At 66.1% G+C, this 113,435-nt stretch carries 107 protein-coding genes, 3 tRNA genes, 1 other RNA gene and 1 riboswitch (2 of these 112 cut by a window edge); of the genes, 29 read left to right on the top strand and 82 right to left on the bottom strand.

What is annotated here, in order from left to right:
* Window positions 1–1,063: the 3' portion of a cytosine permease gene (codB, locus tag F579_RS0101060; RefSeq protein WP_019024660.1), read on the top strand. 200 nt of this gene lie to the left of the window's left edge; 1,063 of the gene's 1,263 nt are visible here — the last part of the coding sequence; its start codon lies off the left edge, out of view; the stop codon is at window positions 1,061–1,063.
* Between the two features lie 18 nt (window positions 1,064–1,081).
* Here the strand turns inward: codB and F579_RS14780 are convergent, their stop codons facing one another.
* Window positions 1,082–1,390, bottom strand: coding sequence for a hypothetical protein (locus F579_RS14780; protein ID WP_081616881.1), 309 nt, complete (start codon window positions 1,388–1,390; stop codon window positions 1,082–1,084).
* Between the two features lie 222 nt (window positions 1,391–1,612).
* Here F579_RS14780 and F579_RS0101055 point away from each other — a divergent pair, with 222 nt between their 5' ends.
* Window positions 1,613–1,993 carry a DUF2237 family protein gene (locus tag F579_RS0101055; RefSeq protein ID WP_019024661.1) on the top strand — a complete coding sequence of 127 codons (381 nt, stop codon included), beginning with the start codon at window positions 1,613–1,615 and terminating at the stop codon, window positions 1,991–1,993.
* A 33-nt stretch (window positions 1,994–2,026) separates the two neighbouring features.
* On the opposite strand, the gene F579_RS0101050 is transcribed toward F579_RS0101055, so the two are convergent.
* On the bottom strand, window positions 2,027–2,782 hold the full coding sequence (locus F579_RS0101050) for a DUF3581 family protein (protein ID WP_019024662.1): 756 nt from the start codon (window positions 2,780–2,782) through the stop codon (window positions 2,027–2,029).
* A 56-nt stretch (window positions 2,783–2,838) separates the two neighbouring features.
* Window positions 2,839–4,719, bottom strand: a complete 1,881-nt coding sequence (gene recQ, locus F579_RS0101045; protein WP_019024663.1) for a DNA helicase RecQ — start codon at window positions 4,717–4,719, stop codon at window positions 2,839–2,841.
* A gap of 184 nt (window positions 4,720–4,903) precedes the next feature.
* Between recQ and F579_RS0101040 the strand changes: the two genes are divergently transcribed.
* Together F579_RS0101040 and F579_RS0101035 are read left to right on the top strand one after the other, a co-directional pair.
* Window positions 4,904–5,902 carry a diguanylate cyclase gene (locus tag F579_RS0101040; protein WP_019024664.1) on the top strand — a complete coding sequence of 333 codons (999 nt, stop codon included), beginning with the start codon at window positions 4,904–4,906 and terminating at the stop codon, window positions 5,900–5,902.
* A complete protein-coding gene (locus F579_RS0101035) occupies window positions 5,903–7,720 on the top strand; it encodes an ABC transporter ATP-binding protein/permease (protein WP_019024665.1) in 1,818 nt (605 codons plus the stop codon).
* A 1-nt stretch (window position 7,721) separates the two neighbouring features.
* Here F579_RS0101035 and iscX read toward each other — a convergent pair whose 3' ends face one another.
* From iscX to F579_RS0100985, 10 genes are all read right to left on the bottom strand, one after another.
* A complete protein-coding gene (iscX, locus tag F579_RS0101030; protein WP_019024666.1) occupies window positions 7,722–7,928 on the bottom strand; it encodes a Fe-S cluster assembly protein IscX in 207 nt (68 codons plus the stop codon).
* Window positions 7,929–7,938: 10 nt separating this feature from the next.
* Complete coding sequence (fdx, locus tag F579_RS0101025) at window positions 7,939–8,277, bottom strand: ISC system 2Fe-2S type ferredoxin (protein ID WP_019024667.1); 339 nt, start codon at window positions 8,275–8,277, stop codon at window positions 7,939–7,941.
* 4 nt (window positions 8,278–8,281) lie between these two features.
* A complete protein-coding gene (gene hscA, locus F579_RS0101020; RefSeq protein ID WP_019024668.1) occupies window positions 8,282–10,165 on the bottom strand; it encodes a Fe-S protein assembly chaperone HscA in 1,884 nt (627 codons plus the stop codon).
* Between the two features lie 39 nt (window positions 10,166–10,204).
* Window positions 10,205–10,729: a Fe-S protein assembly co-chaperone HscB gene (gene hscB / locus F579_RS0101015; RefSeq protein ID WP_019024669.1), complete on the bottom strand. Its 525-nt coding sequence runs from the start codon at window positions 10,727–10,729 to the stop codon at window positions 10,205–10,207.
* A gap of 130 nt (window positions 10,730–10,859) precedes the next feature.
* Window positions 10,860–11,183 carry an iron-sulfur cluster assembly protein IscA gene (iscA, locus tag F579_RS0101010; RefSeq protein WP_019024670.1) on the bottom strand — a complete coding sequence of 108 codons (324 nt, stop codon included), beginning with the start codon at window positions 11,181–11,183 and terminating at the stop codon, window positions 10,860–10,862.
* A 7-nt stretch (window positions 11,184–11,190) separates the two neighbouring features.
* Entirely contained in the window at window positions 11,191–11,601 is a 411-nt protein-coding gene (gene iscU / locus F579_RS0101005) for a Fe-S cluster assembly scaffold IscU (protein WP_019024671.1), read from the bottom strand.
* A 54-nt stretch (window positions 11,602–11,655) separates the two neighbouring features.
* Window positions 11,656–12,879 carry an IscS subfamily cysteine desulfurase gene (locus F579_RS0101000; protein ID WP_019024672.1) on the bottom strand — a complete coding sequence of 408 codons (1,224 nt, stop codon included), beginning with the start codon at window positions 12,877–12,879 and terminating at the stop codon, window positions 11,656–11,658.
* Between the two features lie 27 nt (window positions 12,880–12,906).
* Window positions 12,907–13,401: an Rrf2 family transcriptional regulator gene (locus tag F579_RS0100995; protein ID WP_019024673.1), complete on the bottom strand. Its 495-nt coding sequence runs from the start codon at window positions 13,399–13,401 to the stop codon at window positions 12,907–12,909.
* A gap of 57 nt (window positions 13,402–13,458) precedes the next feature.
* Window positions 13,459–14,286, bottom strand: a complete 828-nt coding sequence (gene cysE, locus F579_RS0100990) for a serine O-acetyltransferase (RefSeq protein ID WP_196800385.1) — start codon at window positions 14,284–14,286, stop codon at window positions 13,459–13,461.
* Window positions 14,287–14,343: 57 nt separating this feature from the next.
* Window positions 14,344–15,081 carry an RNA methyltransferase gene (locus F579_RS0100985; RefSeq protein ID WP_019024675.1) on the bottom strand — a complete coding sequence of 246 codons (738 nt, stop codon included), beginning with the start codon at window positions 15,079–15,081 and terminating at the stop codon, window positions 14,344–14,346.
* Window positions 15,082–15,230: 149 nt separating this feature from the next.
* Here F579_RS0100985 and F579_RS0100980 point away from each other — a divergent pair, with 149 nt between their 5' ends.
* Window positions 15,231–16,043: an inositol monophosphatase family protein gene (locus tag F579_RS0100980; protein WP_019024676.1), complete on the top strand. Its 813-nt coding sequence runs from the start codon at window positions 15,231–15,233 to the stop codon at window positions 16,041–16,043.
* A 968-nt stretch (window positions 16,044–17,011) separates the two neighbouring features.
* On the opposite strand, the gene F579_RS0100975 is transcribed toward F579_RS0100980, so the two are convergent.
* On the bottom strand, window positions 17,012–18,868 hold the full coding sequence (locus F579_RS0100975; protein ID WP_026301076.1) for a thioredoxin domain-containing protein: 1,857 nt from the start codon (window positions 18,866–18,868) through the stop codon (window positions 17,012–17,014).
* A 252-nt stretch (window positions 18,869–19,120) separates the two neighbouring features.
* On the opposite strand from F579_RS0100975, the gene F579_RS0100970 reads away from it, so the two are divergent.
* The 6 genes from F579_RS0100970 to F579_RS0100945 all read left to right on the top strand — a co-directional run bounded on the left by F579_RS0100970 (window position 19,121) and on the right by F579_RS0100945 (window position 28,007).
* Complete coding sequence (locus F579_RS0100970) at window positions 19,121–20,104, top strand: MerR family transcriptional regulator (protein WP_038029254.1); 984 nt, start codon at window positions 19,121–19,123, stop codon at window positions 20,102–20,104.
* Between the two features lie 63 nt (window positions 20,105–20,167).
* A complete protein-coding gene (locus F579_RS0100965; RefSeq protein ID WP_026301077.1) occupies window positions 20,168–21,700 on the top strand; it encodes a cryptochrome/photolyase family protein in 1,533 nt (510 codons plus the stop codon).
* The gene (locus tag F579_RS0100960) at window positions 21,700–23,139 is read left to right on the top strand and encodes a deoxyribodipyrimidine photo-lyase (protein ID WP_019024680.1); all 1,440 of its coding nucleotides are present in this window, start codon (window positions 21,700–21,702) and stop codon (window positions 23,137–23,139) included. The genes F579_RS0100965 and F579_RS0100960 overlap by 1 nt, the downstream gene beginning before the upstream one ends.
* A complete protein-coding gene (locus tag F579_RS0100955; protein ID WP_018138735.1) occupies window positions 23,136–23,399 on the top strand; it encodes a hypothetical protein in 264 nt (87 codons plus the stop codon). Before F579_RS0100960 ends, F579_RS0100955 begins: the two co-directional genes overlap by 4 nt.
* A 139-nt stretch (window positions 23,400–23,538) precedes the next feature.
* Window positions 23,539–24,039, top strand: a complete 501-nt coding sequence (locus F579_RS0100950; RefSeq protein WP_019024681.1) for a hypothetical protein — start codon at window positions 23,539–23,541, stop codon at window positions 24,037–24,039.
* Window positions 24,040–24,185: 146 nt separating this feature from the next.
* Window positions 24,186–28,007, top strand: a complete 3,822-nt coding sequence (locus F579_RS0100945) for an AAA family ATPase (protein WP_019024682.1) — start codon at window positions 24,186–24,188, stop codon at window positions 28,005–28,007.
* An 80-nt stretch (window positions 28,008–28,087) separates the two neighbouring features.
* Here the strand turns inward: F579_RS0100945 and F579_RS0100940 are convergent.
* The 4 genes from F579_RS0100940 to gltX form a co-directional block, all read right to left on the bottom strand.
* Window positions 28,088–28,163: transfer RNA gene (locus tag F579_RS0100940), tRNA-Glu, on the bottom strand.
* Between the two features lie 20 nt (window positions 28,164–28,183).
* Complete coding sequence (locus F579_RS0100935; RefSeq protein WP_012982227.1) at window positions 28,184–28,414, bottom strand: hypothetical protein; 231 nt, start codon at window positions 28,412–28,414, stop codon at window positions 28,184–28,186.
* A 25-nt stretch (window positions 28,415–28,439) separates the two neighbouring features.
* Window positions 28,440–28,515: transfer RNA gene (locus tag F579_RS0100930), tRNA-Ala, on the bottom strand.
* 42 nt (window positions 28,516–28,557) lie between these two features.
* Window positions 28,558–29,964 (bottom strand): glutamate--tRNA ligase, encoded by a 1,407-nt coding sequence (gene gltX, locus F579_RS0100925; RefSeq protein ID WP_019024683.1) that lies wholly within the window; start codon window positions 29,962–29,964, stop codon window positions 28,558–28,560.
* A 139-nt stretch (window positions 29,965–30,103) separates the two neighbouring features.
* Between gltX and F579_RS0100920 the strand changes: the two genes are divergently transcribed.
* On the top strand, window positions 30,104–30,547 hold the full coding sequence (locus F579_RS0100920; RefSeq protein ID WP_019024684.1) for a DUF4399 domain-containing protein: 444 nt from the start codon (window positions 30,104–30,106) through the stop codon (window positions 30,545–30,547).
* A 68-nt stretch (window positions 30,548–30,615) separates the two neighbouring features.
* On the opposite strand, the gene F579_RS0100915 is transcribed toward F579_RS0100920, so the two are convergent.
* The 10 genes from F579_RS0100915 to F579_RS0100870 form a co-directional block, all read right to left on the bottom strand.
* Complete coding sequence (locus F579_RS0100915; RefSeq protein ID WP_019024685.1) at window positions 30,616–31,596, bottom strand: cytochrome-c peroxidase; 981 nt, start codon at window positions 31,594–31,596, stop codon at window positions 30,616–30,618.
* Between the two features lie 165 nt (window positions 31,597–31,761).
* Window positions 31,762–33,078, bottom strand: coding sequence for a cobyrinate a,c-diamide synthase (locus F579_RS0100910; RefSeq protein WP_019024686.1), 1,317 nt, complete (start codon window positions 33,076–33,078; stop codon window positions 31,762–31,764).
* Window positions 33,075–33,689 carry a cob(I)yrinic acid a,c-diamide adenosyltransferase gene (cobO, locus tag F579_RS0100905; RefSeq protein ID WP_019024687.1) on the bottom strand — a complete coding sequence of 205 codons (615 nt, stop codon included), beginning with the start codon at window positions 33,687–33,689 and terminating at the stop codon, window positions 33,075–33,077. Before cobO ends, F579_RS0100910 begins: the two co-directional genes overlap by 4 nt.
* A 50-nt stretch (window positions 33,690–33,739) precedes the next feature.
* Window positions 33,740–34,030, bottom strand: coding sequence for a DUF2149 domain-containing protein (locus tag F579_RS0100900; protein WP_018138715.1), 291 nt, complete (start codon window positions 34,028–34,030; stop codon window positions 33,740–33,742).
* Entirely contained in the window at window positions 34,027–34,470 is a 444-nt protein-coding gene (locus tag F579_RS0100895; protein ID WP_018174775.1) for a MotA/TolQ/ExbB proton channel family protein, read from the bottom strand. Before F579_RS0100895 ends, F579_RS0100900 begins: the two co-directional genes overlap by 4 nt.
* A gap of 136 nt (window positions 34,471–34,606) precedes the next feature.
* Window positions 34,607–39,115, bottom strand: a complete 4,509-nt coding sequence (locus F579_RS0100890; protein WP_019024688.1) for a cobaltochelatase subunit CobN — start codon at window positions 39,113–39,115, stop codon at window positions 34,607–34,609.
* 124 nt (window positions 39,116–39,239) lie between these two features.
* A complete protein-coding gene (locus F579_RS0100885) occupies window positions 39,240–39,794 on the bottom strand; it encodes a cob(I)yrinic acid a,c-diamide adenosyltransferase (RefSeq protein ID WP_012982204.1) in 555 nt (184 codons plus the stop codon).
* Between the two features lie 3 nt (window positions 39,795–39,797).
* Window positions 39,798–41,615, bottom strand: a complete 1,818-nt coding sequence (locus tag F579_RS0100880; RefSeq protein WP_019024689.1) for a TonB-dependent receptor domain-containing protein — start codon at window positions 41,613–41,615, stop codon at window positions 39,798–39,800.
* 140 nt (window positions 41,616–41,755) lie between these two features.
* A riboswitch (cobalamin riboswitch) is annotated at window positions 41,756–42,005 on the bottom strand.
* A 44-nt stretch (window positions 42,006–42,049) separates the two neighbouring features.
* Entirely contained in the window at window positions 42,050–43,948 is a 1,899-nt protein-coding gene (locus tag F579_RS0100875; RefSeq protein ID WP_019024690.1) for a hypothetical protein, read from the bottom strand.
* A gap of 110 nt (window positions 43,949–44,058) precedes the next feature.
* The gene (locus F579_RS0100870; RefSeq protein ID WP_019024691.1) at window positions 44,059–45,297 is read right to left on the bottom strand and encodes a cyclopropane-fatty-acyl-phospholipid synthase family protein; all 1,239 of its coding nucleotides are present in this window, start codon (window positions 45,295–45,297) and stop codon (window positions 44,059–44,061) included.
* A 204-nt stretch (window positions 45,298–45,501) separates the two neighbouring features.
* On the opposite strand from F579_RS0100870, the gene fnr reads away from it, so the two are divergent.
* Genes fnr through F579_RS0100855 form a run of 3 tightly spaced genes read left to right on the top strand, consistent with a single transcriptional unit; the run spans window position 45,502 to window position 47,328 of the window.
* Entirely contained in the window at window positions 45,502–46,233 is a 732-nt protein-coding gene (fnr, locus tag F579_RS0100865; RefSeq protein WP_019024692.1) for a fumarate/nitrate reduction transcriptional regulator Fnr, read from the top strand.
* Window positions 46,226–46,711: a TIGR02444 family protein gene (locus F579_RS0100860; RefSeq protein WP_019024693.1), complete on the top strand. Its 486-nt coding sequence runs from the start codon at window positions 46,226–46,228 to the stop codon at window positions 46,709–46,711. Before fnr ends, F579_RS0100860 begins: the two co-directional genes overlap by 8 nt.
* A gap of 47 nt (window positions 46,712–46,758) precedes the next feature.
* On the top strand, window positions 46,759–47,328 hold the full coding sequence (locus F579_RS0100855) for a DUF2058 domain-containing protein (protein WP_019024694.1): 570 nt from the start codon (window positions 46,759–46,761) through the stop codon (window positions 47,326–47,328).
* Between the two features lie 15 nt (window positions 47,329–47,343).
* Here F579_RS0100855 and F579_RS0100850 read toward each other — a convergent pair whose 3' ends face one another.
* Both F579_RS0100850 and F579_RS0100845 read right to left on the bottom strand, forming a co-directional pair.
* Window positions 47,344–48,933: a DNA mismatch repair protein MutS gene (locus F579_RS0100850; protein ID WP_019024695.1), complete on the bottom strand. Its 1,590-nt coding sequence runs from the start codon at window positions 48,931–48,933 to the stop codon at window positions 47,344–47,346.
* A gap of 153 nt (window positions 48,934–49,086) precedes the next feature.
* Window positions 49,087–50,253, bottom strand: coding sequence for an aldo/keto reductase (locus F579_RS0100845; RefSeq protein ID WP_019024696.1), 1,167 nt, complete (start codon window positions 50,251–50,253; stop codon window positions 49,087–49,089).
* Window positions 50,254–50,479: 226 nt separating this feature from the next.
* Between F579_RS0100845 and ssrS the strand changes: the two genes are divergently transcribed.
* The 4 genes from ssrS (at window position 50,480) to F579_RS0100830 (ending at window position 52,505) form a co-directional block, all read left to right on the top strand.
* Window positions 50,480–50,665, top strand: a non-coding RNA gene (gene ssrS / locus F579_RS14770) — 6S RNA.
* Between the two features lie 25 nt (window positions 50,666–50,690).
* Window positions 50,691–51,326, top strand: a complete 636-nt coding sequence (locus F579_RS0100840) for a 5-formyltetrahydrofolate cyclo-ligase (RefSeq protein ID WP_019024697.1) — start codon at window positions 50,691–50,693, stop codon at window positions 51,324–51,326.
* A 32-nt stretch (window positions 51,327–51,358) separates the two neighbouring features.
* Entirely contained in the window at window positions 51,359–51,823 is a 465-nt protein-coding gene (locus F579_RS0100835; protein ID WP_018876953.1) for an EVE domain-containing protein, read from the top strand.
* A 4-nt stretch (window positions 51,824–51,827) separates the two neighbouring features.
* Window positions 51,828–52,505: a glutathione S-transferase family protein gene (locus tag F579_RS0100830; RefSeq protein WP_019024698.1), complete on the top strand. Its 678-nt coding sequence runs from the start codon at window positions 51,828–51,830 to the stop codon at window positions 52,503–52,505.
* 6 nt (window positions 52,506–52,511) lie between these two features.
* Here F579_RS0100830 and F579_RS0100825 read toward each other — a convergent pair whose 3' ends face one another.
* The 7 genes from F579_RS0100825 to F579_RS0100795 form a co-directional block, all read right to left on the bottom strand.
* Complete coding sequence (locus F579_RS0100825) at window positions 52,512–52,787, bottom strand: cupin domain-containing protein (RefSeq protein WP_019024699.1); 276 nt, start codon at window positions 52,785–52,787, stop codon at window positions 52,512–52,514.
* 66 nt (window positions 52,788–52,853) lie between these two features.
* The gene (locus F579_RS0100820) at window positions 52,854–53,522 is read right to left on the bottom strand and encodes a DUF6064 family protein (RefSeq protein WP_019024700.1); all 669 of its coding nucleotides are present in this window, start codon (window positions 53,520–53,522) and stop codon (window positions 52,854–52,856) included.
* A 26-nt stretch (window positions 53,523–53,548) separates the two neighbouring features.
* Entirely contained in the window at window positions 53,549–54,442 is an 894-nt protein-coding gene (locus F579_RS0100815; protein WP_019024701.1) for an aldo/keto reductase, read from the bottom strand.
* A gap of 202 nt (window positions 54,443–54,644) precedes the next feature.
* Window positions 54,645–55,115: a DsrE/DsrF/DrsH-like family protein gene (locus F579_RS0100810; RefSeq protein WP_012982189.1), complete on the bottom strand. Its 471-nt coding sequence runs from the start codon at window positions 55,113–55,115 to the stop codon at window positions 54,645–54,647.
* 130 nt (window positions 55,116–55,245) lie between these two features.
* Complete coding sequence (locus F579_RS15325; RefSeq protein WP_019024702.1) at window positions 55,246–55,389, bottom strand: hypothetical protein; 144 nt, start codon at window positions 55,387–55,389, stop codon at window positions 55,246–55,248.
* Window positions 55,390–55,473: 84 nt separating this feature from the next.
* Entirely contained in the window at window positions 55,474–57,063 is a 1,590-nt protein-coding gene (locus F579_RS0100800) for a dynamin family protein (RefSeq protein ID WP_019024703.1), read from the bottom strand.
* A gap of 214 nt (window positions 57,064–57,277) precedes the next feature.
* On the bottom strand, window positions 57,278–57,991 hold the full coding sequence (locus tag F579_RS0100795) for a hypothetical protein (protein WP_019024704.1): 714 nt from the start codon (window positions 57,989–57,991) through the stop codon (window positions 57,278–57,280).
* Here F579_RS0100795 and F579_RS15485 point away from each other — a divergent pair.
* Entirely contained in the window at window positions 57,990–58,757 is a 768-nt protein-coding gene (locus F579_RS15485) for a hypothetical protein (RefSeq protein ID WP_019024705.1), read from the top strand. The genes F579_RS0100795 and F579_RS15485 overlap by 2 nt on opposite strands.
* Before the next feature lie 86 nt (window positions 58,758–58,843).
* Here the strand turns inward: F579_RS15485 and F579_RS0100785 are convergent, their stop codons facing one another.
* The 5 genes from F579_RS0100785 to F579_RS0100765 all read right to left on the bottom strand — a co-directional run bounded on the left by F579_RS0100785 (window position 58,844) and on the right by F579_RS0100765 (window position 63,185).
* Window positions 58,844–59,086, bottom strand: coding sequence for a hypothetical protein (locus F579_RS0100785; RefSeq protein ID WP_019024706.1), 243 nt, complete (start codon window positions 59,084–59,086; stop codon window positions 58,844–58,846).
* Window positions 59,087–59,619: 533 nt separating this feature from the next.
* Entirely contained in the window at window positions 59,620–60,420 is an 801-nt protein-coding gene (locus F579_RS0100780) for a hypothetical protein (protein WP_019024707.1), read from the bottom strand.
* A 301-nt stretch (window positions 60,421–60,721) separates the two neighbouring features.
* The gene (locus tag F579_RS0100775) at window positions 60,722–61,765 is read right to left on the bottom strand and encodes a glycosyltransferase family 4 protein (RefSeq protein ID WP_019024708.1); all 1,044 of its coding nucleotides are present in this window, start codon (window positions 61,763–61,765) and stop codon (window positions 60,722–60,724) included.
* A gap of 3 nt (window positions 61,766–61,768) precedes the next feature.
* Entirely contained in the window at window positions 61,769–62,167 is a 399-nt protein-coding gene (locus F579_RS0100770) for a 6-carboxytetrahydropterin synthase (protein WP_019024709.1), read from the bottom strand.
* A 31-nt stretch (window positions 62,168–62,198) separates the two neighbouring features.
* Window positions 62,199–63,185 carry a zinc-binding alcohol dehydrogenase gene (locus tag F579_RS0100765; RefSeq protein ID WP_019024710.1) on the bottom strand — a complete coding sequence of 329 codons (987 nt, stop codon included), beginning with the start codon at window positions 63,183–63,185 and terminating at the stop codon, window positions 62,199–62,201.
* 112 nt (window positions 63,186–63,297) lie between these two features.
* Here F579_RS0100765 and F579_RS0100760 point away from each other — a divergent pair, with 112 nt between their 5' ends.
* Both F579_RS0100760 and F579_RS0100755 read left to right on the top strand, forming a co-directional pair.
* Window positions 63,298–64,074 (top strand): CDP-alcohol phosphatidyltransferase family protein, encoded by a 777-nt coding sequence (locus F579_RS0100760; RefSeq protein ID WP_019024711.1) that lies wholly within the window; start codon window positions 63,298–63,300, stop codon window positions 64,072–64,074.
* Entirely contained in the window at window positions 64,071–64,685 is a 615-nt protein-coding gene (locus F579_RS0100755; protein ID WP_018993662.1) for a YceI family protein, read from the top strand. The genes F579_RS0100760 and F579_RS0100755 overlap by 4 nt, the downstream gene beginning before the upstream one ends.
* A 15-nt stretch (window positions 64,686–64,700) precedes the next feature.
* Here F579_RS0100755 and F579_RS0100750 read toward each other — a convergent pair whose 3' ends face one another.
* The 5 genes from F579_RS0100750 to F579_RS0100730 all read right to left on the bottom strand — a co-directional run bounded on the left by F579_RS0100750 (window position 64,701) and on the right by F579_RS0100730 (window position 70,166).
* A complete protein-coding gene (locus F579_RS0100750; protein ID WP_019024712.1) occupies window positions 64,701–66,059 on the bottom strand; it encodes a YihY/virulence factor BrkB family protein in 1,359 nt (452 codons plus the stop codon).
* 36 nt (window positions 66,060–66,095) lie between these two features.
* On the bottom strand, window positions 66,096–66,728 hold the full coding sequence (locus F579_RS0100745; RefSeq protein WP_038029245.1) for a YdbL family protein: 633 nt from the start codon (window positions 66,726–66,728) through the stop codon (window positions 66,096–66,098).
* An 86-nt stretch (window positions 66,729–66,814) separates the two neighbouring features.
* Entirely contained in the window at window positions 66,815–68,851 is a 2,037-nt protein-coding gene (locus F579_RS0100740) for a hypothetical protein (protein WP_038029432.1), read from the bottom strand.
* Between the two features lie 26 nt (window positions 68,852–68,877).
* A complete protein-coding gene (locus F579_RS0100735) occupies window positions 68,878–69,666 on the bottom strand; it encodes a YdcF family protein (RefSeq protein WP_019024715.1) in 789 nt (262 codons plus the stop codon).
* A 17-nt stretch (window positions 69,667–69,683) separates the two neighbouring features.
* Window positions 69,684–70,166, bottom strand: a complete 483-nt coding sequence (locus F579_RS0100730) for a Crp/Fnr family transcriptional regulator (protein WP_012982173.1) — start codon at window positions 70,164–70,166, stop codon at window positions 69,684–69,686.
* A 104-nt stretch (window positions 70,167–70,270) separates the two neighbouring features.
* Between F579_RS0100730 and F579_RS0100725 the strand changes: the two genes are divergently transcribed.
* On the top strand, window positions 70,271–70,729 hold the full coding sequence (locus F579_RS0100725) for a DUF6231 family protein (RefSeq protein WP_018993664.1): 459 nt from the start codon (window positions 70,271–70,273) through the stop codon (window positions 70,727–70,729).
* A 15-nt stretch (window positions 70,730–70,744) separates the two neighbouring features.
* Here the strand turns inward: F579_RS0100725 and F579_RS0100720 are convergent, their stop codons facing one another.
* The 3 genes from F579_RS0100720 to F579_RS0100710 form a co-directional block, all read right to left on the bottom strand.
* Window positions 70,745–72,064, bottom strand: coding sequence for an MFS transporter (locus F579_RS0100720; protein ID WP_019024716.1), 1,320 nt, complete (start codon window positions 72,062–72,064; stop codon window positions 70,745–70,747).
* A gap of 23 nt (window positions 72,065–72,087) precedes the next feature.
* Window positions 72,088–72,822, bottom strand: a complete 735-nt coding sequence (locus F579_RS0100715) for an MBL fold metallo-hydrolase (RefSeq protein WP_026301080.1) — start codon at window positions 72,820–72,822, stop codon at window positions 72,088–72,090.
* Between the two features lie 341 nt (window positions 72,823–73,163).
* Window positions 73,164–73,832, bottom strand: a complete 669-nt coding sequence (locus F579_RS0100710; protein ID WP_019024717.1) for a metalloregulator ArsR/SmtB family transcription factor — start codon at window positions 73,830–73,832, stop codon at window positions 73,164–73,166.
* Between the two features lie 199 nt (window positions 73,833–74,031).
* Between F579_RS0100710 and F579_RS0100705 the strand changes: the two genes are divergently transcribed.
* Window positions 74,032–74,484: a hypothetical protein gene (locus F579_RS0100705; RefSeq protein WP_019024718.1), complete on the top strand. Its 453-nt coding sequence runs from the start codon at window positions 74,032–74,034 to the stop codon at window positions 74,482–74,484.
* Between the two features lie 121 nt (window positions 74,485–74,605).
* On the opposite strand, the gene mnhG is transcribed toward F579_RS0100705, so the two are convergent.
* From mnhG to F579_RS0100660, 9 genes are all read right to left on the bottom strand, one after another.
* Window positions 74,606–75,001, bottom strand: a complete 396-nt coding sequence (gene mnhG / locus F579_RS0100700) for a monovalent cation/H(+) antiporter subunit G (RefSeq protein WP_012982167.1) — start codon at window positions 74,999–75,001, stop codon at window positions 74,606–74,608.
* Window positions 74,994–75,269, bottom strand: a complete 276-nt coding sequence (locus F579_RS0100695; protein WP_018138677.1) for a cation:proton antiporter — start codon at window positions 75,267–75,269, stop codon at window positions 74,994–74,996. The genes mnhG and F579_RS0100695 overlap by 8 nt, the downstream gene beginning before the upstream one ends.
* 15 nt (window positions 75,270–75,284) lie before the next feature.
* Window positions 75,285–75,758 (bottom strand): Na+/H+ antiporter subunit E, encoded by a 474-nt coding sequence (locus F579_RS0100690; RefSeq protein ID WP_012982165.1) that lies wholly within the window; start codon window positions 75,756–75,758, stop codon window positions 75,285–75,287.
* Window positions 75,755–77,260 carry a Na+/H+ antiporter subunit D gene (locus tag F579_RS0100685; RefSeq protein WP_017925941.1) on the bottom strand — a complete coding sequence of 502 codons (1,506 nt, stop codon included), beginning with the start codon at window positions 77,258–77,260 and terminating at the stop codon, window positions 75,755–75,757. Before F579_RS0100685 ends, F579_RS0100690 begins: the two co-directional genes overlap by 4 nt.
* A complete protein-coding gene (locus tag F579_RS0100680) occupies window positions 77,257–77,604 on the bottom strand; it encodes a Na+/H+ antiporter subunit C (RefSeq protein ID WP_026301081.1) in 348 nt (115 codons plus the stop codon). The genes F579_RS0100685 and F579_RS0100680 overlap by 4 nt, the downstream gene beginning before the upstream one ends.
* Window positions 77,604–78,029 (bottom strand): Na+/H+ antiporter subunit B, encoded by a 426-nt coding sequence (locus tag F579_RS0100675; RefSeq protein ID WP_012982162.1) that lies wholly within the window; start codon window positions 78,027–78,029, stop codon window positions 77,604–77,606. The genes F579_RS0100680 and F579_RS0100675 overlap by 1 nt, the downstream gene beginning before the upstream one ends.
* A complete protein-coding gene (locus tag F579_RS0100670; protein ID WP_019024720.1) occupies window positions 78,026–80,329 on the bottom strand; it encodes a putative monovalent cation/H+ antiporter subunit A in 2,304 nt (767 codons plus the stop codon). The genes F579_RS0100675 and F579_RS0100670 overlap by 4 nt, the downstream gene beginning before the upstream one ends.
* Window positions 80,330–80,546: 217 nt before the next feature.
* Entirely contained in the window at window positions 80,547–81,236 is a 690-nt protein-coding gene (locus F579_RS0100665) for a TIGR04211 family SH3 domain-containing protein (RefSeq protein WP_026301082.1), read from the bottom strand.
* A 129-nt stretch (window positions 81,237–81,365) separates the two neighbouring features.
* Complete coding sequence (locus F579_RS0100660) at window positions 81,366–82,754, bottom strand: hypothetical protein (RefSeq protein ID WP_019024722.1); 1,389 nt, start codon at window positions 82,752–82,754, stop codon at window positions 81,366–81,368.
* A gap of 196 nt (window positions 82,755–82,950) precedes the next feature.
* On the opposite strand from F579_RS0100660, the gene F579_RS0100655 reads away from it, so the two are divergent.
* Both F579_RS0100655 and fabA read left to right on the top strand, forming a co-directional pair.
* The gene (locus F579_RS0100655) at window positions 82,951–83,265 is read left to right on the top strand and encodes a hypothetical protein (protein WP_019024723.1); all 315 of its coding nucleotides are present in this window, start codon (window positions 82,951–82,953) and stop codon (window positions 83,263–83,265) included.
* A 107-nt stretch (window positions 83,266–83,372) separates the two neighbouring features.
* Window positions 83,373–83,885 carry a 3-hydroxyacyl-[acyl-carrier-protein] dehydratase FabA gene (gene fabA / locus F579_RS0100650; RefSeq protein WP_017925947.1) on the top strand — a complete coding sequence of 171 codons (513 nt, stop codon included), beginning with the start codon at window positions 83,373–83,375 and terminating at the stop codon, window positions 83,883–83,885.
* 30 nt (window positions 83,886–83,915) lie between these two features.
* Here the strand turns inward: fabA and F579_RS0100645 are convergent, their stop codons facing one another.
* Window positions 83,916–84,398, bottom strand: a complete 483-nt coding sequence (locus tag F579_RS0100645) for a DUF1249 domain-containing protein (RefSeq protein WP_019024724.1) — start codon at window positions 84,396–84,398, stop codon at window positions 83,916–83,918.
* A 250-nt stretch (window positions 84,399–84,648) separates the two neighbouring features.
* On the opposite strand from F579_RS0100645, the gene F579_RS0100640 reads away from it, so the two are divergent.
* The 3 genes from F579_RS0100640 (at window position 84,649) to F579_RS0100630 (ending at window position 89,493) form a co-directional block, all read left to right on the top strand.
* On the top strand, window positions 84,649–86,286 hold the full coding sequence (locus tag F579_RS0100640) for an alpha-D-glucose phosphate-specific phosphoglucomutase (protein WP_019024725.1): 1,638 nt from the start codon (window positions 84,649–84,651) through the stop codon (window positions 86,284–86,286).
* A gap of 21 nt (window positions 86,287–86,307) precedes the next feature.
* Window positions 86,308–87,699, top strand: a complete 1,392-nt coding sequence (locus tag F579_RS0100635; RefSeq protein ID WP_019024726.1) for a sodium-dependent transporter — start codon at window positions 86,308–86,310, stop codon at window positions 87,697–87,699.
* 123 nt (window positions 87,700–87,822) lie between these two features.
* Window positions 87,823–89,493, top strand: coding sequence for a Na/Pi symporter (locus F579_RS0100630; protein ID WP_019024727.1), 1,671 nt, complete (start codon window positions 87,823–87,825; stop codon window positions 89,491–89,493).
* Window positions 89,494–90,371: 878 nt separating this feature from the next.
* On the opposite strand, the gene F579_RS0100625 is transcribed toward F579_RS0100630, so the two are convergent.
* The 22 genes from F579_RS0100625 to nuoL all read right to left on the bottom strand — a co-directional run.
* Window positions 90,372–91,574 (bottom strand): aminotransferase class I/II-fold pyridoxal phosphate-dependent enzyme, encoded by a 1,203-nt coding sequence (locus F579_RS0100625; protein ID WP_019024728.1) that lies wholly within the window; start codon window positions 91,572–91,574, stop codon window positions 90,372–90,374.
* Window positions 91,561–93,015 (bottom strand): ribosome biogenesis GTPase Der, encoded by a 1,455-nt coding sequence (gene der, locus F579_RS0100620; protein ID WP_019024729.1) that lies wholly within the window; start codon window positions 93,013–93,015, stop codon window positions 91,561–91,563. Before der ends, F579_RS0100625 begins: the two co-directional genes overlap by 14 nt.
* 50 nt (window positions 93,016–93,065) lie before the next feature.
* Complete coding sequence (bamB, locus tag F579_RS0100615) at window positions 93,066–94,256, bottom strand: outer membrane protein assembly factor BamB (protein WP_019024730.1); 1,191 nt, start codon at window positions 94,254–94,256, stop codon at window positions 93,066–93,068.
* A 15-nt stretch (window positions 94,257–94,271) separates the two neighbouring features.
* On the bottom strand, window positions 94,272–94,886 hold the full coding sequence (locus tag F579_RS0100610) for a tetratricopeptide repeat protein (protein WP_019024731.1): 615 nt from the start codon (window positions 94,884–94,886) through the stop codon (window positions 94,272–94,274).
* A gap of 43 nt (window positions 94,887–94,929) precedes the next feature.
* Entirely contained in the window at window positions 94,930–96,213 is a 1,284-nt protein-coding gene (gene hisS / locus F579_RS0100605) for a histidine--tRNA ligase (protein WP_019024732.1), read from the bottom strand.
* Window positions 96,214–96,270: 57 nt separating this feature from the next.
* Window positions 96,271–97,491 carry a RodZ domain-containing protein gene (locus tag F579_RS0100600; RefSeq protein WP_019024733.1) on the bottom strand — a complete coding sequence of 407 codons (1,221 nt, stop codon included), beginning with the start codon at window positions 97,489–97,491 and terminating at the stop codon, window positions 96,271–96,273.
* Entirely contained in the window at window positions 97,481–98,251 is a 771-nt protein-coding gene (pilW, locus tag F579_RS0100595) for a type IV pilus biogenesis/stability protein PilW (RefSeq protein WP_019024734.1), read from the bottom strand. Before pilW ends, F579_RS0100600 begins: the two co-directional genes overlap by 11 nt.
* Entirely contained in the window at window positions 98,251–99,384 is a 1,134-nt protein-coding gene (gene rlmN / locus F579_RS0100590; RefSeq protein WP_012982145.1) for a 23S rRNA (adenine(2503)-C(2))-methyltransferase RlmN, read from the bottom strand. The genes pilW and rlmN overlap by 1 nt, the downstream gene beginning before the upstream one ends.
* Before the next feature lie 142 nt (window positions 99,385–99,526).
* Window positions 99,527–99,958: a nucleoside-diphosphate kinase gene (gene ndk / locus F579_RS0100585; protein WP_012982144.1), complete on the bottom strand. Its 432-nt coding sequence runs from the start codon at window positions 99,956–99,958 to the stop codon at window positions 99,527–99,529.
* A gap of 152 nt (window positions 99,959–100,110) precedes the next feature.
* Window positions 100,111–100,734, bottom strand: a complete 624-nt coding sequence (locus F579_RS0100580; protein ID WP_019024735.1) for a class I SAM-dependent methyltransferase — start codon at window positions 100,732–100,734, stop codon at window positions 100,111–100,113.
* 65 nt (window positions 100,735–100,799) lie between these two features.
* Complete coding sequence (gene pnp / locus F579_RS0100575; RefSeq protein ID WP_019024736.1) at window positions 100,800–102,887, bottom strand: polyribonucleotide nucleotidyltransferase; 2,088 nt, start codon at window positions 102,885–102,887, stop codon at window positions 100,800–100,802.
* 125 nt (window positions 102,888–103,012) lie between these two features.
* Window positions 103,013–103,282 carry a 30S ribosomal protein S15 gene (gene rpsO, locus F579_RS0100570; RefSeq protein WP_012982141.1) on the bottom strand — a complete coding sequence of 90 codons (270 nt, stop codon included), beginning with the start codon at window positions 103,280–103,282 and terminating at the stop codon, window positions 103,013–103,015.
* Window positions 103,283–103,393: 111 nt separating this feature from the next.
* A complete protein-coding gene (gene truB, locus F579_RS0100565) occupies window positions 103,394–104,353 on the bottom strand; it encodes a tRNA pseudouridine(55) synthase TruB (RefSeq protein WP_019024737.1) in 960 nt (319 codons plus the stop codon).
* An 18-nt stretch (window positions 104,354–104,371) separates the two neighbouring features.
* Entirely contained in the window at window positions 104,372–104,815 is a 444-nt protein-coding gene (gene rbfA / locus F579_RS0100560; RefSeq protein ID WP_019024738.1) for a 30S ribosome-binding factor RbfA, read from the bottom strand.
* A complete protein-coding gene (gene infB, locus F579_RS0100555) occupies window positions 104,815–107,547 on the bottom strand; it encodes a translation initiation factor IF-2 (protein WP_019024739.1) in 2,733 nt (910 codons plus the stop codon). The genes rbfA and infB overlap by 1 nt, the downstream gene beginning before the upstream one ends.
* 80 nt (window positions 107,548–107,627) lie before the next feature.
* On the bottom strand, window positions 107,628–109,115 hold the full coding sequence (gene nusA / locus F579_RS0100550; RefSeq protein ID WP_012982137.1) for a transcription termination factor NusA: 1,488 nt from the start codon (window positions 109,113–109,115) through the stop codon (window positions 107,628–107,630).
* Window positions 109,116–109,174: 59 nt separating this feature from the next.
* Window positions 109,175–109,630, bottom strand: coding sequence for a ribosome maturation factor RimP (gene rimP, locus F579_RS0100545; RefSeq protein WP_012982136.1), 456 nt, complete (start codon window positions 109,628–109,630; stop codon window positions 109,175–109,177).
* A 201-nt stretch (window positions 109,631–109,831) separates the two neighbouring features.
* Window positions 109,832–109,908: transfer RNA gene (locus F579_RS0100540), tRNA-Met, on the bottom strand.
* 99 nt (window positions 109,909–110,007) lie between these two features.
* Complete coding sequence (locus F579_RS0100535; protein WP_019024740.1) at window positions 110,008–110,352, bottom strand: DUF2818 family protein; 345 nt, start codon at window positions 110,350–110,352, stop codon at window positions 110,008–110,010.
* Between the two features lie 3 nt (window positions 110,353–110,355).
* Window positions 110,356–111,804 (bottom strand): NADH-quinone oxidoreductase subunit NuoN, encoded by a 1,449-nt coding sequence (nuoN, locus tag F579_RS0100530; protein ID WP_012982134.1) that lies wholly within the window; start codon window positions 111,802–111,804, stop codon window positions 110,356–110,358.
* Window positions 111,805–111,817: 13 nt separating this feature from the next.
* Window positions 111,818–113,332, bottom strand: a complete 1,515-nt coding sequence (locus F579_RS0100525; protein ID WP_012982133.1) for an NADH-quinone oxidoreductase subunit M — start codon at window positions 113,330–113,332, stop codon at window positions 111,818–111,820.
* A gap of 52 nt (window positions 113,333–113,384) precedes the next feature.
* A protein-coding gene (gene nuoL / locus F579_RS0100520; RefSeq protein ID WP_019024741.1) for an NADH-quinone oxidoreductase subunit L crosses the window boundary here: on the bottom strand, window positions 113,385–113,435 show its final stretch. The gene runs 1,959 nt beyond the window's last position; the window shows 51 of its 2,010 coding nt (coding positions 1,960–2,010); the start codon falls outside the window, past its right edge — the gene reads right to left on this strand; its stop codon occupies window positions 113,385–113,387.

Genomic DNA, 113,435 nt, shown 5'->3' with positions numbered 1-113,435 from the left:
CACCCTCGCCTACATCGGCTGCCGAAGCGGGCTGCACACGGTGCTGATGGGGCGCTTCTGCTTCGGCGAGTGGGGCAGCAAGCTCTCCGACGTCATCCTCGCGTTCACCCAGATCGGCTGGTACGCCTGGGGAACCGCAACGGTTGCGATCATCCTGGTCGAGACCACCGCCCTCCCCGAGCCCATGGAGGTCGGGCTGATGGTGCTGTTCGGCTTCGCCTTTTGCATCACCGCGATGATCGGCTACCGTGGTCTCGACTGGCTCTCCCGCGTGGCCGTTCCGGTGATGCTGCTGTTTATCCTGTTCACCTTGTTCATTGGCGTGGGCGAGGTCGGTGGCCCCGGCGGTCTGCTGGGGCAGGATCCCGAAACGGACATGGGCTTCGGTGCCGCGCTCACCATCGTGATCGGGACGTTTGTCGGCGGCGCGACGCTGGCGACCAACTGGACCCGCTTCGCCCGCACGCCACGCATTGCGGTAATCGCCACCCTGGCGGCCTTCGTGCTGGGGAACGGACTGATGGTACTAACCGGCGCGCTGGGCGCGCTGATCTATCACGAGGCGGACATCGTCCACGTGATGCTGGCGCAGGGGTTCGTGACCTTCACCCTGCTGATGCTGCTGCTGAACATCTGGAGCACCCAGGACAACACCATCTACAACTTCGGCGTGGCCGGCTGCAATCTGCTGCGCACCCAGCGCAGGCGTCTGGTCACGGTACTCGGGGCCGCCATCGGCACGGCACTGGCGGTGGCCGGGATGTATGACTACCTGGTGCCGTTCCTGATCCTGCTGGGGACCTTCATCCCGCCGCTGGGCGGCGTAATCATGGCCGACTACTGGCTGCGCCATCGCGGGCAGTATCCGCAACTGGCCGACACCCGGCTCCCGAGCTTTCACTGGCCTGGGCTGCTGGCCTACGCCGCGGGCTCGGCGGCGGCGTACTACTCGCCGGTGGTGCCACCACTGGTCGGTGTGGTGGCCGCCACCGCGGCGTATGCGGTCCTGATGAACCCGGCTCTGCCCGCCGCGCTGCGGGCGCGACGGGCAGAGAATCGCTAAACCATCCGGGAAGGTTGATCAGAAATCAGGGGTCGGCGGGGTCGGCGGCTCCGGCAGATCGGACGGATCCGGCAACGGGCCGTCCCCCGGCGAGGGCGGGCTGGACGAACGCGGCGGCTTGGGCAGGTCCGGGCTGCTGCCACCGCGCTGCTGCCCCGGAGGCGTCCCGCCATGGCCCGGGGGCGGGCTGCCTCCGGCCGGGGTACCACCACTGGCCCCGGGCGAGCCGCCCGGCGGCCCACCGGGGCCCGGTTGCGCCTGAGCGGTGCCAACCGCGAACAACGCGCCCAGCGCCGCAGCCATTACCCAACGTTTCGTCGACATCATGTCACCTACTCCTTGTGTGGGTTCCTGCCCGTGAGTCCGTTTGCCAGCCCGGGTCGTTCCAGTCCGCCCGAAAAACTGCCGACCACCTCACATTCCGTTCGATGTAAAGAATCCCGAGGATGCAATCCGGGATGATCGCTTACCAAGCGTGCAGGAACCGCTCGGTACGCTGACGACTTCGATATCCTGCAGGGTAGATCATTCGACAGGAGATGCTGACTGATGCAGCGCTTCGAATCCCGCAACGTCTTTGGTCGTCCACTGGAACCCTGTGGCACCGATCCCGTCACCGGTTTCTATCGCGATGGTGACTGCGCAACCGGCCATGACGACCAGGGCATTCACACCGTCTGTGCCGAACTGACCGAGGAATTTCTGGAGTTCTCGCGCGCCAAGGGCAACGACCTCAGCACACCCAACCCGGCATTCGGGTTTCCGGGTCTGAAGGCCGGGGACCGCTGGTGTCTTTGTGCCGGGCGCTGGCTGGAGGCCTACAAGGCCGGCTGTGCGCCCGGGGTGTTCCTGCGTGCCACGCACGAGGAGACGCTGGCGATCATCCCGCGCAATATCCTGGCCGAACACGCGCGCGATACGGCCGAGTAGATAGCGACTCCGAAGGATGCGGAGTCGGCGGAGCTAGCCGGCCACCCGCCGTGCACGGCTCTCGCCGTTGTAGGCGGCCTTCCAGCTCTCGTAGTCGGCCACCAGCTGTTCGACGTCCGCGGCGTCGTACGGGCGCAGGCCGCTCAGCACCAGGTGCTTGCTGCCTTCGGCCACGACGGCCTGGTCGATCACCAGCTCGTAGTCCAGGCGGATCTCGCCGCGCTTGCCGTTGACGGTCATCACCGCATCCTTGAGTCGCGGTTCCGGCACGCCGGCCGTTGCGGCCAGCGGCTCCGGCAGGCTGAAGCCCATGCGCTCGTACATCACCAGCGGGCGCTTGGGGTTCACCATCACCCCGTGTTCCTCCATTAGCGGCACGAGCACATGCGGGAAATTCTGCCCGGAGAAGCTGACGTAGCTGCGGATCAGCGACTCGATCACATCCGGATCATTGATCACCCGCCCGGAGCGCTCGACCTCGATCACGCTCTTGCCGCCGTCTGCCGTAATGGCGAAGGCATCGCCCGGGTGTTCCGGGAAGATCAGCGGCACATGTCCGCCGACCATGCTGGTGAAGCGAAAATGCATGTTCGCGCTCGCGCCGAAGGTATCCAGCACCAGGGCAAACAGCAGATCGCCGGGCACACAGAAACGCCGGTTGTCGGCGTCATGGATCGGGTTGAAGTCACCCGCCAGCGTCTTGGCGAACTCGCTGCCCTGTTCGGGAGTGACCACCACCTGGCCATCCCGGAGTTCGTAGAAATCTTTCAGAAAAGGGGTATGGCTCACGCGGTCTCCCCGGCTGTTGTTGTCTTGTTATCGGGCCTGTCCCGGCGTTTGCACCACTATAGCCCGAAATGCCCCTCGATGGCCCGGATGAACGCATCGCCGTAGCGCTCGAGCTTGTGCTGCCCCACCCCGGTAATCCCCGCCATCTCCTCCGGCGTACGCGGCGCGCTGGCCACCATCTCCAGCAACGTGGCGTCGGAGAAGATCACGTACGGCGGCACCCCCTGCTCCCGCGCCAGATCCGTACGCAGCGCTCGCAGGCGTTCCCACAGACCCCGGTCTTCCGGATCCATCGCGGATACGCTGCGGGCGGTATCGCGGCGTGCAGGCCGGGCCTGGCGCGCCGGACGGGCCTGCTCCTCGCGCAGGTGGATGGACTCCTCCCCGCGCAGCACGCCTCGGCAGGCGGGGTCCAGGCGCAATCCACCGTGGCCCTCGTCATCCAGCCGCAGCAGGCCTCGGGCCAGAAGCTGGCGCACCACCCCGCGCCACTGCATCTTGTCCAATTCGGTGCCGATCCCGTAGGTACTCAGCCGATCGTGCCCGAGCCGTTGCAGGCGCTCGCTCGAAGAGCCCCGCAGCACGTCGATCACATGCCCCGCCCCGAAACGCTCGCCGGTGCGGTAAATGCAGGACAGAAGCTTCTGCACCGGCACGCTGGCATCCCAGGTCGCGGGCGGATCCGTGCAGTTGTCGCAGGTCCCGCAGGGCTCCGGCATGTGTTCGTCGAAGTACGCCAGCAGGGCCTGACGGCGACAGCTGGTGATCTCGCAGAAGCCCAGCATCGCGTCCAGCTTCTGCTGCTCGATGCGCTGGCGCTCCGGGCCGGCCTGCGAGCCCTCCAGCATCTGGCGCAGGGTGACCACGTCCTGCAGGCCGTAGACCATCCAGGCATTGGCAGGCAACCCGTCGCGCCCGGCGCGCCCGGTCTCCTGGTAGTAGCCCTCCAGGCTCTTGGGCAGGTTCATGTGCGCGACGAACCGCACGTTGGGCTTGTCGATCCCCATGCCGAACGCGATGGTGGCCACCATGACCACGCCCTCCTCGCGCAAAAAGCGGGTCTGGTTCTCCGCGCGCGTGCGGGCGGAGAGGCCCGCGTGATAGGGCAGCGCGGGTATCCCCTGCTCCGTCAGCCACTCGGCCAGGGCGTCGACTTTCTTGCGCGACAGGCAATAGACGATACCCGCCTCGCCCGCATGCTCCTCGCGGATAAAGCGCAGCAGGCGGTCGCGTGGGGCACCCCCGCGCCCACCATCGGCCTGGGCCACGCGATAGCGGATATTGGGACGGTCGAAGGAACTGATGAACGCGCGGGCCTGTTCCAGCCGCAGCCGTTCGCGGATCTCCTGGCGGGTTGGCCCGTCGGCCGTGGCGGTCAGCGCCAGGCGCGGGACATCGGGGAAGTGTTCGGCCAGCACCGCGAGCTGGCCGTATTCCGGGCGGAAATCGTGGCCCCACTGGGACACGCAGTGCGCCTCGTCGATCGCGAACAGGGCCAGCTCGATCCCCTGCAGACGCTCCAGCATGCCCGAGGCAAACAGCCGTTCCGGGGACAGGTACAGGAGATCCAGTTCGCCCGCATGGAGCGCGGCCAGCACACCGCGCGCGGTCTCGGCGTCCTGGCCGGAATCCAGGCTGGCCGCGGCCACCCCGTTCTGGCGCAAGGCCGCCACCTGATCCTGCATCAGCGCAATCAGCGGGGAGATCACCACCGCACAGCCCGGGCGGGCCAGTGCCGGCACCTGGTAGCACAGCGACTTGCCACCACCGGTAGGCATCAGCACCACGGCATCGCCACCGGCGATCACATGCTCGATGACCGCCTGCTGCTGGCCACGAAAATCGGAATAGCCAAAGGTCTCGCGCAGGATGTCCAGCGGCGCAATGGCCGGGGCGCTTCCCTGCGCGTGCCCGGCGGCGAGACGTGTCGGTTCCAAAACACACTCCAGCGATTATTAAACACCGAAGCCTGCCGAATGCCCGGCAAGGCTGCAAGCCTCGAACCTGCCCGGCCCGGCGGGGCACTCTCTCCCGTCGCGACTGGTGCGAATCACACGCCACCGTGTACATTGGTCGCCACCCCGCCCGACCCGTATCCACCAGACGTGATGGCCCGCAAGCATGCCCAACTCGGTTGACGAGGAAGTCCACAGCGCGGTCCGCGAGTACCTGGATGCCTGGTTGCGACAACGGGATCTCGAACAGGTGCTCGCACTTCACACCGACACGCTCTGCGGCTTTGGTACCGGCATGGACGAGGCGGCGTTCTCGCCAGCGGAGGCCGCTTCGATTATTCGACGCGATATCGAGCAGGCGCCGGAGCCCTTTGACTACACGATCCAGCGCGAGCACGTGACCTTTCCGCACCCAGAGGTCGCGATCGCGATGATCACCTTCGCGATGCACACCCGGATCCACGGACAACAGGTCAAGCTCAACGAGTTGAGGGGCACCCTGGTTTTTCGGCGCGCAGACGGCGGCTGGCGGCTGGCGCACCTGCACGGCTCGTTCCCGACCACGGTCCACGGGACCGACGAGCCCTACCCGATCAAGGAGCTGGAGGACCGCGCCCAGGTCCTGGATCGCATGGTCAGCGAACGCACGCGGGATCTCGAGGCCGCACAGGAACACCTGGAGCGTCTGGCCACCACCGACCCCCTGACGGGTCTGCACAACCGCCTGAAGGGCAACCATGCCCTAGAAGACGCGATCCTGCAGGCCCACCGGGACGCGAGCTCCCTGACTGTGATCTTGATGGATCTGGATCACTTCAAGACCATCAACGACCAGCAGGGGCACGCTCGCGGCGACCATGTCCTGCGCGAGACCGGACGACTCCTGCGCGAACGCATCCGCAGCTCCGATACCGCCGCACGCTGGGGTGGCGAGGAGTTCCTGATCCTCTGCCTGAACACCACCGCCGACCAGGCCGCGAAGCTCGCCGAGGCCCTGCGCCAGGCGATCGAGGCACATGACTTCGGGACCAACCCGCCGTTGACCGCGAGCTTCGGCGTTACCGGCCACCAGCCGGGGGAGTCGGCCGAGAGTCTGATCGCGCGTGCGGACGAGGCGCTGTACGCGGCCAAGCGCGCCAGCCGCAACCGCGTCGAAACCGTCTGAATGCGCGGCCACACGACGCATCCCGATGCCCCGCCCCCCGGTGCGGTGAACTGGCGCATCCTCAAGAGCCTGCTCCCCTATTTGGCGGAGTTTCGCGGGCGACTGATCCTGGCGCTCGTGCTGATGGGACTGGCCAAACTGGCCACGGTCGCGATCCCGCTGGCGCTGAAGTACATCGTCGAGCACTTCGAGGACGCCGGTACCGAGGCACTGGTCGCCGTACCGGTGGCCCTGGTGATCGGCTACGGTCTGTTGCGCTTTGGCAGCACGCTGTTCGGCGAGCTGCGCGACGCGGTCTTCGTGCGCGTGGCGGAACGCGCGATGCGCCGTGCCTCGCTGCGCGTGTTCCAGCACCTGCACCGACTGGAGCTGGGTTTTCACCTCGCGCGCGAGACGGGTGGGCTGGCGCGCGACATCGAGCGCGGCACCAGCGGCATGAGCTTCCTGCTGCGCTTTACCGTATTCAACATCCTGCCGACCCTGATCGAGATCGCGCTGGTCGCGGTGATCCTGCTGGTGGCAGTAGGGCCGGTGTTCATGGTCACGGTGCTGGTGGCGGTCGCGGTCTATATCGCGTTCTCGATCTGGATTACCGAATGGCGCACGCGCTTCGTGCGCGAGGCCAATCTGCGCGACAACGAGTCCAACACCCGGGCGATCGACAGCCTGCTGAACTACGAGACGGTCAAGTACTTCGGCAACGAGTCCTTTGAGGCCGAGCGCTACGACCGAGGGCTGGCCGCCTGGGAGCAGGCGCGCACCAAGAACGTCCTGTCGCTGGTGCTGCTGAACTCCGGGCAGGCCCTGATCATCGCCGCCGCGATCACCGTGATCATGCTGCTGGCCACACGCCAGGTGGCCGCCGGCGAGATGTCGCTGGGCGATCTGGTGATGGTCAACGCCTACATGATCCAGCTGTTCATGCCGCTGAACTTCCTCGGCTTCGTCTATCGCGAGATTCGCCAGTCGCTGGCCAACATCGAGCGGCTGTTCGGCCTGCTGGAAAAACCGGTTCAGGTGGAGGATCGCCCGGATGCCCCCGATCTAGAAGTCCGGGCGGGCACGGTGCGCTTCGAGCATGTGGATTTCGGCTACCACGCAAACCGGCGCATCCTCGAGGACGTCTCGCTGGAGATCCCGGCCGGGCACAAGCTTGCTGTAGTGGGCCCCAGCGGCGCCGGCAAATCCACCCTGGCGCGCCTGCTGTTCCGCTTCTACGACGTGGACGGCGGGCGCATCACTATCGACGGACAGGACATCCGCGAGGTGACACAAGCGAGTGTGCGCCGCGCCATCGGCGTGGTGCCGCAGGACACCGTGCTGTTCAACGACACCATCCGCTACAACGTCGCCTACGGCCAGCCGAGCGCGGACGAGGAGGCGATTCGCCGCGCGGTGCGCCTCGCCCACCTGGACGATTTCATCGCCCAGCTGCCGGACGGGCTGGATACGATCGTCGGGGAACGGGGGCTGAAGGTCTCGGGCGGGGAGAAACAGCGGATCGCGATCGCGCGCATGCTGCTGAAGGATCCACCGATCCTGGTCTTCGACGAGGCGACCTCGTCACTGGATTCGGGCTCGGAGAAGGCCATCCTGCGCGCGCTGAACGAGGTGTCGGCGCGGCGTACCACGCTAGTGATCGCGCATCGGCTGTCGACGGTGATCGACGCCGAACAGATCGCGGTCATGGAGCACGGCCACGTGGTCGAACGCGGCACGCACCGCGAGCTGCTGGCCCTGAACGGCGCCTACGCGCGGCTGTGGCGCCACCAGCAGGAAGAGGCCGAACAAACTCAACCGGCGACGACCGGCGAGTAGCTTAGTCGTCGTCGACGTCGGCCTCTTCCATCCAGGCCGCCTGGATCGCCTCGAGGATGCGCTCGCCGGAACGGTTCGGGTCGTCGTCGAATTCCGGCAGCTCCATGACCCACTGGCGCAGGTCCATGAAGTTGATGTTGCGCGGATCCACGTCCGGGTGCTCGTCCGCCAGCTGGATCGCGATTTCCTGGGTATCGGTCCACTTCATAGCCGTGCCCTCAGTGGTTCTCGGAGACCTGGTTGATGGTGTACTTCGGCAGCTCGACCACCAAATCGGTGTCGGCCACGATCGCCTGACAGGAGAGCCGGGAGTCCGGTTCCAGACCCCAGGCCTTGTCCAGCATGTCTTCCTCGTCCTCGGTCGGCTCCTCGAGGCTGTCGAAGCCCTCGCGCACATAGACGTGGCAGGTCGTGCAGGCACAGGACTTCTCGCAGGCATGCTCGATCTCGATCCCGTTTTTCAGGGCGAGATCGCAGATGCTGATACCCGGATCGGCCTCTAGCGAGGCCCCCTCCGGACAGATTTCCTCGTGGGGCAGAAAGATTACCTGGGGCATGTTGTCAGTTCCCTGCGTCGTATTCGCTAACGTTGTGTCCGGCGAGCGCGCGCCGGATGCTGTCATTCATGCGCCGCGCGACAAAGGCCTCGGAGGCCTGTTCCACGCGCTTGCGCGCCGCCTCGATGGCGTCGGGATCGGCACCCTTCTCGCGTTCGGCGCGCAGCGCATCGCGCGCCTGCTCGATGGTCTGGCGCTCCTCGGCCTCGAGGTAGCGATCGCCGTCCGTCTCCAGCGCGGCATCCAGCGCCTCGAGCACGCGGTCGGCCTCGACCTGCTCCTCGCGCAGGCGCCGCGCCTCCATGTCCTCGCGCGCGGAGGAGGCGGAATCGCGCAGCATCTGCTCGATCTCGCTGTCGGTCAGGCCGTAGCTGGGCTTGACCTCGATATGCGCCTCCACGCCCTGGGTCTGCTCGCGTGCGGTCACGTTCAGCAGCCCGTCGGCATCGACCTGGAAGGTCACGCGGATACGCGCGGCCCCGGCCACCATCGGCGGGATACCGGACAGGGTGAAACGCGCCAGCGAGCGGTTGGCATCGACCACATCACGCTCGCCCTGCACCACGTGCAGCGACATCGCGGTCTGGCCGTCCTTGAAGGTGGTGAAGTCCTGCGCGCGGGTGGCCGGGATCGTGGTGTTGCGCGGGATGATGAACTCGACCAGTCCCCCCATCGTCTCCAGCCCCAGCGACAGCGGGATCACGTCCAGCAGCAGGAGCTCGGTGTCCGGCTTGTTGCCGGCCAGGATGTCCGCCTGCTGGGCGGCCCCGATCGCGACCACACGGTCGGGGTCGATCCCGGCGTGCGGTGCTCGACCAAAGAATTGCTCCACCGCCTCGCGTACGGCCGGCATGCGCGTGGAACCGCCCACCAGTACCACTTCGTCGATCGCGTTCGGCGCCAGGTCGGCATCCTCCAGCACCTGGCGGCAGGCGGCCATCGTTCGGTCCAGCAGCGGCCGCGCCAGTTCCACCAGCGTCGCGCGGTCGAGCTCCGCCGCGTGGATCGAACCATCGGCGCGCGCGACGTCGACGCGGGTGTTCTCGGCGTCGGTCAGGGCCTCCTTGGCCTCGCGCGCGGCCAGCAGCACGCGGCGCAGGCGCTGCGGATCGGTCTCGCCGGTCATCCCGGCCTGATTCAGCACCCAGTCCGCAATCGCGCGGTCGATGTCGTCGCCGCCCAGGGCGGAATCGCCCCCGGTCGCCAGCACCTCGAACACGCCCCGGCGCAACTGCAGGATGGAGATATCGAAGGTCCCGCCACCCAGGTCATAGACCGCAATCGTGCTCTCTTCGCCCTGGTCCAGGCCGTAGGCCACGGCCGCGGCGGTCGGCTCGCTGATCAGGCGCAGGACGTTCAGGCCCGCCAGTTGCGCCGCATCGCGCGTCGCCTGGCGCTGGGGGTCGTCGAAGTACGCGGGCACGGTAATGACCACACCCTCCAGCTCGTCACCAAGCGTGGCTTCGGCGCGTTCGCGCAGGGTATTGAGGATGTCGGCCGAGACCTCCACCGCCGTCTTGTCCCCGGCCGCCGTCTCGATCCGAGGAACGCTGGAGTCCCCGGTCTTCAGCCGAAACGGCAGCTCGCCGGACAGCGTGGCCACATCCGCCGCACCGCGCCCGATCAGGCGCTTGACCGAGGCAATGGTGTTGTGCGGATCATCCGCCGCATGCTCGGCCGCCGCGTGCCCGACGCTTACCGCATCCGGCGCGTAGTGCACCACAGAAGGCAGGATATGCCGGCCCTGCTCGTCCGGCAGGGTGTCGGCCACGCCACTGCGCACGGTGGCGACCAGCGAATGCGTGGTGCCGAGGTCGATCCCGGCCGCCAGGTGCCGCCGGTGCGGGGCGGAGTCGGCTCCGGGTTCGGTGATCTGCAGTAACGCCATCGAAAATCGGCTCCTTTGGAGGCCGCGGCGGGTTATGGATTAGCCGCGCGCCAGGTTCTGTCGGGTTCGTTTCAGCTCGGCCAGCAGGCGGTCGAAAAAGCGCAGCTCGAGCACGCGATCCTTGGCCTGTGCCCCGGGCGATGTCGGATCGGCCAGGGCCTCGGCGACCTTCGAGCGCGCTTCGTCGCGGGCCTTTTCCAGCTCCATGCCCACCGCGTCCAGTTCCTCGCGGTCGCCGGCGGATTCGGCCTCTTCCAGGCGTTCACGCCACTCGATCTGGGCCTCGATGAACTCGATGTTCTGGCTGGTATCGCGTTCGGCATCGAACGCAATCCCACTGCGCTCCAGCAAGGCCACCGCACGGCGGTAGTCATCGTCGAGGATTGCGTAGGCCTCGTTGACGTCGGCGGCCATGGCCGCGGCCATGCGCCGCGCCTGGTCGCCCTGGCGCACGAAGCGGTCGGGGTGCAGCTCCGCCTGCAGACGCTTGAAGCGCTCGGCCAGCTGCTGACGGTCGATCTCGAAGGCGACCGGCAAGTCGAACTGCTCGAAGGGGTCGGTCATGACGTCCTGTTGTCCTCGCAACGAGAGACTGGCAGCGGGCGCCTGGCAACGCGCTGGCACCCAACGCAAAACGGGGTGGGACAGTGGCTGCCAGGCAACCACCATGCACCACCCCGGATGCGTGCATCAGTCAGATGCTGAAGCTTTCACCGCAGCCGCACCGGGCCTTCTCGTTCGGGTTGTTGAACTTGAAACCCTCGTTCAGGCCTTCCTTGCCAAAATCCAGCTCGGTGCCGTCGAGATAGACCAGCGATTTCGGATTGACCACCAGCTTCACGCCACGATCTTCGAACACCGTGTCGGTGTCCTCGATATCGTCGGCAAACTCGACCACGTAGGCCATGCCCGAGCAGCCGGTCGTCCTGACCCCGAGACGCACGCCCACACCCTTGCCACGCTGGGCAAGAAAGCTGTGGATGCGCTCGGCCGCCGGTTCGGTGAGTGTAATCGCCATAGACACCTCAGGCGGTCTTCTGCTCGGCCTGCTCGTCCTGACCGTGCCGCTCCTGGTAGTTGGAGATGGCCGCTTTGATCGCGTCCTCGGCCAGCACGGAGCAGTGGATCTTCACCGGCGGCAAGGCCAGCTCTTCGGCGATCTGGGTGTTCTTGATCTGGCTCGCCTCTTCCAGGGTCTTGCCGCGCACCCACTCGGTGAGCAGCGAGCTGGAGGCGATGGCGGAGCCACAGCCGTAGGTCTTGAACTTGGCGTCTTCGATCACGCCGTCGTCGTTGACCTTGATCTGCAGCTTCATCACGTCGCCGCAGGCCGGCGCGCCGACCATGCCGGTGCCGACGGAATCGTCGTTCTTGTCGAAGCTGCCGACGTTGCGCGGATTTTCGTAGTGGTCCAGAACCTTGTCACTGTAAGCCATGACCGTTCTCCTGTTGCGTAGTACGCGTTGCGTTCGTGGTGCCGAGCCGGTGGCCTAGTGGGCCGCCCACTCGACGGTGCTCAGATCGATGCCGTCCTGGTACATCTCCCACAGCGGGGAGAGCTCGCGCAGCTTGGCAACTGCGGCGCGCACGATCTCGACCGTATGGTCGACCTCCTCGACGGTCGTGTAGCGACCGATGGAGAAGCGGATCGAGCTGTGTGCCAGCTCGTCGTCGCGGCCCAGTGCGCGCAGCACGTAGGACGGTTCCAGGCTCGCCGAGGTACAGGCCGAGCCGGAGGACACGGCGATGTCGCGCAGCGCCATGATCAGGCTCTCGCCCTCGACGAAGTTGAAAGAGACGTTCAGATTGTGCGCGACCCGCTGTTCGGCGTCGCCGTTCAGGTAGACCTCTTCCATGCCGTCGAGGCCCGCCCACAGGCGGTCGCGCAGCATGCGGATGCGCTCGAGTTCGGTGCCCATCTCTTCACCGGCGACGCGGAAGGCCTCGCCCATGCCGACGATCTGATGAGTCGCCAGCGTGCCGGAACGCATGCCACGTTCGTGGCCGCCACCGTGCATCTGCGCCTCGATCCGTACCCGCGGCTTGCGGCGCACATACAGCGCACCAATGCCCTTCGGACCATAGACCTTGTGCGCGGAGAAGCTCATCAGGTCCACCGGGAGCTTGGACAGATCGAGCGCGACCTTGCCGGCGGACTGGGCCGCGTCCACGTGGAACACGATCCCGTGCTCGCGGCACAGATTGCCGATCGCCTCGATGTCCTGAATCACGCCGATCTCGTTGTTCACGTGCATCACGGAGACGACGATCGTGTCGTCACGGATCGCATCCTTGAGCTCCTGCAGGTCCACCAGGCCGTTATCCTTCACGCCCAGATAAGTAACCTCGAAGCCCTCGCGCTCCAGCTGGCGCGCGGTATCCAGCACGGCCTTGTGCTCGGTCTTGACCGTGATGATGTGTTTGCCCTTGCGCTGGTAGAAGTGCGCGGCACCCTTGATCGCCAGGTTGTCGGACTCGGTGGCGCCGGAGGTCCAGATGATCTCCTTCGGGTCGGCGCCAACCAGCGCGGCGACCTGTTCACGGGCATTTTCCACGGCCTTTTCCGCACCCCAGCCGAAGCTGTGGCTACGCGATGCCGGGTTGCCGAACAGGCCGTCCTTGGTCAGGCAGCCCGTCATCTTCTCGGCCACACGCTCGTCGACCGGTGTGGTCGCGGAGTAGTCCAGGTAGATGGGCAGTTTCAGGTCACTCATTACGCGTTCACTCCTTTCGCAGCCGCCTCAGGCGGTCGCATTGCTCGATTTTGTTGCACCGCCCTTCAGGGCGTCACCGTGCATGACCACTTTCTTCACGCCATCCTGTGCCATCTGCGCCTGATGCCGTTCCAGCACATCCGCCAGCGTCCGGCTGCTGAGAAAGTCATAGAGCTGCTGGCTGAGGTCCGTCCACAGGTCGTGCGTCAGACAGCGCGACTCGGAATTGCAGTTGGCCTTGCCGCCGCAGCGCGTGACATCCACGGGCTCGTCCACCGCGACGATGATATCGGCCACCGAGATACCCTCGGGCTCCCGACTCAGCGCATAACCACCGCCCGGGCCGCGACTGCTGTTCACCAGCCCCTGTCGGCGCAGCCTGGAAAAAAGCTGCTCCAGATAGGACAATGACAGTTTCTGGCGTCGCGCCACCTCGGCCAGGGATACCGGGCCGTCCTCGGTGTGCATCGCCACGTCCAGCATGGCAGTGACGGCATAGCGCCCTTTGGTTGTCAGTTTCATGGCTGTGTCTGCTTCCTGCTCATTTGACGCGCAGCTTAGAATACCCGACCAAAACGATCAAGTATTCCCCTGCTGTTTACGTTCTTGTTGGCTTTCCGCCGGCCGGGGCACTTCGCATTCGTCCGGTTCCAGACCCTCCAGATCGCAGGGCTCGATCGGCCTCGAATCCGCATCGCCCACCACCTCGCCGGGGTCGATCCCCGCACGCTTCAGGGCCTGGCAGGCCTTGTCCATGCGCTCGTCCAGCTCGTGCACACGATGCACGATCCGGTGAATCGCGTTGGCCACCGGGTCAGGCATGTCGCGCGCAACGCCGTAGGCATCGAAACCCATGCGGTCGGCCATCTGCTGAAACCGCGGATCCGGCTCCGGCCGCGGGCCGATGACCCGCGCCGGGATCCCGACCGCCGTCGCATCCGCGGGGACATCCTTCAACACCACGGCATTCGAACCGACCCGGGCACGGTCACCCACGTGGATCGGGCCGAGCAGCTTGGCCCCCGCACCGATGACGACCTCGTTGCCCAGCGTCGGGTGGCGCTTGCCGCCCTCCCAGCTGGTGCCGCCCAGGGTTACCTGGTGGTAGATCGTGCAGTCGTCACCGACCTCGGCGGTTTCGCCGATCACCACGCCCATGCCGTGGTCAATAAAGAAGCGCCGCCCGATCTTCGCACCCGGATGGATCTCGATCCCGGTTACCCAGCGGCTGAAGTTGGCAATCACCCGCCCCAGCCAGCGCATGCGATGGCTCCACAGCCAGTGCGCCAGCCGGTGATACCAGAGCGCATGCAGACCGGGATACGCCGTCACCACCTCGAAGGCGTTGCGGGCGGCGGGGTCGCGTGCGAACACGCAGCGAATGTCCTCGCGCATCCTGTCAAACATGGTCCGGCCTCATTCCTGAGTCATTTACTAAGGTATCACTTCCGCGCGCGACCCGTCTCAGCGGCCACGCTCCGTGTGCGTCAATATGCCGCGCAGCATGCGCACCTCGCTGGCACTGAGCCCCGCGCGCATATAGAGGTGGCGCAGACGCCGCATCAGATGGCGCGGGTTTTCAGGATCCAGCACCTCGATCGTTGTCAGCGCCTGCTCTAAATGGCTGAACAGGCCCTCCATCTCCGCCTGGGTCGCCAGCGGGTCACGCGCACCCTCGGGCTCCGCGGCCGGTTCGATCGACTCCCCGGCCAGGGCCGCCATGCGCAGCGCATAGGCCATCACCTGCACGCTGCCAGCGAGATTCAGGGAGCTGAAATCCGCGACGGTCGGGATCTGGACAAAGGCGTTGCAGTGATCCAGCTCGGTATTGGTCAGCCCGCTGTGCTCGCGCCCGAACACCAGCGCGACCGGCCCCTCGGACGCATGCGTCAGCACCTGTTCGGCCGCGACATCCGGACCCAGTACAGGTACGGAGTGCGTGCGCAGCCGGGCGCTGGTACCAATGACCCACACACAGTCCGAAACCGCAGCCGCCAGGTCGTCCACCACCCGCGCCCGCGCCAGCAGGTCATCGGCCCCGGAGGCCAGCGCCGTGGCATCGGCATGCGGGAACCGCTCCGGCGCCACCAGCACCAGATCGGTAACCCCCATGGCCTTCATTGCACGCGCGGCGGAGCCGATGTTGCCCGGATGCGTCGTGCCGACCAGCACGACCCGCACCCGGCCCAGGCGTTGCTCCATATGCGGAACCCCCTTCGTTCAAGGCGTCGGATTGTACACACCGGGGCCTGCGACTTCCCAAAAATGAGCCGCTTGTGTATTGTTCGCGGCCTTTCCGCGGCGCGTGCGCGCGCCCGCTGGACACCCCTCAGAACACCAGGAGACACCCCATGCACCCCATGCTGAACACGGCGGTATCGGCGGCTCGCGAAGCCGGACGCATCACCACCCGCGCCTGGGGACGACCGGATCGCATGAACACGCGCGAGAAGGCCCGCAATGACTGGGTGTCGGATGTTGACCTCTCCGCCGAACAGGCGATTGTGCAGACGCTGCGCCGCGCCTACCCCGACCACACCATCATGGCGGAAGAAGGCGGGCAGCAGGACGGGGCCGACGCCGAGTACGTGTGGATCATCGACCCGCTGGACGGCACCACCAACTACCTGCGCGAGATCCCCCAGTACGGCATCTCCATCGCACTCAAGCACAAGGGCCGGCTGGAACAGGCGGTGGTCTACGACCCGCTGAAGGAAGAGCTGTTCACCGCGACGCGGGGTGCCGGGGCGTTTCTCAACAGCCGCCGGATCCGCGTCTCCGACCGCAAGGACCTCAACGGTGCCCTGCTGGGCACGGGCATCCCCTTCCGCGAAGGCCAGGACCTGGAGCGCTACCTGAGCAGCCTGCGCCACCTGGTCCCCGGCACCGCCGGTGTGCGCCGCCCCGGATCGGCCGCGCTGGATCTAGCCTGGGTCGCCTGCGGGCGCTTCGATGGCTTCTGGGAGATGGGCCTGCAACCCTGGGACATCGCGGCAGGCCTGCTGCTGGTGCAGGAGGCGGGTGGCGTGGTCAGTGACTGGGCCGGCAACCCGGACGTCCTGCGCCGCGGCGATGTCGTCGCCGGCAACCCGAAAGTCCTCAAGGCCATGCTGCAGCGCCTGCACCAGGCCGAAAAAGAACGCGCCGCCCAAGCGAACGACTGAGCCCTCCCCTTCGCGCCCTGCCGGGCTGCAGCCGGCCACCTTCCGTGCCGTTTAGGCTGAGCCTGGTTCGTCCTCTGGCGTTTACCGTGGCTTCGTCCGACCGCCTACCTTATTGTGGCTGGTCCCGGTTCATCATCCGGTGTTTACGTGCCTTCGGTCCGCATACTGCCAAGCGCTGTCTCGGCAGCGCACCCCGAGGTACTTTCTTGCTTGCCCAAGAGAATACCCGTCGAGGCGCACCCGGATTCCGCCCGGGGACCTTGCTCCAGGGCCCTCGGGCCGGCGGCGCTGAAACTCGCTACGCCTTTGGCTTCGCTCAGACAGTCAGCACCTCTCTTCCGTCCCGAGAACCCTTCCGCAAGGGGCTTCATGCGGGGGGAATGAAGGTCAAAACAGAAGGTATCCCCACGCCTGCAGCCAAACTGGCCTTCGTAGGGTGCGGTTGAGCGCAGCGAAACGCACCGTTCCGACGTCGGGGCAACCCTGATGCGATTCGCTGCGCTCACCGGCATCCTACCCCTGGCGCCCGCTTGCGGGCGCGGCACGCCATGGCCGAAGGCCGCGCGTGCCAAAGATGTCCGAAGACCCAGCCTCCATCCATGTGCTACGCCGCTGGGACAGCCGTTATTTGGACCTTCACCCCCGTTGTCGTCGCGCCGAGTGGAGAGGGTTTTCGCGGGAAGAGAGGCGCTGACTGTCTGAGCGAAGCCGAAGGCGCAGCGAGTTTCAGCGCCGCCCGCGAAAACCCTCGGAGCGAGGGAAACCCCGGCCCGCACAGCGGGCCGGGGTCGCGGCAGTCGGGCGTGTTTCTCGGGTACTTCTTTGCACGAGCAAAGAAGTACCTCGCGGCGCGCTCGCGAGTGAGCGCTCGGCAGTATGCGGACCGAAGCCACCGTAAACACTGAAAGACGAACCACGCCCAGCCTCAACGGCACCGGACAGGTGCGACACACGCCGGGCGCTGGCGATCAGTCGCGTTCCTCGAACCAGAGGATCAGCCGCGCATGATGCTTCGGCTGCCCTTCGACTCCGCGCCCCGGGCGCAAGTCGTATTCCTCGAAGGCCGTCCTGAGCGCCTCGCTGTGCTCCAGCCACTCTTCGGTCATCCGCAGGATCAGCGTGGTCGGCGACGGCCGATGCACCGCCGGATGGAAGCGCTGCGAGATCATCCCGGGCAGCGGGGGTTCCGGCTCGGACCGAAAGCCGTCGTCATCACGGAAACGCTCCCAGGCCGTCTCCAGCAAGGCGATCGCGATATCGCGATCACCACTGTCGCGCGCCGAATCCCAGTCGTGCAGCCCCTGGGTAACATAGGCGTAATCGTTCAGCGTCGCCTCGCCGGCATCCTCGCTCGGCAGGCCCATCAGCGTCGGCAGCTGCTCGGGCGACTCGGCCACCTCCAGCAACCACGAGCGCACGGCCTCTCCGGCCTCCTCGAAGCGCTCGTCGTGGTCGGCCGCCAGCGCCAGCGCGGACAGCAGGAGCCCGTGCGCCCCGGTCAGCACCTTTTCGTCGCGTGGCAGACCACGCTCCTCGCGGGCCCGAATCAGGGCCTCACGGCCGCTGTCCACTTTCTCCTGCACCGCCTCCTCGTCGAGCTCGAAGCGCTCGGCCAGTTGGGCGATGGAGTCGCCTCCACGCGGCAGGTATCCGAGGTCGAACACCGAGGCCCCTTCCATCCCGAAATAGGCCCGCACCAGCTCCGGGTTCGCGTGATCCGCCAGCGCCGTGTCGAGGTCTTCCTCCGGCCACAGGTATGCGCCGCCCTCGCGCCCCTGCTCGTCGATGGCCGAGAGACTGGCCGCGAATCCACGAAATCCCTTGGGACCGACGTCAGCCTGTTCGCCCAGATCATCCTCGCGCAGGGCCATGTCGCGCTTCACGAAATCGAGGTTCTCCAGACCAATATCGACCCAGTCATCGCGATCGAAGTACGCGCCGGCCTTGAGGTAAAGCCAGGCCAGCTGGGCCTGGTCCTCCAGCATCACCTCGAAATGCGGCTCATCCCAGTCCGGCGACTCGGAATAACGAAAGAACCCGCCACCCAGTACGTCACGCAGCCCGGATCCGCTCATCTCGTCCAGCGTGATCTCGAGAAATTCCGGGACCCAGTCCGGCGCCTTGCCAGCCTGTTCGGCCTCAAGCATCGCGCGCAGCCACGGCGAATGCGGGAACTTGGTCGAACTCCCGAATCCGCCCTGGAGGTCATCGGCCTCGCGTTCCATCGCGTTCCAGAGGACCTGCGGCAGACGCGCAGCCCGGCTGTCGGACATGGGCTCTTCGCCCTTGCGCAATTGCTCGGAGAGCTCGTCGCTGCCGCGTCGGGCGAGCTCCAGCAGCCTGTCATAGTCGGCCTCAAGGCGGTCGGTAATGCCGTCCAGGAACTCCGCGAACTGATCGCGCGGGGCATACACCACACCTGTCAACGCGTACCCCTCGGGCGTGACCACCACGTTCAGTGGCCAGCCAGTTGCTCCGGCAGTCGCGCGCTGAAACTCGAGCAGATAGGTATCGAGTGCACCGTTCACCTCGCGATCGACCTTGACCGGGATGAAGTGCTCGTTCAGGCGCTCGGCGATGCCTTCGTCCTGGAAGCTCTCCTCCTGCATGACGTGGCAGTAATAGCAGGAGTAGTACCCACTCGAGATCAATAGCGGGCGCTGTTCCTCACGGGCTTTCTCCAGCAGCGCAGGATCCCAGGCACGCCACTTTACCGGGTCGTCGATATGCAACCGGAGGTACGGGGAAATACTCTCTGCCATTTCGGGATTGGCCTGCACCGGCATAGCCACTGCCAAAGACAGGGCCGTAACCACGGCCAGCATGGAACCGCCCCGAATGACCGGATGTCGCGCTCTGTGTCCGTCCTGCGGCATGGTTCGCCTCCGTATGGGATCCTTTGCCCTATTAGGGGACTAAACCCCGTTCGGGTTCATTCCAACGCAGATACCCCCATGAAGGCCTGGCGGCCAATCGCGGGGGCGGTCGAGGCCGGGGTTGACGGCAACCATCAGTACGGCCGATGCTCGGTCCGAATACGCAGTACATGATCCGTACAGATGCTGTACAGTTAACCCATGGCCAGCGCGACACAATTGAGCACATCCGAACAGGAAGGTCTTTATCCCATCCGCCACGTGTGCGCGGAGACCGGGATCAATGACGTCACTCTGCGCGCCTGGGAGCGCCGCTACGGGCTGATTCGCCCGATGCGCACGCCCAAGGGTCATCGGCTGTACAGCGCAGACGACATTGCCCGCATCAAGCGCATCCTGGAGCTGCTCGACCAGGGGATTCCGGTCTCCCAGGTCCATCGGGTCCTGGCCAGCGAAAGCGCAACGGTGGAACTACCCTCCTCGTCGCACACCGAATCCGAAGCGCCCGCTATTCACAATCGCACGGGCACCAGCAAGCCCGGTATCGCCCCTCACACGCTCGACCCACTGGCCGAGGCGCTCTACGCCTCCGTCGCGGAACTGGACGTTAGTCAGCTGGAAAGGACCTATGCCCGCCTGGTCATGCGCCACGGCTGGAACGGCGTGCACGAAAGCGCCTTTCTCGACGTCTATCGGCGTCTGCGCGAGGAATCGCGGCACTCGCCCGAGGGCGAGGTGCGCCTGGCGGTTTTCGCGGCCTGGGCCACCGCGGCCTTTGCCGATCAGTTGCGCGCCGCGATCCGGGCCTGCGAAGGTCCCGCGATCCCCTGCCTGGTCCTGGGCGGCGGGCACCAGCAGGTGGGCGGCATGCTCCTGCAACTGGCCTGTGCCCGGCGAGGTCTCAAAACACTGCCTCTGTTTGACGCAACCAGCCCCGAGGCCCTCGAGGCACTGGTGAAACGCCAGTCCGCGCCTGCCGTGATTATCCACGGCTCCTCGCAGTTGATGCGCTCCCCCGAACTGCCGCGCATTGAGGCCATCCTGAATCGCCCCGGGCCGCGCTGCTATCTGGCGGGTTCCGCCGCGCTCGAACTCTCCCAGGTGAATCACCAGCGCGAGATCGAAGTACTGCCAGGCGCGCCGCTCGAAGCGGCCGAACTCCTCAGCCGACAGCTGCCTCACTGAGCCGGTCCACCACGGCTCGTGGACTCCGGCCACCCTCCGACCGCGAACGGCTACCCGACGAAATTGCTGGTGGTCCTCGGCGACCAGCTCGCCCAGCCACACCCCGCGCTGGAGTCCCTGCACCCGTCCCGTGATGCCCTGTGGATGGCCGAGGTGCCGGGCGAGTCGCTGCATGTCCCGTCACACGCCGCCCGTACCGTGCTGTTCCTCTCGGCGATGCGCCACTTCGCCCGGCGCCAGCGCGAGGACGGATGGACACTGCACTACCATGCCTTGGGCGAACACAGGCACCACACGCTCGAATCCGCCCTGGAGGCCGATCTGCGCAGCCTGCGTCCACGCGAGGTTCAGGTCCTGCAACCCGGCGAAGTTCGCGTACAGCACGAGCTGGAGGCGGCCTGCCGCAGCGCCGGGGTCACGCTCACCATCCTGCCCGACCCGCTGTTCCTGGTATCGCTCGAGGCATTCTCCGAATGGGCCGGGACCCGCAAGCAACTACGTATGGAGTATTTCTACCGCAACCAGCGCCGCCGCCTTGAGGTGCTGATGGAGGACGGCCAGCCCGCCGGCGGCCAGTGGAACTTCGACGCCGAGAACCGGGGGCATTTCGGCCGCGAAGGCCCCGGCCGGGTGCCCGCGCCAAAAGGATTCCCGCCCGATGCCGTCACGCGCGGGGTCATCCAGACCGCCGCCGAGCAGCTGCCGGACCTCCCCGGCCGCTGCGAGGACTTCGACTGGCCGGTCACGCCCGCACAGGCGCGCGAGGCGCTGGACGATTTCATCGCCCACCGGCTACCCCACTTCGGTCAGTACCAGGACGCGATGTGGTACGGCGAGCCCTGGCTGTACCACGCCCGTCTGTCCGCCGCCCTGAATCTGCACCTGCTCGGCCCGCGCGAGGTGATCGCTGCCGCAGAGGACGCCTGGCGCAGTGGCCATGCCCCGCTGGCCGCAGTGGAAGGCTTTGTCCGTCAGATCCTGGGCTGGCGCGAATACGTGCGCGGCCTGTATTTCCATTTCGGCGAGCACTGGCACGAATGGAATGCGCTCGAAGCCGGTGAGCCCCTGCCGGCACTGTACTGGGATGCCGACACCGGGATGCACTGCCTGCGCGAAGCCGTCGGGCAGACCCTGCGTCTTGGCTATGCCCACCACATCCAGCGCCTGATGGTCACCGGCCTGTTCGCGCAGCTGCTGGGGGTACAACCGGCCGCCATTCACAGGTGGTATCTGGGCATCTACGTCGATGCGGTGGAATGGGTCGAGATGCCGAACGTAATCGGCATGTCGCAGTACGCCGATGACGGCCGGATGGCCTCCAAGCCCTATGTCGCCACCGGGCGCTACATCCAGCGCATGAGCAACTACTGCACGCAGTGTCGCTACCGCCCGACCGAGGCGCTGGGCGACGACGCCTGTCCGTTCACAACCCTCTACTGGGACTTCCTCGATCGCCACCGCGATCGCTTCGCGAATCATCCGCGCACCGCACTGCAGTGGAAGCACATCGAGAAGATGGACACCGAACGCCTTCAGGCCATTCGCACACAGGCCGCCGCGATCCGCGAACGGCTGCGCCAGGGGGAGCGACTCTGATGCCCGGACCCACCCTCGTCTGGCTGCGCCAGGACCTGCGCCTGGCCGACCAGCCCGCACTGCACGCCGCCGTCGAGCGCGGCGGAGCCGTGATCCCCGTGTTCATCCATGCCCCGGACGAGGACCTGCGGTGGCCCCCCGGGGCCGCCTCCAACTGGTGGCTGCACCACAGCCTGCAGTCGCTCAGCGAGACGCTGAACAAGGCCGGTAGCCCTCTGGTCGTGCGCGCCGGCCCGAGCCTCGACACCCTGCGCGAGCTGGTCGCCGAGACCGGGGCCGAGGCCGTGTGCTGGAACCGCGTCTACGAACCGGCCCGCGTCCTGCGCGATCAAGGAATCAAGGCCGGGCTGCGCGCCGACGGCCTGGAGGTTCGCAGTTTCAACGCGGCCTTGTTGATCGAGCCCTGGGATGTCGAAACCGGCCAGGGCGGCCCGTACAGGGTCTTCACCCCGTTCTGGCGCGCCTGCCTGCAGCGCGGGATCGAACAGAACCCGCTCCCCGCTCCCTCCCGCCTTCCGGGGCCCGAGAAACCACCGCGTTCCCTGTCGCTCGACGACCTGGCACTGCTGCCACAAATCGACTGGGCCGGCGGCCTGCGCGCCACCTGGACGCCCGGCGAACGCGGCGCCCGGGACCGCCTGGAGCGGTTCCTCGGGCAGACGATCGCAGGCTATGCCGACAGCCGGGACCGCCCCGACCAGGACGGCACCTCCGGGCTGTCACCGCATCTGCATTTTGGCGAGGTCTCGCCGCGCCAGGTGTTGCGCGCGCTGCGCGATGCCGGCATCTGCCCGGAGCACCGGGGGCCCGAGTCCTTCGTGCGCGAGCTTGGCTGGCGCGACTTTGCGCACCATGTGCTCTATCACTTCCCGCACACGCCGGAACAGCCCCTGAACCCGCGCTTCGAGGATTTCCCCTGGCGAGATTCGGAGGGCGACCTCGCCGCCTGGCAACAGGGTCGTACCGGCATCCCGATCGTGGACGCGGCGATGCGCCAGCTGTGGGAAACCGGCTGGATGCACAACCGCCTGCGCATGGTGGTCGGCTCCTTCCTGACCAAGAACCTGCGCCTGCACTGGGGGCACGGCGCCCGCTGGTTCTGGGACACCCTGGTCGACGCCGATCTCGCCTCCAACACCCTGGGCTGGCAGTGGGCCGGTGGTTGCGGCGCCGATGCCGCACCCTATTTCCGCATCTTCAACCCACAACGCCAGGGGGAACAATACGACCCGGACGGCCGATTCGTGCGACGCTTTTTGCCGGTGCTCAAGAAGACCGAAACACGGTATATTCACGCCCCGGGCGCCGGCGGCACCCTGGGCTATCCCGACCCGATCGTCGATCTGAAAGCCAGCCGCCAGGCCGCATTGGAGGCCTTCGAGGCCATCAAAAACACATCAACCAGTCAAACCAAGTCATCCAGCAAGGCCCAGACATGACCTTTTCCGAACGCAACCTGAACTACCCCAAAGGCGTTAGCTACAACTTCAGCCGCCACGACAAGACGACCCCGGTACGCGTGACCCACGAGGGCAAGCAATACGTCGGGCAGGTCCTGAATTCGAAAGCCCCGTACCGCATCCGCGTTACCGAGGAGATCGTCGGGCCCGGCACTGCACGCTTCATCCCGGTACGCGAGATCCAGGTGCAAAACCTCGAGGGTGTCGAGTACCTGCACAAGGGCTACCACGGGCACTAAGTCGCCCGCGCGGGGGCCATCCAACCGGCTCCCCGAAGCACGCTGGGGCATGGGAACTCGTGTGCACACGGGCTCCCATGCCCTAAACTCGGAGCATTGTTACCGCAGAAACCGACCCGGCGTCGGCAAGGAGTTCGCCATGAAATACCGGCTGATCGGCATGATCGGTACTGTCCTGCTGGCCTTCCTGCTCACGGGTCCGGTGGCGGCGGAAAAGCCCTCCGACGAGCGTGCACTCGCAGGCATCGAACACGGCCAGATCCTCTGGGACATCACCATTGGCGATCCCGAACGCCTGATTGCCCGGCTGAGCGTTATCGAGGAGACCCACGAGGACATGGTGCGCCAGGGTCTGGAACCGAACATGGTCTTCGCGTTTCGCGGTGGTGCCGCCGCGCTGATCGCGCGCGATACCGACCACCTGGAGATCGAAGACGTCTCGGCCGTACGCCACATCCATGACCGTCTGGCCGACATCCAGGAGCTGGATGGCGTCCATATGGAGGCCTGCTACATCGCCACCCGTCGCTTCGATCTCGGCCAGGACGATCTGATCCCGGGCATCAATCTGGTGGGCAACACCTTCCTGTCCATCATGGGCTACGAGCAGCAGGGATACACCACCATCCGGATCGACTGACCCGGCGTCCCAAATCCCGGTACAATTCGGGTGATTTGGTCTAGCGGCCAGATAGCGCGGGCAAGACACGCAGTAACCACCCGGGCACCGGCAACGGCGGCGACGTCCGTTGGCATGCACCCGGCGTTTGCGACAGGGGGGGATGGTTGGCTCATCTGGAGATCACGACCTTCGGCACAGTCGGCGTGCGGGTCGAGGGCCGTGATGTGCCCGCCCTGTCCGGCACCAAGCTGGGGCTGCTGCTGACCTACCTGGCGGCGGAATGCCCACGGCGCGTGCCACGCCAGGAGCTGGCGCACCTGTTCTGGCCCGAGCTGGACAGCGACAGCGCACGTGTCAACCTGCGCCAGGGACTCTTTCAGCTACGCCGACAACTGCCAGACCCGCCCGCCGCCCTGCTCGAGGCCACACCGCGCTATGTCCACTTTCAGCTTCAGCCCGGCACCGAGATCGATTTCCTCGCCCTGCACCGCCTGCGGGCCGACCGCAGCCACCTGAGCTGCAACGAACTGGCCGCACAGACCCTCGCGAGCATCCGCCACTACCATGGCCCCTTTCTTGATCCCGTGCGCGCACTCCAGGATCTCCCCGAGCTCGCCGCCTGGGCACAGACACAGCGCGACCACTACTGGTCCCAGCTGCTCCTCCTGATCGAGGAGAATCTCGACGATCTCTGCCATTCCGCAGACGCCGAATCCCTGCTCACCGAGCTCCAGCGACTACTGGCGATAGAGCCCCATGAAGAGGCCCTGCACCGCCTGGTCATGCTGACCCTGGCCGGCATGGGTAACCGCGAGCGGGCGCTGGAACACTTTGGCCGCCTGGAGCGCCAGGCAGTCGATGGGCCTGGCCAGCTGCTGGTGCGAACCCGCGACGAAATCCTGGCCCCAACACCAAAGACACCGGCAACGGTGTCTCCGACTGCCGCGCCCGAGACGGCCTCCCTGCGTGCCGAGCGCCGCCGGGTCACCGTGGTGGCCTGCCTGGTCCAGGCGGACGCCAAGCTTGATGTCGAACTGCAGCATGAACGCATGCAACACACCCTGGAGCAGCTGGACCTGGTCCTGCTGAACCATCGGGGGCATGTCGTACGGGCCCCTGGCAGCGGCCTCCTCGCCTATTTTGGCTATCCTGCAGGACGCGAGCAGGCCACCGTCGATGCCGTGCACGCCGCCTGGCAAGTCCTCCAGACAGCCCCGAGCGACTGTCAGCTGCGCATGAGCGTCGATACCGACCTCATCGTAACCGGGGTCGACCCGGACACCCCCGACCCCGCTGGCCAACTCAGTCAGCGCGCGCAGGCTCTGGCACGGTCGACCGACACGGGAACGCTCGTGGTCTCGCCTTCCGTGCACCAGCGCGTCTCGGGGTATTTTCTGTTCAGCCCTCACGCGGGCACGGGAGAACTCGAAGGCAGCCAGCGCGTCACCGGTGACCCCGGCCCGCTGGATCGCGTCGATGCCCAGCACGCCCGGGGTGGCCTCACCCCTCTGGCGGGACGCACGGAGGAGCTTGAGCGCCTGCACAAGATCTGGCGCCAGGCACTCGACCATCACAAGCCGCACTTCGTGCTGATCCAGGGTGAAGCCGGACTGGGCAAGAGCCGTCTCGCCCGACACCTCGACGAGCGTATCCGCGGCCAGGCGCGCTCGCGCTTCCTGCTGAAGTGCCGCGAGGACCGCTCGCGGCACTTGTTGACGCCTGTGCGTCAGGCGTTCGCCACCTGGCTTGGACTGGGCAACATGAATGCCAGCCGCCAGCGGCGACTGGCACGCGCCCTCGGCACCGCTCGGTCACTCGATGCCGGCATCGCCGACGGCCTGGCGCACTGGCTCACGCACCCGGACAGCAACGGCCTCGAAGCACTGGCCGCGCAGGGTCTCGACCGGGATCACATCATTGACGTCCTCGTCGAACTCGCCCGGCGCCGAGCCCAACGAGGCCCCATCCTGCTGATCTGCGACGACCTGCACTGGATGGATTCCGGCACGGCCGAATTCCTCCGACGCCTGTATCAGCGCCTGCATGACCGGCCGTTGCTGACCCTGCTCACGGCCCGCATGAGTTTTCGCTCCAACTGGCGCGATATCCCGCTCGAGCACCTGCGACTGCACGCCCTGCCCGACCAGGCTGCACATGAACTCATCGAGCGTTGCGACACCCGGCATCGCCTGACGAAACACCTGCGCGCGCAACTCATCGAACGCGGCGAGGGCGTCCCGCTTTTTCTCGAGGAGCTGACGCGCTACACCCTCGAAGCCGCGCGCACGGGGACCCTTCCCGACACCTTGCCGCCCGGGCTGGCCAATCTCCTGGTGGCACGTCTGGAACAAACCGGCACCGCGCGTGATCTGGCCCACGCCGCGGCCGTAATCGGACGCGATTTTGATACACGCATCCTGAGTCACCTCCTGGAGCAGCCGGCCGACACGATCCGCCGCCAGCTCAGCCGCCTCACGGGCCGTGGATTTATCGAGCCGATCGGCGTCCTGGACGGTGTGCGCTACCGTTTCCGTCACGCCCTGTTTCAGCAGGCTGCCTACGAATCCATGCTGGTGGCCGAACGAGCGCGTCTTCACGGCCGCCTGGCCGATCTCCTGCGTGACGATGGAGGCACGGGCAGTATCGACTGGGGCCAGGTGGCCAGCCATCTTTATAACGCCGGGCGCGTGGACGAGGCAGTGCCCGCCTGGCTCGAGGCGGGAGAGGCGGCGTTCGCCCGGGGCATGCTGCTGGAAGCCTCGCACTACTTCGAAGACGCGCTCAGTTGCCTCGATCGCGAGCTGGGCGACCGGGAACCCTCGGAAGAACGCGACGCGCAGACACAGCGAGCCCTGGGCGGACTGGGTGCCTCAAACCTCGCCTTGCTGGGGTACGGCTCCCGCACGGTCCACGCGATCTTCGAACGCACCCTGGGGATCACCGCGCCTCAGCGAGACGCGGTGCAGTACTTTCGTGTGCTCTGGGGCCTTTGGCACGGCGCCGGATCCTGGCATGGCTTTGATGAAGCCCACCGCCTGGCCAACGACATGGAACAGGTCGCAGAGCAGTCGAACGACCGCCTGCTACGGATCGCCGCGCACTACGTACAAGGCAACACGCACTTCTGGAGTGGTCAGCTACCGCTGGCGCTGGAACACCAGACCCAGGCGCTCGCCCTGTACCGCGAAGACGACCACCCGCACCTGGTCGCGCGCCACACCGAGAACCCCGCGATCAGCTCACGCGGCTTCATGGCCTGGACGCTCCTCTTCTTCGGCAACCACGCTCGCGCGTGGGATGAAATGGATGCCGCCTGCGCCGAGGCCGCAGCGCTGGAGCACCGCCCCACAGAGGCCTTTGTCTACGCCTTTCGGGCAGCGCTTGGCTTCTTCGCCGACGATCCTGACGAGGCCCTGGCGTCGGCCCGCCGCGCGCTCGCGATTGCCGAGGACTACGACTACCCCCTCTGGCGGGCCTCCGGCCTGGCGCTGCAGCACTGGGCCCTGGCGCGCCAGGGCGACCCCTCGGCCGTGGTACCACTCCGGGAACAGGCAGACGCATTGCGCCACATCATGGACGGCGTCAGCACCATCTTTCAGCTCTTCCTGCTCGACGCACTGCATGCAACCGGCGCCAAGCCGGCGGAGCGTCTGCAGATCGCCACCGATACACTGACCAACTGCCTGAAACGGGGCGACCACGGCTTCGAACCCGCCATCCGGCGGCTGCGTGCCCATGCGCTGCTGGAACGCAGCGACGGCACCGACAGCGAAGGCTGGCAGGAACTGGAGCGCGCACGCCGTCTGGCCCACGACCACGGCAACCCGAATATCGAACGACTAACCCTGCTCGACTATGCCCGCTTCGCTCGCGACGACGTCTGGCGTCAGTGGAGCGAACGCGAGATCGTGCGCATCAACCACTGCATCATCCCCCGACGCGACCCATCCGAGCAGGCGCTGCAGCAGAACCCGCGGCTCGCCTGAACCAATCCCGCGCCAGCACGGGTACCGCCACGCACAAAAGAAAAGGCCCGAACCTTTCGGTTCGGGCCTTCTCGGAATAATGGCGTCCCCACGGGGATTCGAACCCCGGTCGCCGCCGTGAAAGGGCGGTGTCCTAGGCCTCTAGACGATGGGGACGCAGAGGCAACGTCTTGTTGCTAGTTTGGCGGGCCCTGGGGCCGGCCGCTTCTGTGGCCTCCGGCGGTCTCACGATAAATGATCGTGGTTACAACACCGGTGAACACCAGAAGAAATCCGATCGGAACCGCCGCAATCAGGGGCTTGGACCAAGTTTGCTCCCCGGTGAACATCAGCCCGAAACCGCCGAACAGTCCAACCACTGCGATCACCAGACCCACCCAGATGGATATAACCCCAAAACGATGCATCGGTGAACTCGCTTACACCCGAATTTGGTGGAGCCAGGCGGGATCGAACCGCCGACCTCCTGCATGCCATGCAGGCGCTCTCCCAGCTGAGCTATGGCCCCGTGTCAGGCGAGCGCGTACTGTAGCCAGCACCCCCTGGAGTGTCAACCCGCTTCCGCCGAAATTTTCTTCAGCGCCCGCTCGATCCGAGCCAGCGATCGCTCACGCCCGATCAGCACCAGGGTGTCGTCGATCGGCGGCGATACCGTGCTGCCGGTCAGGGCCACGCGCAGCGGCTGTGCGACCTTGCCCAGCTTGAGATCCAGCCGTTCGCCGGTGTGCACCACGACCTCGTGCAAGGGCTCCTTCTCCCAGGCGCCCAGCGCGCTGAAACCGTCGTGCAGCGTCTGCAGCACCGGGAGGGCCTCGACGGTGAGCTGCTTGCGCGCGGCCTTCTCGTCGTAGTCCTCGAACTCGCGGTAGAAGTACACGCTGTTCTCGGCCATCTCGCGCAGGGTGCGTGCCCGCTCGCGCTGGGCGATTACCACATCGCGCATCGCCGGACCATTGGCCGGATCGATACCCAGCTGACCCAGGTGCCAGCCGAACTCCAGCGCCACATGATCCGGGTCCAGCGACTTGATGTAGTGCTGGTTCAGCCACAGGAGCTTGTCCGGGTTGATCGCGGAGGCAGACTGGTTCACGTCCTGGATGTCGAACAAGCGCACCAGTTCGTCGACCGAAAAGATCTCCTGATCACCATGGGCCCAACCCAGGCGCACCAGGTAGTTCAGCAGCGCTTCCGGAAGGTAGCCCTCGTCGCGGTACTGCATCACCGAGACCGCCCCGTGGCGCTTCGACAGCTTGGCACCGTCCGGGCCCATGATCATCGGCAGATGACCGTAGCGTGGCGGTTCCACACCCAGCGCCTTCAGGATATTGATCTGGCGCGGGGTGTTGTTCAGGTGGTCGTCGCCGCGGACCACATGGGTGATCCCCATGTCCATATCGTCGACCACCACCGTCAGGTTGTAGGTCGGCGACCCGTCGGAGCGGGCGATGATCAGGTCGTCCAGCTCGCTGTTCTGAAACGCAACCTTGCCACGCACCATGTCATCGACGACTGTCACGCCCTCGTCCGGCGTGCGGAAACGGATCACCGGCTCCACTCCCTCGCGCGGCTCGGTGCGCGTGCGGCAGCGTCCGTCGTAGCGCGGCTTTTCCTTGCGCGCCTTCTGCTCCTCGCGCATCGCATCCAGCTCTTCCTTGGTGCAGTAGCAGCGATAGGCGTGGCCTGCGGCCATCAACTGGTCGATCACTTCCTTGTACCGGTCGAAGCGTTCCGTCTGGTAGAACGGCCCGTGATCGTAGGTCAGCCCCAGCCAGTTCATGCCCTCGAGGATCGCGTTCACCGACTCCGCGGTGCTGCGCTCCAGATCGGTGTCCTCGATCCGCAGTACGAACTCGCCACCGTGGTGGCGGGCGTACAGCCAGGAGAACAGCGCGGTGCGGGCACCGCCGATATGCAGATAGCCGGTCGGACTGGGGGCAAAACGGGTGCGAAAACTCATGCGGGCTACTCGTCTCGATCGGGAGGTGGAAAACGAAGGCGCATAGGGTAGCAGAACGCCACCGTACTGCCGCGCGGACCGCCGACTATACTCGTAAACGAGCCAACCGACTGCCCGCACGCGGGTCCAAGGAGCACCCATGAACACCACTCTTACTCGGCTCTCCACGCTGCTCGTACTGACGGGAGGCCTTGCCCTGGTCGGCACCGCCACGGCCGCCGATCGTATTGCACCGCCGGATGGCGCGAAGGTCTATTTCATCAGCCCGCAGGATGGCGAAACGCTCGAAAGCCCGGTGCGGGTCCAGATGGGCCTGCGAGGCATGGGTGTCGCCCCGGCCGGTGTAGAGATGGACAACACCGGCCACCACCACCTGCTGGTGAACAAGCCGCTCGACGAGGTGGACCTGGATGCCTCGCTGCCCTTCTCCGACCACAAGCGCCATTTCGGTGGCGGGCAGACCGAGGGCGAGCTGGAACTGGAACCCGGCGAATACACCCTGCAGTTGCTGTTCATGGACTACCGCCACATCAGCTTCGACCCACCAGTTGTTTCCGAGAAGATCACCATCACGGTCGAATAGTCCTGACCACGAAAAAGCCCCCTCCGTCTCCGGAGAGGGCTTGAAACACCCGATCCCAGTGCGGCCAGTTACGGCAGCGCAGGGATGTCGAAGCGCGGCATTTCGCCGGTCAGTGCATGCATGAAGGCCTCGATGTCCGCGACCTCGTCATCGCTGAACTCCATGCCCAGCATCTCCTGCCCCATGATGCGGATCGCCTCGTCCAGCGTCGCGGTCTCACCGTTGTTCATGTAGGGGTAGGTCAGCGCCACATTGCGCAGCGTCGGGGTCTTGAAGGCGAACTTGTCGGCCTCATCGCCCGTGACCAGATAGCGGCCCTTGTCTTCCGAGCCCGGCACCTGGATGCGATGGAAGTTGCTGTCGGTCAACGCCGGCCCGCTGTGGCAGGCCACGCAGCCATTATCGGCAAACAGCTTCATCCCGCGCATCTGCTGATCACTCATCGCGCCTTCATCCCCGGCCAGCCAGCGATCCAGCGGCGAGTTCGGGGTGTTCAGCGTACGCTGGAACGTCGCCAGCGCCTTGGCCACGTGGTCGGTATTGATCACGTTGTCGCCGTCATAGTCGGGATAGGCGGCCTCGAATTTCTCCTGGTACTCATTGAACTCCTCCAGGCGGGCGATCGCATCCTCCAGCGGCATAGCCATCTCGATCGCGTCCTGGATCGGGCCCAGGGCCTGCCCCTCCAGGTCGTCCTCTCGGCCATCCCAGAACTGCGCGGTGAAGAAGCCGGAATTCAGCACGGTCGGGGTATTGCGCTCGCCAACCTGGCCGTCATGGCCTACCGCGCGCGGGATGCGATCCGCCCAGCCCAGCGCCGGGTTGTGGCAGGTCGCGCAGGAGATCACGCCGGAGCTGGAGATGCGCGGCTCGAAGAACAGCATCTTGCCCAGCTCGATCTTCTCCTTGGTCATCGAGTTGTCCGCCGGGATCGGCGGCAGCGCCGGCAGCGGCTCGAACACGTCGCGGTATTCGGAATAGTCGGTATCAGCCACGGCCGGGGCTGCGGCCCCAAATGCGACGGCCGCGCAGGCCGCCAGCGCCGTCATGCGGAATCCGGAAAGCGTTTTCATACAGGTCCCCCTTGAGCAATAGACATCTGAGAAGCGGATATCGGTGCGGACCGATATAGACTCGGTCCAAACCGCTTAAAGCCCACCCTACAGACGCGGGAACCTGGTCGCGATCAAAAACAAGAGTTCCGTTGATCCAGATCAATCAAACCGAACGCTGGACACTCCGCTACGAAATAGTGCGGCTGCGGCGGCGGGATCGGACGGGAAGTAGGCGTGCAAGTATCCGGCCGTCAGGCAGCCTTCACGGTAGATGGCCTCGGCTGCGGTTCCGCCGTCGCGTGCTCGGCGACAGTGTGCAATCGGCTCCCAGTCCACCTCGGCATGGGTATGGTGGAAGGTGTGGCCGCGCAGCTCGCCTTCGGGCAGCGGTGCACTCTGGAGGCCCAGCCCCTGGAGTTTGGGCTCCAGACGGGCATGGCCTGAAATCAGGCCAGCCATGGATGCCTTATGCCCATCGCGATTGGTCAATTCATCCAGCAGATAGAGGAATCCGCCACATTCGGCGAGCAACGGCCGCCCCGCCGCATGATGTTCGGCGAGATCCTGCTTGAGCCCGACATTGGCCGCCAGGGCATCCAGATGCAGCTCCGGATACCCGCCGGGCAACCACACGGCATCGACTTCCGGCAACCGGTCCCCGGCCACCGGAGAGAAAAACTCCAGTGCGGCACCCATCGCGCGCAGCAGATCCAGGTTGCCGGGATAGGTAAACGCAAATGCGGCGTCCCGCGCGATACCGATACGAATGCCTTCCAGGTCACGCGTGATCTCCGGCATTGGCTCGGGCTCGAAGGTGACCGGTGCCGGGAGTTCCGTGACTCCGGCCTCGGCAATCGCCTCGGCGGCCGCTTGCAAACGTGCATCGAGATCCTCGATCTCGCCTGCCTGCACCAGACCGAGGTGACGATCCGGCACGCTGAGACCATCGTTGCGGGGCACGGCACCGTAGAAATGCACGCCCTCCGGCATACTCTCGGCCAGCATCTGCCCGTGGCGAGCACTACCCGTTCGATTGGCAATCACGCCCGTGAGCGAAACGTCAGAACGGTAGGTCGCCAGCCCATGAACGACCGCCCCGAACGTCTGGGCCATCCCTCCGGCATCGATCAGCGCCAATACTGGAAGTCCAAAACGCACGGCCAGATCCGCCCCGGAAGGATCGCCATCGAACAGACCCATCGACCCCTCGACCAGGATCAGGTCGGCCTCCTGTGCGGCCTCGTAAAGCTTCGCCTTGCACGCCGCCTCCCCCACCATCCACAGATGCAACGGATCCACCGGATGCCCGGAGGCCTGTTCCAGGATCATCGGGTCAAGGAAATCCGGGCCGGTCTTGAACACCCGCACCCGGCGTCCCTGGTTGCGGTGGTAACGGGCGATGGCGGCGGTGATCGTGGTCTTGCCCTGACCCGAGGCCGGGGCCGCCACGAACGCCGCGGGGCAGCTCACACTCACAGCTCGATCCCCTTCTGCGCCTTGATGCCGGCCTGAAAGGCATGCTTGACCACGCCGATCTCGCTCACGGTGTCGGCCGCCTCGATCAGTGCCTTCGGCGCGGCGCGGCCGGTGGTAATCACATGCTGCATCGGCGGGCGGTTCGCCAGGTCTTCCAGCACCTCGGCCACATCCAGGTACTGGTACTTCAGGGCGATATGCAGCTCGTCGAGCAGCACGAGGTCGACATTCGGGTCGCGCAGCATGTCGCGGGCATGCGCCCAGGCATGGCGGGCGGCTTCGGCATCCTTCTCGCGATCCTGGGTTTCCCAGGTATAGCCCTCGCCCATCACGTGGTACTGCACGTTGTCCTGCCCTCGGAAGAAGGCCTCCTCGCCGGTGGCGAACTGGCCCTTGATGAACTGCACGATGCCGACCTGCATCCCGTGCCCCAGGGCCCGGGCGACCATACCGAAGCCCGAGGAACTCTTGCCCTTGCCGGTGCCGGTCAGGACCAGGAACACGCCCTTTTCTTCCTGCGCCTCGGCGATCTTGCGGTCCACGATCTCCTTCTTGCGCGCCATGCGCTGGGCGTGGCGTTCGGCGCGTGCGGCTTCGGTGTCGTCGGTCATGTTGATCTACTCCTTGATTGCATTGCGTATTCGGGGCGCAGGGGGCGGGCCTACTCGCCGATCAGGATCATGCGTCCAGTCTCCGGGTCACGGTAGACCTGCCCCATCGATTCGAAACCCGAGCCAGCCTCGCCGGCACCCTCGGGCGGGTCCGGGATCTCGCGCCCTGGTTCGATCTCGGCGCCGCCACTGGCCGGTTCAAGGCCGCTCCCCGAGGCGGCCATCACCACCATCAGGCCGACGGCGAAAACCAGCATGATGTCGGCCAGGTTGGCCAATGGCCCCATCGGTTCTTCGTCGGGAGCATCAAAGCGGCTGGCGCGGTAGTGCGGAACCCTCATGCCGCTGCCTCCAGGCGCTCCATCGCGGCGTCATACCAGCGCCGCCGCAGGCGTCCGAGCAAGAACCCGAGGATGCCGACCAGCAGCCCCAGCACCGTGGTGTTGAACGCCACCGTAACCGCCTGAGCGAGGATTTCCAGTTCGCCCCGGCCCATCGCGGCCAGCCCTGGACCCAGCGGGATCAGCGTCCCCATCAGCCCGAGCATCGGGCCGATGCGTGCCAACAGATCAGCGCGGTCAATGCGGCGCCGTGCGCGGTAGGCCAGGCGCTCGGCATCGCCGGTGGCCTCCAGCCGGCGCACCCCGCCGGAGCGTTCGCCCAGTGCGAGCCCAAGCTCCCAGACGGCGACCGCCACCAGCACCAGCAGGCCGACAATCACCGGCTCCAGCAACCAGCGCACTACGGTGTCCATCAGTTCCATCGTGATCGAGAACGGCATTCGCGTTTACCTCACTAACCTTTGTTCAGCGCTTCTCACCTTCCTGTGTAGGAGGCCAGCCCTCTGGCCGATGGGGTATATCCGGCGGCCCATCGGCCAGGGGGCTGGCCTCCTACAGGAGATGCCCAAGCGGCGGTTATCGGCGGCGGCCTGCGGCGATACCGCCGAGCAGCAGCAGGAACAGGGCGGCGGCGACCAGCCAGGGAATCCAGGGCATGCCAGCCGCCGCGTCGCCGGTCTCCTGGCCACTCTCGGCCTCGGCCGCTTCCGGCATCTCCTGCATCTCCCGGGCGTCCGGGTCCTCCAGCGGCTGGATCTCGGTGACACGACTGGGGTCGGCCTCCGCCTGTGCGCGATCGATCTGCGCGGACGCGCGCACGGCCTCGAAGGCCTCGCGCAGTTCGGGGTCCTCCAGGCGCTCGGCCACCTCGTCCAGCATCGGGTGGTCGGGGCGCGTGTGCCCGCTGCCCGGCAGGCCGTGTTCCGCCACCAGTTCGGCAAAGCGTTCGGACAGGGCCTCCAGGACCTCGGGCTCGGCCTCCCAGAATCCGCGACTGGCGGCCACCAGATGCACTGCCTGCAGGTGGGTTTTCACATGCACGTTGTGGCCGTCGGCGAGGAATTCGTCCACGCCCAGCCCGTGCCGGTCCTGCAGGTAGATGTCGTGCACCTCGTCCCAGACCCAGGAGCGCACGATCTCGGGGTTGGTGGCCTGCCAGCCCCAAAGGTTGTCGACGAAGTCGCGGGCCATGGTGCGGGCCCCGGCATAGCCGTGATCCATCAGCGGCTCGATCCACTGCGGGTTCAGGTTCTGCCCCTGCAGCTCGCGCATCAGCGCCCGCCCCAGCGTCTCCACTCGCGGATTGTCCGGGTCGGCATGCTGCAGCACGCGGTTGTCCGGCACCTCGCCACGCAGGCTTTCCACGGCAGTGGACAGCCCGCCCTGGAAATCAAAGCCGTCGTCGTTGTCCAGCAGCCCGTACAGGTGCGAGGCGCGCCCCAGATAGGTGCGCCCGACCCCGGCCACGCGCGACTCGAACGCCTCGTGTGCCGCATCGCCGGATGCCGTTGTGCCGTAGGCATGCCCCATGCGGCGCAGGTAGGCCGCACCCAGTTCGGCGCGATCCTCCCAGGCGCCGGAGCGGTCCGCCAGGCGGTTGACCCCGGCGCCGTACGCCCCTGGTGCGGTACCGAACACGCGCAATGCGGCCTGCTCCCCGGCGGAAGCATCCTCCAGCCCCGCCGCGCGCAGGGCCTCGGTGTCCTCCACCCACTGCGCGGCGACATCGTTACGCGCCAACGACTCGCCGCCGGGATCGCGCAGATCCTCCGCCAGCGGAGCCAGGGCTGCTTCCAGTGCCTCTTCCAGTTCCGGGTGCTCCTCGAGGATGGTCTCCGAGGCGCCATCCAGCGCCAGCCGTGCGGCCCGGTCCAGCCACACGAGCTGGTCCTCGTAGAGATCGCGGAACAGCCCGGACGTGGTGAACAGGGCATCCCGGCGACGGTCGCGCCCGGCCTCGTCGAGGTCCATGCGCTCCAGGCCCTCGACGATCCCGCGACTGTTCCAGGTCGGCCGGATTCCAAGCATGTCCATGCCGAAGGCGATCATCACCCCCTCGTCACGTACGGTGTCGGAGGCCCAGAGGATGATGGCCTCGCTGCCATCCGCCTCCGGATCACCGTGCTCGCGCGCATCCGAGGCGAGTTCCTGACCGATACCCCAGGCGATTCGTGTTGGCACCAGGTCCGCCGACAGGGCATGGAAGTTTGTCCCGGTGGGCAGTACATCCGGCGTGCGGATCGGATCGTTGCCCTGACCCGGTGGCACGAACCGACCCTCCAGGGCGGCCAGCAGACGGGCGCGTTCACTGGCGGGCGAACCCTGCAGCCTGGCGTCCCAGTCGTGACCGGCCTCACCATCCCCGGCCATCGACTCGAGCATCGTGTCCACGGCTTCGTCCGACCAGTCGCGACCGAACACATGCAGACCCAGCGGCATCTGGTCCTCCTGCATGTCGGTCAGGTAGTGGCCGATCTCGTGCACGAGCAGTTCTTCGTCCATCTCCGCCAGGGGCGTGTCACCGTGCCCGTGGTCGTGGTCGTGGTCGTGGTCGTGGTCGTGGTCGTGGTCGTGGTCGTGGTCGTGGTCGTGCCGACGATCATCGTCTTGGCCATGGTCGTGGTCATGGCCGTCATCGTGCGCATGCCCGTCGGAGTGGTCATCGTGGTGCCCATCCCCGTCGTCGTGGCCGTGATGGTGATGCCCCCGCGCCAGTTCGCGTTCGATGGTCTCGGTCAGGCCCAGCTCGTCGATGCGCTCGCGCAGGGTCTGGGCGGCGCGCGAGCGGGTGGCCGCATCGGGCTGGGCGGCGGCCTCGTAGGTCTCTACCAGCTGGCGCAGTTCCAGCAGGCTGTCGTAGAGCTCAGTGGCCGCCAGCGGCGGCGTCAGGTGGCTGATCATCACGCCCATCGAGCGGCGCTTGGCCTGGATGCCTTCGCCGACGCCATCGACGATGTAGGGATAGATGATCGGCAGGTCACCGCCGAGGATCTCGGGGTAGTCGTCCGGCGCCAGTCCCGCGCGGCGGCGCGGGAGGAACTCGCGGGTGGAATGGCGGCCGACATAGACCAACGCATCCGCCTCGAAGTGCTCGCGAATCCAGTGGTAGAAACCGGCGTACTGGTGAGTCGGCGGGAAGGTCGTGTTCGCATGCAGCAAGCGCTCGCTGACCTCCCACCCGCGCGGCGGCTGCGGGCCGATGAACACGTTGCCGAACTCGATGCCCGGGAAGAGCATCTCGCCGTTGCGTGTCATAGCCTCGCCCGGTGGCTCGCCCCATCCGGTCAGACCCGGAATGCCCGTACGCACTAAGGCCTTGCGCAGCTGCTCGGTGGTTTCGTGTTCGTCTTCACCGGCCAGCGTGGCCTCCCAGGCGGCCTCGTACTGGGCAAGCAGATCCAGCGCCCGTTCCTGGGCGTCGTGCGGGTAGCTCTCGAGCATATGCCGCAGATCACCGACACCGCTTTCCAGCGCGGCTTCCGCGAGTTCGTGCTTGTCCGCGTCCCGGGCCGCCTCCAGGCGTGCCTGCAGGTAGCCGATCGGTCCGTCGACCAGCTCCGCCTGCACCGCGGCGGGCAAGCCGTCGAAATATGCCTGGTACTGATCGCGATCCAGCGAGGCGACCCGGCCGGCAATCGCGTCCAGCGCGTCCGCCTGTTCCGGCAGATTCACCGCCCGGTCCTGGATCATGTCCAGCAGGGCCTCGGCATCCTCCGGCACCTCGTCCCCGAGGTCGTACCCCGCGGCCTCCAGCCGTTGCAGGATCTCCAGCAGCGATTCCGGGACGTCCAGCTTGTCGGCGCCAATGTTCTGGCGACCGGGGGGATGGTTGTAGTACACGACCGCGACCCGCTTGTCTGCGTTGTCCAGCTGGCGCAGCCGGTCCCAGCGCTGCATCCGGTCGGCCAGGGCCTCCACCCGCTCGCCCACCGGTTCGGGCAGGGCCAGTTGCACGCCGGTACGTTCGTCGTGCGTGGGCTCGCCAGCCGTCGCCAGCACCATCGGCTGACTGGCGCCCTGCAATTCCGGCATGGCCACGTGATAGTGGACCTTGTCCCAGGGGATGCCCTCGTGCGAGAGCCGCCACTCGGTCTCGCTCACGTCCGCCAGACGAATCCCCTTGACCACCGGGACGTCCAGCTCGGCGAAGGCCTCGGCCACCGCCTCGCGATTGCCACCGCCGCCCACAACGAAGTCCTGCAGGCTGACGATCCCGCTCAGTTCGGCGGGTGCCGCCGATGCCGCGAGGTTCTCGACCGCCTCGCGACTGGCCCCACCCCAGCGCGCGAGTACCGCGAAGCACTGGATGTCCTGGGCCTCAAGCGCCTCGCAGGTCGCATCCAGCAGCTCGCGGTCACCGGGACGGTCACCGGTATCCAGGTCCAGCACGGCCACGGCCGGCTTGGCTTCCAGGCCAAGATCCTCCGGATCGGCGACCGACTGACCATCCCGGTAATAGCGGATGGTCTCGCGCGGATCCGGTTCCGGCACCTCGATCGAGTGCCCGCCCCGAGCGGCCAGCCAGCGCATCAGGCCCTCCATGTTCTCCGGTGTGCGGCCCTGATAGAACGCACGTCCGGTCAGCCAGTCGGCCTGGTTTGAGAAGCGCTCCTGCTGCCGGGACAGATGCTCGCGCGGATCCTCGCCCGCTTCAGGGTTCTCGGTCAGTTCGGTCCGGGCCTCCTCGTCCAGTTCCTCCAGCACCACCTGGCCATCGATGCGGGACAGTGCGGTCAGGCGCCGTTCACTGTTGATCGCGAGGATCGGCGCTGACTCGGCCGGTGGCTCTTCGCGCAGCAGACGTTCGAGGCGCCCAGCCTGGTCCCCGAACACCGCGGCCACGAGCACCGCGTCGGCATCGCGCCACAGCGCCTGGACTGACGAGTCCGACTTGTCCGCTAGCTGCTCAGGCGTGCGCAGCACCACCTCGGCATCCGGCACGGCCTCCAGGAATCGATGCGCACCGGCGGCCACCTCTGGGGCCGAGCGCTCGGAGACGATGCCGACAATCTTGGGATCCGCCCAGGCGGGCGCGCTCCACAGCACAACCATCAGCAAAACCACGCTGCGTTTCCAGAAGGACATGCGATCAACCCCGAAGAAAATCCGATGGGGCGACGCCACCGGTGCAATGGTGGCGTCGCCAGTTCGTTATGTGCAGGGGGGTGCCGTGGAAACGACACCCGAAAACCGGCAAAGGCAGATGGAATCAGCCGCGCTTGTTGGCCGGCTGCCAGAGGACTTCCGCACCGTTCTCGTGGCGTGCAAGCACACGACAGAGCACGAACAGAAGATCCGACAGGCGATTGATGTAGGCCAGCGAACTCGGCCGCAGCGCCTCATGGTGATTCACCGCCACCAGACGACGTTCCGCGCGCCGGCAGACCGTGCGGGCGATGTGGCAGTCGGCCGTGGCCGGGCCACCGCCCGGCAGGATGAACTCTTCGAGCGGCGGCAGATCGGCGTTGAAGCTTTCCAGCTCCACATCGAGCCGCTCCACAGAGGCATCCGGCAGTGCCTGATGCCCCGGCACTGCCAGTTCCGCCCCCAGGTCGAACAGCTCGTGCTGAACCAGAGCCAGCACGCGCCGAACCTCTTCCGGGAGATCGTGGACCAGGACCCGGCCCACGACACTGTTCAGCTCGTCCACGTCGCCAAACGCCTCGACGCGGTGGCTGTCCTTGTCCACCCGCGAGCCATCGCCCAGGCCGGTCCGGCCTTCGTCACCCGTGCGGGTCACAATCTTCGACAGTCGATTACCCATGGATCACCTCTGCTGGTAGCGCAGCTTGACGAAAGCGGCCCGACCCGGCTGGTTGTACCCTCTGGCGGTCTCGTAGTCCTTGTCGAACACGTTATTGACCGTCACCTGAATCTGCCATTCCGGCGCGATCTGATAGCTCGCACGCAGATTCAGCAAGCCGTAGCCGGAAAGGCGCTCGTCATTATTGGCGTCGTTATACGAGCGGCTCTTCGCAATCACCGAACCGCCCATTGAGAAGCGCTGAAACTTCCGATCGAGATCCACACGGGCCGTCACGGGTGAACGCCTCTGGAGCTCGTTGCCTGTTTCACGATCCTCGGCATCCAGCAACGTCAACGAGGCACGGGACACCCACCGGGCGGTCGCATAGCCCCCTTCAAGTTCGACCCCATGGATCCGCGCCTCGTCGATATTCTCAGCCTGGAAGGCAATCGGATCATAGCTGATCATCTGATCCAGCTCGGTGCGAAACACCGCCGCATCCGCATAATACGGGCCACTGCTATAACGGGCACCGAGTTCGAAGGTGCGCGATGTCTCTGGTTCGAGATCGGAATTCCCGAACCCCGGGAAATAGAGATCGTTGAAAGTGGGCGCCTTGAACGCAGTGCCATAGGACGCACGCAACCGCACCGCTTCAGTGGCTTGCATACCCCACGCAACCTGGCCAGTCGTTTCGTTCCCGAACTGCTCGTTGTCGTCATAGCGCAGGCTGCCTTCGAGATCGTGGCGGCCGAGGTCCACCTGCACCACGGAGTAAGCGCCAACGTTGTGGCGCGAGTCCTCATCGTAGTCGGTGTCGCTCTCCACGCGGTCCTCGTAGGCGTCAATACCGGTGGTCAGAAAAACCCGATCCCCGATGTCGATATCGTTGCGCCAGTCCAACATGTCGCGACGCGTATCGAACTGGGAAAAGAATTCTCCATCAAGAAAATTCTCCGACTCGTCACGGCTGTGGCCGACGGACAGTTCAGTCTCCCACTGCCGTGTAACCGGAATGCGAAGGCCAGCCCGCAAGGCCGCGTGCACAAAATCGGCGGCGTCCGGCGAGAACTGGGAATCAGTATCGAATTCGGTCGAGCCTTCGGAGTACAAGACATTCCCGAAGACCTCGGCACCGTTATCAAGACGATGGGTCACCTTGGTCGCAAGCGAGGTGTTGTCGTAGCCGTCACGGTCATCGTCGCCCACGTCATCCTGCACATTGATGCCGTCGGTCTCGAAGTGGCTGAGCGAGAAACTGTAGTTCGTGTTCTCGGTTCCGCCGGCCACTCCCACACCCGTTTCCCAGGTGTTGAAGCTGCCGCCCCCGACAAATGCGTTGACCCTGGGCGGCCCCTTCTGGCCCTCGCGGGTAAAGACCTGCACCACGCCACCAATGGCGTCGGAGCCGTAGATGCTGGTACGCGGTCCGCGCACCACTTCGACGCGCTCGATCTCCTCCGGTGGCAGGAACTGCCAGCTTGCCCCGCCACTGGTGGCCGAGCCCATGCGCACGCCGTCGATCAGGAGCAGGGTGTGGTCGGAACTGGTGCCGCGCGTGTAGACCGAGGTGGTCTTGCCAAAGGCACTATTCTGGGAGGTCTCGATCCCGGCGCGGCCCTCCAGCAGGTCGGTGAACTGCTGCGGCTGCAGGCGCTCGATCTCTTCGCGGTCAATCACGGTGACCGAGGACAGGGCCTCGTCGACGGTCTGCGCGACCCGCGCGGCCGTGACCTGGACCACATCGAGGGTGTGTGCTTCGGAATCGGTGTCCGGTGTCTCGGCGATAACCGGGGTGGTGGCCAGCAGGATGGCCGTGGAAAGTGCTGTGCGTTTCATGTCGTCCGTGTCTCCCGGCGAGCCGCCCGCACGCCGTTGATTCGTCGGGATCACGCAGACAGGGGAAACAGACACGAGGGGGACACGGCACAGCCGCTATGCGACCAGGCCTGATCATCCGCCTCGCATGCCCGCCGCATGCCGCGCGATCATTCCCTGGCCGGTCTCCGGGCTGACGAGCGTTCCGGTGCGGCGCCTTCCCGAACGATTCCGTTCAGTGGCGTGTGCCGCGACCATCAGAGGCCATCATGGCCTCTCGCTCGATTACCGTTGCGGGGGCAGCGTCGGATTCGTCCGCAGGCATCCAGATACCTTTGGCGGGCTCACCGAACTTCCCGTTTACCCCCCCGACGCGACACGCCAGCGGGCACCAGAAAACGCACGAAAGCCTACACAGTTGGTCAAGAAATTACCAGCCCCGGAAACGCGCAGCCTCAGGATCGCTGGGCCTCGGCCTGCACATAACGCACACCGCGCTTGAGCAGCCGACCCCAGGACTTGTCCTGCAGCATGGCGTCGAATTCCGGCGAACGCTCGGCACGCAAAGCCACCGGTGCCGTCTGCGCGCCCTCCTCCACCGGGTGCGCGGCCAGCATCTCCAAGCGCTCCTGATTGGCACCATATTGCTGTACCAGGAAATCACGCATGGAGTCGGACAGGGGCAGGTGGTAGATGCGTGTCAGGCGCAGCGCCAGCCACTCCGCCATACGTCCGAGATCCTGGCGCACCATGCGCACCATGGCCGAGCCCAGGCCCGCCTTGGCATCCGCATTCATGCCGACGTACAGCCCCCCGAGATAGGCGGCCGGATTTGCATAGATCGCACGCTGGATACTCGGGTTGGTCAGGTCGACCAGAGGCTCGAGAATCAGTGCGAGCTGGATGCCGATGCGCTTGGCGGTGTCCGCATCCAGCAGGTGTCCGCCAAAGTAGAACAGGTCGCCTTCACGCCGGATGCCGAGCTCGGACAGGTACTCACAGAACCGGTCGGCCAGGCGCAGTTTCTGGTCATCCGTGAGTTCGATCACCTCCTCGCTCACCCGGATACCGCGCGCGCTGCGCTTGAACCAGCTTTGCTGCCCCTTCTTCTCGACCTCCCGGCGTCGCAGTGCCTCCCAGCGCTCGACCGCGGCGGTATAGCGGCTCTGGGCCTGCATGAGGTGGTCCCGTGCCGCACGCAGATCTTCGACCTGACGCAGCGCCCGCCCCAGCAAGCGGCCCTCCGGCGAGGTCACGGGGGGGCGGGACTGTTCCAGCCGGGAAAGTGCATCCAGCACCTCGCGCCCGATCCCCAGGGTCGGCGAACGCAGGACCTGTGGATCCAGCCCACTGGCCGGGCTTTGTGCCAGCAACATCGCGAGCGAGCGCAGGCGACTGACCACGCCGGCCTGGGCGACACGGAAGCGGTTGCCCTGATACTCGAGCCGGTCCAGCGCATGCCCCAGCCGCCAGCCACCTGACCATTCGAAACTCAGCCGCCGGATCTGCCGCCCGTTGACCATCTCGAAGGCCAGCACGAACATCGCCTGCGCATCATCCAGGGTGCAGCGCGACAGGTCGTCCGAGTCGGCGGCCGAAAACAGGCGGTCCAGGAACTGATCGATTCGCCGGACGCCATCCTCGCGCGTCGGCGCGACGCCCTGCAGCCGGTCGCGCAGCGGGTCCGCCAGCTCGGAGGCGTCGTGGTGCAGCTTTTCCAGCGCGGCCAGACGCGCATCCGCCGTGGCGTCCACCAAGTCCGCCACGCGCGAGCGCAGCCCCAGTCGGCGGTAGATCTCGATCTGCTCGGCCGCCGCCGCGAGGCTGGTATCGCCCGTCATTTCGCGCACCGCGACCGCGACGCCTTCCGGAGAGATATCCACCTCGTGCAGCAGGACTTCTGCGGCCTTGCGCCGACGCATGTCCGGTGCCATCTCGGCCATCGCCAAATCGCGCGTCACGAACAGCAGGTCCGGCAACAGGTCGATCGTATTGCGCAGCTGATCGCGCGAGCGCTCCTGCCGCTTGCCCCGCGTGGCATCGGCAATGAATCGCGCCAGCAGGCCAATCACCCCGAACAGCAGCGTGTAGACCGCAAAGAAGATGAAATTCTGGGCCGGGGCGGCGTGGCCAAAGCCCAGGAAGTAGCCCCCCTGCATCGCGAGGAAGGTCACCGGGCCGGCCGCCCACAACAGCTGCAGCATGTTCAGCGACCAGGGCACCTTGCGCGCAGTCGCCGCGACCTCGGTGATCCGGCTGCGTCCGGCGGCCTCGATCAGTACATGGTCCTGGCTCGGACTGGCGGCCTGGGGGGCCTCCTGCCGCTGTTGCCGCTTGCGAAACCTGCCAAACACCCGTCGTCCCTGCCCCTTCAGCGTTTCCGTGAAGTGTAGGGAAAACAGAGAGGTTGCGGGTGCCCGGTCAGGAAAAAATACTCAGAAAACCAGGAAGTAGTCCGCGATCCCTACGCGGCACTGCGGCCCTGGGCTGCCGCCTCCCCCGGCGGCGTCGAAACCACCTCGGGCACCTCGTCGGCATACAGATAGTCGCGGGTCAGCGGCACGGCATCCTGCTGCTTGGCCACCTGAATATGGAAGACCACCTGACGCCACCAGCGGAAGGTCGCCTCACAACTGGCCAGATAGAACTCCCACATGCGGCAGAAGCGCTCATCGAAATGTTCCACCGCCTCGGCGCGGATGTTCTGGAATCGCCGATACCACTCGGCGAGCGTCTCCGCATAGTGCAGCCTCCAGAACTCGATATCGGTGGTATGCAGCGGAGTCGGCTCCAGTGCCTCCATCACCTCGGACAGTGCCGGGGTGTAACCGCCAGGGAAGATGTACTTGCTCAGCCAGGGGTTGGTGGTGCCCGGAGGCCCCTGGCGGCCAATCGTGTGCAGGACCGCCACGCCATCGTCCTTGAGCAGATCGTTCACGCGCTGGAAGAAGGTGCCGTAATTGGGCACACCGACATGCTCGAACATGCCGACACTGACGACCCGGTCGTACTGGTCGTCGTGTTCGCGGTAGTCCTGATAGAAAAAGCGCACGCGATCGTCCAGGCCGCGGCGCTTCGCCTCCGCCTGGGCCACTCGCAGCTGCTCCCGCGACAGGGTAATTCCGTCCACCTGGACATCGGCGTTCTCGGCCAGGTGAAAGGCCAGCCCGCCCCAGCCGCAGCCGATATCCAGCACCCGCTGGCCGGGCTCCAGCACCAGCTTCTTGCGCAACATCGCGCACTTGGCCTGCTGGGCCTCCTCCAGGGTCATGTCCGGTCGCTCGAAATAGGCGCAGCTGTAGAACATGCCCTCGTCGAGAAAACGGCGGAACAGCCACTCGTCCACGTCGTAATGATGCGAGATGTTCTGGTAGCTGCGCGCGATGCGGTTGCCCTGCTCGAGGATCGCACGAAACATGCACACCAGCGGATGCACTCGGCGCTGGAACCTGGGCGCAAAGTTGCGCATGGCCACGTCCAGAAAGACCCGGATGCCCTCGGGTCCCGGCGACCAGAGCCCGTCCATGTAGGTCTCGCCTAGCTGGAATCCGGGGTCGCGCGCGATACGCTTCAGAGCCGCCCGATCATGAACCTGCAGCGTAATCTCGGGTGCCCCCTGCCCGAAACGGCGCTCACTGCCGTCCGGCTCGCGCAGGATCAGCGTGCCATGGCGCATGTATTCGTTCAGCATCCGTTCGATCATTGCGTCCCTTCCCCTGCGAATCCTCTGCTATATTAAACAGAGTCTAAATATCGCACTCGCTTCGTCGCAAGCCTCTGAATTGGCTGATCCCTGCCACCCCAAAAGGTTCCACACTCACAATAACGGAATTCCTCATACGGGCAACCTCCATCGAGGGAAGCACAAGCCTTCCCTCACCGACGGCAAAACCGCTAACCTGAGCACATGACACTGCGCCCGACCCAAGCCTGCGAACACTGCACCCTGCGCCAGCTCTGCCTGCCGATGGGGCTGCCACAAAACGAACTCTGGCAACTCGACGAGATCGTTCAGCAACGCCGTCCGATCGAAAAGGGGGCGTTGCTGTTCGGCATGGGCGAGCGCTTCGACACTCTGTTTGCCGTGCGCACCGGGGCGTTAAAGACCGTTCTGATCGGTGACGACGGTACCGAGCAGATCACCGGCTTCGCCCTCGCCGGCGATCTCCTGGGGCTGGATGCAATCCACTCCAGGAAACATCCGGTCAGCGCCGTCGCCCTGGAGTCCACCAGTGTCTGCGCGGTGCCGTACACCCATGTGGACGACCTCGCCGGCAGGCTTCCGACATTCCGCCAGCACATGATGAACGTGATGAGCCAGGGGCTGGCTCAGGACGAAAGCCTGCATGCCCTGCTCGGGCAGCGCACGGCGGAGCAGCGACTGGCCACGTTCCTCGTCACCCTGTCCGAGCGGCATCGTGCACGGGGCCTGTCTCCCGAGCGCTTCTACCTCCCGATGTCGCGCGCCGACATCGCGAACCACCTGGGGCTGACCCAGGAGACCATTAGCCGCCTGTTCACACAGCTGCGTAACCAGGGCGTGATCAGCCTGCACACCCGGGATCTCGAGATCCTCGAACCGGCGAGCCTGCGCAGTACCGCCGGCGTGACCTTGACGCCCGCCGCCAGCAGTGCCTGAGGCCGCCCGGCCACACGACTTCGACAGCTTCTGGGATTTCGCGCTGCGGACCTGGGCCAGTGCACCTGGCCGGGAACGCCTGCTGCACTGGCAGGACCGCCATGACGTCGACGTCATCCTCGCCCTGTTCGCCCTGTGGTACCCAGGGGGCGTACACACACACGACTGGGAGGCGCTGATGCAGGCCACCGCGAGCTGGCGCGCGCGAACCACCTCGCGCGTGCGCGCCCTGCGCCGCCGACTCAAGCCCAACGGTCCCGATGAGCGACAACGTCAAGCGCTGTACGACGCCGTGAAAGGGCTGGAGATCGCCTGCGAGCGCACGGCTGCGATGCGGCTGTGTCAGCACGCCCGGACGCTGGGCAATCCCGCTGCACCCCCCGATCTCACGCGGCGTCTGCGGCTTCTGTTCCCGGCCCTGCCGGTGGCCGAGATCCGGGACGGAATACCCGAACTCACACAAGCCGGCTGCACATAGCCGGTGTTCGGGATATCCTCCCGGCACATTTTCTACAGGCAAGTGGCATGTCGGACGATCTGCGCAACCAGCTCCTGAAGGCCGGGCTGGTGGACGAAAAACAGGTGCGCAAGGCCAAGAGCCAGAAGCACAAGGCCCAGAAGACTCAACCGAAAAAGAAAAAGGGCAAGCCCGCCGACGCCGAGGCCAGCGCCGCCGCGGCCCGCCAGGCCGAGCAGGCCCAGCGCTCGCGGGAGAAGAACCAAGAACGACAGGAAAAGGCCGAACGCCGCGCGCGCCGAGCGCAGATTCGCGAACTGGTGAACCAGCACCTGGCCCCGATCCCCACCGGCGACGCCGCCATCGACTACCACTTCCAGTTCGACGGGCAGGTCCGCCACCTGCCGGTGACCGAGGACACCCGCAAGCGCCTGGTCGACGGCCGCGCGGCGCTGGCCGGCCTGGAGCTGCACCCGAGCAAGGGTTTCCGTGTAATCCCGCGCGACATCGCGGACAAGATCCGCGAGCGTGATGCCGAATGGCCGCTGGTTATCCCGGCCGAGGAAAGCGGCAGTTCCGAGCCCGATCCCGACGACCCGTACAAGGACTACGTCGTCCCCGACGACCTCATGTGGTAACGCCTCGCTCGGGGCTCAGGCCTTGCCGGTATCGCCCCCGGCCTGGGCGGTGGGGAGTTCGGCGAAATGCTCGCGCGCGCGGGCAACCAGCTGGGCCGGCAGCCCGTTCTTCTCGGCAATCGTAAGGCCGAACGAGACGCCCGGCTCGCCGATCAGCAACCGGTAGGTCGGGGACAGCGTCTCGGCATCGAACTGCATCGAGGCGTTCACGATGCCCCCATGCTGGGCGGCGTAGTCCTTCAGGGGCGCGAGGTGCGTGTTCACAATCCCGCGCGTGCCGCGCGCACGCAGTTCGTCCAGCATCGCCATTGCCAGCGCCGCGCCCTCGTCCGGGTCGGTGCCCGTACCCAGCTCGTCCAGCAGGATCAGGCTCTCCGGCCCGGCATGGTCGAGGATGCGCTTCAGGACCTCCACATGCCCGGCAAACGTCGACAGGTGGTGGAACAGGCTCTGGTTGTCGCCGACATCGACCATCACCTGGTCGAAGCGCCCGATGCGGCAATCCTGCTCGGCCGGGATATGCAGCCCGCACCAGGCCATGGTGACCAGCAACCCGAGCGTCTTCAGCGCGACCGTCTTGCCGCCGGTGTTCGGCCCGGTAATCAGCAACAGCGGCTGCTCGCCATCCAGCCGAATCGACAGCGGCACCGGCTGCGGCCCGTTGCCCTCGGCAAACTGCAACAGCAGCAGCGGGTGGTAGGCCTCGATCAGTTCCACCCCGGCCTCCGCCTCCAGCCGCGGGGCATGGGCATTCATCTGTGCGGATAGCTGCGCGGCGGCGGATGCCAGGTCGATCCAGGTCAACGCGGTCAGCATCAGTTCCAGCGGCTCTCCATACTGGCGCACCACGTCCGTCAGCTCGCGCAACAGGCGCTGCTGCTCGGTGTTGATCTGGCTATTGACCGTATCCAGCTGATTGTTCAGCGGTACCGCCTCGATCGGCTCGACGATCTGGTCGCGCCCGCCCATCGCGGTGCCGCGACGCACGCCCTTGACCGCGTTGGCCGCCTCGCCACGCAGCACCATCACCGCGCGCTCCTGGTGCCACTGCACCTTCAGCGCGTCCTCGCCCTTTTGCGCAACATCGGAGGCCGCCAGACGCTTTTTCACCACTGCCTCGACCTCGTCGCGCAGGCGTCCGCGCTGCTCGAAGGCCTCGACCAGCGCGGGGCTCGCGTCCTCGCGCAGCGACCCGCCGGGGTTCAGGCACGCCGACAGGCGCTCTTCCAGCGCCTCCGGCGGATACAGCTTGTTCAGGTCCGCCGGATAGATCTCGGGAGTGTCCGCCAGTTGATCCGCCAGCTCGCGGGCCTGACGCATGATTGTCTGGAGGTTGTGCAGGGCCTGCACCGGCAGCGCGGCCCCGGGGTTGGACGCCTGGCGCAGCGCCGCGCGCACATCCGGCAGCTGCCCCAGACGCGGCAGGGTGCCAGCATCCAGACGCTGACGCGCGACCGTCACCGCGGTCTGTAGTGCGCGCGCGGCATCCAGATTCGGTGCCGGCTCCAGCCCGCGCGCGGCGTCCGCACCGTAGGGTGTCGCGGTCAGGCGCTCCAGCAAACGCTGGATCGCGGGGAATTCGAGGGCCTTCAGATCAACCTGCATGACATACCCTTGTGCATGAATTCGCTATTGCAGCCGGAGCCCGGGACCCTGTGTGTGGGAGCCGGCTTGCCGGCGAAGCCCCTGCCTGCATCCGGCTTTGGCAGGGGCTTCGCGTGCAAGCACGCTCCCACAAGGGGAAGACCAGACTCCGGCTTACTCCTCGGCCTTCTTGAACATCCCGAGGTAGGCCTTTTTCTCCAGCAGCGGTTCGCGCATCACCGCCAGCATGTCGTCCAGGTGCTCCGGCGTGCTCATGCCCACCAGGGAGGTGCCCAACCCCGGCGTGGAGCGGTTGAACTGCATCGCGCGCTGCGCCGGGTTGGCCAGGTTCGCCAGCTGCTGCTCGACCACCTCCACCGACTGCTGGGCGAGGTGTCCCTTCAACATGGAGTGGGAGGCGAACATGTACACCTCCAGCTGGTGTGCGGCCTGCAGCGGGCTGGCCACATTGCCCTGCCCGGTCGCGGTGTTGAAGCGGGTAAAGCCTTCCAGCATCACCTGGTTGAACGGGAGCATCCCGATCTTGAAGTGGTGCCGGGCGTGGTCATCGCCGGTCACGGTCTGGGCCGCACGTTCGGCCAGTCCCTGCATGGAGGTCAGCGACTGGAACACGGCGGCGTCGGTCTCCTCACGGAAGCCCTCGAACGTGGAGATTCCATAGGCACGGATCTTCTTGTCCCGCGCCGCGCGCTCCAGCATCTCGAACACCGGCTCCAGCTTACGGTTGGTCGGCTCTTTGCCGATCTCGTGGATATGGACCTCGGGCTGGTCGATGACGAAGGCATCCAGCGTCTCGACCCCCATCAGCGAGCGCGACAGCTCCATCTGATAGTGGATGTATTCCGGCGTCAGCAGGTGCGCGCCCTTGGCCAGATCGTCCCGAGTGCCCATGCCCTGGGACACGATCTCCCGCTGGAACCAGGCGTCCATGTCCTCCGGTGGCCCGCCGCGCAGCGTCAGGAATCCACCCTTGGAGATCAGGAACATCGCCTCGCGCGGGACCCCGGCCTCCAGGGCCGTGCGCACGCCTGCGCCTACGGCCGCCAGCGAACGCCCGTAGCGGTAGTGGGCACCGGTGTCGACAACATTGATACCCTCGGTCAGCCCGCGGGCGACGATCGCGGAGATCGCGGCATCCACCTCGGCCGTGGCGGCGCCGCCGAAGGTGCCAATGCCCAGGCTGGACAGGCGCATCTTGGCGCGCGAGAACTCGCTGTAGTGGCCCTCGGCGGCCTTGCCCTCGGCGATGTAGTGCTCCGCATACCGGCGCGTCGCCTTGGCGTTGGCGTATCCCGGGATCAGTTTCTGCGGCGATTCCATAGATCTCCTCTGCACAGTCCGGAGAAGGCCGGTACTCGATCGCGCACCGCCCGCTCGCATCCATCCGGAAAACGCGAATCCTACGTCACCCGAGCGTGATTGCTAAAACCCATCCAAACCGGCGAGTCTCCCGCGCGGCCGGATTTGGCTGTGACTGGATCGTGCAACCCTGATGTGATCATGGTTGCGCACGCCCCCGGGGGATTGGTTCATAATGGTGCCGGACGCGTCGCTGCGGCGTGCGAAAGTGGCCTGGTGGTACCCTTGAGCCTTAATTCTTCACCACGGGACCGAGCACTTCCGTTTCGTTGCGCATGTCCGTCTTCGAGCGGAAAGCCTTAAGATTCGGAGGCTTCTCCCACCTGAACCGTTGGTTCAAGGTCGATGGTCACTCCGGCGCCCGCGGGGCGCGTCCACCTCATTATTTTGCGGATCGTATGTCCAGGGACGAGACCTCCTTCACGCCTGACGAACTGCGCCAGCTGCGGCTGCGCCTGCGCCGCGAACGCGCCGCGCTGTCCGACGAGCGGCTCGAGCTTCATTCCGCCCTGATCTGCGATCACCTGCTGCGCTGGTTCCAGCGCTGGCAGCCGCATTGCATCGGCGCCTACCGGGGCCTGCGCGGCGAGGTGGACCTGACCCCCCTCACCGTGGCCCTGGCCCGACGCGGCACCCGCATTGCCCTGCCGGTGATGGATGCAAAACGCCCCGGACGCATGCATTTTCATGCCTGGGAGCCGGACGCGCCGCTTTGCCACAACGGCTTCGGCATTGCCGAGCCCTGTCCCGATGCGCCGCGCATCTGGCGCCGCGAGATGCAGGTGGTACTACTGCCGCTGGTCGCGTTCGACCACGCCGGCAACCGCATGGGGATGGGCGCGGGCTACTACGACCGCTACTTCGCCCGCCGCCGCTTCGGCATCCGCCGACCCAAGCTGATCGGCGTGGCCCATGCCCTGCAGGGGGTCGAGGCGCTCCCCAGCCAGCCATGGGATGTCCCACTGGACGGTGTGGTCACCGAGGCCGGGTGGCATGCGCTCCCCCGCCGCGCGCGGCACAATACGCACACCTGACCCACACGCCCGACCCGGCACGAGGAGCCCGCATGGCCTACTGGCTGATGAAATCCGAGCCCGACGAGTTCAGCATCGACGACCTGGAACGCGTGGGCGTGGAGCCCTGGGACGGCATCCGCAACTACCAGGTGCGCAACATGATGCGCGACGAGATGAAGAAGGGGGATCTGGCCTTCTTCTACCACTCCAACGCCAAGCCACCGGGCATTGTCGGCATCCTGCGCATCGAGAAGGAGGCCTACCCGGACTCCTGCGCCTTCGACCCCGAGGATCCGCACTACGATCCGAAGAGTGACCCGGACAATCCGCGCTGGCTGCGGGTGGACGTCGCCTTCGAGGAAAAATTCGGCGACATCATCACCCTCGACTGGCTGAAGCAGCAGCCGCAGCTCGAGGACTGCCCGCTGGTGCGCCGCGGCAACCGCCTGTCGGTCATGCCGATCACCCAGGAGCAGTGGGACTTCATCCTGAGTCACGCCCAGCGCGGAAAGTAGCCGCGTGGCCACGCTCTACCACTTCCCGCACGATGCAAAGGCCGACCGGCTGCGCCTGGCCTGTGGCTACAAGGGTGTGGAGCTGGAAACCGTCGCGCTGGACTGGTTCGACGACGAGACCTTCTTCGAACTGGGCGTGGCCCGCCAGTCGCCGATCCTGCAGACCGATGACGGCACCCTCGTCACCGACACGCTCACGGCGCTGCGCGATATCGACCACCTGTTTCCGACCGGCGAACCCCTGTCGGAAGGCGTGATCCCCGAGGATGCCTGGCAAGCCCTGATGGAATGGCGCGGCAAGGTCGATGTGGTGCTCGATCGACTGTATGCCCCGCTGGCGCCGGGCTTTCACGGAATCGGCGAGAGCGCCGAGGCCCTGGCCGACTACAAGGCGCAGGTGCAGCACCGCTTCGGCCTGTCGCTGGAAGAACTCGCCAACGACCGCTACGACGGCTACAACCAGCTGGCGAAGCTGAGCCGGCTGCCGGAATTGGCGAAACACCTGGCCGCCAGTCGCTTCTATCTCGGCCACCCTTCCATCGCCGACTGCGTGATCGCCGCCGACCTCTACCCCCTGCAGATGCACGACGGCATCAACCTGCCGGTCGACATGCTCTACTACCTCCGTCGCGTCGAGGAGACCTTCAACACCGCCCTCGACACCCAGTGGCTCGCCCGGTAAAGAAACTCAGCCGAAGCGGTAGTGCTTGCGGATGTCGCGGTGGATCTCCCAGGTGCAGCCCATGCCCTCGGGGAAGGTCACCAGGTCGCCCTCGCCGACCGTCACCGGCTCGCCACCACCGTCCGGGGTGACCGTCACCTGGCCTTCCAGGATGTAGCAGACCTCGCGCTCGTCGTAGTGCCAGGGGAAGGTCGAGACCTCCTTCTCCCACACCGGCCAGTCGAATACGCCGAGGCGCTCCAGATGGTCCTGCTCCGGCCGATGGATCACTTCGATAGACATGACGGTCTCCTCTGTCTGGGGAAAATGGCAAGCCTAACGGGACCGCGACCGGACGCCAAAAACGCACTATCCGTCGGAGCGGAACAACTGTCTCTCGCTCGAGTGAAACCGCCGAACAAGCAGCAGTACGAAAGCGATCACGCCCAGCGCGGCCGGTAAATATTCCAGCCAGATGCGCAGTTCCCAGGCGATGTAGGCGGTCACCAGAGCCCAGAGGAAGGGAATGATCGCCAGGATCAGCGACGGGCGCGGCTGGGCCAGCAGCAGGATGCCGAGAGTGAACAGCATGGTGGGTCCCGGCGTCACGCCCACGTACTGCGCCTGGGTCCAGGACACCCCCAGGAGCAGGACCTCCAGCAGGGCATGACCGACCATGGCATAGGCCATCACCACGATCGCGACAAGGCCGGCCACACCGCCCGGCCAGCCAAAGCCATGACGTCCCAGCAGCGTGAGGGCGAACAGGAGCATCAGGCCCTGTGCGACGAACACGCCCGCCAGACGAGTCGCCCAGAAGTGGAATTCGGCCAGCGCGCCCCCGATGAACACGACGCCGATCCAGATCCACAGCACACCGAGCAAAAGGCCCACAACACGCCCGCCCCCTCGGCCGCCCACCAGGGCCAGCACCAGTGTAACGAGCACCATTAACACCGCGACCGCGTGCAGCGGCCAGATGGCGCGATTGTATTGCCCGAAGATCGACAGCAGGGTTTCGGCGGCAAATGGCAGCATCCGCACTCCCGGTAAACTTTAGAGACTTAAAGTGCTTCGACGTATTCGATCATGCGCTGGCGCATGTCGTCATCCGGCATCGGACCGTAGAGGGCACCCATGTTCTCCCGCATGTGTTCCACGACCGAGGTCGCCGGGATCGCACAAGTGATATCCGGGTGCGAGACGATGAACTTCAGCAGGAGCTGCGGCCAGTTCTCGCAGTCGATCTCCCCCGCCCAGTCGGGCAGTGGTTCGTTCTCGAAGCGGTTGATCAGCTCCTTGCGGCGGAACGGGCGGTTGGCGATGACCGCCGCCTCGCGTTCTCGGGCCAGCGGCAGCAGGCGTTCTTCTGCCTCGCGGTCGAGGATGTTGTAGGTGAGCTGTACGAAGTCCAGATCCTCGCGTTCCAGGATGCGCTCCAGCTGGTCGTGGCGGCGCCCGTGGGAGGTCGTCACTCCGATATAGCGGATCTCGCCCGCCTCGCGCTTCTCGCGCATCGTCTCCAGATGCGCCTCCCAGTTCTGCAGGTTGTGTACCTGCTGCACATCCAGGGTGCCCACGCCCCACAGGTCCAGCGACTTCGCATGCTGGTTGCGCCCGGTACGGGTACTGCCCGTCCAGATCTTGGTCGCCGAAATCAGGCCTTCGGGGTGGCCCAGCTCCTGCAGGCAGTGCCCCACTACCGCCTCCGCGCGCCCGTACATCGGCGAGGAATCGATCATTCCACCACCGTGGCGGAAGAAGGTATCGACAATCTCAGTGCGCAGTGCGAGGGCGTCGGGGTCATCCGCGACGTTGAAGGTAATCCAGGTGCCCATACCGATCACCGGGATCTCCTCGCCCGAGGAGGGAATCGGCTTCCTGTGCGGCTCGCGCTCGTCGCCGCTCGCGCCTGCCAGCGGCCAGCCGGTACCGGCGGCGATGGCCGAGCCCGCCATCCACTGGAGGAATGAACGGCGCGAACGCTGATTCGGGGGGTTCGACATGCGGTGGCTACGTTTGGAACATACTCACGTGGTCCCCTCGGAGCCACTGGAAGTTCCAGACCGGCAGGATTTCGGCCCGCCAGAACGAAAACGGCCCCGGGCATACGCCTCGGGGCCGTAACGGGCGGACGAGCCGCCCAGGACTTCTGCCGGACTAGATGAACAGGCAGATATCGGACTCGCCGGCGAACTCGAAGAACGCGGCCGCGCCAGCATACTCGATGCCATCAATGAACTCGCTGGTGTCCATATCGAACAGGTCCACGGTCATCTGGCAGGCGATCATGCGCACCTCGGCCTCCTGGCAAAGCTCGCGCAGCTCCGCGAGATCGGAGACGCCCTTCGCCTTCATCTTGTTCTTCATCATCATGGTCATCATCTTCTGCATGCCCGGAAGGGCCTGCAGCATGACCGGCATCGGCATGGGCATGGGCATCCCCGGGTTGCCCAGTGAAGTGACCTGCAGGTCCATCTTCTTGCGCAGCAGCTGCAGCCCGTAAAAGGTGAAGAACACTTCGACTTCATAACCGAGCGCGGCCGCGGTCGAGGCCAGGATGAACGGGGGATAGCCCCAGTCCAGACTGCCCTTGGTCGCAATGATGGCCAACTTCTTGGTATCGCTCATTCACTCCTCCTTGGTGGTGGAGGATGGATTCGCCACAGCCCCCTGCGCGTAACCCACCCCCTGTGGACCGAGGTCACCCCGTGCGACCTCGATACTTGGATCTCGCTAAAGCATCGGTTATCCGGTCCGCCTATCTGGAAGCCAGACGCCCCTTGCGCCAGTCCCGGATCAATGCACACCCCGCACACACCCCAAGCGCTGCCAGGCTGGCCCAGACCGAGATCGGGACCAGAATCATGGCCAGCGCAAAGAGCATCCAGGCGATAACCGTCATGGTGATACTCCGTCATGGCCCTCGCCCCCCGACGAGGAAACCATGCATCGCGGACTAACCAGGGGAACGCCGCTCGGCGTTTCCCTAACGCGCTTCGGGGCGCTCCGCGGTTGCATCCCCTGGCGTCTCGACGGCCGGTGCCTGCTGTACGGCATCACCGGTCGACTCCGACACAGTACCCGATTGTGCCTGTTCTGCCGAGCGATGCACATCGGCGGCCGAGGCCCGCCCACCTGTGCGCGACACCGGCCGGGCATCCACAAACTGGTTATTCAGACGCTGGATATACGCCTCGGCGCGGTCACGCAGCGCATGCAGGCGGCCAACCTTGCGCCGTCCCAGGCCCAGCGGGGCACGCCCCAGCATCAATCGCCACGGGCGCGTGTTTTTTTCAAACGCCGCCCGCCAGTTACCGGCGGCAGATTCGGTCGGCAGCGTGCGCGCGATACGCCGCGCGACCCAGCGGCGGTTGAAGAAGTGGAGCCCGGCCAGTACGAGGACCAAACCGATGATGCCGGCGGACGTCCAGATCGGGTGATCCCCCATGGACGACCAGGCCGAGCCATCAAACCACGGGCCAAACCCGCCCGCCGTGTTGTGGCCGATCACGCCCAGGATCACGGCAATCACCGCGAACATCGCCGCATCGACTTGCAATACCCGGCGGCGCCATCGTTCCAGGGCCCGACGCAGGGCGGGCAACGCATCCATTTCGATGGATTCGGCGATCGCCTGCAGCGACCCGAGGATGCGGTACGAGCGTGACGAGCTGATCTCCTGGATCTTCTCGTGGATCTCCGCGCGGTCGCGCTGCGACTTTTCCTCGTAGCGTTCGCGCACCTGCTCGTCGCCGATCTCGACCCCGGCGCTCTCGTTGAACATGCAGTAGAAACGGCCGGTGGCATTCCCCTGACGCACGACCGCGCGTTGCCAGGCGGAGACGACCTCCTCCAGGTTGTCCTCGCGCCAGGTGGTATCGATCTGGTTGAGCACGAAAACCAGTTTGTTGAAATCGTTGCGCTCGGCGACGCGATTGACCAGGTGCTCCAGCGTGTCGCGCATCGCGCCCGGTTCCGGGTGCCGCGCATCGAAGAAGACGACCACCAGGTCGGACAGATCGATGATGTGGTCGGTCAGCTGCAGGATCGTGGCACGCTGCTCGTCGGCATCGAACCCGGGCGAGTCGATCAGGATACGCCCGCGCAGGCGCTCGGAGTTGGCGGTCTTCATCGCCAGAAAATGGTCCACCGTGCGACCACCGCCATCGGTGATGCGCTCGATCTCGTCGGATACGCGGTAGAACGGGAAGCGCGGATCGCCGTCCAGTGCCAGTCCCGGCAACTCCTGCACCCGCTCGCTGCCACCGTAGCTGATGACCGTGAACTTGTCGTCCACCGCCTGCGACCCACTGCGCTGAACGGTGGTGCCGACGTATTCGTTGATAAACGTGGATTTGCCCGAGGAGAACGTCCCCAGTACCGCGATCATCGGCCACCAGGAGATGGTGAAGGCGTAGGAGTCGTCCTGCGGATTCAGCAGCCCGGAGGCGTAGCCGACCCGGTCCAGTTCGCGGAAGGGATCGACGACCCCCTTGAGGACCGGATTTTCTTCGGCGAGGCGATCGCTCAGCAGCTTGAGCTGCTTGCGCACGCGGCGACCAGGACGATTAAACATGCGGACTCCGTTGCAGCGGTGGCCATCCGGAAGACACAGCTCCTCGGTGCCCGGATGCCTCCGCGATGTGAATTGGCTCCATTCATCATACCCACTGCGCCCACGCCTGTGTGGCCCGCAATATGGGTTACGACCCCGGCAAACGCCGGCGATCCAGCGTTTGCCTCACAAAGGCTCGAAAACGTCAAAGAAACGCGTACTGGTTCGCGTTCTTCTATCGATACTCATCCAGGTGCGCCGCACCCTCCTCATGATGACGGTCGTAAACCGGGGCGAGGCGCTCGATCATGCGCAGACGCTCGCTCTCGGGCAGCACCTTGAGGGCACCCTCCCAGGCATCCATTGCGGCCTCGAAATCGCGCATGGCAAACAACGCGTTGCCGAGTTCGCCATACAGATCCGCACGTTGCACCGAATCCTTCGGCAGCGCCTCCAGACCCTCGCGCAGCACGCCCACCGCCGCGCGGGGTCCCGCACGCCAATAGGCATCACGCCCAGCCTGCAGAGCCGCCTGGGCAAACTGCGCGGCGCGCTCCGCGTCCGCCTCGACCGCTGCATCACCTTCGAACGCGGGCTCGCGCTCGGCAGCCAGGTCAGCAGCCGCCTCATCCTCCGCGTCTTCCTGAGCGTAGGGCTGATCATGCGCGGCCCCGGTCATGGGATCGGGATCCCCCTCGTCATCCAGGTCACGGGCAGGCCCAGGGCGGACATCGTCTTCCGCGGCTTCATCCTCCGCGGCGGCCTCGTCCTGCGCATCGGCATCGTCGGCCGGCACTGCGTCGGCCTGCTCGGCCGCCTCGTCCTCGGGGATCGCCTCGGCACTCGGGGCCAGCACGTCACGTGCCGACCAGGCGATGAACCAGAGCACGATCACGATCACGATGAAGTAGCGGTTGATAAAACTGCGCGGCTTGTCTGCGTTATCCATGCATCACCTTTCGGTTTACCTTCCAGTTCAATCCTACATCCTCTGTAGCAGACGGTCCGCACCGCGCGTTATTCGCCCGGAACGGTCAATCGTTCATCTCCGGGGTCAGGTCGGTGTCGTCGTCAAAGGACGGTTCGTCACCCATACCACCCTCGGTCGGGGGAGGATCGCCGGGGCCATCCCCGCTGGTCCCACCCGGGGGTTCGGCATCACGAGGGGGCATATCCTGACCACCCGGCGGCTGGCCCTGGGGCGGTTGCCCCTGAGGTGGCTGACCCTGAGGTGGCTGGCCCTGGGGCGGTTGCCCTTGCGGCGGCTGGCCCTGAGGCGGCTGACCCTGCGGCCCTTGTCCCGGCGGAGCGCCCTGCGGGTCGCGACCTTGGGGATCACGCGCGCCCGGGGGCTCGCCCGGCTCTACATCGCGTTGTTGCGGGTCTCGTTGCTGCGGGGGTTCGCCCTGCCCAGGCGGCGGTGCACCGCCCGGGGTACCGCCCGGAGGCGCTCCGCCTGGGGGCCCCCCCGGCGCGCCACCCGGAGGGGCGCCGCCAGCCGGGCCACCCGGGTCGCCACCCGGACCGCCACCTGGTGCCTGGACTTGATCCAGACCGTGGCCCCGTTCGCTCTCAAAGGCGGGGCGTTCACCCAGACCGGAAGGCCCGGAATAAGGCGCAAGACCGGAATTGTCGCCAGGAGCGTACTGTGCGGAAACGGTAAAGGGGATGGCCATCAGGGCTCCAAAGACCCCGGCCTTGAGAAGACTGCGTGACTGGCTCATGACGAAACCTCCGTCGGAGCTGACTGCGTGAATTCGGGGCCGGACGAACATCCGGCCCCCGTAGGTCGCGCCAGGATTCAGGATCCGTTGGCGTCGGTTTGCTGCTCTTGCATGGCCTCGCGGTGACGGCGCATTTCCTCGCGATAGACCTCGCGCGCACGCTCCGCGGCCTGGCGGTGTGCCTCGCGCATTTTTTCGTGCTCGGCCTGGCGTTCGCGCATGTGCTCGCGCATCGCCTCGCGGTCCTCGGGATCGAAGTCCGGTTCAAAGTCGCGCATGCGCTCCTTCCCGCCGGGGCCGTACGGCATGCCGTACTGCATCGGCCCTCCGTGATAGGGACCGTGATAAGGCCGCTGGCCGTAACCGGGACCATAGCCGTGCCCGTGTCCGTACCCGTAGCCGTAACCAGGCCCGTAACCATGCCCGGGCCCATGGGGGCCCGGGCCCATGGGCCCGTACATCATGCCTCTATGGCCAGCCCCCCGGGGGCCTGGGCCATATGGCCCCGGGACCGCTTCTCGGTGCATCATGCCCGGCCCGCCAGGATGTCCACCCTGACCGTGCATTCCCGGGTAGCCATAAGGACCGGGGATGGTGGGCGCGTGCATGGCGCCCGGCTTGTCAGACGCGGAATCTGCATCCTGGGCCAGCGCGGGTCCCGCCAGTAGCAGGCCGGCAACGCATGCAACACCCTTGAAAAAGTGTTGTGGTCTTTTCATGTTCGGGCTCCTTCTCCAGGCGCCGCCAGATTCAACCGCAATGCGGGATTCTGGCGAACTGCACGTTCTCCTCAAGGCATGTGACAACACAATCGCCGCAGTTACTCCCGCCAATTACGCGAGGGAAACACTGATCAGCGTTTCCCTAACACCAGCATATCGCAGTGCCCAACGCTCAGATGCACCCGCCCGTCCGCGATGTCCCTGACTCGGGAACGCGCCCAGTCCCGGAACAATGGACGACCCTGCGGCTCCATCTCGGCGGCCGCCTCCGCCCAGCCTCCGATCAACGCGGCCGCCAGCGCTGCCTGACCCTTTCCCAGCCGCCAGTCACTGGTCTCGGTGATCACACGAAGGCCGTTGGTGGTCAAGGCACGGGCACAATAAGCCGCGGCATCGGGCCCCAGGGCCGGGCCAAAGCCCTTGTCCGTACGCTGATGGCGATTCACTGCGGTACGCACGCGCTCGTCGGCCGCATGCGGGTGGCTCCACTCGATGCGCCCATCGTAGCTGAGCGCGAACAGCGCCGGGACCGGCGATTCGATCAGCGTCATCACCAGGCGGTCGAGCCAGTTCGCCGAAACCAGATCCAGCAGGGCAGAGGCCGTCACCAGACCTGCATCCGGCGGGATCGGGGGTGGCCCACCCGAGAAATCGAGCACCTGCGGGGTGATGGTAACGGCCTCGTGCGGAGCCGCGATGGTCGCCAGAAGATCGGCGTCATGATCCACCAGGGTCCAGTGCTGCGGCCCCGTCAGGCGCGGCGCCAGGTAACGCAGGTTGGAACCGGCCCCGCTGCCCAGATCCATCACCTGCAGAGGCCATTCGCATAGAGCAAGCGCGTCGTTCAAGGGGCCGAGCAGAGAGTCCGGTCGGGCCGCATGATCCGCGGGTTCGCGCAGGGCCAGCCAGTCCCCGGCAAAGCGTTCGGGCATCTCAGGCCGCCTCCATGGAAACACTGATCCATGTACACGCTCGCTGCTTCGTCGCTTTTGCGTGCGAACAAGGCGCGGCGACTGCCGTGCAGTCATTCTGCACAAGGGAGCCGCAACGCCGTGCGCATGCCCGTTTTTGATAACAACGGGCGGCCGAGCCCCTTCGCGGTTGGCACCCCAGGTTCCCTGATCCTGCGTTGCGGCCCGAATCAATCAACAACGGACCGGTAGAAGCACTACAGGCTGCGCACCGCGCCTTGTCTCGGAAAACCTGGGGTACCCACGCGAGCGTGTACATGGATCAGTGTTTCCCTAGCCACTGGGCCAGACGACGGGCACCCTCCGTCCAGCCCGGCAACGACTCGGCATGCGCGCGCCCCGCGCGGCCCATGCCCCGACGCTGTTCGGAGTCGCACAGCAGGCTTTCCAGCGCCCGGCGCAAGGCGTCCACGTCGCCGGGCTGCACCAGCAGGCCGGCGGTCTCCGGCACAGTCCGGGGGATAGCCCCACCGGTGGTCCCGATCACTGGGAGCCCGCGCATCATCGCCTCGGTAAAGGCCATGCCAAAGCCCTCGTAGGCGCTCGGCAGCACGAAGATCGAGGCCTGGTCATATCGCTCCGCCAAGCCCTTGCGTGTCAGCACGCCCGGGGCCGAGATCCGCGAACCCAGACCACTCTCGGCAATGGTCGCACGCACAGCGGACGTGTAGTCCGGGTCGCGATCCATGGCACCGGCCAGCTCGGCCCGCCAGGACCAATCGCGCAGGCCGGTCAGCGCGCGCACCAGCTCGAGCTGTCCCTTGCGGGGCACCCAGGCGGCCACGCATAACAGCACCGGCACCCCGTCCTCCGGGCCACGGGCTAGCGGCGCCGGTTCCACGCCAGGCGGGATGCTGCAAAGGCGTTCGGACGGCACACCCCAGTCGGCCACCTGCGCCCGCGTATAGTCACTGGTCACGACCACCCGCGAGGCGAGGGCCACGGCCGCACGCTCGGACGCGAGCAGTTCGCGCGAGCGCGTGGGCACAAGCCCCGCCTCCAGGCCCAGCGGGTGATGCATCAGGTAGACGAGCCGCAGGCGCGCTGCGTGACGCTGCAAGGTGGCGGGATACGCACCCGCGGCCAGTCCATCGAGCAGCACCCGCATGCCATCGGGAAAGCCCGCCAGGACCTCTTCGAGGGCTCGTTCCGCGCGCCCATCAGGCCCGGGGAACTGGCCCTGCAGCTCGCGCAGCTCGATCCGCCAGCCCTGCTCGCGCAGCCCGGCGATCATGCGCGCGTCGTAGCGGTACCCGCCGGTGGGCTGGTCCAGTGCCCCCGGGACCACGAAACCAAGCTCGGGCATATCTCAGGGAGCGCCCTCGTAGCTCGCCCAGGCCACATGGGACTCGTGCAGGGTCACCGCGACGGCATCCAGCCCCCGGGCCGACTCACCGAGCTCCCCCTGGGCAATGGCCTGCGCCACGCGCTGGTGGATCGCGTGGGCCAGAAACTCGGTGGTCGTGTTCTGCCCGCGAAAGTCTTCGCGCTCGTCGAGGTTCTGGTAATTGAGCTCGCCCAGGATGGCCCGCACGACCTCGCTTGCCCGACCGATATCCACCACCAGGCCATCGGCATCCAGTGCCGCGCGACGAAAGGTCACGTCCACCACATAGGTAGCGCCGTGCAGGTTCTGCGCCGGGCCGAACGTCTCGCCGGAGAAGCTGTGGGCGATCATGAAGTGGTCACGGACATTCAGGCTGTACATGCGGTTTCCTTGCGTGATTGTGCGGGCGGGATCAGTAGCGAATGCGGTGGCACAGCGTACGGTCCGCCTCTGGCCCTGTCACCCGTTGCATCACGACCGGGAGATCGACAAACGCATCCTCGCCGGTAATGAGACCGTCCAGGGCCGGGTCGTCGAGCAGTGCAAGTGCGAGCGCCAGCCGTCGCCGGTAATCCCAGCGCGGCGCCCGCTCGGGCGGGATACGCCCGACCTGCGAGCTGCGCAGGGTCAGGCGGCGTGCGTGGAAGCCTTCGCCCAGCGGCAGATCCACCGGCTGGTCACCGTACCAGCTCATCTCCACCACCCGCGCCTCGACGCCCGCCAGGCTCAGTGCCTGACGCAGACCGGCCGGGTTGCCGCTGACATGCACCACCAGGTCCAGGTCCTGCAAGAAGGCGTCCTGGGCGGCCTGCTCCGGGGTCAGAAGGTTCAGGTCGAGTGCGGCACAGATGTCTTCGCGCGCAGGGTTGGGGTCGACCACGGAGACCTCGGTTCCGGGAATCCTTCGCAACAACCAGGCGGCGAGCAGGCCCACCACGCCCGCGCCGATCACAGCGATACGATCCCCGGGACCGACGGCGCTGTCCCAGACCGCGTTGATCGCCGTCTCCATGTTGGCCGCCAGTACCGCACGTTCGGCGGGCACACCCTCGGGAATGGACACCACCGCACTGGCAGGCACGACATACTCCGACTGGTGCGGGTGCAGGCAGAACACCGTCTGCCCCGCCCCGGGGCCCTCGACGACGTCGCCGACACTGATATAGCCGTATTTCACCGGCGCCGGGAAGTCGCCTGTCTGAAAAGGCGCGCGCATCGCGGCGTACTGGCTGGGGGGGACGCGGCCATGAAACACCAGAGACTCGGTCCCGCGGCTGATCGCGGAATAGCGACTGCGCACCCGCACCTCGTCGGCACCGGGCGCCTCCAGCGGCTCGTCACGCAACTCGCCCCGGCCGGGTCCGGTGACCCAGAAGGCGGTGGCACGGGGAGCGCTCATGGAGCGGTTCGATCATCGTCCGGCATGGGGCCAGTGTGGTCGATGGTCGTGATTCCCGGCAACTCGCGGGCGTATCCTCGGTCCTTAACACTGTGAGGACTACACTCGAGCCATGGATTCCACGCTGACCTCCAACCGCTGGCCGGAACGCGCGCGCACGGGCCTGCGCACCTGGGCGCGGGACTGGGCGCTGGCCGGCGCGGGCGGCCTCGCACTGTCCGCGCTGCTGGGCTGGCAGATCGGCACTGTCACCCCGCTGCTGATCGCGCACGTCGGGATCTGGCTCCTGCTAGGTATGATACTGGTCCTGAACACACCCCAGACCGGGCTTACAGAACAGCAGCGCGGACCCGGGCCCGCCAACCGCGTAACCCTGGCCCGCGCCGCGATCGCGACCCCGCTCGGGGCACTCATTCTGGCGGCCGCTGCCGCCCCCGAGACGGTCGTACTGCTGTGGGTCCTGGGACTCGCCGCAGCGGCCCTGATCCTGGACGGCGTGGACGGTGCCGTTGCCCGCCGCACCGGTAGCCGCACGGCCTTCGGCGCCCGCTTCGACATGGAGCTGGATGCGGCCATCATCCTCGCCCTCTCGATCCTGGTCTGGTGGATGACCGCGGTCGGGATCTGGGTCGTGCTGATCGGCGCCATGCGCTATCTGTTCCTGGGTGTGCAGCGCATCTGGCCCTGGCTGGGCGCGGACCTGCCCCCGAGCCGTCGGCGCCAGGCGGTCTGCGTGCTGCAGACCGGCGTACTCCTGGTCGCCCTGCTCCCGGGCCTGCCCCCGATGGCGGCGATCGCCGTCGCCCTGGCGGGGCTTGCGGCCCTGACCGGCTCGTTCGCCACCGACATCCACTGGCTACACCGTCATCGTCCCGGAGGTTCGACATGATCCACGCCCGCACCCCACGCTCCCTGCTCCTGGCCGGTCTGCTGGCCCTGGCCCTCCCCGTCTCCGCGCTGGCCCAGGCCGATCGCTGGGAGATCGACCCGGAACACTTTGCAGTCGGCTTTCTGGTGGATCATGCCGGCTACGCCAAGGTGCTGGGCATGTTTCTGGAGGCCGAGGGCGAGTTCACCTTCGACCCGCAGACCCGGGAACTGCGCGAAGGGTATTTCGTCGTGCAGACCGACAGCGTGTTCACCAACCACGAGGAGCGCGACGACCACCTGCGCAGCGATGACTTCCTGAATGTCGCGGAATACCCGGAGATGCGCTTCACCGCGACCCAGTACGAGCCCACCGGCGACGACACCGGACGCCTGACCGGCGACCTGGAGCTGCTGGGCGAGACCCGCCCGGTGACCCTGGACGTCACGATCAACAAGGTCGGTCGCTATCCGTTTCCGCTCGGTGGGGTGTTCGGACGGCCCTACGTGCTGGGCGCCTCGATGCGCGGCAGCTTCGACCGCTCGGACTTCGGCATGACCTATGGCCTGACGCGCGACATCGTGGGTGACGAGATCGAGCTGATCATCGAATTCGAGGCCCAGCGCCAGTAAGCCCGGCGCCGGGACTCAGGTGGCCGCCGCCGCGGCCCCCTCGCTTTTCAGCAGGTCGCGCAGCGTACGCCCGTCCAGATGGTCCCGGCGTGCGACCTCCAGTTCCTCCAGCGTGGCCTCGACTGCCGGGTCGCCCTGCAAACGGCGCAGGGCGCGGGCATCCGCATCCTGGCGCAGGGCCTCCAGGATCTCGTCCACCCGAATCCGCTCCAGATCACGCCCCGGCACATAACAGGTGGCATCGGTGCCGGCCCGCACCAGCAGACCCGCCGACTCGAGCGCCTGCGCGACCTCGCCCAGTGCATTGCCCGGCACTGACAGGTCATGCGCCACATGATCCAGTGTTGGCGGCGAGCGGCCGTCGAGGAAACGCTGGCCCACCTGCTGCATCAGGTGCAGGCCCATGCGTTCACGCGCCGCGCCGGACAGGCGCAGGCGCAGGCCGCGCACCGTCATGTACTCGGGGTGCTGCACGTAGAAGGCCACATTCGCCCCGATCAGCAGGATCAGCCAGGCCAGATAGATCCAGATCAGCAGCAGGATCATGATCGCAAAGCCCGAATAGATCGCGTCATAGCGCGTAGACCCGGCCACCATGGTCGCAAAGCCCCAGCCCACGCTCTGCCACAGCAACCCGGCCACGACGGCCCCGACCAGGGCCGGGAACAACCGTACTCGAGTGTTTGGCACAAACACGTAGATGAAGGTGAACGCCGCCATGATCAACAGATACGGAACCATGCGCGAGGCGCCGGTGATCAGCGTGCCAAACGGCTCGATCCCGGCCAGGGTCTGCATGGCCGTGGTGGACATTACCGTCGCGGTGATCCCCAGGGCGGAGACCACCAGGAGCGGACCAATCAGGATCACCGACAGGTAGTTGGAGAAGCGCTGGGCGAAATTGCGACTGTTCTCGACCCGCCAGATGGTGTTGAACGCCAGCTCGATTTTCTGCACCAGCGCGATCACGGTGTAGACGAGGAACAGCAGACCGACAAAACCGAGTACGCCGACCCGCATGTTGTCGACGAACTCGATCACGTTGTTCGCGATCTCGACCCCCTGCTCCCCCAGGGGCTCGAGAAACCCCAACACCACCGGCTCGACCGCGTTGTGCGCGCCGAAGGCCTTGAGTACGGAGAACGACAGCGCGATCAGCGGGACGATCGACAGCAGCGTGGTGTAAACCAGACTCATCGCGCGCAGCGTGAGCTGACCCTCCTTGGCCTCGTGCACGATCGCGCCCGCACCCCGCACGATCCCGAGCAGCAGGGCCTTCCAGCGCGGCAGCCGCGTCAGGTCGGTATCCTGCACCAGCGATACCAGCCGTCGGCGCTGGGCCTCGATGCGTTCGGCCAGCGTCAACGCCGGCACGGACCACTCCCTGTGCCTGACAGGCTCATCGGCGGGCTATTTTTGCTGCCACTGGCCGCTGCGGTCCTGGTACCAGTACCCGGAGGGCGCCTCCTCCACCCAGACCCGGGCGAAGGTCTCGCGAATCCGGTCTTCCCAGTCCGGGCGATCGTTCGCGCGCGCGATCTCGCGGTAGAGCGAGTCGCGGTCCGAGTTTTCCTCGCTCACCAGCCGCTGCACGGTACTGCGATCGCGCAGCGGGACCTCGGACAGGTCACGGATCACCACATCGGCATTACGCCCGAAGCCGATCGCCCCGCTACGAAAATGCGGCGCGAGCTGTGGCGCCCGCTCGCGCATGGAGGCACGGATACGGTTGATCGCCGGTGTCTGGATCTGCAGGTCCGGACTCTGCGCGGCAGCCGGGCTCACCAGTCGATCCAGCACCCAGGCCAGCACTGGCAGGTTGCCATTCGCCGGGGTGTTGCGCGGCATCAGCATCGCACCGGGCTCGGCCTCAGGTGACACTTCCGACTCCGGGGTGCCTTCCTCGACCTGCAGCGCGTCGCGTACGATCGCGCGCGCCGCCTCCTCGGCCGCGGCCGTCGGGAAATAGATATTGATGGTCACGCAGCCCGCCATCAGGGCGAACACCAACGCCAGTCCCGGAATACTCCATAAAGCCTTCATGCCGTACTTCCCTTGTCGAGGCGGTTCAACCCGCATGATGCCCAATCTACACCAACACCCTGAACGGCAACCAAACGCCAGGCCGCTTATTGCACCACCGGGCCCTCACCAGCCTGGATGGTCGCCAGGCGGTTGATCAGTTCGGGCCAGTCGACCCGGCGGTTGTAGCCAATAACCTGAATCTGCGGGATGCCCCCGCCCTGCACCAGCACGAAGCCACCATCCGGGCGGTCGGCCACGCCGGAGGCGGTGCAGACCTCGCCACGCAACTCGCAGCGAAACCCGAGACGGCGGTAGCTGAAGTTCTCGAACACCCGCAGGAAGACCGACGAGGCCGCGGCCTGCAGTCCCCCGCCCAGCTCGGTGATGTTCTCCACTGCGCGCTGGCTGATCCGCCGGCGCCCACGATCACGCTCCGGCGTCATCAACTCCAGATCCATGTGCACCGGCGACCAGTCCACCATCACCAGATCGCGCACATGCCCGGAGATACGGCCCTGCACGCGACCGAAGTCGAACGCCTGCGTCAGCGGATCCAGGTCCAGCCGCTGGATCTCGGCTGACAGGCCCAGCTCCGGGGCATAGCCCAGCAGGTTGTGGATATACACATCACGCAGCACCACCTCGCCATTGAACACCTGGACCAGCAAACGGCCATCGACGTTCAGATCCCCCCGCTCGTAGCGCACCCGGGGGATCATGCCGGCCAGCCGCCCGGAGAATCGCGGCCAACCCAGCACCTCGGTCAGCGGCTCCAGGCTGATCGCGCGGATGCCGCCCTCGAAGCGCACATCCGGGCCCGAGTCCGTCTGGCGCAACTCGAAGGCCCCAACCCGCAACCCGCCATCGAAGATCGGGATCTCGGTTTCGGCCAGCAGCTCCATTCCGGCCGGCAGGGCCCGGACCTGCGCCTCGAACGCATCGAACGGCAGCCCGTACAGGTGCGCGGCATCCAGCGCGAAGGTCCCGGGGCTGCCCGCCTCGTCCGCCGACCAGTCGAGCGCCCCGCGCGCACCGGCCAGGCCGAAACGCCCCCGCCGGTCGCTGGCATCCAGTTCCGCCCACTCGAGATCCGCGCGCCGAGGCTGCGAGCCCGCCAGCTCCACATGCCCTGCGATCTGCCCCCCGGTGGCCAGATCGCCGAGTACCGTCCCGGCCAGCCAGGGCGCCAGCAAGGAATCGTAGACCGGGGCGAGCGCATGGACCCGCCCATGAAAGACGCCATCCAGCCCCGTCTCCTGGTCATAGGCCACCGCCTCGCCGCGTGCCTCCAGCGCATCGCCGTAACGCAGATCCAGGGCATCCATCCGGAATGCCAGCGCCCCGGGGTCCCCCTCCAGCCCGTTCAGGGAGAGCTCCACCGGCCCCTCGTCGTCCAGGTCCACGAACCACGGATCGATGTAGACCACGCCACCCTCCAGTGCGAGGTCCAAGTCCCAGCGCGTGCCGTCCCCGGACAACTGCGCCTGGCCGCGCAGTTCCTCGCCGGCCTGCAGGCCCAGCGGATCGCTGAACGCAACATCTTCCAACCCCAGACGTGCGGTGAGCCGGCCATCCGGGCGCAACCGCAGATCGAGGTCGGCCCGTCCCCCGTCGACGGCGACGGGGAGTTCCAGCGGCAAGCGGTCAAATGCCGCCAACGCCTGGAGATCCAGCCCGCGCAACCGGGCATCGACATCCCAGCCGCGTTCGGGGGCGAAATCCGCGCGCAGGCTTCCGCGCCCACCAAACCAGCCGGGCCAGTCCCCGGCCAGCCGGAGATGGCCGCTGTCGCGGCCCCAGGCCAGCGACAGGCGGTGCCCGTCCAGCCGCAGGTCGCCCGAGCGTCCCCACAGGCGCGCGTCGTCACAGGCCACTTCGCGCCGGGTCAGGCGCAGATCGGTACATTCCACCCGCGCGGCCGTCAGCGTGCCCACCGGCTCCGGCAGCTCGATGCGCTCGGCACGCAGCTCCAGGGTCAGACGCCCGTCGCGCCAGCCGATGCGGGAACTCATCCCCTCGGCGCTCAGGGCCTCGTGCACCAGCGACTCGATATTGAGCTCGGCCCCGAGGGAGACGTCGGGCTCGGCCTGCGCCGAGACCGATGTGGCCACGAGGCCTGACGCACAAAGCCCCGCCAGCATCCAGCGCACCGGGCGGGGCACGGGACTCAGTCTCCCGAACTGCCGCGCAGGCGCTCGCGCAGGGGCAACGCCGCCCGCGCCAGCCACTCGCGCAGGGCAAAGCGCGAGGTCTCGATCGCCTCGGTCGTGGGCAGGAAGTACCGCAGGCCACGCGGATCAACGGTGGTACCGCGGAAACCAGCGGGCGCCGGGTAGGCGTCGAACCCGGCGCGCTCAAAACACTCCAGGGCCCGTGGCAGATGCATCGCCTGAGTCACGACCAAAACGGCATCCACGCCCTGCCCCTGCAGGCGCTGGCGTGTATGCGTAGCGTTCTCGCAGGTGTTGCGCGAGGTGTTCTCGAGCCAGCGTGCCGAGACGCCGAGATCCTGCTGCAGGGTCGCGGCCATCAGTTCGGCCTCCGAACGCCGCCCGGGCAGCGCCCTCGGTACACCGCCCGAGACCACAATGGGGAGATCGGTGGCACGATGCAGCCGCGCGCCCTCGCGCACACGCTCGTGGGTGCGGGGGTTCAGGGCATCGTGGCCGGCGTCCTCCGCGCGCCCCACCCAGCGGCCGCCGCCCAGGATCACGATCGCATCCGCCCGCCCGGTCGCCAGTACGCTGTCGCGCACCTCGCGCTCGAGGGTATCCGCCAGGGGCTGTGCCACGACCTGCAGGCTGGGCAGTACCAGGGCGACCAGCCCCAGCGCCAGGAGCGGCCGGCCACCACGCCAGTCGGCCCGCCACAACAGCACGCCCAGCAGCGTAAGGGTCATACCCAGCCCCGGCGGCAACAGCAGGTGTTCCGCGATGGTTTGCAGGGACGCGAGCATGGGCGGTCCCGGGGGGCTTACTTCTTGCCCGGGGAGTAGAGGTAGTGGGCGTAGGTCGCCACGTCCTCCGAGACACGGCGGATCAGGTGATCCAGACTGATGATCGCGAACTCCAGCAGGTTCACCGCGATATACGGGTTTTCCACGCGCAGGCGGTCGTACATCGAGCGCGACAGGCGCAGCAGCCGCGTCTTGTCGCTCAGCGCACGCATGCGCACGCCGCGCGGCACGCGGTCAAAGAACGACATCGAACCCGCCAGCTCTCCGGTCTGCATGCGGCCCACCTCGATCTCCTGGCTGCCATCGTCGTGATACAGCGCGGCCGTCCCGCTCACCACGAAAAACAGCGACTCGCCGACCTCGCCGATATCCGCGATCACCTGCTTGTGGTGGGTCTCCACCACCTCCAGGTATTCGAGCAGGACTTCGACCTCCGCAGGCGTCAGGGACGCGGAGATCGGGTGCTTGGAGAGGAATTCGGTCAGCAGTTCCTTGGACATGAGGGGGCTTCCTTCTGACGGGTCCGCAGTAGCAGTGGGAGTGATTTAGAGTATAACGAACGCGCCGTCGGCACAGGCGACGGGAATCACCAAGGAGGCCTGCGTTGATCGACATTGATGCCCTGCGCCGACATCTGCCGCGCCGTCTGCGCGAAGGTCGGGCCCTTCTGCTCGCGGCCGGGGCCCAGCCACCGGACAGCCCACCGGGGCTGGAACAGATCACCGTGGAGGCCTTTCTCGAACACCCACCCGAATCCCGCGTGCCATTGGTCCTGCTACTGGACACCCTCAGCGCCCTGGATATCCCGATCGGCCAGCATCTGCTCGGCGGGCTGCGGGATCGCTGGGCCGACGAGGTGCTGATCCTGCATCGGCTGGACGATGAACGCTGGGGACTGAATGAGTTTCTGGCACTGGGTTTTCGCCGCGACCCGGACGCCGAATCGGCCGCGCCGGATCATGCGGTCTACCGCACCAGCCTGTACGACTACAAGCTGACGCCGGACTGGCTGAATGCCCGCTTCTGGGCCAACCCGGACATGTGGGACAAGGCGCGCTGGTAGGCGCGCGGCGGGTGCCTAATCCTTCTCGGGATTCAGCCGCGGGTGGGTCTCCTCCCCCCACAGCAGTACCAGCGCACCGGACAGGAACATGGCGATGGCCACAAACCAGAACCCCCAGGTCACCGAACCCCCGATGTGGGCAACGATCCCCAGGGCCAGTGCACCGATGCCGTAGCCGAGATCGCGCCAGAAGCGGTAGGTCCCGATTGCGGAACCGCGCCAGTTCGGATGGGCAATATCGGCGACCGCCGCGCTTAGATTGGGATACAGAAGCGCCATGCCAAAGCCGGTTACGGCCGCCGCGAACGACCACCAGATGACCCCCTCGCCCAGCAGCGTCAGGGCCACGCCAGCGCCGCAGATCCACATACCCCACACGATGGGCTGCAACCGCCCCACATGGTCGGAGAGCTTGCCGGTGGCGAACTGCGAGCCACCCCAGACAAAGCCGTAGATTCCGACGACCCAGCCGATCGCGGCCAGGCTCAGCCCCTGCTGATACAGGAATACCGGATAGAACACCCAGACCAGGGCATCGACGAACTTCTCCACCAGGCCCGCCTGGCTGAACGCAGCCATGCGCCGGTCACGCCAGGACATCAGCGTGAACACCTCCCAGGTGGTCGGCGTATCGGCGATCGATTTGGGGTACCGCGGTTGCGGCCCGGTGGACTGCCCGGCCGCATGCCGGGCCCCCTCGGCCTTGGCCCAGTCCAGGGTCTCGCGCACCCACAGTGCGGTCATCAGGATCGCGATCGCGATCACGACTACGCCGAACACGAACACCCCCATGCGCGGCCCGAGGGCAGCGGCCATATAGCCGGTCACGATCCCGGCCACGGCCACCCCGACATAGCCGGAGAACTCGTTCATGCCCATCGTGAAGCCGCGTTCGTCGCCCCGGGTGATGTCCATCTTCGCGGTCTGGGTCATCGACCAGGCGAGCCCCTGATTCACGCCTAACAGGATGGTCGCGGCCACAATCCAGCTCCAGGATGGCGCGTAGAGGATCATGAACGGGATCGGGATGGCCGCCATCCAGCCGAGCATCAGAACGGTCTTGCGCCCCATGCGTTCGGACAGCCGCCCGGCAACGAAATTGAGCACGCCCTTGACCACGCCGAACGCGACGACGAACGCGGTCAGCAGCATGAACGAGCCCTCGGCCACGCCGAACTCGTCCTCGGCCAGCGCCGGGATGACGGTGCGCATCATCCCGATCGTCAGGCCCACGAAGAAGACCTGGATCAGTTGCTGCCCAAACTGCCCGAGGTTCTCGCGAATCCCGTGGGTCAGGTGTTCATAGGCCTGGGCGGCCCTGGATGGATCGCTCATCAGAGTTCCTTGTCTTGCGCCACTCAGGCCGCGATATTGGCGGCTACATAGGCGTCCATGCCCGCCGGTCGCGGGGGGATATCACTCGTCAGGAAGTCGACGAACGCATCGCGATCGCTGAATGCGAGCCCCGGATTAAAGCGTTTCTCGAAACCCAGGGTGGAGGACGGCTTGCCCGACAGGCCCGCGCCGCAGGCGCTTCCAGCGTAATGGCCCGGATAGATCTCGAGCTCATCCGGCAGCCCCAGCAGCCGCTGATGCAGGCTGTCGTAGAGCCGCCCGGCCATCTCGCGCTCCTGCCCGGCCAGATCGGGTCGCCCGACGCTCCCGATAAACAGCGTGTCCCCCGTCAGCACGAACCAGGGCTGCCCGCCGCGACGTTTGTCGGTCACCAGCAGACACACGCTGTCCTCCGTATGGCCCGGCGTGTGGAGGACCTCTACTTCGACATTACCGGCCTCGATCCGGTCGCCATCGCGCAGGGGATGAAAATCAAACTCGACCACCTCGCGATCCGATTCATGAAGGCAGTACTTCGCGCTGGCGCGCTCTGCAAGATCACGACCACCGGAATAGTGATCGGCATGGACATGGGTATCGATCACGTGCGTGATCTCGACGCCAATCTGGCGTGCCTGCTCCAGGAACCACTCCTGGTCACCCTCGACGACGTCCACAGCAATCGCCTTGCCGAGCGACCCGCATCCAAACAGATACGACAATGAAGATTCTGTAGTCGGTAACTGACGGAAAAACATGAGACACCTCCTGGATCATCCATGATGACGGCCAGAGATCGCCGAGAATGGGGAATCGAGTGGTTCCGTTCCGGGAACCTCGCCCCACAATCGAACGGAATCCACCTGACACAGCATTCATTCTAACGTTCGTTAGAACGTAACCTAGTCCGCGACCGAAGGGATGTCAAATACGTGCTGGCGTATGCGGATGGGGCTCCAGCGCAGCACACGGACGAACGTCCGATTGCACATAGCCCACAGGCCGCCGCTGGAGGCGCTGTTGTGGGAGTAAACGAACTGGCGGGCGGTCCGCCAGCCGAGGTGGGCTCAGCGGTCTGAGAGACCCGGGGAAAGACTGATCAGTGTTTCCCTTGTTCCAGGGGCAGACCCTGATGGCGCCATTCGGCGACACCGTGGTCCAACCGGACGGCGCGGAAGCCGTGCTCGCCCAGGATCGCGACCGCATCGCGCGCCATCAGGCAGTACGGTCCCCGGCAATAGGCAACGACCGGGACATCCGGCGCCAATTCGTCCAGACGCTGCTTCAACTCGCGCAGCGGGATGGAGCGGGCGTGCGGCAGATGCGCGGTGGCGTACTCGGTGTCCGGGCGAACGTCCAGCACGATGACCTCGCCCTTGCGTGCCTGCTCCAGAAGCTCATGGCCGCTCAGCGGGACCATGTCGCCGGCACTGGCTGCCATGTCGCGCACAGCGCCCTGCAACTCCAGCAACCGGCTCTCGGCCAGCTCCCGCAGCACAACCCAGAAGTCGGCCACCCGCGGGTCTGCCAGACGGTAGAAGATACGCCGTCCATCGCGCCGGGACTCCACCAGATGGGCCTGGCGCAGCTCCTTCAGATGGGCACTGGCCAGCTTGACGCTGATCTGGGCATCCGCCGCGAGCTGGTCGACGCTCTTCTCCCCCTGCACCAGGACCTCGATCAGTTCCAGCCGCTTCGGGCTGGACGCCGCCTTGCCAATCCGGGCGACCTGGTCATAGAGCAAATCTTTCAGTTCGCGATCGGACATGAACGCATTCCAGATGGGGAAGTCGGCAAGGTAGACCGCCCCGACCCGACGCGCAAGGCCCGAGCGGGAGCGAGGGTTTGTTGCGCCGAATTCTTTCTTGACTAAATTACTCAGGAACTATTCATCAGCAGTTGGTAACAAACTAACCAACAAGCCGTGCCCCGACCCAGGGGCACCCGTTCCCGAAAGGAGGACAACCATGAGCCAGCTGATCCACAACTTCCCGGCCGACGGCGTCGTCACCATCAACCGCGTGATCCTGAAGCCGGAGTACAGCATCGATGACCTGCAGGAGCGCGTCGCCATGCTGTGCGAAAACGTAAAGACCTATCACTCGGACACCGGCTTCGTTGGCGGCTTTGTCGCACTGAACTCCGGCGCCGTCTCCAACGAGGGCTCCACCATCGGCCAGGCCGTGGAGAGCCCGATGAAGGACAAGGAGGCGCTGATCATCACCTTCTGGCGCAGCTTCGAGGAACACGAGGCCTCGCACCGCAGCGAGACCTTCCAGCCGCTGTTCCAGGAGGTCCTGGAGCTGTGCGAAAACGGTAACGAAGAGATTGCCTACGAGATGCTCTGGTCTGGCGCGGCCTATTCGCCGGACGAGGCCAAGGCCGCTCGCGAGGCGAAGGAAACCCATCAGGCGGCCTGAACCCGCATTGATGGCTGAGTGACCTCCAGTCGTATTTCTCTCCTGCGACTGTGCCCATTGCCGGGACCTTGCGTCCCGGCTTTTTTATGGCTAACCGACCAAGGCGCCAGCCTGCTCGGACTCAGCGCCGGGGCTCGTCGTCCGACGAGGACTCGTTCATCTCCGGGGGCGAGGCCAGCGTGTGGGTCTTGTCGTCATAGCGGCCCTTCAACTCGTCCGCGCGCGTGTGCTCCCACAATGGCACCCCGACGAAGTAGCCGGCGCGGCCAATCGCATGCGCGGCCACCGGGGCCGTCAGCAGCAGGAAGCCGATCACCGCCACGGCTCGGGTGGTCACGCCTCCGTCACCGAAATAGACGGCGACCCCCACCATCATGAGACCAGCCCCAAGCACACCTGCCTTGGTCGTCGCGTGCAGTCGCATCGGCAGGTCCGGCATGCGGACGAGCCCCAGCGCGGCTACCACCATGAACGCGGCACCGGACACCAGGAACAACGCCGTCAGTAGCTCAATCATCTTCGCGATGCCCCCCTTTCTCGAGATAGCGGGCAAATCCGACCGCGGCGAGGAAGGCGGTCAGGGCCAGCACCATTGCCACGTCGATAAACGGGGTCCGGCCACTGGAGATCACGTACACCGCGATAAAGCCAATGGTCAGGGACGCGATCAGCTCCAGCGCCACCACGCGATCGGGCAGCGTCGGCCCAAGGTAGAGACGCCAGAACCCCAGCACCAGGGAGATGCTGAGCAGGACATTGGCCACGATGATGGCGATTTCGAACATCTGTGTCCCCCGCGCCTAACGCAGGACCTCCAGGGCCCGGTGTTCCAGATACTTGATCGAGCGGATCACCGCGTCGCGGTCTTCCAGATACATCACGTGGATGTAAAGCACCTTCCGGTCGGTCGATACGTCCAGGCTCAGGGTGCCCGGCGTCAGCGAGATCAGGTTCGCGACGATCGTGATCTCGCCATCGGTCTGCGCATCCAGCGGAAAGGCAATCACGCCCGGCACCATGTGGTGCGTCGGCGTCATCACATCGTAGGCGACCTTCAGGTTCGACAGGAACAGTTCCCACAGGAAGAACCCAATGAAGGCGATGAACTTGGGCACCCGTCGCGCGTAGCTCGCGAAGGCCGGCTTGTCACGCAGCGCGAACGCCAGCAGGACATAGCCGAGGAAGAACCCGATCAGCAGGTTGCCCCCGGTGAAGTTCCCGGTCAGGAACACCCAGATCAGGGCCAGCGCGATATTCCAGGTCAGCGCGATCATTGCCGTGAATCTCCCAGCACGGCTTCAATATACTGCGACGGATCCAGGAGCTGCTCGGCGGACATCGCCGCCATCTGGTAGATCGGCTCGCCGTACAGGCCGATGGCCACGGTCATCAGCGCCAGCATGATCACCGGCACCCACATCCAGATCATCGGGCCCGAGCTGACATCCCGGAGCTCGCCCTCGACCCCTTCCGGCTGCGCCTTCCAGAACACCTCGGCCCAGATCTTGATCATCGAATAGAGCGTCAGCAGGCCCACCACCAGTGCCACGGCCACGACCCAGTAAGCCTCGGCCTCGATGCCAGCGCGGATGATGATGAACTTGGCGAAGAACCCGGACAGCGGTGGCAGACCCGCCAGCGACAGCGCCGGGATCAGGAACAGCACCCCCAGCATCGGGTTCGTGCGGTAGATGCCACCCATGTGCTTGAGCTCGTGGGTGCCCTTCATCACGAAGGTGATCCCGCTGATCAGGAACAGATTCGCCTTCACGATGATGTGGTGCATGATGTAGAACACCCCACCGACCAGTGCCAGCGGTGTAAACAACGCCAGCCCCATGATCATGTAGCCGATCTGGCTGATGATGTGGAACGACAGGATGCGCCGGAACTCGTAGTGGGCGGCCGCCCCGAGCACGCCGGTCAGCATCGTGGCCGCGGCCACCCACAGCAGGATCTCGTGGGTGTAGTCCACATCCTGGTTGAAGATCAGCGTGAACACGCGGAACAGCGCGTACACCCCGACCTTGGTCAGCAGGCCCGCGAACAGCGCGGAGACCGCGACCTTCGGCGTGTGATAGGACGCCGGCAGCCAGAAGAAAAACGGAAATGCCGCCGCCTTCACCCCGAACGCGACCAGATACAGCATCGCGATCACGGTGATCAGCCCGGTGTCCTCGACCGTGGAGAGCTTGTCGCCGATGTCCGCCATGTTCAGCGTGCCGGTCAGACCGTAGGTCAGACCGATCGCGGTCAGGAAGATCATCGACGACAGCAGGTTCAGGGTGACGTACTTGATTGCCCCCTCCATCTGCGAGCGCTCGCCCCCCAGGATCAGCAGCGCAAACGACGCGACCAGCATCACCTCGAACCAGACATAGAGGTTGAAGATGTCGCCGGTCAGGAAGGCGCCGTTCACCCCCGCCAGCAACAGATGCAGCAGCGGGTAGTAGCCGAACTTCTCCGACATCTTGCCGATGCCCGATAGCGAATAGAGCGCGGTCGCGAAGCCGATGATGCCGGTCAGCACCACCATGATCGCCGCCAGCATGTCGGAGACCAGCACGATACCGAACGGTGCCGGCCAGGAGCCCATCTCCATCACGACATGGCCGTGCTCCCAAGTCTCCATCAGCAGCCAGACGGTGGCCGCCAGCATGGCGCCAGTGCCGAGCACGCCCAGCGCGCGCTGGGCAAAATGCGAGCGCCAGAACATCACCGACAGCGCGCCGGCGAGCAGCGGGATGATGACCGGAAGGGCAACGGACATATTCATCGATCCGTGTCCTTCATCTGGTCCATGTCATCGGCCTTCACGACCTCGTAGGCGCGATGGATCAACACCACGGCGAAGGCCAGCACGCCAAAGCCGATCACGATCGCGGTCAGCACCACGGCCTGCGCCAGCGGATCGGCCGACAGCCCTTCGGGAACCGTGGCACCCGGCGGGATCAGCGGCGGCGCGCCCGGCAGCATGCCGGCCAGCGTAAAGATCAGCAGGTTGGCCGCGTTCGACAGCAGCACCAGTCCGATCACCAGCTTGACGATCGAACGCCGGAGCATCATGTAGATGGCCGCGGCGTACATACCGCCGACCACGAAGGCCATGACGACTTCCATCAGTCTTCTGCCTCCGCCAGGTTGAGCATGATCGTCAGCACCGACCCGATCACGACGAGATAAACGCCGATGTCGAAGATCAGCACGGTGGAGAGCTTGATCTCGCCGAAGACCGGGGCCGTGAACTCCCACCACTGGGCCGTGAAGAACGCCTGTCCCAGAAAGGCCGCGGGCAGTGCGCTCACGACCGCCAGCACCATGCCGGCACCCAGCAGGTCGCGCGGGTCCACGCGCAGCACCTTTCGCGCAGAGCGGATATCCATGGAAAACAGGTACAACACGATCGCCGCCGCCGCGACCAGGCCACCGATAAAGCCGCCACCCGGCTCGTCATGGCCGCGCAGCAGCAGAAACACGGAGAACAGCAGCAGCAACGGCAGCAGGAAGTGCCCGGCCGTGCGCAGGATCAGCGAGTGCATGTTCATCGGCGGTGGTCCTCCGCGCGGAAGCGAATCATCGCGTACACCCCGATCGCCGCCAGGGCGAGCACGAAGATCTCGCCCAGCGTATCCAGGGCCCGGAAGTCCACCAGCACCACGTTCACGATATTACGGCCATAGCCCGAGGGCTCCGACTCCTCGATGAAGTACTGCGAGATCGAGTCGAACAGGCGGGCATCCAGGGTGCTCAGCATCAGCAGCGTGATCATGCCGCCGGTGACCAGCGCAATACCGGCGTCGCGCAGCCGCAGCGCGGTAGACGACAGATTCAGGAAACCCGGCAGACGGAACAGCACCAGCACCAGCAGGATCACCGTCAGAGTCTCCACCAGCACCTGGGTGATCCCCACATCCGCCGCGCTGTACAGCACGTACACCAGGGCGACCGTAAAGCCCAGAGAGCCCAGCGCTGCCACGGCGCCCAGACGCGAGCGCGTCAGCACCGCGAACAGCATCGACGCCACCAGGATCGCGATGATGGCCATTTCGTGGATCTGCAGGCGCTCGAAGTGCACCGTGCCGACACTCACGTCGAACAGCTGGGCGGTCACGCCGACCAGCCCCGCCGTCATTGCCACGATCACGATCACGTAGTAGCGCAGATAGCCGTTCTGCAGCACCCGGGTCTGCCATTCGGAGATCCAGACCAGGCCATCCATCATCTTGAAATAGCCCTTCTCCGGTCCGTACTCGGCGGCCCGGTCGACCCAGCCCAGGGCCCGACGCGCCTGCTCCCAGCGCCAGTAGAGCAAACCACCCGCGACCAGGCTGAAGGCGGAGATCGCCAGCGGCCAGTTAATGCCGTGCCACAGCGCCAGGTAGCCATCCACCGGCGCGCCCTGCACGCTCGCCGCCGCGGCGTTGACCAGCCCTTCGTCCGCCAGCCCCGGCCCGAGACCGAAGATCAGGCCCAGGCTCGCCAGCACGACCGGGCCGGCCAGCATCGCCGGCGGTGCCTCGTGGTGCGGGGTCTTGGGTGTTTCCACCCGAGCCCCGAACCACGGCCGGATACCGACGATGGCGGCGACCGCCACGCCGAGGATCGCGGTCAGTACTGCCAACAGCGTCAGGATACCCACCAGACCCGGGGCCTCGAGCACCGACTCCAGCATCAGTTCCTTGGCAACAAATCCGAACAGCGGGATCACCCCACCCAGCGACAACGCCGCAAGAATCGCAAAGGCGGCCGTGATCGGCAGCGCGGTGCGCAGCCCCCCGGTTTGCAGGAAGTCCTTGGCTCCGGCCTCGTGGTCGAGGATACCCGCGACCATGAACAGCGCGCCCTTGTACAGCGAGTGCGCCAGCAGGAAGGCCATCGCGGCCATCAGCGCGGTCTCGGTGCCGATACCAATCAGCATGGTCAGCGTGCCCAGCGCCATCACGGTGGAATAGGCCAGGACCTGCTTCACGCCCGTGCTGCGGAAGGCCAGGAAGACGCCCGTGAACATGGTGATCGCGCCGAACAGCGCCAGCGTGGTGAACCAGATATCGGTCCCACCCAGCGAAGGATTCAGGCGCGCCATCAGGTACACCCCGGCCTTCACCATGGTGGCCGAGTGCAGGTATGCGGAGACCGGCGTCGGCGCGGCCATCGCACGCGGAAGCCAGAAGTGGAACGGGACCTGGGCCGACTTGGTAAAGGCCCCGATCAGTATCAAAATCAGTAATGGCAGGTAGAGCGCGTGCTCGCGGACGAGATCGCCGTTGGCCAGGATCTCGGAGAGCTCGTACGAGCCGCCGGCCATCGCCAGCATGATGATCCCGGCGAGCAGCGCCAGGCCGCCACCGACCGTGACGATCAGCCCCTGCAGTGCGTACTTCCGGGCGTCAGCGTTCTCGTGGTTATAGCCGATCAGCAGATAGGACGTGATGCTCGTCAGCTCCCAGAACACGAACATCGCGATCAGGTTGTCCGCCAGCACCAGCCCCAGCATGGAGCCCATGAAGGCGAGGATGATCACGTAGAAACGTCCGAGGTCGCGGTGCCCTTCGAGGTAGCGCCCGGCATAGGTAACGATAAAGAACCCGATACCCGAGATCAGCAGCGCGAACAGCAGCGACAGGCCGTCCACCAGGAACGACAGGTGGATATCCAGCCCCGGCAGCCAGGGCCAGCTGAGCACGATGGACTCGCCCGCGGAAACCGCGGGGAGAAAACTCAGGAAATAGAGGAACAGCGCCGCCGGGAGGAGCCCCAGCACCCAGCCGCTGGCGCGACCGGTGACACGATGGACCGCGGGTGCGATCGCGGCCACCAGGAATGTTGACAGAATTGCGTAGAGCATCCGGCCAGCTGAGTCCTTATGCGTCGGGCGTTATCCGCGTGACCCGTACGACCTGCCCGGAATCACGCTCCTGGAGTTGCGTCCGTCACCAAGGACCACCGGCGACGGCTTCAAAACAGCTGCGAAAGCCTAATGGCTCGATCGCCGAGGCGCAAGAAACGCGAATCGGGACACGTTTCCGCAGGCGCCCCCGGCAAATCCGGGGACGGAAGGGGGATCAGTACCAGTCGCTGCGGCGGCGGCGCAACGGAATGCGCGTCAGGATGATGCCGAGGATCAGGCTGCCGACGGTCACCGCCGCGCCGGTCATGAACCAGCGCCGCTGGCTGTCGGCCTGCATCACCTCCACCTGGCGGCGATACTCGTCCGCGGAATCACGGGCCTCTACAAGCTCGCTTTCCAAGCGCCGATTTTCGCGCTGGATCTCCTGCGGCCGTGCCGCGACGTCACGCAGCTCCTCAAGCTCGGACTCCATGTCGGCCACCTGCGTCTCCAGGCCTTCACGCTCGGCTTCGAGTTCGCGGCGAGTATCCAGCAGCTCGGCAATCCGACCCTCCTGGTCGTCCGCGCCCGAGCGAATCTCGGCCAGCTCGGCCTCGACCTCTTCCAGGCGCTCACGGGAATGCGGCTCGTCCTGCAGGTAACGGGTCAGGATCCAGGCCTCGGTGCCGCTGGGCAGGCGAATACGGGTGTGGCCATCGCCGCTCTCCTCGAGCACCGTGACCTCCTGCCCCGAGCGCACTGCACTGATAATGCGGCTGTTCGGCCCAGTGCCATTGCGCACCCCGACCTCCAGCTCCTCGCTGACGAAACGCGTGGTCTCGGCCATCGCCGCCGTGGCAGTCAAGCCGCCCAGGATCAGAATCCCGGATACCGTGAGTCCGCGCATCACCCGCTGCATCTGCATGCCCATGTCCTGCCTCTCGCCTGGTTGCCTGATCCAGCCATGGAGTCAACGTCGCCTGCATGACCGGGGGCGCATTCTACAGCGGCATTCGTGGCTCGCGGCAACGCACCGCCTGCGGGGTGATCCGCATCACATTCCGGCGTCCGCATCCCGGGCCGACGTCGCGCGACCCGCGAGGCGTTCGCGCACCGCGCGCGCCGGGAACGTGACCAGCTCGAACAGAGCCGGCAGCAGCCGGCGCAGCTGCAGCGCAATCACGGCAAGCAGGTGCAGCACACCCGTCAGCAGTGCCAACAGAATACCGAGCAGCCCCCCGATCAGCACCCGTGTCGCCTGCAGCAGGGAGACCAGCCATAGCGACGCCAGCGCCACCACCAGCGGCACCACCAGCCCGACGGCCGCACCGACCATCTGCTCGGTCCAGTACAACGTGGGCGGTGGTGCCACCTCCCCGGCCATCAGGGTCTCCAGCAGATCGTTGCGATAGCGGACCCACTCAAGGTGATAACCGGCCAGGCCCGACAGCACCACCACAGCGGCCAGCACCAGCAATGCCGTAACCACCAGCCCCATACGGGCCCAGTTGTCGCGCTCCATCACCGCCTGCGGCAGCAACCGGACCGCCCCGCGGCTCTCGGCCAGCAGCCACCCGCTTACCAGCGCGATCCCCAGCAGCAGTGCGATGATCCGATCCGAGAGCGTCCCGGGGCCCGCGTCCTCCACCCCCGGAAACTGCCCGTCAAACGGCGGCCCGAAGAGCTGGTGGTACACGGCGACCGCCAGCACCGTGAGTGCAAGCCCCAGCAGCCCGAGCAAGCCCTGGCTAACGGCCTGGAAATACGAAGGCATCTGATGGCGGATCGAAGGTTCGGTCTGCTCGCAGCGCGTCAGGGCGCGGTCCAGGCGATCCCCCTGACGCTGCAGGTCACCCAGACGCCTTTGCAGGCCCTCCAGGCGGTCGACCAGCTGATCCACCGGGCTCTCCAGCCGCCGCCGGGCGGCCAGCATGCCCTGCGCCAGTTGCCGGTGCTCCTCCATGCCCAACCGCGCGATACGCAGGATCGTCTCCTGGAGATCCTGTGCGAGACGCTGGCTCTGCGGAGTATCGCTGACCGGGGTGCTGGCCAGCGCCTCGAGACGACTCACCCAGGCGGGTTCCTCGAGCAGGCGGGTCTCGTCCCGTTCGTAGGCCTCGCGCAGGGCGCGCAAGGTCTCGGTGGACTCCTGGCGAAGCTGCGGCATCTGCGCCAGGTCATGCCCCACCAGGTGGGCATAACGGCGTTCCAGGGCCTCCACCGCCCCGTGGATGCGATCGGCCTCCAGTCGTGCCAGATACCGCCGATGCCAGCCGGTCACGGCATCCCGCACATGTACGAGATGCCGGCGCAGCGCGCATAGCAGGTGGACCAGACCGCCCGTGATCGCAAGCAGCACCGTGCGCACCGGATTCCGCGCCCAGTCCAGCAGCACGATGGCGACCATGATCGCCAGAGTCACCATCAGGATTGTGATCGCCACGCCACCCCCTCGTCGGTCCTGCCTGTCGCCCGGACGCACCGGGCCCCACACCTACCCTGTTTGCAACCGGCACTCACCTGTCACCGGTTCTCCCCGCCGCGATTATGGCCGATCCGGCCATCCGGTGCGCGCGGCTCCCTGGCTCAAGTTTGCGGCAAGCGCGCCGATAGGGAGGGTAAATCTCCGGAGAATCCCAATGCTGCAGACCGACCTGCTTCCGATCGCCGGCCCTGAACGCATGGAACAACCCGGCTGGCTGGACGCCGGTTTCACCGCCGGCTGGCTGCCTGCGTTTCGCAATCGCAGTACGGGAGAGGTGCACGCCAGCCATCTGGAAGACGGTCGCCTGGCCTGCACGCATATCCTCGACACCCTGCCCGCGGCCTGGATCGCCGAGCGCGACGCCGAGGGCCGCCCCGGCGCCCTGGTCGCCGACATCCAGGCCGGCTACCTGCGCGGGTCGCGCTTCTACACCCTGGCCGATCTGCTGCGCTACCCGTCCGACGCCTGATTCGTGTTTCCCTGGCGCGGCCCGTCGGGCCGCGCCCTCGACCGGCACAATTGCTTTTAGGCGCGGGTTTCGGTCCAATACCGGGCTTTTCCCCGAGCGGCGCCCCCATGCAGAAAAATCAGTACGATCGCGACGAACTCCTGGCCTGCGGCTACGGCGACATGTTTGGCCCGGGCAACGCCCAGTTGCCGGTCCCCAACATGCTGATGATGGATCGCATCCTGGAGATCAACAGCGATGGCGGCGAGCATGGCAAGGGCCAGATGATCGCCGAGCTGGATATCAACCCGGATCTGTGGTTTTTCGCCTGCCACTTCCCCGGTGATCCCGTGATGCCCGGCTGCCTGGGGCTGGACGCGATGTGGCAACTGGTGGGCTTTTACCTCGCCTGGCTGGGTAACCCCGGCCGCGGCCGCGCCCTGGGGGTGGGCGAAGTGAAGTTCACCGGTCAGGTCCTGCCCACCGCGAAGAAGGTCACCTATCGCATCGACATGAAGCGGGTGATCTCGCGCAAGCTGGTGCTGGGTATTGGCGACGGCATCGTCGAGGTCGACGGCCGGCCGATCTACGAGGCCCACGACCTGCGTGTGGGCCTGTTCACCTCCACCGAAAATTTCTGACCTGAACAGCGAGCCTGCTCCGGCAGGACGCTAGTCCGTCACCAGCGGCGCGGGCATAGCGTCCGGGCGAAAGCGGTGGCCCTGGCGCAGGCAGTAACGCAGCCACTTGAACAGAAAGCGGTTATGCCGCCAGCGGCAACCCAGCCCCGGGTGTCCCGCGATCGTGTCGATCACCAGGTCCTCACCGCTGCGCCGGCAGTGGCGCCCCAGCACCTCGGCCTGCCGCGCGTCGTGGAACAGACGCACCCGGGCATCCGGCTGCAGGCGCGGTTCGTCGTGCCCGGCAAAGGCATAGGTCAGTCGCAGCGTGGTCGTGTACCGCGTGCGCTCCAGCACCTCCAGATGCAGATCCAGCGCCCCCTTGACCCGCGAGACCGCGCGCACCGGCTGGCGGTGCAACTCGGGGCACAGACGCCGGACGGACAGGTAGTTCTCCTCGTACATCTCCATCAGCGCCGCGAAAGTCACCGGGCGCGGCTCGAGATGGGCGGGGGTGCGAGTATCCAGCAACATGCCGCGCAGTCTAACAGCCCCCGGGCAGACACTGGCCAATGCACCCGCTGCCACTAGTGTCCCGTTATCCCTGTTTCGCCGCTCGCATCATCGCCTGGCCAACGCGGACCATGCCGAACCGAACAGCGCAGCGGCTGCCGAAAACCATACGCAAACCCTCCGCCCGGCACGGGACACCCCCCGCCCTTTTTGGTACCGTCAAACCAGACGGGAACCTCCGGCGTGCAATCGAAAAAGGACTCACGACTTCATGGATATCAGTGTCGTCACGACCCGGCCATTCACCGACCAGAAGCCCGGCACCTCGGGCCTGCGCAAGCGGGTACGGCAGTTCCGGCAGCCTCACTATCTGGAGAACTTCATCCAGAGCATCTTCGAGGCACACCCGAGCCTTTGCGAAGGCGAGCTGATCCTCGGCGGGGATGGCCGCTTCCACAACCGCGAGGCGATCCAGACCATCCTGCGCATGGCCGCGGCCAACGACGTCAAGAAGGTCGCGATCGGCCATGCCGGACTGCTGTCGACCCCGGCCGCCAGCCACCTGATCCGCTCGCGCGGTGCCACCGGCGCCATCATTCTTTCGGCCTCTCATAACGCCGGAGGGCCGGAGGGAGACTTCGGCGTCAAGCTGAACACGGCCAACGGCGGACCCGCGCCGCCCGGCGTCACCGATGCGATCTTCGAACACAGCAAGTCGCTCACCCATTACCGCATCGCGAGCGGCACGCCGCACGTCGACATCGACCACCTGCACACCACCCACCTCGGCGAGATGTCGATCGAGGTCATCGACCCCGTGGGCGCCTATGCCGACCACATGGCGACACTGTTCGATCTGGAACGCATCGGCGAGCTCCTGCGCTCGGACTTCTTCCGTATGCGCTTCGACGCAATGCATGCGGTCACGGGGCCTTATGCCGAGGAGATCCTGATCAATCGCCTGGGCGCCCCCGCCGAAACCCTGCTGCGCGCGGAGCCGCTGGCCGATTTTGGCGGCCGCCATCCGGACCCGAACCTGGCCCACACCCGCGAGCTGTGCGAGGCCCTGTACGGGCGCAACCCGCCGGACTTTGGCGCGGCCTCCGACGGCGACGGCGACCGCAACCTGATTCTGGGCCCGCATTTTTTCGTCACGCCCTCCGACAGCCTGGCCATCATGGCGGCCAACGCCCATCTGATCCCCGCGTTCTCCGATGGGCTCAAGGGTGTGGCACGCAGCATGCCGACCAGCCAGGCGGTGGACGTGGTCGCCGAGGCGCTCGGCATCCCCTGCTTCGAGACCCCCACTGGCTGGAAATTCTTCGGCAACCTGCTGGACGACGGCCGCATCCGCCTGTGCGGGGAAGAGAGCTTTGGCACCAGCTCCGATCATGTGCGCGAGAAGGATGGCCTGTGGGCCGTGCTGTTCTGGCTGAATCTGCTGGCCGCCCGCCGCCAGTCGGTGGAAGAGATCGTGCGCGACCACTGGCGCGACTACGGCCGCCACTACTACACCCGGCACGACTACGAAGGGCTGGACACCGCCCGCGCCGAACAGGTGATGGCGCGCATCGGCGAACAGCTCTCGAGTCTCCCGGGGCAGTCGCTCGCCGGCATGCGAGTCGCGGAGACGGACGACTTCGCCTACCGCGACCCGGTGGACGGCAGCGTGACCGAGCACCAGGGTCTGCGGGTCCTGTTCGAGGGCGGCGCGCGCATCGTGTTCCGACTCTCCGGGACCGGCACCGAAGGCGCGACCCTGCGCATCTACATCGAGCAGTACGAGACTCACCCGGAGCACCTGGACCGCGAGCCGCAGGAGCTGTTGCGCCCGTTGATCGAGGCCGCCGTGCGGCTGGGTGACCTGCCGGGCCTGGCCGGGCGCGACCAACCCGATGTGATTACCTGACCCGCTCCCGGTCCACCGCTGATGGACATCGTCGCCACCCGGCAGCGCTGGACGCATGGCTATGCGTTCGTGCTGGCCGCCACCGCCTCGGCGGTCGGACTCGGCAACATCTGGAAGTTCCCCTACATCCTCGGCCAGAACGGCGGCGGCGCCTTTCTGGCCGTGTACCTGCTGACCATCGCGCTGATCGGCATCCCGATCATGATGGCCGAAGTGATGATCGGACGGCGGGGCCGCCGTTCTCCGGGGTACGCGGCACTTGCCGTCGCCCGCGAGGCCCGTGTCCGCGACGCCTGGCAGATGGTCGGCTGGATCGGGATCATCGCCCTGTTCGTGATCATGACCTTCTACGCCGTGGTCACCGGCTGGGTCTTCTCTTATGTGCCACGGGCCGCCAGCGGGGCCTTCGCGGGCGTCGACGCGCCCGAGGTTACCGCGATCTTCCAAGGGGTCCAGACATCGCTTTCGGGGATGCTGCTGTGGACCACGCTGGGCCTTGCGGCGACCTTCGCGATCGTGGCCCTGGGGTTGCGCAACGGGCTGGAGCGCGGTGTAGCGCTGGTCATGCCGCTGCTGTTCGTCCTGCTGCTGGCCGCCATGGCCGGCGGTCTCTGGGTCGGCGATATCGAAGCCGCCCTGGACTTCATGTTCCGCCCGGACTTCTCCGCCCTGGACCGACACAGCCTGCTGATCGCGGTCGGGCACGCGTTCTTCACCATGACCCTGGCTGCCGGCGTGCTGATGATGTTCGGCGCCTATCTTCCCAGGAAGACCTCCATCGCCGGCACCGCGATCGGCGTTGCGATCGCCGACACCGTGATCGCACTGATCGCAGGGGTTGCGATCTTCCCGGTGGTGTTCGGCTATGGCCTGGATCCGGCCGCCGGGCCCGGCCTGATGTTCGAGGCCCTGCCGCTGGCGCTGTCCGCGATCCCGGCGGGGGTGATGCTCACCACGCTGTTTTTCGCGGCGCTAAGCCTCGCGGCGTTCAGCACCATGATCGCGAACGTCCAGGTATTCGTGCACCTGCTGCACGAACACTTCGGGATCTCGAACCTGCAGGCCGCCCTGGGGAGCGCGCTGGCCATCTGGGGTTTCAGCCTGATCACCATATTCTCGTTCACGGGGGCTGGCTGGGCCCAGATCGACCTGGTCGTGCTGGGGCGCGAACTGCCGACGCTCTACCACCTGCTGGAACACACGGCCATCAACATCCTGTTGCCGGTCAGCGGGCTGCTGATCGCACTGTTTGCCGGCTGGGTCCTGCCGATGGCGATCACCCGCGACGAGCTGGGACGGCCCACGGCCGCCTTCCATATTTGGCGCCTGATCCTGCGCTATATCGCACCGATCGCCCTGCTGACCCTGTTCTGGCAGCTCTCTACATTCAGCAGCCATCTGCCAATGAACTGACGCGCAACGCTCCGACGACCCGCGCGACCGCCCTGCCCATGTGCGGGTGCGCAGACCATACCCTGTAACGACGACCTCACGTCCGTGGGCGCACCCGGGGGAAAGCCCCGTTAGAATGCGCGGATGAATGGCGAGTGGATGATCACCTTCGAGATCGCGGCGACGCTGTTTGCCGGGCTCGGGCTGTTCTTCGTCGGCATTCGCCTGATCAGCGAGCACCTGCGCCAGCTCGCGGACCAGCGCCTGCGTGCACTGGTGGGGCGCGCCACGGGCTCCAACCGGGCGGCCGCGTTCCTCGGCCTGGTCGGCGGGGCGATCACCCAGAGCATCCACGCGGTCATCTTTGTGCTGATCTCGCTGGTCACCGCCGGCGTACTCGACGCCCGCCGTGCCCAGCCCGTGATCAACTACGCCAACCTCGGGACCTCACTGCTGGTCCTGATCGCCGCACTCGACCTGACCCTGATGGTCTTCATCCTGGTCGGGGTCACCGGGCTGCTGTTCTACTTCGACCGCGACCAGTCCGCCCGCCTGCGCCACCTGATCCGCGCCATGCTCGGCATCGGCCTGCTGTTCCTCGGCCTGATGTTTATCAAGGAAGGCGCCAAGCCGCTCAGCGAGCTGACCTGGATGACCGGCCTGATGTCGCTGTCGGCGCAGTCCTTGCTGATCGCATTCGCCACCGGGCTGGTGTTTGCGGTGATCGCGCATTCGGCCTCCAGTATCACCATCGTCACAATGGCCCTGGCCGCCAGCGGCGTGATCGATCTCGAATACGGCCTGATGGTCGTCTACGGGGCGAGCTTCGGCACGGGTGTGTCGACCCTGATCCTCGCCGCCTCGCACAAGGGGCTGGGCCGCCAGCTAGCGCTTTATCAGTTCATCCTCAAGGGCCTGGGCCTGATTCTGCTGCTGCCCCTGTTCTGGATCGAGTTCTACGGCGGTGTCCCGTTGATCGCCTCGGGCCTGGAAGCGCTCGCGATCGGTATCAGCCTGCAGATCGCGCTTGCCTACATCCTCTATCAGGTCGTCTGCGACCTGGCGATGCACCCGGTCCACGGTCCCGTCGCCCGTTTCCTGGAGCGCACCGCGCCGCCGACCGAGGAAGAGGCCCTGGGCAAGCCGCATTTCATCTACGCCGGGGCGCAGAACGATGCCGGGTCCGCACTGGTGCTGGTCGAAAAGGAACAGCTGCGCCTGCTCAAGCGACTGCCCGACTATCTCGACAGCGTGCGCGATGACAGCGACGGCGCCCGTCACGAACGCCTGGCCCTGCACCGTGGCAACCTGCAGGTCACCGAGGCCGTCGAGCAGTTTCTCGACGAAATCCTCTCCGGCGCGCTCAGTGGCGCGACCCTCGATCATGCGATCGTGCTGAAGAACCGCAATCAGCTGCTGCTACAGCTGGAAGACACGCTGAACGACCTGGCCACGGAGATTGAGCGTTCCCTCAATACGGACGCCTCCGCCGAGGCCCGTGCCCTGACCCACAACCTGGTCGAGACCCTGCACATGATGCTGCTGACCCTGACCGACGCGGCGCGCAGCGGGGATGCCGACGACATCGCCCTGCTGCAGTCCCTAACCCATGACCGCTCGGAGCTGATGGACTCGATCCGCCGCCGTCTGCTCGCCTCCAGCGACCTCGACGGCAGCGTACGCGACGCCGTGTTCGGCGCGACCAGCCTGTTTGAGCGCGGTATCTGGGTCTTGCGCCGCTATGCGCTGCTGCTAACGCCGCCGGAGGGGGCGTCCTACGAAGCCGACCCCGCCACCGCCCCCACCAAGCCGTAGCCTCTGTTCCGCTCTCACGGCGAAGCTCGTTGCCACGGTAAGGCTAGGCCCGGTTCGTCATCCGGTGTTCATGGTGCCTGCGTCCAGCCGCCTGCCATGCGCTGTTTCGCCAGCGCGCCGCGCCAGTTGTTAGTCAAAAACGGGCTTCTTTGCTCGTGCAAAGAAGTACCCAAGAAACACGCCCGACTGCCGCGACCCCGGCCCGCTGCGCGGGCCGGGGTTTCCCTCGCTCCGAGGGTTTTCGCGGGCGGCGCTGAAACTCGCTGCGCCTTCGGCTTCGCTCAGACAGTCAGCACCTCTCTTCCCGCGAAAATCCTCTCCGCTCGGCGCGACGACAACGGGGGTGAAGGTCAAGACAACAGCTGTCCCGGCGGCGTAGCACATGGATGGAGGCTGGGTCTTCGGACATCTTCGGCACGGCGCGGCCTTCGGCCCTGGCGTGCCGCGCCCGCGAGCGGGCGCCAGGGGGCGGGTAGGATGCTGATGAGCGCAGCGAATCGCATCAGGGTTGCCCCAACGTCGGAACGGTGCGTTTCGCTTCGCTCAACCGCACCCTACGGCGCTGGAGTTTGCTGCAGGCGTGGGGATACTTTTGTTTTGACCTTCATCCCCCGTATGAAGCCCCTTGCGGAAGGGTCCTCGGGACGGAAAAGAGGCGCTGACTGTCTGAGCGGAGCGTAGCGCAGCGAGTTTCAGCGCCGCCGGCCCGAGGGCCCTGGAGCAAGGTCCCCGGGCGGAATCCGGGTGCGCCTCGACGGGTACTTTCTTGGGCAAGCAAGAAAGTACCTCGGGGCGCGCTGGCGAAACAGCGCAAGGCAGGCGGCCGGCCGAAGCCACCGTAGACTCCAGAGGACGAACCAGGCCCGCCTCGAACGGTGTCAGACCAGGATAGCGGAGAGGCGGTCCAGTGCTTCGCGCAGGCGTGACTCGCGCTGGGTGTAGGCGATGCGCAGGTAGCGGTGGCCTGCGCTGGGGCTGAAGTCCGTGCCGGGTGTCAGGGCCACGCCCGCCTCGTCGAGGATGCGCGCACAAAGCGCCTCGGAGTCGTCCCCGTGCGCCGTGCAGGCGGCATAGATGTAGAACGCCCCATCGGGGCGGGCCTGGACCTCGAGGCCCAGCGCCGGCAGCGTCTCCAGCAGCACGTCACGCCGCGTCTGCAGTTCGCGCACCTGGCGCTGCAGGATCTCCTCGGTCTCGGGGGCGAAGGCCTCGACCGCGGCCGTCTGCGCCATGCTGGCCGGCGCCACGAACAGGTTCTGGGCAATCCGGCGAACCGGGTCGATCCACGCCTGCGGGACCACCATCCACCCCAGCCGCCAGCCGGTCATCGCGAAGTACTTGGAAAAGCTGTTGATCACGATGACATCGGGATGGAAAGCCGCAGCACTGCGCTGCGGCTCGTCGAACAGGATCTGGCCGTAGATCTCGTCCACGATTACCAGACCGCCCCGCGCACGCACGACGTCCACGATGGCCGCGAGACGATCGGCGGACAGCCGGGTGCCGGTGGGATTCGCCGGCGAGCCGAGCAGGATGGCACGGGTCCGCTCGCCCCAGGCCTGCGCTACCGCCTCGGCCGTCGGCTGAAAGGCGCGCTCGGCCGCCACCGGCAGCCCGACCGGGACGGCCCCGCGTGCAGCGACAAACTGACGGTTGCAGGCATAGCCCGGGTCCGGAAGGAGCACTTCCTCGCCGGGGTTCACTCCGGCGGCCAGCGCGAGCAGGATCGCGGCTGAGGCCCCCGCCGTGATCACGATGCGCTCGGGATCGATGTCGGCCTGATGACGGCGCCGGTAGTCGGCCGCGATCGCCTCGCGCAGTTCGCGGGTGCCGTGCGCGGGGGTGTAGCGGGTATCCCCGGCCGCCAGCGCCAGTTCCCCGGCACGCAGCACGGCTGGGGGCGTGGGAAAGTCCGGCTCACCCACCTCCAGGTGGATGATGTCGCGCCCGGCACGCTCGGCCGCCTGGGCCCGTGCCAGGATGTCCATCACCCGGAAGGGCTCGACCGCCTGGCCGAATGCGGACAACTCGGGGGCGTGCGTCGCAATCGACGGGGACGGGGTCGGATCAGCGCCGGACATGGCGCATCATGCGCTTGCGCTTGCGCTGCTGGCGGGGGGTGAGGATATTGCGCCGGCCGGCGTACGGGTTGCGTCCGGAGCGAAACTCCATACGCAACGGTGTTCCGACCAGCCCGAGGTGCTTGCGGAAGAAGTTTTCCAGATAGCGCTTGTAGCTCCCCGGCAGGGCATCCGTCTGGTTCCCATGGATCACGATGACCGGGGGATTCTGCCCGCCCTGATGGGCATAGCGCAGTTTGATCCGGCGACCGCTGACCAGGGGTGGCGCATGCTCGGCGACGGCACTCTCGAGCAGGCGGGTCAGCTCGGGGGTCGAGACCTTGGCAAACGCACTGGTATGGGCCTCCTGCACGTCTTCGAGCAGGTGGCCCACATTGGTGCCATGCAGGGCAGAGATCAGCCGCAGCCGGGCAAAGTTGACGAAGCCAAGACGCCGGTCCAGGTCGTCACGCACGCGCTCGCGTTCCTCCGGCGCCATACCGTCCCACTTGTTCACCGCGAGCACCAGCGCGCGGCCGGAGTCGATCACCAGGCCCAGCAGGTGGGCATCCTGTTCCGACAGCCCAGCCTGGGCATCCATCACTAGGATCACGACATGCGCGGCCTCGATCGCCTGCAGCGTCTTGATCACGCTGAACTTCTCGATGACCTCGTGTACACGCGCCCGGCGCCGCACCCCCGCAGTGTCGATCAGGGTGTAATCCTGTCCATCACGCGAGAATGGGACAAAGATGGAATCACGAGTGGTGCCGGCGACATCCGTGGCCACCACGCGCTCGTCGCCGAGGATGCGATTGACCAGCGTGGACTTGCCGACATTCGGGCGCCCGACAATGGCCACGCGGATGCCCGGCCAGTCGTCCAGCGCGGCCTGCTGCGAGGCCTCGTCCAGTCCGTCCTCCGCGACCTCCTCCGCTGCACCCTCGGCCGCTTCGGCCTCGCGCCGCTCCGCGGCCACGGCCCGCCGGACCTTCTGCATCAGGCCCTTGATGCCGCGACCATGGGCCGCGGCGATCGACGTGATCTCGCCCATGCCCAGGGTATAGAACTCGGCGCTCACGGCGTCGGCATCCAGGCCGTCGGTCTTGTTCACCACGACCCGGGCCTTGACCCCGGCCGAACGCAACTGGTCGGCGATCGCCTGGTCCTGCGGCGTCAAACCATCGCGCGCATCCACCAGGAACAGGACATGGTCCGCCTCCGCAACGGCCCGCTGGGTCTGCTCGGCCATCGCCCGATCCATCTCGGCGCCCTCGCCCGACAGACCACCGGTATCCACCACCAGGTAGGGGAAGTCCCCCACCTTGCCGATGCCGTACTGGCGATCGCGGGTCAGGCCGGCGACATCGGCCACCAGCGCATCACGCGAGCGCGTGAGCTGATTGAACAGGGTCGACTTGCCGACGTTGGGTCGGCCGACCAGGGCAATGACAGGGATCATGAGGCAACGCTACCGCAACAGCAGGATCCGGGGGTACGTGCCAGCGACGCTCATTCCCCGGAGTCCAGACGCGGATTGACCGCGGTGAGCCGACCGTTGTCGGTCACCACGTAGAGGATGTCGTCCACCAGCACGGGGCGGGTCACGACCGCGCCGGAACTCGCCCGCAGACGTGCCACGATGCGGCCGTCCTCGAGGTGGAACCAGTGCAGGTAGCCTTCGTAGTCGCCGACGATGGCGTAATCACCCACCACGACCGGGGCCGTGACGCCGCGCAGACGCAACTGGTCGCTTTGCCAGAGATCGGCGCCATTGCGCGGATCCAGCCCCCACAGGTGGCTCTCGGCATCGGTGACCGCGAGGACGTTCGCCTCATTCGTCACATCCCCGCCCTGATAGGACGAAAAGTCGCGGGCCCAGAAGATCTCGCCGGAATTCAGGTCGATGGCCGCCAGACGGCCCTGATAGCCGGATGCGATCGCCGCGCCCTGATAGATCGGCATATAGCCGTCGACATCGACCATGCGCTCCACCTCCGACCGGCCGGTCGGGATGCCGAGCGTCGTCTCCCACAGCACGTTGCCGCGTTCCAGCCCAAGCATTACCACACGCCCGTTATCGAAGCCGGTCAGTACGCGCCCGGCCGTCATCTGGGGCCGATGCGCGCCGCGCAGGCTCAGCGAGGGGGTGGTCCGCAGGGCGGTCCACTGCGTGGCACCGGACGCCGCATCGAGGGCATGCACGCGACCATCGTTGGTGCGCGCAATCACGACGCCCGAAGCGACGTCCGAGATCGCCACGACCTCGCTGGACAGACGCGAGCGCCAGCGCTCGCCATCACCCTGCAGGTCCACCGCGATGGCCTCGCCATCCAGAGTGCCGACCACCGCGATCTCGTCGCCCACACCAACACCCGCCGACACGCGGGCATCGTCCAGGCGCACGCGCCAGCGCTGGCTCCCGGTTTCCGGATTCAGCCCGGAGACGCGGCCGTCGGCATCGACCACCACCAGCATGTCGTCGGCCACCCCCGGATAGACCTGCCAGAGGAAGCGTTCACCACCGCTCCCGACCGAGCGCGACCACAGCTGTTCCGGCTGCGCCTCCGCCTCGAATTCGGGCAGGTCGGCCGGAGGCTCCGTGGTATCGCGTTGCCACAGGCCACAGGCACTCAGCGACAGCATGAGCGCGCCAGCAATCAGCAGGCGCACGGCAGTCTTCGTCGGGACAGGCACGGACATGGGGATATCGATCCTTTAGGCGGAGAGCTCTTCGTACTTCAGGCTCAGGTATTCAGGTGTATGGCCATGATCAAGCGCTTCGCGATAGCGCTCGCGGGCCAGGTCGCGATCCCCGCGCGCCCGCGCGAGGTCGCCTTCCAGCTCCAGGCGCAGGCCACGAAACGCATCGCGGCGCACGTCGCCAAGGGCCGATTCGGCATCGTCATACTGCTCCGCCAGGATCATCTGCCGCGCCATGCGCAGGGTGAGCAGTTCGCGGTAACCCCGATCCGGTGCGGCATCACGCGCCGAGCGCAGGGCCTCGATCGCCGCCTCGTGGTCGCCCTCGGAGACCGCCAGATCCGCACGGAAGATCCAGGCCAGCGAGCGATACGGCGTACCCCTTCCCTGCTCGATCAGCTGGTCGGCCAGCTCCATCGCACGGGCATTGTTGCCAGTCTGCGCCGCGCCCTGCATGGCGATATACATGTCGGAGGCGCCGGCCGCACGCTCCTCCTGGTGGCCACTCCACCAGTTCCAGCCGATCAGGCCGCCAATGCCCAGCACCAGACCGGCAATGATGGCAACGGCATTATCCGACCACCATTGTTTGATGCGCTCGGCTTTTTCTTCGTCGGTGAGGTAGCTCATCGTCCTCTTGATCCTTCGGTTGCGGTACGCGCCTTGACGTTCGTCAGGCGGCGGAGGCGTGCAGGGCCTGTTCCAGATGGCGCGCGAGTTCCTCGCGCGGTACGGCACTTTGTTCGGCTCCGGGCGATCTTAACGGCTTCACCGTCACGGTGCCCGCGGCATGTTCGTCAGTTCCGAGCACGAGGGCAAAATGGGCGCCCAGCCGATCCGCCCGTTTCATCTGCGACTTGAAGCTGCCGCCCCCGCAGTGCTGGACCAGCCGCAGCCCGGGCAGTTCGCTGCGCAGCCGCTCGGCCAGCTCCAGCGCGGGACCCACCAGCTCGTCACCGCCCACGACCAGGTAGGCATCCGGCCCCGGCGGCTGCGGTGCGTCTTCCCGGGCCTCCAGCAGCGCGACCAGGCGCTCCAGCCCCATGGCCATGCCAATGGCCGGGGTCCCACGCCCCCCCAGCTGTTCCACCAGGCCGTCATAGCGCCCGCCGGCGCAGACCGTGCCCTGAGCCCCGAGGTCGTCGGTAATCCACTCGAACACGGTGTGCGTATAGTAGTCCAGACCGCGCACCAGCCGCGGGTTATGGACGTATTCAATACCCAGTGCATCCAGGTGCGCGCGCAGGCTGTCAAAATGCGTGCGCGACTCGGCATCCAGGTGGTCCATCAGGCTCGGCGCGTTCGCCACCACGGCACGCGTCTCCGGGTGCTTGCTGTCCAGGATGCGCATGGGGTTGTCGTGCAGCCGCCGCAGCGCCTCTTCGTCCAGCGAATCCCGATGCTGCTCAAAATAGGCGATCAGCTGGTCCCGGTACCGGGCGCGGCTGGCCGGCGTGCCCAGCGTGTTCAGTTCGAGACGCACATTCTCCAGGCCCAGCAGCTTCCAGAGCCGGGCGGTCATGGCAATCATCTCGGCGTCCACATCGGGGCCCGGCAACCCGAACACCTCCACACCGACCTGGTGAAACTGCCGGTAGCGACCCTTCTGCGGGCGCTCGTGCCGGAACATCGGGCCCAGATACCAGAGCCGCTGGACCTGGTTGTGCAGCAGGCCGTGCTGGATCCCGGCACGCACGCAGGAGGCGGTGCCCTCGGGCCGCAGGCTCAGGCTGTCGCCATTGCGGTCCTCGAAGGTGTACATCTCCTTTTCGACGATGTCCGTCACGTCGCCGATGGAGCGCTTGAACAGTTCCGTCGCCTCGACCACCGGCATCCGGATTTCCTGATAGCCATAGCCATCCAGAAGGCCGCGCAGGCGGTCTTCCAGATGCTGCCAGACGTGGATCGACTCGGGCAGGATGTCGTGCATCCCGCGGATGGATTTGATCGCTTTCATGTTGCCTTTGTGGACTCGGGACCGGCCTGCCCAGGGCGCATGGCCGGCGTCGAAAGATCAGGGTTCGAGGTCGAAGCGTGCGGTGCGGTCACTCCGGACATGGGGCTCGAAATCGAAGGACTCGCCATCCAGGGTCAATTCGACGCCCCGGGCATTCCCAAGGACCACACGTCCGGGAAGCGTGAGCTCCAGTTCCTCACGGTCGCCGCTGCTCAGCACGCCGGTGAACACGACCTCGTCGTCGGCATTGCGAATCTCGACCCAGGACGTCTCGGTGACGTCCAGCACCAGTCGGTACACGCCATCGCGACCGGCCTCTCCACCATTCGACTCGACGCCATCTTCTTCCGAGTCCGGCGCCGCGCGGGCACCACCGGTCAGTAGCGCCATCTCCGACACGGGTCCGGAAGTCGACGACGCGGTCGTATCCTCCGAGGCCGTACCCTCGGGGGCGGTCTCGTCGGCCGCCGTGTCTTCTGTGGGCATTGGCTCGGTCAGCGTATCCATCGCGGGTGCCGAATCCCGTTCCGTCTCGGTCTCGCTGGCCTCGGCATCGGTCTCCGCAGCCACCGAGGTCTCGGGAACGGGCTCGGGTTGGGCTTCCTCGATCAACGCCGGCGGCGCACTCAATTCATCATCCGTCGCGCGGGCAGCGACATCCTCGGACGGGGCACTGCGATCATCTTCCAGCCAGCCCAGTGACGGGAATGACGGCGTACCGCCGCCGCGCTCTGTCCACGCGTAAACGCCCAACCCGAGCAACGCCAGCACCAGCAAGAAAGCCAGCCAGTACGGCGCACTGGAACGCCGTCGTCTCTTGCTCCGCGCCGAGGCCGTAGCCACCGCCCGCAGCTCCGGGTCGGTCAGGCCATGGCCTTCGAAGGCGCGGAGCCAGGGGTCGGCGTTCACCCCCAACTCGCGTGCGCAGGCCCGCAGATAGCCCCGTACATACGCCGGGGCCATATGGTCGAACCGGTTCGCCTCCAGGTCTTCCAGCGTCCCGCGACCCAGGTGGATCCGGTGTGCCAGCGTAGCGGTATCCAGACCGGCGGCCTCGCGCGCGCGGCGCAAGCTGTTGCCGGGCTCGCCCTCCCCGCCCTCGGGGTCGGGAGGCGGGGGCTGATCCCGAGTCGTCAGCCCACTCGCAGCGGGAAACTCCGGGGTCGCATGGGGGTCATCGTCCGTGGTTCGTAACGGTTCCATCTCGGAGACGGAATCGTCGACTTCCTCCACCCGGCCCAGGCCCGGTTCCTTGTCATCACGCGGCTCAGCCACCATTGCGCTCCATGTCTTCCAGGCGGACCAGCTCCATGCTGTCCGGGTACTGACGCCGCAGGCGTTCCGCGCAGTCGTTCGCCGCACGCCGGTTCCCGAGCGCCAATTCCGCCCGATAGCAGAGGAACAGCGTCTCGGAACTTTCCACACCCAGTCCTTCCAGGCGTTGCAGGAACGCCCTTGTCTGCATCGGGCGGTCGTCGTCGTAGGTCAGACTTGCCATTTCCAGGAGGGCACGCGGGTACTGCGGGTTGAGCCGCAGCGCCTCGCGCAGCTTCTCCTCGGCGCGTTCCGTCTGTCCGGCATCGGCAAAGCAGACACCGGAGTTCATCAACGCAATCTCGCGCTGGTCGTAATCGGGGTTGTCGATCGCCTTGGCAAACAGCTCCTGCGCCTCGTCGAAGGCCTCGCGCCGGCACAGCAGGGCCCCGAGGCTGGTCTGCACATAGGGGTTGCCATCGTCCCGACGCAGTGCCCGGCGGTAGTGATCTTCCGCCCGGTCATGCGCACCCCGGCGCTCGTAGACATTGGCCATACCCAGATTGGCGAGCGGATGGTTCGGATCGAACTCCAGCGCCCGCTTCAGATTGCGCTCGGCCTGGTCGACCTCTCCCTCGCGCAGATAACCGATACCCAGCTCGGCGTTGACCTCCGCGGCCTCTGCGCGTTCTCCGGTTACCTCGCGCTCGGCCATCGCCGCGCATCCTCCCAGGGCCAGCCCCAGCAGTATCACGACGGCCGGGCGCCCCCAGCGAAGCCCCATCAAGAGGCTCTCCGCGGCCGCTCAGGCAGTTCGGCGTGCAGACGAATCATGCGCATCCCCCGGTTGGTACGGTCTTCCACCTGCCCCACCAGCTGTCCGCAGGCCGCGTCGATGTCATCGCCGCGCGTACGCCGCACGGTGGTCACGTAACCCGCTTTCTGCAGCTGACGTTCGAAACGCTCGATATCCCCTTCCGCAGGGCGGTCGAAGGGCGCCCCGGGAAACGGATTGAACGGGATCAGATTGATCTTGCCCGGGATGCCCCGCAGCACGCCGGCCAGCTGATTGGCATGTTCGGGGCGGTCATTCACGCCGGCCAGCAGCACGTACTCGAAAGTGACACCGCTGTGGGCTCCCGTCGCCTCGACATAGCGCCGGCAGCTCTCCATCAGGCGCGCGATTGGATACTTGCGGTTGATCGGGACCAGACGGTCGCGCAGCTCGTCGTTCGGGGCATGCAGGCTCACCGCCAGGGCCACATCGGTGTGCTCGCTGAGGCGATCCAGCGCCGGCACCAGCCCGGAGGTCGACAGCGTCACTCGCCGACGACTCAGGCCGTAGGCGTTGTCGTCGGTCATCAACTGGCAGGCCGCGACCACGGCATCGTAGTTGGCCAGGGGCTCGCCCATGCCCATCAACACCACATTGCTGACCGCGCGCTGGCGGCCCTCCGGTGCCGGCAGACGCTGCATCGCCAGCCAGACCTGGCCGATGATTTCGGCGGCCGTCAGGTTGCGATTAAAGCCCTGCTGGGCAGTCGAACAGAAGGTACAGTCCAGCGCACAGCCGACCTGCGAAGAGATGCACAGGGTGCCGCGTCCGGATTCGGGAATGAAGACGGTCTCGATCGCGTTGCCATCCGCCAGGCGCAGCACCCATTTCACGGTGCCGTCACCGGAGGCCTTCTCCAGCGCGATCTCGGGCAGGGCAATCTCGGTTTCGCGCGCCAGGCGCTCGCGCAGTGTGCGCGAAACATCCGTCATCGCGTCGAAGTCGGTGACGCCGCGCTGATGCATCCACTTGACGAGCTGAGTGGCACGAAAACGCGGCTCACCCCACTGCGCCAGCAGCTCGGTGAGCTGACTGCGGCTGTAACCCAGCAGATTCAGAGGTGTAGAGGTTTCCGCTGCCATGCTCGCGACCGGTTGAAAATACCCCCTAGTGTACTGTGCCGGGGGGATGCCTGCCTACGGGGCCCGGCGAGACCCGCGAAAGACCCCGTAGCAGGAAGAAAGGACGCCGCCGCAACGGACCGCGCCCTTCCCCGACCGGTGCTTAGCGGGTACGCGGGCAGACGCCGTCGTTGCCGAAGAAGAACTCGATCTCGCGCGCGGCGGTTTCCGCGGCGTCCGAGCCGTGGACGGCGTTCTCGTCGATGGAGGTCGCGAAGTCCGCACGGATCGTGCCGGGGGCCGCTTCCTTCGGGTTGGTCGCACCCATGATTTCGCGGTTCTTGGCGATCGCGCCCTCGCCTTCGAGCACCTGCACCATCACCGGACCGGAGATCATGAATTCCACCAAATCGTTAAAGAACGGGCGCTCCTTGTGCACGTCGTAGAAGCCTTCGGCCTGTTCGCGGCTCAGCTGCATCATGCGCGCGGCCACGATCTGCAGGCCGGCTTTTTCGAAGCGGCTGTAGATCTCGCCGATCACATTCTTGGCAACGGCATCCGGCTTGATAATGGACAGGGTACGTTCTGCGGCCATGTTGGCTCTCCTGACTAAGGTTGAATAAACGGGGGTTATCCTGCGTCGCAAACGCGAGAACCCGCCAGACGGCGGGCTTCGGGCAGGCACAGCGTGCGGCGCGTAGTGTAGGCAAACTCGCGCCCGCATGCACGCGGGCCGGACCGCCCGTATCAGATGTGCGCGGGCTTGCGGAACTCCACCTGCTTCCAGTATCCGAACAGGCTGGCCGGGGCCACCATCGCCGGTTCCTGTCCGGTCACATTCACGAAGTCCTCGAACTCCATGTCCGGTCGAAAGCCGACCGCGCGCGACAACGGCCGCAGGCAGCGCTCGAACCCGCGCAGCAGCCACTGCCTTGAAGCAAAGTGGTTGATCACCAGGATCTGCCCGCCCGGACGGCAAACGCGCCACATCTCGGCAAACAGCCGATCGGGGTTGGGCACCACGGTGGCGACATACATCGCCACCACCGCATCAAAGCTGCCGTCGGCAAACGCCAGCTGCTCGGCGTCCATCTCGCACAGGCCGGAGACCGCGGGCAGGCCGCCATTCAGGCGGCCCCGTGCGACATCCAGCATCTCGCGCGAGACATCGATCCCGACGATCTCGCAGTCGTCCGGATAGTCCGGCAGCGAGAGCCCGGTGCCTACACCCACCTCGAGTATGCGCTTGCCGGACAGCGGCGCCAGGGTCTCCTGCGCGCGCTCGCGACCGGTCGCGAATACCCGCCCAAAGGTGGCGTCGTAGTGGCGGGCGTAGCGCTTGTAGCTCTTGCGGATACTGACCAGATCCATGCCGTTACGTCCCGGATACCGATAGCCGGGCACCCGAGGGTGCCCGCTGCGTGACGGAGCCCAGATCAGGCCTCGGACTCGACCGCTTTCATGCTCAGGCGGATGCGCCCCTGCTTGTCTACTTCCAGCACCTTCACGGTGACCGAGTCGCCCTCGGACAGGAAGTCCGCCACGTTCTCCACCCGCTCGTCGGAGATCTGCGAGATGTGCACCAGGCCATCACGACCCGGCAGGATCGAGACGAACGCCCCAAAGTCCATGATCTTCGCGACCTTGCCGGTGTACTGACGGCCGACCTCGATGTCGGCAGTCAGCTCCTCGATACGGCGCTTGGCCTCGAGGCCTGCGGCCTGGTCAGTGGAGGCGACCTTCACCGTGCCATCGTCCTGGATGTCGATCGTCGCGCCGGTCTCCTCGGTCAGGGCACGAATCGTCGCCCCGCCCTTGCCGATCACGTCGCGGATCTTGTCCGGGTTGATCTTCATGGTGATAAAGCGCGGCGCGTGCGAAGACATCTCCTCGCGGTGGCTCGGCAGCACCTCGTTCATGCAGCCGAGGATATGCATCCGGCCCTCGCGTGCCTGCGCCAGCGCCTGCTCCATGATCTCGCGGGTGATCCCGTCGATCTTGATGTCCATCTGCAGCGCGGTCACGCCATTGGTGGTGCCGGCCACCTTGAAGTCCATGTCGCCGAGGTGATCCTCGTCGCCCAGGATGTCCGACAGCACGGCGAAACGCTCGCCTTCCTTGATCAGGCCCATTGCGATCCCCGCGACCGGGGCCTTCAGCGGCACGCCCGCATCCATCAGCGCGAGCGAGGTCCCGCAGACGGACGCCATGGAGCTGGACCCATTGGACTCGGTGATCTCGGAGACCACGCGCACCACATAGGGGAACTCTTCGGCCTTCGGCATCACGGCCGCCACGCCACGCTTGGCCAGGCGCCCGTGCCCGATCTCGCGGCGCTTGGGCGAGCCGACGAAGCCGGTCTCGCCGGTGCAGTAAGGCGGGAAGTTGTAGTGCAGCATGAACCGGTCACGGCGCTCACCCTCGATCGCGTCGATCACCTGAGCATCGCGATCCGTACCCAGGGTAGCCACGACCAGCGCCTGGGTCTCGCCACGGGTAAACACCGCCGAGCCGTGCGTGCGCGGAAGCACGCTGGTCTGGACGCTGATCGGACGTACGGTCTTGTTGTCGCGCCCGTCGATACGCGGGTTGCCATCCAGAATGCGGTCGCGCACCAGGCGGTACTCGAGATCGTGGAACGCCGTCTTCACGTCTTCCGCGCTCGGCCCGGACTCGTCTTCGCTGGCGATCGCCTCGACGGCCTGGCTGCGCAGTTCGCTGATGCGCTGGGTGCGCGCCTGCTTCTCGGCGATCTGGTAGGCCTCGACGAGGTCGCTGCCCACGGCCTCCTTGACGCGGTCTTCCAGCGACGCCTCGGACGGCGGCGCCTGCCAGTCCCAGGCCGGCTTGCCGGCCTCGGCCGCCAGTTCCTTGATCGCCTGGATCGCGGCCTGCATCTGCTCGTGGCCGAACATCACCGCCCCCAGCATCGCCTCCTCGGAGAGCTCATTGGCCTCCGATTCGACCATCAGCACGGCATGCTCGGTGCCCGCCACGACCAGGTCGAGATCGGAGTCTTCCAGGGCGCTGTAGGTCGGGTTCAGCAGGTACTCGCCGGCGCGATAGCCGACGCGCGCGGCGCCGATCGGGCCCGCGAACGGGACACCGGACAGCGCCAGTGCGGCGGAGGCGCCCAGCAGCGCGGGGATGTCGGGATCGACGTCGGGGTTGATCGACATGACCGTGGCCACGATCTGGGTCTCGTTCTTGAAACCCTCGGGGAACAGCGGGCGGATCGGACGATCGATCAGGCGCGAGGTCAGCGTTTCCTTCTCGTTCGGACGCCCTTCGCGCTTGAAGAATCCACCCGGGATCTTGCCGGCGGCGTAAGTCCGTTCCTGATAGTTCACGGTCAGCGGGAAGAAGTCGCGACCGGGCTCGGCCTCCTTGCGCGCGACGGCGGTCACCAGGACCACGGTCTCGGCCATGTTGACGAGGACGGCGCCACTGGCCTGGCGGGCGATGTCACCGGTCTCGAAGGTGACGGTATGGTTTCCGTACTGGAACGACTTCTTGTGTGCCACGTTATATCCCGTTTCCCGTAATGCGTGCATCGGTCTTGCTTGCGATGGGCCGGTCAGCGCCCCTGCGTGGCCGCCCCTGAAACTGAACGGGCCCGCACCAGTGGCGCGGGCCCGTTGTGCCTGCCTTAGCGGCGCAGGCCAAGCTCCTGAACCAGGGCCTGATAACGGTCCTGGTCATTGCGCTTGAGATAGGTCAGCAGCTTGCGCCGCTGACTGACCATCTTCAGCAGCCCGCGACGCGAGTGGTGATCCTGCTTGTGCTTTTCGAAATGCCCCATCAGATGCTGGATGCGGGCGGTCAGCAGCGCGACCTGTACTTCCGGCGAACCGGTATCGTTGGCATCGCGCTTGTGCTTCTCGACGATGGCCGATTTTTCTTCGGTAGTGAGCGACATGAAAACCTGACTCCTGAGATTTCTTGACCGTTAATCGACCAGTGGCGCTGGCGATAGGCGCGCAATGTTAGCACGACACAAAGGCATTGAATAGGAAGAATCCCGGCCCCTTCAGGGCGCCGGGACAAACAGCCGGCGGGGCCGCACCCGGCCGTCCGGTTCGCGCGCACCGACCGCGAGAAAACCACCCTCGGCGTCATACACCCGCACCAGCGGCCAGCCGGTTTCGGCCTCGACCGGCGCGCCTTCCGCACCCGGGGTCCGGGATTCGATCGCCTCGTGACCCGCTGCGTGACCATGGCGCATGGCCGCGCTCGCCTGGGCATTGAGGGAAACCGCAGGCCAGTGCCCCAGTGCCGTTTCCGGGGCCTGCAGCATGGCCTCGATCGCGGCCGCCCCCCCCGCCTCGAATGCGGCTTCCACCTGCTCCATCGTCACCATCGCGGCGGCCTCGAACGGGCCGTGCCCGATCCGCCGCAGGCTGTCGACCGCCGCCCCGCAGCCGAGCGCACGCCCCATGTCGGCCACCAGGGAACGCACATAGGTGCCTTTGCTGCAGTGGACATCGATGCGCAGCCGGTCGGGCGCGATGGCTTCGATGGACAGGGCATGAATCTGCACGGGCCGCGGGGGGCGCTCGACCTCCACGCCCCGGCGCGCCAGCTCATAGAGTCGCTTGCCATCGTGCTTGAGGGCGGAGACCATCGGCGGCACCTGCTCCTGCGCCCCGCTAAACTGCCGTTCCAGCGCCCGCAGCTGCTCCGGCTCGATGGCCGGCACCGGCGCCTCGCAGATGATCGCGCCATCGAGATCGGCGCTGTCGGTCTCGACCCCCAGCTGCGCCTCGGCGACATAGTGCTTGTCAGCGTCCAGCAACCAGCCCGAGACCTTGGTCGCCTGACCGAAACACAACGGCAAAAGGCCGGTCGCACGCGGGTCCAGCGCCCCGGTGTGGCCGGCCTTCTTGGCCTGCAACAGATACTTCACGCGCCCCAGGACCTGGGTAGAACTCGGCCCGCGGGGCTTGTCCAGCAACAGAATACCGTCGACCTCGCGACGTGCGCGCGCCATCAAGGGAACCGGCCGGGATCAGGCCTCGCGGCCCGGGTCCTTCGGGTACGCGGACCCGCCCTGATCACCGCTGTCGGGCCCATCCGAGTCGGCGTGATGCGCACGGTCCTCGGCCAGGGCCTGGTCGATCAGGGAGGACATGCGGGCCCCGCGCTCCGGCGTGTCGTCGTAGACAAACCGCAACTGGGGAACGCTGCGCAGCCGCATGCGCTGACCCAGTGCACGGCGCAGAAACCCTGCCGCGTGATTCAGCCCCTGCTGCGCCTCGCGGCCCTTCTCCTCGCCACCCAGCTGGGTAAAGAACACCTTGGCATGGGCGAGATCCCGCGAGACCTCGACATCCGCCAGCGTGATCATTCCCACGCGCGGGTCCTTGACCTCCAGACGGATCAGCTCCGCCAGCTCGCGCTGGATCTGATCCCCGACCCGGTCGGAACGGTGGAAGTCGCGATTCCCGGGCATCAGAGGCTCCGAGCCACCTCGACGCGCTGGAAGACCTCGATCTGGTCACCGGCCTTCACGTCGTTGTAGTTCTTCACCGCGATACCGCACTCGGTACCGGCCTTGACCTCGTTCACGTCATCCTTGAAGCGGCGCAGGCTCTCCAGCTCGCCCTCGTAGATCACCACGTTGTCGCGCAGCACGCGGATCGGGTTGCCCCGCTTGACCGCACCCTCGACCACGAGACAGCCGGCGACCTGGCCAAAGCCGGAGGCCTTGAACACGTCACGCACCTCGGCCAGGCCCACGACCTCTTCGCGGATCTCGGCCGACAGCAGGCCCGACAGCGCTTGCTTCACATCGTCAATCGCCTCGTAGATCACCGAGTAGTAGCGCACGTCGATCTCGTTCTCGGCGGCCAGGCGCTTGGCACCCGCATCGGCACGCACATTGAACGCGATCACGATCGCCTCGGAGGCCATCGCCAGGTTGAGGTCGGACTCGGAGATTCCGCCGACACCGGCGGAGACCACCTTCACGCGGACCTCGTCGGTGGACAGCTTGATCAGCGACTCGCGCAGGGCCTCGGCCGACCCTTGCACATCCGCCTTGATCAGGATGTTTACGGTCGCAATCTCGCCTTCCTGCATCTGGTTAAAGATGTTCTCCAGCTTGGCGGCCTGCTGCGCGGCCAGCTTGCGCTCGCGCTGCTTGGCGTCGCGGTGCTCGGCGACCTCGCGGGCGGTCTTGTCGTCCGCAACCACCAGCACCTCGTCCCCGGCCTCCGGCACACCGGACAGACCCAGGACCTCGACCGGCATGGACGGGCCGATCTCCTTCACCGACTTGCCGGTGTCGTCGAACATCGCTCGTACGCGACCGTATTCCTTGCCCGAGAGCAGGATGTCGCCATGCTTCAGCTTGCCGGACTGGACCAGGATGGTTGCCACCGGACCACGCCCCTTGTCCAGGCGCGACTCGATCACCACCCCGCGGGCAGGGCCCTCGTCCGGGGCCTTCAGTTCCATCACCTCGGCCTGCAGACCCAGGGCCTCCAGCAACTGGTCGATGCCCTCGCCCGTATGCGCAGAGACATTGATGAACTGCGTATCGCCGCCCCAGGCCTCAGGGATCACCTCGTGCTGGGCCAGATCGTTCATCACGCGCTCGGGTTCGGCCTCCGGTTTGTCGATCTTGTTGACCGCGACCACCATCGGGACGCCCGCCGCTTTCGCGTGCTGGATCGCCTCCAGCGTCTGCGGCATCACGCCGTCATCCGCTGCCACCACGAGGATCACGATGTCGGTGGACTGGGCACCACGGGCACGCATCGCGGTAAACGCCGCATGCCCCGGGGTATCCAGGAAGGTCACGCCGTCGTGGCCGTTGTCGACGTGGTAGGCACCGATGTGCTGAGTAATACCCCCAGCCTCGCCGGATGCGACCTTCTCCTTGCGGATGTAGTCCAGCAGCGAGGTCTTGCCGTGGTCGACGTGACCCATCACGGTGACGACCGGTGGACGCGGTTTGGCCTCGGCCGTCTGCTCCAGACCGGTGTCGATCTCGTCCTCGACCGAGGTCTCCTTCGCGGCGACCGGCGTATGCCCCATCTCCTCGACCACCAGCATCGCGGTGTCCTGGTCGATCGACTGGTTGATGGTCGCCATCACGCCCATACCCATCAGGGCCTTGATCAGCTGTGGCGCCTTGATCGCCATCGCCTGAGCCAACTCGGAGACCGTGATCGTCTCCGGCACCTCGACCTCGCGGACAACCGGCGCGGTCGGCTTGGCAAACCCATGTTTGCTGGCAACGGCCTGCGCGGCGGCGGACTGCGCCTTGCGACCCTCGCCCTTCTTGCGCCGACCACGACGATCCCCAGCGACATGCAGCTCTTTGCGGTCGTCCTTGCGCGTCTTGCGGCCTTTGCCCGCGCCGGCCGCGGTCTTGCCCGCTTCGGCCTCGGCGGCGGCCTGACGCTGGGCCGCCTCGCGCTCGAGGCGTGCCTGTTCTTCTTTCTCGCGCTTGGCCTCCTGGGCCTCCAGTTCCTTCTGGCGGCGTTTCTGGCGCTCGCCGCGCTCGACCTCTTCCTGCTTGCGCGCCTCCAGCGCCTTGCGCTGGGCATCGCGTTCGGCCTCGACCTGCAAGGCCAGTTGTTCGGTCCGGCTCAGCGGGCGCTTCGGCTTGGCCGGGGTCGGCTCGGGCTCGGCTTCGGGCTCGGGCTCGGGTGCTTCGGCCTCTTCGCTGGCCTCCGCCTCAACGGGTTCTTCCGCAGCAGCCTCGACTTCCGGGGCGGCGGGTTCCTCGACCTCGGGTTCCTCCGGCTTGGACTCCTCGGCCACCGGCTCGGCCGGGACTTCCTTCGGAGTCGGGGCCGGTTCGGCGCTCGGCTCGGGGGTCGGCGCGGCTTCGCCCTCGAGCGGGGCTTCGGCCGGGGCCTCGACGGCTTCCTCGGCTGGCTTGCGCTTGATGGTGCGCTTCTTGCGCACCTCCACATTCACCGTCTTGGAGCGTCCGGGACCCGAGCTCACCTTCAGGGTCTGGGCCTGCGCGCGGCGCTTGAGCGTCACCCGGCCGCCCTCACTCTCCCCGTGCGACTGCCGGAGGTGATCGAGCAACTTGCGCTTCTCGGCATCCGTGATAGCCGCTTCCGGGCCATCCACCTCGACGCCCGCCTCCTTGAGCTGCTCCATGAGGCGGTCTACTGGCTTCCCAACCGATTCCGCGAATTGCTGCACTGTCATTTGCGCCATGGCGCCTTACCTCCATTCCATATTCTTTTCAGGCCAGCCGACGGCCTGTCACACGGGCTTCGCGATTCTTCGTCCGGGGGTTATTCCCCGGTTTCAAACCACGGGGCGCGCGCCGTCATAATCAGCTCGGACGCCTCTTCCGTGCTCAATCCGGTCATTTCGACCACGTCGTCGGCTGCCTGCTCCGCGAGGTCTTCCATGGTGCAGACACCATGCGAGGCCAGCTTGTTGGCCACGCCCTGGGTCATGCCGTCCATGCTCAGCAGATCCTCGGCAGGCTGGTAGTTTTCGCCGCCCGCGATCGCGCGGGTCAGCAGGGCGTCGCTGGCACGGTTGCGCAGCTCGGCCACGATGTCCTCGTCGAACTCCTCGATCGCCAGCAGTTCGGCCTCGTCGACATAGGCCACCTCGTCCAGCGTGCTGAACCCTTCCTGCACCAGGATGCCGGCCACTTCCTCGTCCACATCCAGTGCCTCCATGAAGAAGGTCACCAGCTGCTGGGCCTCGGCCTCGCTTTTCTCGGCCGCCTGCTCCTCGGTCATCACGTTCAGCTCCCAGCCGGTCAGCTGGGAAGCCAGGCGGATATTCTGCCCGCCGCGACCGATGGCCAGGGAGAGCTTGTCCTCCTCGACTGCGATGTCCATCGACTGCTTGTCCTCGTCGACCACGATCGACAGGACCTCGGCCGGGGACATCGCGTTGATCACGAACTGGGCCGGATTCTCGTCCCAGACGATGATATCGATGCGCTCGCCGGCCAGCTCGTTGGACACCGACTGCACACGTGAACCGCGCATGCCGACGCAGGCACCGACCGGGTCCAGGCGCGGGTCGTTGGAGCGCACCGCGATCTTCGCGCGCTGGCCCGGGTCACGCGCCGCGCCCATGATGTCGATGATCTCCTGCCCGACCTCCGGCACTTCGAGCTTGAACAGCTCGATCAGGAACTCCGGCGCGCTACGGCTCAGGATCAACTGCGGCCCACGCGCGTCGGGACGGATCTCCTTGAGATAGCCGCGCAGGCGGTCATTGGTGCGCACGGTCTCGCGCGGGATCATGTGTTCCCGCGGGATCAGGGCCTCGGCGTTGTTGCCAAGATCAACGTAGGTGCCGTTGCGGTCGGTGCGCTTGACGATACCCATCACCAGCGTTCCCACGCGGTCCTGGTACTCCTCGACCACCTTGGCGCGCTCGGCCTCGCGCACCTTCTGCACGATCACCTGCTTCGCGGTCTGCGCGGCGATACGGCCGAAATCCACGGCCTCCACCGGCTCCTCGATCACGTCACCGACCTGCGCATCGGGGTTCTTCTGCTGCGCGTAGGAGAGCAGGATCTGGTACTCCGGGGACTCGAACTCGGGGTCCTCGTCATCGACCACGGTCCAGCGACGGAAGGCCTCGTAGTCACCTTCCTCACGGTCGATGCTCACGCGCACGTCCATCTTGCCGCCGTGGTACTTGCGGGTCGCCATGGCCAACGCCGATTCCAGGGCATCGAAAATAATGTCTTTGTCGACACCCTTCTCGTTCGCCACGGCATCCGCGACCAGCAGGATCTCCTTGTTCATCTCTTGTCTCTCCGCACCTCGGCGGTTACCCGCCGATTCAACAAAAACCGCGCACCGGTCTACAGCTGTTCCAGGACCCGCGCATTGTGGATAGCGTTCAACGGCAACTCGTAGCCCGTGCCGTCGACCTCGACTTCGATCATCTCCTCGTCCACGCCAATCAGCGTGCCGCGGTAGTTCCGCCGCCCGTGTTCCGGCCAGCTCAGGCGTACCTTCACCGGGTGGCCGATATAGCCCCGGTACTGATCGGGCGTGAACAGCGGCCGCTCGATACCCGGACTGGAGACCTCCAGGGTGTAATTGCCGCGCAGGGCCTGTTCGACCTCGAGCACCGCACCGGCCTGTTCGCTCACCAGCGCGCAGTCATCCACCGTCACCCCTTCCGGACTGTCGATGTAGATGCGCAGCATCACGGGCTTGGAACCGGGGTGGTACTCCAGCCCCCAAAACACAAACCCCTGCCCCTCGACCACCGGGGCCAGCAGTGTCTTCAATTGTTCGGGCTTTTCCGCCACGTGACTCCACTCGGAACGTTTGACGAACCGGCCCTTTCCGGGGTCCGGAAACAAAAAAAGGGCGATAAACGCCCCTCGAACACCTCAGCGATGACCGCAGCCAGTCGTACTGACTGCTTGGCGCGCGGGAGCGCAGCCCGGCAAGACCGTCACAACGGACCTGCCTAACAAAAAGGCCCCATATGGGGCCTCTCTGAAAATTGGTAGCGGGGGCAGGATTTGAACCTGCGACCTTCGGGTTATGAGCCCGACGAGCTGCCAGACTGCTCCACCCCGCATCCGAGACGCGAAACTATAGCAAAGAGGGTTGGGCCCTGCAAGGAAAAGCGCGAGATTTTTCCCGACCCGAAGGCCCCTCGCGCAGCCGGCCGATTCCCTTACCGCGAGCGGTGTGCACGAGTCCGAAGGTGCTGCCGGAGATCATAGCGCCAGATGTACCCGGGCAGCGCGAAGACCGCGAACAGCGACAGGGTGATCACATAGAACTCCCATCCCTGCGCATGGATGCCGCCGGTGGCCTGAAACTCCAGGCCCTTTCCAATCAGGCCCACCAGCAGATAAAGCCCGGCCCATTCGAAGATACGGGTCCAGGGACCCTTCACGCCACTGGCCGGCAGGACCATCAGGCCGATGCGCTCGGTGAGCCAGGGCAGGTTCGCCGAGATAAAGGCGACTACGACAAAACCCCAGACCAGAACTTCAAACGGAATCCACTGTGTCACGACTTAGCCCATGATTGCGTAGTGGGTGACAGACAACAGCAGGCCCGGAAAAATTCCAAGAAGCAGCACTGCCAGCCCGTTAATGCTGAGCGCGGCGGCAAGCGCGCCAGAAGGCTGAATCGGCTCCTTCGCGTCTTCCTGCGGGTCGTCGAAGAACATCATCTTGACCACGCGCAGGTAGTAGAAGGCTCCAATGATCGAGAAGATCACGGCAACAATCGCCAGCCAGACCAGATCCGCACCCACCGCGGCCTGGATCACCGCGAGCTTCGCGTAGAAGCCGACCGTCGGCGGCACCCCGGCCATCGAAAACAGCAGCAGCAGCATGATGAACGCGAACCAGGGGTTGCGCTTGGCCAGGCCCTTGAAGTCATCGATCTGGTCCGCCTCATAGCCCTTGCGCGACAGGAACACGATCATGCCGAAGCCACCGGCCGCGGTGATCGCATAGACGATCACGTAGAACATCGCCGAGGCGTAGCCGCTGTCGGTCCCGGCCAGGATGCCCATGAACACGAAACCAACATGGGCGATGGTCGAGTAGGCCAACATGCGCTTGATGCTGGTCTGCGCGATCGCGATCACGTTGCCCACCGCCAGCGACAGCACGGCCAGGATCACGAACATGCCCTGCCAGTCGGCATGCATCGGACCCATGCCCTCCACCAGCAGGCGCATCAGGAAGGCGAATGCGGCGATCTTCGGCGCAGTCGCGATGAATAGCGTGACCGCCGTCGGGGCGCCGTCGTAGACGTCCGGCACCCACATGTGGAACGGCACCGCCCCCAGCTTGAACGCGATCGCGACCACCAGGAACACCAGACCAAAGACCAGCGGGATGTTGAGGCTCTCGTCCGCGGCTGTCAGCTCGGCGGCAATGACCGCGATATCCAGCGAGCCGGTCATGCCGTAGATCATGGACATGCCGTAGAGCAGCAGACCGGAGGCCAGCGCGCCCAGCACGAAGTACTTCATCGCCGCCTCGGTCGCGCGGGTGTTGTCGCGCCAGAACGCAACCAGCGCATAGGACGACAGCGACAGCAGCTCCAGCCCCAGGTACAGCGTCAGCAGGTTGTGCCCGGAGATCATGATCATCATCCCGAGAACGGCGAACAGGCCCAGGATGTAGAACTCGCCCTTGTGGATCCCGCGTTCCATCAGGTACGGACGTGCATACAGGAACACCAGGAAGCTGGTTACGTAGACCGCCACCTTCAGGATGTCCGCCATCGGATCCTTCACGAAGCTGTCCGAGAAGGTCAGCACCGTCTCCGGACCCATCATCCACAGGGTCAGACCGGCGGCCGCGACCAGGGTCGCCTGCACCAGGCCGTAGGTGATGTCGCGCCGCGAATCCGGCAGGAACGCGTCGATCACCAGGATCAGGCACGCCATCCCGAGCACGAACATCTCGGGCACGGCGGGGAGGAAGTTGGGGATCTCGAAAGTCATGTCAGGCGTCCGTTCAGAGCTTCGAGTGCGCGATATGCGCCACGAGGTGGTCGATGGTCGCGTTCATCACATCCAGCAGCGGCGCCGGCCACACACCCAGCAGCAGGGTAAAGAAGGCCAGCACGCCCATCAGGAAGAACTCGCGGCGGTTCATGTCGGACAGACCAGCCACGTTGTCGTTGGCCACCGCGCCGAAGATCACGCGCTTGACCAGCCACAGGGTGTAGCCCGCCGCCAGGATCAGCGTGGTCGCGGCCAGGAAGGCGATCCAGAAGTCCGCCTTGAACGCGGCGAGGATGACCATGAACTCGCCGACGAAGCCGGAGGTGCCCGGCAGGCCGGTGTTCGCCATCGCGAACAGCACGAAGAATGCGGCAAACCAGGGCATGGTGTTCACCACACCGCCGTAGTCCGAGATCTGCCGGCTGTGCAGACGGTCGTACAACACACCGACCGCAAGGAACATCGCCGCGGAGATAAAGCCGTGCGAGATCATCTGCACCATGCCGCCGGCGATACCCAGCGAGGCGCCTTCCCAGTCACCGGTATTGCGGTAGATGTAGAACGCGAGGAAGAAGCCCAGGGTCACAAAACCCATGTGCGCGATCGACGAATAGGCGATCAGCTTCTTCATGTCGCTCTGGATCAGCGCCACCAGGCCGATGTACACGATCGCGATCAGCGACAGCACGATCATCAGCGTATCCAGCACCGCCGAGGCATCCGGGGTAATCGGCAGCGAAAAGCGCAGGAAGCCGTAGCCGCCAATCTTCAGCATGATCGCGGCCAGGATCACCGAGCCGCCGGTAGGCGCCTCGACGTGCGCATCCGGCAGCCAGGTATGCACCGGGAACATCGGGATCTTCACCGCGAACGCCATGAAGAAGGCGAGGAAGATCAATATCTGCGCGGTCATGCCGATCTGCAGGGCATGGAAGTCCTGGATCAGGAAGCTGCCGGACTGGATGTACATCCAGATCAGCGCGACCAGCATGAACACCGAACCCAGGAAGGTATAGAGGAAGAACTTGATGGTCGCATAGACGCGCCGCGGCCCGCCCCAGATCCCGATCACCAGGAACATCGGAATCAGCATCGCCTCGAAGAACACGTAGAACAGCACCGCGTCCATCGCCGCAAACATGCCGATCATCAGGCCTTCCATCACCAGCATCGCCGACATGTAGTAGGCGATCCGATCCTTCACCGACTCCCAGGCGGCAATGATCACGATTACGGTGATCAGCGTGGTCAGCAGGATCAGCGGCATGGAGATGCCGTCCACGCCCAGGTGGTAGTTCACGTTGAACGCGGGGATCCACGAGGCCAGTTCCTGGAACTGCATCTCCGCGGTGCCACGTTCGAACGCGAACCACAGCGGCAGACTGGCCACAAAGGTCGCGACGGCCACCGCGAGCCCGAGCCGCCGCGCCACATGGGGCGCATCGCGCCCGGCGGCAAGCACCAGGAAGCCGCCGAGAATCGGCAGCCAAATCAACAGACTCAAGATAGGCCAGTCAGCAAACATGGTCGTTCCTTGAAACAGCGATGGGCTTCGAGCGCATGGGTGTCGAAGCCGCTCAGATCACGAAGGCGAACATCAGGACCAGCAGGCCGATGATCATCACGAA

The sequence above is a fragment of the Thioalkalivibrio sp. ALJ21 genome, from assembly GCF_000378605.1.
In the GTDB taxonomy this organism is placed as follows: domain Bacteria; phylum Pseudomonadota; class Gammaproteobacteria; order Ectothiorhodospirales; family Ectothiorhodospiraceae; genus Thioalkalivibrio.
Note: the sequence above shows the minus strand (reverse complement) of the source record. Positions and strands in the feature narration are given on the sequence as shown.

Bases quoted from the DNA above. Each gene is read 5' to 3' on its own strand.
- hscA (WP_019024668.1), bottom strand. From the start codon at position 10,165: ATGGCGTTACTGCAGATCACCGAACCCGGAGCCGACTCCGCCCCGCAC.
- F579_RS0100890 (WP_019024688.1), bottom strand. From the start codon at position 39,115: ATGTCCTTCTGGAAACGCAGCGTGGTTTTGCTGATGGTTGTGCTGTGG.
- F579_RS0100645 (WP_019024724.1), bottom strand. From the start codon at position 84,398: ATGTTGCTGGATACTCGCACCCCCGCCCATCTCGAGCCGCGCCCGGTG.
- fdx (WP_019024667.1), bottom strand. From the start codon at position 8,277: ATGCCCCAGGTAATCTTTCTGCCCCACGAGGAAATCTGTCCGGAGGGG.
- F579_RS0100675 (WP_012982162.1), bottom strand. From the start codon at position 78,029: ATGAACATGCACTCGCTGATCCTGCGCACGGCCGGGCACTTCCTGCTG.
- F579_RS0100845 (WP_019024696.1), bottom strand. From the start codon at position 50,253: ATGGAATCGCCGCAGAAACTGATCCCGGGATACGCCAACGCCAAGGCG.
- F579_RS0100885 (WP_012982204.1), bottom strand. From the start codon at position 39,794: ATGGGTAATCGACTGTCGAAGATTGTGACCCGCACGGGTGACGAAGGC.
- F579_RS0101055 (WP_019024661.1), top strand. From the start codon at position 1,613: ATGCAGCGCTTCGAATCCCGCAACGTCTTTGGTCGTCCACTGGAACCC.
- bamB (WP_019024730.1), bottom strand. From the start codon at position 94,256: ATGTCCGTGCCTGTCCCGACGAAGACTGCCGTGCGCCTGCTGATTGCT.
- F579_RS0100955 (WP_018138735.1), top strand. From the start codon at position 23,136: ATGACCTTTTCCGAACGCAACCTGAACTACCCCAAAGGCGTTAGCTAC.
- F579_RS0100720 (WP_019024716.1), bottom strand. From the start codon at position 72,064: ATGAGCGATCCATCCAGGGCCGCCCAGGCCTATGAACACCTGACCCAC.
- nusA (WP_012982137.1), bottom strand. From the start codon at position 109,115: ATGAACAAGGAGATCCTGCTGGTCGCGGATGCCGTGGCGAACGAGAAG.
- F579_RS0100640 (WP_019024725.1), top strand. From the start codon at position 84,649: ATGGATATCAGTGTCGTCACGACCCGGCCATTCACCGACCAGAAGCCC.
- F579_RS0100740 (WP_038029432.1), bottom strand. From the start codon at position 68,851: ATGCTGGCGGGGCTTTGTGCGTCAGGCCTCGTGGCCACATCGGTCTCG.
- F579_RS0100670 (WP_019024720.1), bottom strand. From the start codon at position 80,329: ATGCTCTACGCAATTCTGTCAACATTCCTGGTGGCCGCGATCGCACCC.
- F579_RS15325 (WP_019024702.1), bottom strand. From the start codon at position 55,389: ATGACGGTTATCGCCTGGATGCTCTTTGCGCTGGCCATGATTCTGGTC.
- F579_RS0100710 (WP_019024717.1), bottom strand. From the start codon at position 73,832: ATGTCCGATCGCGAACTGAAAGATTTGCTCTATGACCAGGTCGCCCGG.
- pilW (WP_019024734.1), bottom strand. From the start codon at position 98,251: ATGGGGCTTCGCTGGGGGCGCCCGGCCGTCGTGATACTGCTGGGGCTG.
- F579_RS0100850 (WP_019024695.1), bottom strand. From the start codon at position 48,933: ATGCAGGTTGATCTGAAGGCCCTCGAATTCCCCGCGATCCAGCGTTTG.
- F579_RS0100755 (WP_018993662.1), top strand. From the start codon at position 64,071: ATGATCCACGCCCGCACCCCACGCTCCCTGCTCCTGGCCGGTCTGCTG.
- fabA (WP_017925947.1), top strand. From the start codon at position 83,373: ATGCAGAAAAATCAGTACGATCGCGACGAACTCCTGGCCTGCGGCTAC.
- F579_RS0100635 (WP_019024726.1), top strand. From the start codon at position 86,308: ATGGACATCGTCGCCACCCGGCAGCGCTGGACGCATGGCTATGCGTTC.
- F579_RS0100625 (WP_019024728.1), bottom strand. From the start codon at position 91,574: ATGTCCGGCGCTGATCCGACCCCGTCCCCGTCGATTGCGACGCACGCC.
- F579_RS0100680 (WP_026301081.1), bottom strand. From the start codon at position 77,604: ATGGAAGTCGTCATGGCCTTCGTGGTCGGCGGTATGTACGCCGCGGCC.
- F579_RS0100690 (WP_012982165.1), bottom strand. From the start codon at position 75,758: ATGATCGCGCTGACCTGGAATATCGCGCTGGCCCTGATCTGGGTGTTC.
- F579_RS0100915 (WP_019024685.1), bottom strand. From the start codon at position 31,596: ATGACGGCGCTGGCGGCCTGCGCGGCCGTCGCATTTGGGGCCGCAGCC.
- der (WP_019024729.1), bottom strand. From the start codon at position 93,015: ATGATCCCTGTCATTGCCCTGGTCGGCCGACCCAACGTCGGCAAGTCG.
- F579_RS0100970 (WP_038029254.1), top strand. From the start codon at position 19,121: ATGGCCAGCGCGACACAATTGAGCACATCCGAACAGGAAGGTCTTTAT.
- F579_RS0100825 (WP_019024699.1), bottom strand. From the start codon at position 52,787: ATGTCTATCGAAGTGATCCATCGGCCGGAGCAGGACCATCTGGAGCGC.
- F579_RS0100655 (WP_019024723.1), top strand. From the start codon at position 82,951: ATGCTGCAGACCGACCTGCTTCCGATCGCCGGCCCTGAACGCATGGAA.
- F579_RS0100760 (WP_019024711.1), top strand. From the start codon at position 63,298: ATGGATTCCACGCTGACCTCCAACCGCTGGCCGGAACGCGCGCGCACG.
- F579_RS0100950 (WP_019024681.1), top strand. From the start codon at position 23,539: ATGAAATACCGGCTGATCGGCATGATCGGTACTGTCCTGCTGGCCTTC.
- F579_RS15485 (WP_019024705.1), top strand. From the start codon at position 57,990: ATGCATCACCTTTCGGTTTACCTTCCAGTTCAATCCTACATCCTCTGT.
- F579_RS0100810 (WP_012982189.1), bottom strand. From the start codon at position 55,115: ATGAGCGATACCAAGAAGTTGGCCATCATTGCGACCAAGGGCAGTCTG.
- F579_RS0100820 (WP_019024700.1), bottom strand. From the start codon at position 53,522: ATGCTGCCATTTGCCGCCGAAACCCTGCTGTCGATCTTCGGGCAATAC.
- ndk (WP_012982144.1), bottom strand. From the start codon at position 99,958: ATGGCCGCAGAACGTACCCTGTCCATTATCAAGCCGGATGCCGTTGCC.
- F579_RS0100795 (WP_019024704.1), bottom strand. From the start codon at position 57,991: ATGGATAACGCAGACAAGCCGCGCAGTTTTATCAACCGCTACTTCATC.
- F579_RS0100735 (WP_019024715.1), bottom strand. From the start codon at position 69,666: ATGCTCGCGTCCCTGCAAACCATCGCGGAACACCTGCTGTTGCCGCCG.
- F579_RS0100610 (WP_019024731.1), bottom strand. From the start codon at position 94,886: ATGAGCTACCTCACCGACGAAGAAAAAGCCGAGCGCATCAAACAATGG.
- F579_RS0100855 (WP_019024694.1), top strand. From the start codon at position 46,759: ATGTCGGACGATCTGCGCAACCAGCTCCTGAAGGCCGGGCTGGTGGAC.
- F579_RS0100985 (WP_019024675.1), bottom strand. From the start codon at position 15,081: ATGGAGCAACGCCTGGGCCGGGTGCGGGTCGTGCTGGTCGGCACGACG.
- F579_RS0101035 (WP_019024665.1), top strand. From the start codon at position 5,903: ATGCGCGGCCACACGACGCATCCCGATGCCCCGCCCCCCGGTGCGGTG.
- F579_RS0100975 (WP_026301076.1), bottom strand. From the start codon at position 18,868: ATGCTGGCCGTGGTTACGGCCCTGTCTTTGGCAGTGGCTATGCCGGTG.
- rlmN (WP_012982145.1), bottom strand. From the start codon at position 99,384: ATGGCAGCGGAAACCTCTACACCTCTGAATCTGCTGGGTTACAGCCGC.
- cysE (WP_196800385.1), bottom strand. From the start codon at position 14,286: ATGTTTGACAGGATGCGCGAGGACATTCGCTGCGTGTTCGCACGCGAC.
- F579_RS0100895 (WP_018174775.1), bottom strand. From the start codon at position 34,470: ATGCCGTTCTCGATCACGATGGAACTGATGGACACCGTAGTGCGCTGG.
- iscA (WP_019024670.1), bottom strand. From the start codon at position 11,183: ATGGCGATTACACTCACCGAACCGGCGGCCGAGCGCATCCACAGCTTT.
- cobO (WP_019024687.1), bottom strand. From the start codon at position 33,689: ATGACCGACGACACCGAAGCCGCACGCGCCGAACGCCACGCCCAGCGC.
- F579_RS0100900 (WP_018138715.1), bottom strand. From the start codon at position 34,030: ATGAGGGTTCCGCACTACCGCGCCAGCCGCTTTGATGCTCCCGACGAA.
- truB (WP_019024737.1), bottom strand. From the start codon at position 104,353: ATGGCGCGCGCACGTCGCGAGGTCGACGGTATTCTGTTGCTGGACAAG.
- F579_RS0101040 (WP_019024664.1), top strand. From the start codon at position 4,904: ATGCCCAACTCGGTTGACGAGGAAGTCCACAGCGCGGTCCGCGAGTAC.
- F579_RS0100840 (WP_019024697.1), top strand. From the start codon at position 50,691: ATGTCCAGGGACGAGACCTCCTTCACGCCTGACGAACTGCGCCAGCTG.
- F579_RS0100730 (WP_012982173.1), bottom strand. From the start codon at position 70,166: ATGTCCAAGGAACTGCTGACCGAATTCCTCTCCAAGCACCCGATCTCC.
- F579_RS0100815 (WP_019024701.1), bottom strand. From the start codon at position 54,442: ATGGCGGGCTCGGCCATCGCCGCCGGTACCGGCTGGCCGCTGGCAGGC.
- F579_RS0100835 (WP_018876953.1), top strand. From the start codon at position 51,359: ATGGCCTACTGGCTGATGAAATCCGAGCCCGACGAGTTCAGCATCGAC.
- infB (WP_019024739.1), bottom strand. From the start codon at position 107,547: ATGGCGCAAATGACAGTGCAGCAATTCGCGGAATCGGTTGGGAAGCCA.
- F579_RS0100665 (WP_026301082.1), bottom strand. From the start codon at position 81,236: ATGCAGATGCAGCGGGTGATGCGCGGACTCACGGTATCCGGGATTCTG.
- F579_RS14780 (WP_081616881.1), bottom strand. From the start codon at position 1,390: ATGATGTCGACGAAACGTTGGGTAATGGCTGCGGCGCTGGGCGCGTTG.
- F579_RS0100745 (WP_038029245.1), bottom strand. From the start codon at position 66,728: ATGAAGGCTTTATGGAGTATTCCGGGACTGGCGTTGGTGTTCGCCCTG.
- fnr (WP_019024692.1), top strand. From the start codon at position 45,502: ATGACACTGCGCCCGACCCAAGCCTGCGAACACTGCACCCTGCGCCAG.
- F579_RS0100920 (WP_019024684.1), top strand. From the start codon at position 30,104: ATGAACACCACTCTTACTCGGCTCTCCACGCTGCTCGTACTGACGGGA.
- F579_RS0100630 (WP_019024727.1), top strand. From the start codon at position 87,823: ATGAATGGCGAGTGGATGATCACCTTCGAGATCGCGGCGACGCTGTTT.
- F579_RS0100780 (WP_019024707.1), bottom strand. From the start codon at position 60,420: ATGCCCGAACGCTTTGCCGGGGACTGGCTGGCCCTGCGCGAACCCGCG.
- F579_RS0100715 (WP_026301080.1), bottom strand. From the start codon at position 72,822: ATGTTTTTCCGTCAGTTACCGACTACAGAATCTTCATTGTCGTATCTG.
- F579_RS0100960 (WP_019024680.1), top strand. From the start codon at position 21,700: ATGCCCGGACCCACCCTCGTCTGGCTGCGCCAGGACCTGCGCCTGGCC.
- iscU (WP_019024671.1), bottom strand. From the start codon at position 11,601: ATGGCTTACAGTGACAAGGTTCTGGACCACTACGAAAATCCGCGCAAC.
- F579_RS0100995 (WP_019024673.1), bottom strand. From the start codon at position 13,401: ATGAAACTGACAACCAAAGGGCGCTATGCCGTCACTGCCATGCTGGAC.
- F579_RS0100580 (WP_019024735.1), bottom strand. From the start codon at position 100,734: ATGGATCTGGTCAGTATCCGCAAGAGCTACAAGCGCTACGCCCGCCAC.
- F579_RS0100980 (WP_019024676.1), top strand. From the start codon at position 15,231: ATGCACCCCATGCTGAACACGGCGGTATCGGCGGCTCGCGAAGCCGGA.
- F579_RS0100775 (WP_019024708.1), bottom strand. From the start codon at position 61,765: ATGCCCGAGCTTGGTTTCGTGGTCCCGGGGGCACTGGACCAGCCCACC.
- F579_RS0101000 (WP_019024672.1), bottom strand. From the start codon at position 12,879: ATGAGTGACCTGAAACTGCCCATCTACCTGGACTACTCCGCGACCACA.
- F579_RS0100770 (WP_019024709.1), bottom strand. From the start codon at position 62,167: ATGTACAGCCTGAATGTCCGTGACCACTTCATGATCGCCCACAGCTTC.
- hisS (WP_019024732.1), bottom strand. From the start codon at position 96,213: ATGAAAGCGATCAAATCCATCCGCGGGATGCACGACATCCTGCCCGAG.
- F579_RS0100705 (WP_019024718.1), top strand. From the start codon at position 74,032: ATGAGCCAGCTGATCCACAACTTCCCGGCCGACGGCGTCGTCACCATC.
- hscB (WP_019024669.1), bottom strand. From the start codon at position 10,729: ATGACCGACCCCTTCGAGCAGTTCGACTTGCCGGTCGCCTTCGAGATC.
- F579_RS0100800 (WP_019024703.1), bottom strand. From the start codon at position 57,063: ATGTTTAATCGTCCTGGTCGCCGCGTGCGCAAGCAGCTCAAGCTGCTG.
- nuoN (WP_012982134.1), bottom strand. From the start codon at position 111,804: ATGACTTTCGAGATCCCCAACTTCCTCCCCGCCGTGCCCGAGATGTTC.
- iscX (WP_019024666.1), bottom strand. From the start codon at position 7,928: ATGAAGTGGACCGATACCCAGGAAATCGCGATCCAGCTGGCGGACGAG.
- gltX (WP_019024683.1), bottom strand. From the start codon at position 29,964: ATGAGTTTTCGCACCCGTTTTGCCCCCAGTCCGACCGGCTATCTGCAT.
- F579_RS0100685 (WP_017925941.1), bottom strand. From the start codon at position 77,260: ATGAATATGTCCGTTGCCCTTCCGGTCATCATCCCGCTGCTCGCCGGC.
- F579_RS0100765 (WP_019024710.1), bottom strand. From the start codon at position 63,185: ATGAGCGCTCCCCGTGCCACCGCCTTCTGGGTCACCGGACCCGGCCGG.
- F579_RS0100525 (WP_012982133.1), bottom strand. From the start codon at position 113,332: ATGTTTGCTGACTGGCCTATCTTGAGTCTGTTGATTTGGCTGCCGATT.
- F579_RS0100870 (WP_019024691.1), bottom strand. From the start codon at position 45,297: ATGATCGAACGGATGCTGAACGAATACATGCGCCATGGCACGCTGATC.
- F579_RS0100935 (WP_012982227.1), bottom strand. From the start codon at position 28,414: ATGCATCGTTTTGGGGTTATATCCATCTGGGTGGGTCTGGTGATCGCA.
- F579_RS0100695 (WP_018138677.1), bottom strand. From the start codon at position 75,269: ATGTTCGAAATCGCCATCATCGTGGCCAATGTCCTGCTCAGCATCTCC.
- F579_RS0100600 (WP_019024733.1), bottom strand. From the start codon at position 97,491: ATGGTGGCTGAGCCGCGTGATGACAAGGAACCGGGCCTGGGCCGGGTG.
- F579_RS0100880 (WP_019024689.1), bottom strand. From the start codon at position 41,615: ATGAAACGCACAGCACTTTCCACGGCCATCCTGCTGGCCACCACCCCG.
- rbfA (WP_019024738.1), bottom strand. From the start codon at position 104,815: ATGCCCGGGAATCGCGACTTCCACCGTTCCGACCGGGTCGGGGATCAG.
- mnhG (WP_012982167.1), bottom strand. From the start codon at position 75,001: ATGATTGAGCTACTGACGGCGTTGTTCCTGGTGTCCGGTGCCGCGTTC.
- rpsO (WP_012982141.1), bottom strand. From the start codon at position 103,282: ATGTCGCTCACTACCGAAGAAAAATCGGCCATCGTCGAGAAGCACAAG.
- F579_RS0100785 (WP_019024706.1), bottom strand. From the start codon at position 59,086: ATGCAGTACGGCATGCCGTACGGCCCCGGCGGGAAGGAGCGCATGCGC.